This window comes from Acinetobacter sp. ANC 4805 (genome assembly GCF_022549495.1).
In the GTDB taxonomy this organism is placed as follows: Bacteria; Pseudomonadota; Gammaproteobacteria; order Pseudomonadales; family Moraxellaceae; genus Acinetobacter.
In genome coordinates, this window is the sequence record NZ_JAKZGD010000004.1 from 57,672 (window position 1) to 173,014 (window position 115,343).

91 protein-coding genes, 3 pseudogenes and 1 CRISPR repeat array (2 of these 95 cut by a window edge) are annotated in these 115,343 nt (G+C 38.4%); of the genes and pseudogenes, 56 read left to right on the plus strand and 38 right to left on the minus strand.

Annotated elements, in window-relative coordinates; genetic code table 11:
- The 9 genes from rep to MMP60_RS06685 form a co-directional block, all read left to right on the plus strand.
- On the plus strand, positions 1-9 hold the 3' end of the coding sequence (rep, locus tag MMP60_RS06645) for a DNA helicase Rep (protein ID WP_241335543.1). The gene continues 2,031 nt to the left of window position 1, outside the view; the window shows 9 of its 2,040 coding nt (coding positions 2,032-2,040); the start codon falls outside the window, past its left edge; its stop codon occupies positions 7-9.
- Positions 10-32: 23 nt separating this feature from the next.
- Positions 33-485 (plus strand): dUTP diphosphatase, encoded by a 453-nt coding sequence (gene dut, locus MMP60_RS06650; RefSeq protein ID WP_018679659.1) that lies wholly within the window; start codon positions 33-35, stop codon positions 483-485.
- 193 nt (positions 486-678) lie between these two features.
- Positions 679-2,100, plus strand: a complete 1,422-nt coding sequence (locus tag MMP60_RS06655) for a phosphomannomutase/phosphoglucomutase (protein ID WP_241335544.1) — start codon at positions 679-681, stop codon at positions 2,098-2,100.
- Positions 2,101-2,113: 13 nt separating this feature from the next.
- A complete protein-coding gene (gene argB / locus MMP60_RS06660) occupies positions 2,114-3,013 on the plus strand; it encodes an acetylglutamate kinase (protein WP_005056478.1) in 900 nt (299 codons plus the stop codon).
- Between the two features lie 118 nt (positions 3,014-3,131).
- Positions 3,132-3,908 (plus strand): GNAT family N-acetyltransferase, encoded by a 777-nt coding sequence (locus tag MMP60_RS06665; RefSeq protein ID WP_241335545.1) that lies wholly within the window; start codon positions 3,132-3,134, stop codon positions 3,906-3,908.
- 97 nt (positions 3,909-4,005) lie between these two features.
- Positions 4,006-4,854, plus strand: coding sequence for a class II glutamine amidotransferase (locus MMP60_RS06670; RefSeq protein WP_026315817.1), 849 nt, complete (start codon positions 4,006-4,008; stop codon positions 4,852-4,854).
- A 276-nt stretch (positions 4,855-5,130) separates the two neighbouring features.
- Complete coding sequence (locus MMP60_RS06675) at positions 5,131-5,586, plus strand: bacteriohemerythrin (protein WP_026315818.1); 456 nt, start codon at positions 5,131-5,133, stop codon at positions 5,584-5,586.
- Between the two features lie 245 nt (positions 5,587-5,831).
- On the plus strand, positions 5,832-6,914 hold the full coding sequence (locus tag MMP60_RS06680) for a hypothetical protein (protein ID WP_241335546.1): 1,083 nt from the start codon (positions 5,832-5,834) through the stop codon (positions 6,912-6,914).
- A complete protein-coding gene (locus tag MMP60_RS06685) occupies positions 6,914-7,237 on the plus strand; it encodes an RnfH family protein (RefSeq protein ID WP_241335547.1) in 324 nt (107 codons plus the stop codon). The genes MMP60_RS06680 and MMP60_RS06685 overlap by 1 nt, the downstream gene beginning before the upstream one ends.
- Positions 7,238-7,290: 53 nt before the next feature.
- Here MMP60_RS06685 and bamE read toward each other — a convergent pair whose 3' ends face one another.
- Positions 7,291-7,689 carry an outer membrane protein assembly factor BamE gene (bamE, locus tag MMP60_RS06690; protein ID WP_018679666.1) on the minus strand — a complete coding sequence of 133 codons (399 nt, stop codon included), beginning with the start codon at positions 7,687-7,689 and terminating at the stop codon, positions 7,291-7,293.
- Between the two features lie 111 nt (positions 7,690-7,800).
- On the opposite strand from bamE, the gene fur reads away from it, so the two are divergent.
- Complete coding sequence (gene fur, locus MMP60_RS06695; RefSeq protein WP_004663428.1) at positions 7,801-8,238, plus strand: ferric iron uptake transcriptional regulator; 438 nt, start codon at positions 7,801-7,803, stop codon at positions 8,236-8,238.
- Positions 8,239-8,460: 222 nt separating this feature from the next.
- On the opposite strand, the pseudogene MMP60_RS06700 reads toward fur, so the two are convergent.
- The 6 genes and pseudogenes from MMP60_RS06700 to MMP60_RS06720 form a co-directional block, all read right to left on the minus strand.
- A pseudogene (locus MMP60_RS06700) lies at positions 8,461-8,763 on the minus strand (transposase); the annotation flags it as partial.
- 131 nt (positions 8,764-8,894) lie between these two features.
- Positions 8,895-9,166: pseudogene (locus tag MMP60_RS06705) on the minus strand (IS630 transposase-related protein).
- A gap of 295 nt (positions 9,167-9,461) precedes the next feature.
- A complete protein-coding gene (locus MMP60_RS06710; protein WP_241335549.1) occupies positions 9,462-10,253 on the minus strand; it encodes a hypothetical protein in 792 nt (263 codons plus the stop codon).
- 183 nt (positions 10,254-10,436) lie between these two features.
- A complete protein-coding gene (locus tag MMP60_RS15915; protein WP_277603702.1) occupies positions 10,437-10,568 on the minus strand; it encodes a hypothetical protein in 132 nt (43 codons plus the stop codon).
- Between the two features lie 88 nt (positions 10,569-10,656).
- Entirely contained in the window at positions 10,657-11,034 is a 378-nt protein-coding gene (locus MMP60_RS06715; RefSeq protein WP_241335550.1) for a hypothetical protein, read from the minus strand.
- Positions 11,035-11,141: 107 nt separating this feature from the next.
- A complete protein-coding gene (locus tag MMP60_RS06720) occupies positions 11,142-12,971 on the minus strand; it encodes a phosphoenolpyruvate carboxykinase (GTP) (protein ID WP_241335551.1) in 1,830 nt (609 codons plus the stop codon).
- Positions 12,972-13,366: 395 nt separating this feature from the next.
- Between MMP60_RS06720 and MMP60_RS06725 the strand changes: the two genes are divergently transcribed.
- From MMP60_RS06725 to groL, 5 genes are all read left to right on the plus strand, one after another.
- Positions 13,367-14,305 carry a diacylglycerol kinase family protein gene (locus tag MMP60_RS06725; protein ID WP_241335552.1) on the plus strand — a complete coding sequence of 313 codons (939 nt, stop codon included), beginning with the start codon at positions 13,367-13,369 and terminating at the stop codon, positions 14,303-14,305.
- A complete protein-coding gene (locus MMP60_RS06730; RefSeq protein WP_241335553.1) occupies positions 14,286-15,044 on the plus strand; it encodes a metallophosphoesterase family protein in 759 nt (252 codons plus the stop codon). The genes MMP60_RS06725 and MMP60_RS06730 overlap by 20 nt, the downstream gene beginning before the upstream one ends.
- 288 nt (positions 15,045-15,332) lie before the next feature.
- Positions 15,333-23,690: an Ig-like domain-containing protein gene (locus MMP60_RS06735; RefSeq protein WP_241335554.1), complete on the plus strand. Its 8,358-nt coding sequence runs from the start codon at positions 15,333-15,335 to the stop codon at positions 23,688-23,690.
- 224 nt (positions 23,691-23,914) lie between these two features.
- Complete coding sequence (locus MMP60_RS06740; protein ID WP_005144860.1) at positions 23,915-24,205, plus strand: co-chaperone GroES; 291 nt, start codon at positions 23,915-23,917, stop codon at positions 24,203-24,205.
- Between the two features lie 57 nt (positions 24,206-24,262).
- The gene (groL, locus tag MMP60_RS06745; protein ID WP_241335555.1) at positions 24,263-25,897 is read left to right on the plus strand and encodes a chaperonin GroEL; all 1,635 of its coding nucleotides are present in this window, start codon (positions 24,263-24,265) and stop codon (positions 25,895-25,897) included.
- Positions 25,898-25,967: 70 nt separating this feature from the next.
- On the opposite strand, the gene MMP60_RS06750 is transcribed toward groL, so the two are convergent.
- Positions 25,968-26,342 (minus strand): diacylglycerol kinase, encoded by a 375-nt coding sequence (locus MMP60_RS06750; RefSeq protein ID WP_241335556.1) that lies wholly within the window; start codon positions 26,340-26,342, stop codon positions 25,968-25,970.
- 191 nt (positions 26,343-26,533) lie between these two features.
- Between MMP60_RS06750 and MMP60_RS06755 the strand changes: the two genes are divergently transcribed.
- Together MMP60_RS06755 and epmA are read left to right on the plus strand one after the other, a co-directional pair.
- Positions 26,534-27,604 (plus strand): 4-phosphoerythronate dehydrogenase, encoded by a 1,071-nt coding sequence (locus MMP60_RS06755; RefSeq protein WP_241335557.1) that lies wholly within the window; start codon positions 26,534-26,536, stop codon positions 27,602-27,604.
- Positions 27,601-28,584, plus strand: coding sequence for an EF-P lysine aminoacylase EpmA (gene epmA, locus MMP60_RS06760; protein WP_241335558.1), 984 nt, complete (start codon positions 27,601-27,603; stop codon positions 28,582-28,584). Before MMP60_RS06755 ends, epmA begins: the two co-directional genes overlap by 4 nt.
- A 19-nt stretch (positions 28,585-28,603) precedes the next feature.
- Here epmA and MMP60_RS06765 read toward each other — a convergent pair whose 3' ends face one another.
- From MMP60_RS06765 to MMP60_RS06785, 5 genes are all read right to left on the minus strand, one after another.
- Entirely contained in the window at positions 28,604-29,731 is a 1,128-nt protein-coding gene (locus MMP60_RS06765; RefSeq protein WP_241335559.1) for a helix-turn-helix transcriptional regulator, read from the minus strand.
- A 206-nt stretch (positions 29,732-29,937) separates the two neighbouring features.
- On the minus strand, positions 29,938-30,099 hold the full coding sequence (locus MMP60_RS06770) for a hypothetical protein (RefSeq protein ID WP_241335560.1): 162 nt from the start codon (positions 30,097-30,099) through the stop codon (positions 29,938-29,940).
- Positions 30,100-30,194: 95 nt separating this feature from the next.
- The gene (locus MMP60_RS06775; protein ID WP_241335561.1) at positions 30,195-31,193 is read right to left on the minus strand and encodes a formylglycine-generating enzyme family protein; all 999 of its coding nucleotides are present in this window, start codon (positions 31,191-31,193) and stop codon (positions 30,195-30,197) included.
- Complete coding sequence (locus tag MMP60_RS06780) at positions 31,190-32,872, minus strand: arylsulfatase (RefSeq protein ID WP_241335562.1); 1,683 nt, start codon at positions 32,870-32,872, stop codon at positions 31,190-31,192. Before MMP60_RS06780 ends, MMP60_RS06775 begins: the two co-directional genes overlap by 4 nt.
- A 248-nt stretch (positions 32,873-33,120) precedes the next feature.
- Positions 33,121-33,738, minus strand: a complete 618-nt coding sequence (locus MMP60_RS06785; protein ID WP_241335563.1) for a rhomboid family intramembrane serine protease — start codon at positions 33,736-33,738, stop codon at positions 33,121-33,123.
- A gap of 154 nt (positions 33,739-33,892) precedes the next feature.
- Here MMP60_RS06785 and nfuA point away from each other — a divergent pair, with 154 nt between their 5' ends.
- Together nfuA and MMP60_RS06795 are read left to right on the plus strand one after the other, a co-directional pair.
- Positions 33,893-34,525, plus strand: coding sequence for a Fe-S biogenesis protein NfuA (gene nfuA, locus MMP60_RS06790; RefSeq protein ID WP_241335564.1), 633 nt, complete (start codon positions 33,893-33,895; stop codon positions 34,523-34,525).
- A gap of 224 nt (positions 34,526-34,749) precedes the next feature.
- Positions 34,750-37,017, plus strand: a complete 2,268-nt coding sequence (locus MMP60_RS06795; RefSeq protein WP_241335565.1) for a TonB-dependent siderophore receptor — start codon at positions 34,750-34,752, stop codon at positions 37,015-37,017.
- A 27-nt stretch (positions 37,018-37,044) separates the two neighbouring features.
- Here the strand turns inward: MMP60_RS06795 and MMP60_RS06800 are convergent, their stop codons facing one another.
- Both MMP60_RS06800 and MMP60_RS06805 read right to left on the minus strand, forming a co-directional pair.
- Complete coding sequence (locus MMP60_RS06800) at positions 37,045-38,055, minus strand: hypothetical protein (RefSeq protein WP_241335566.1); 1,011 nt, start codon at positions 38,053-38,055, stop codon at positions 37,045-37,047.
- A 24-nt stretch (positions 38,056-38,079) separates the two neighbouring features.
- Entirely contained in the window at positions 38,080-39,093 is a 1,014-nt protein-coding gene (locus MMP60_RS06805) for an alpha/beta hydrolase (RefSeq protein WP_241335740.1), read from the minus strand.
- Positions 39,094-39,329: 236 nt separating this feature from the next.
- Here MMP60_RS06805 and MMP60_RS06810 point away from each other — a divergent pair, with 236 nt between their 5' ends.
- Positions 39,330-39,944 carry a carbonic anhydrase gene (locus tag MMP60_RS06810; protein WP_241335567.1) on the plus strand — a complete coding sequence of 205 codons (615 nt, stop codon included), beginning with the start codon at positions 39,330-39,332 and terminating at the stop codon, positions 39,942-39,944.
- Between the two features lie 33 nt (positions 39,945-39,977).
- On the opposite strand, the gene MMP60_RS06815 is transcribed toward MMP60_RS06810, so the two are convergent.
- Complete coding sequence (locus tag MMP60_RS06815) at positions 39,978-40,601, minus strand: arylesterase (protein ID WP_241335741.1); 624 nt, start codon at positions 40,599-40,601, stop codon at positions 39,978-39,980.
- Positions 40,602-40,643: 42 nt separating this feature from the next.
- On the opposite strand from MMP60_RS06815, the gene MMP60_RS06820 reads away from it, so the two are divergent.
- Complete coding sequence (locus tag MMP60_RS06820; RefSeq protein WP_241335568.1) at positions 40,644-41,348, plus strand: ABC transporter ATP-binding protein; 705 nt, start codon at positions 40,644-40,646, stop codon at positions 41,346-41,348.
- The gene (locus MMP60_RS06825; protein WP_241335569.1) at positions 41,345-43,837 is read left to right on the plus strand and encodes an FtsX-like permease family protein; all 2,493 of its coding nucleotides are present in this window, start codon (positions 41,345-41,347) and stop codon (positions 43,835-43,837) included. The genes MMP60_RS06820 and MMP60_RS06825 overlap by 4 nt, the downstream gene beginning before the upstream one ends.
- Here MMP60_RS06825 and MMP60_RS06830 read toward each other — a convergent pair.
- Positions 43,834-44,639 (minus strand): annotated as a pseudogene (locus tag MMP60_RS06830) (rhomboid family intramembrane serine protease). The gene MMP60_RS06825 and the pseudogene MMP60_RS06830 sit on opposite strands and share 4 nt — an antisense overlap.
- A gap of 72 nt (positions 44,640-44,711) precedes the next feature.
- Between MMP60_RS06830 and mtgA the strand changes: the two are divergent.
- Together mtgA and ppk1 are read left to right on the plus strand one after the other, a co-directional pair.
- Positions 44,712-45,386 (plus strand): monofunctional biosynthetic peptidoglycan transglycosylase, encoded by a 675-nt coding sequence (gene mtgA / locus MMP60_RS06835; RefSeq protein WP_241335570.1) that lies wholly within the window; start codon positions 44,712-44,714, stop codon positions 45,384-45,386.
- A gap of 113 nt (positions 45,387-45,499) precedes the next feature.
- Complete coding sequence (gene ppk1, locus MMP60_RS06840; RefSeq protein ID WP_241335571.1) at positions 45,500-47,578, plus strand: polyphosphate kinase 1; 2,079 nt, start codon at positions 45,500-45,502, stop codon at positions 47,576-47,578.
- 44 nt (positions 47,579-47,622) lie between these two features.
- On the opposite strand, the gene MMP60_RS06845 is transcribed toward ppk1, so the two are convergent.
- Positions 47,623-48,666 (minus strand): nitronate monooxygenase, encoded by a 1,044-nt coding sequence (locus MMP60_RS06845; RefSeq protein WP_241335572.1) that lies wholly within the window; start codon positions 48,664-48,666, stop codon positions 47,623-47,625.
- Between the two features lie 118 nt (positions 48,667-48,784).
- The gene (locus MMP60_RS06850; protein ID WP_241335573.1) at positions 48,785-49,486 is read right to left on the minus strand and encodes a VIT family protein; all 702 of its coding nucleotides are present in this window, start codon (positions 49,484-49,486) and stop codon (positions 48,785-48,787) included.
- 231 nt (positions 49,487-49,717) lie between these two features.
- Here MMP60_RS06850 and MMP60_RS06855 point away from each other — a divergent pair, with 231 nt between their 5' ends.
- A complete protein-coding gene (locus MMP60_RS06855) occupies positions 49,718-50,932 on the plus strand; it encodes a hypothetical protein (protein WP_241335574.1) in 1,215 nt (404 codons plus the stop codon).
- A 2-nt stretch (positions 50,933-50,934) separates the two neighbouring features.
- Positions 50,935-52,062, plus strand: a complete 1,128-nt coding sequence (wecB, locus tag MMP60_RS06860) for a UDP-N-acetylglucosamine 2-epimerase (non-hydrolyzing) (protein WP_241335575.1) — start codon at positions 50,935-50,937, stop codon at positions 52,060-52,062.
- A 41-nt stretch (positions 52,063-52,103) separates the two neighbouring features.
- Here the strand turns inward: wecB and MMP60_RS06865 are convergent, their stop codons facing one another.
- From MMP60_RS06865 to MMP60_RS06905, 9 genes are all read right to left on the minus strand, one after another.
- The gene (locus MMP60_RS06865) at positions 52,104-53,006 is read right to left on the minus strand and encodes a hypothetical protein (RefSeq protein WP_241335576.1); all 903 of its coding nucleotides are present in this window, start codon (positions 53,004-53,006) and stop codon (positions 52,104-52,106) included.
- Positions 52,984-54,831: a hypothetical protein gene (locus MMP60_RS06870; RefSeq protein WP_241335577.1), complete on the minus strand. Its 1,848-nt coding sequence runs from the start codon at positions 54,829-54,831 to the stop codon at positions 52,984-52,986. The genes MMP60_RS06865 and MMP60_RS06870 overlap by 23 nt, the downstream gene beginning before the upstream one ends.
- Positions 54,832-56,082 (minus strand): glycosyltransferase, encoded by a 1,251-nt coding sequence (locus tag MMP60_RS06875; RefSeq protein ID WP_241335578.1) that lies wholly within the window; start codon positions 56,080-56,082, stop codon positions 54,832-54,834. It lies immediately after the preceding gene.
- The gene (locus MMP60_RS06880) at positions 56,069-56,974 is read right to left on the minus strand and encodes a hypothetical protein (RefSeq protein ID WP_241335579.1); all 906 of its coding nucleotides are present in this window, start codon (positions 56,972-56,974) and stop codon (positions 56,069-56,071) included. Before MMP60_RS06880 ends, MMP60_RS06875 begins: the two co-directional genes overlap by 14 nt.
- Positions 56,975-57,724: a hypothetical protein gene (locus MMP60_RS06885; RefSeq protein WP_241335580.1), complete on the minus strand. Its 750-nt coding sequence runs from the start codon at positions 57,722-57,724 to the stop codon at positions 56,975-56,977.
- Positions 57,725-57,904: 180 nt separating this feature from the next.
- On the minus strand, positions 57,905-59,347 hold the full coding sequence (locus tag MMP60_RS06890) for a deoxyribodipyrimidine photo-lyase (RefSeq protein ID WP_241335581.1): 1,443 nt from the start codon (positions 59,345-59,347) through the stop codon (positions 57,905-57,907).
- 121 nt (positions 59,348-59,468) lie between these two features.
- Entirely contained in the window at positions 59,469-59,951 is a 483-nt protein-coding gene (locus MMP60_RS06895; RefSeq protein ID WP_241335582.1) for a peptidylprolyl isomerase, read from the minus strand.
- A gap of 122 nt (positions 59,952-60,073) precedes the next feature.
- On the minus strand, positions 60,074-61,360 hold the full coding sequence (locus MMP60_RS06900; protein ID WP_241335583.1) for an NAD(P)/FAD-dependent oxidoreductase: 1,287 nt from the start codon (positions 61,358-61,360) through the stop codon (positions 60,074-60,076).
- Positions 61,361-61,453: 93 nt separating this feature from the next.
- Positions 61,454-62,773 (minus strand): D-alanyl-D-alanine carboxypeptidase PBP6B, encoded by a 1,320-nt coding sequence (locus MMP60_RS06905; RefSeq protein ID WP_241335742.1) that lies wholly within the window; start codon positions 62,771-62,773, stop codon positions 61,454-61,456.
- 171 nt (positions 62,774-62,944) lie between these two features.
- Between MMP60_RS06905 and MMP60_RS06910 the strand changes: the two genes are divergently transcribed.
- Positions 62,945-64,648, plus strand: coding sequence for a PDZ domain-containing protein (locus MMP60_RS06910; RefSeq protein WP_241335584.1), 1,704 nt, complete (start codon positions 62,945-62,947; stop codon positions 64,646-64,648).
- Between the two features lie 227 nt (positions 64,649-64,875).
- Here MMP60_RS06910 and uraH read toward each other — a convergent pair whose 3' ends face one another.
- Together uraH and MMP60_RS06920 are read right to left on the minus strand one after the other, a co-directional pair.
- Complete coding sequence (gene uraH / locus MMP60_RS06915) at positions 64,876-65,277, minus strand: hydroxyisourate hydrolase (RefSeq protein ID WP_241335585.1); 402 nt, start codon at positions 65,275-65,277, stop codon at positions 64,876-64,878.
- 131 nt (positions 65,278-65,408) lie between these two features.
- A complete protein-coding gene (locus MMP60_RS06920; RefSeq protein WP_241335586.1) occupies positions 65,409-66,101 on the minus strand; it encodes an outer membrane beta-barrel protein in 693 nt (230 codons plus the stop codon).
- A 150-nt stretch (positions 66,102-66,251) separates the two neighbouring features.
- Here MMP60_RS06920 and MMP60_RS06925 point away from each other — a divergent pair, with 150 nt between their 5' ends.
- From MMP60_RS06925 to MMP60_RS06935, 3 genes are all read left to right on the plus strand, one after another.
- The gene (locus tag MMP60_RS06925) at positions 66,252-66,935 is read left to right on the plus strand and encodes a heavy metal response regulator transcription factor (protein ID WP_241335587.1); all 684 of its coding nucleotides are present in this window, start codon (positions 66,252-66,254) and stop codon (positions 66,933-66,935) included.
- Positions 66,919-68,295 (plus strand): heavy metal sensor histidine kinase, encoded by a 1,377-nt coding sequence (locus MMP60_RS06930; protein ID WP_241335588.1) that lies wholly within the window; start codon positions 66,919-66,921, stop codon positions 68,293-68,295. Before MMP60_RS06925 ends, MMP60_RS06930 begins: the two co-directional genes overlap by 17 nt.
- Positions 68,296-68,846: 551 nt before the next feature.
- On the plus strand, positions 68,847-71,078 hold the full coding sequence (locus MMP60_RS06935) for an NADP-dependent isocitrate dehydrogenase (RefSeq protein ID WP_241335589.1): 2,232 nt from the start codon (positions 68,847-68,849) through the stop codon (positions 71,076-71,078).
- Positions 71,079-71,453: 375 nt separating this feature from the next.
- On the opposite strand, the gene MMP60_RS06940 is transcribed toward MMP60_RS06935, so the two are convergent.
- On the minus strand, positions 71,454-72,272 hold the full coding sequence (locus MMP60_RS06940) for an rRNA large subunit pseudouridine synthase E (protein WP_241335590.1): 819 nt from the start codon (positions 72,270-72,272) through the stop codon (positions 71,454-71,456).
- A 192-nt stretch (positions 72,273-72,464) separates the two neighbouring features.
- On the opposite strand from MMP60_RS06940, the gene icd reads away from it, so the two are divergent.
- The 3 genes from icd (at position 72,465) to MMP60_RS06955 (ending at position 77,647) form a co-directional block, all read left to right on the plus strand.
- Complete coding sequence (gene icd / locus MMP60_RS06945) at positions 72,465-73,721, plus strand: NADP-dependent isocitrate dehydrogenase (RefSeq protein WP_241335591.1); 1,257 nt, start codon at positions 72,465-72,467, stop codon at positions 73,719-73,721.
- Between the two features lie 194 nt (positions 73,722-73,915).
- Complete coding sequence (locus MMP60_RS06950) at positions 73,916-74,734, plus strand: PhzF family phenazine biosynthesis protein (RefSeq protein ID WP_241335592.1); 819 nt, start codon at positions 73,916-73,918, stop codon at positions 74,732-74,734.
- A gap of 144 nt (positions 74,735-74,878) precedes the next feature.
- Positions 74,879-77,647 carry a pitrilysin family protein gene (locus MMP60_RS06955; RefSeq protein WP_241335593.1) on the plus strand — a complete coding sequence of 923 codons (2,769 nt, stop codon included), beginning with the start codon at positions 74,879-74,881 and terminating at the stop codon, positions 77,645-77,647.
- Between the two features lie 47 nt (positions 77,648-77,694).
- Here MMP60_RS06955 and MMP60_RS06960 read toward each other — a convergent pair whose 3' ends face one another.
- The gene (locus tag MMP60_RS06960) at positions 77,695-78,081 is read right to left on the minus strand and encodes a DUF3144 domain-containing protein (RefSeq protein WP_018676862.1); all 387 of its coding nucleotides are present in this window, start codon (positions 78,079-78,081) and stop codon (positions 77,695-77,697) included.
- Between the two features lie 104 nt (positions 78,082-78,185).
- On the opposite strand from MMP60_RS06960, the gene MMP60_RS06965 reads away from it, so the two are divergent.
- Positions 78,186-78,818: a hypothetical protein gene (locus tag MMP60_RS06965; protein ID WP_241335594.1), complete on the plus strand. Its 633-nt coding sequence runs from the start codon at positions 78,186-78,188 to the stop codon at positions 78,816-78,818.
- A gap of 106 nt (positions 78,819-78,924) precedes the next feature.
- Here the strand turns inward: MMP60_RS06965 and MMP60_RS06970 are convergent, their stop codons facing one another.
- A complete protein-coding gene (locus MMP60_RS06970; RefSeq protein WP_241335595.1) occupies positions 78,925-80,373 on the minus strand; it encodes a CYTH and CHAD domain-containing protein in 1,449 nt (482 codons plus the stop codon).
- A 176-nt stretch (positions 80,374-80,549) separates the two neighbouring features.
- On the opposite strand from MMP60_RS06970, the gene MMP60_RS06975 reads away from it, so the two are divergent.
- The 12 genes from MMP60_RS06975 (at position 80,550) to rapA (ending at position 98,667) form a co-directional block, all read left to right on the plus strand.
- Positions 80,550-80,921 carry a DUF962 domain-containing protein gene (locus tag MMP60_RS06975; protein WP_241335596.1) on the plus strand — a complete coding sequence of 124 codons (372 nt, stop codon included), beginning with the start codon at positions 80,550-80,552 and terminating at the stop codon, positions 80,919-80,921.
- A 114-nt stretch (positions 80,922-81,035) separates the two neighbouring features.
- A complete protein-coding gene (cas1f, locus tag MMP60_RS06980) occupies positions 81,036-82,001 on the plus strand; it encodes a type I-F CRISPR-associated endonuclease Cas1f (protein ID WP_241335597.1) in 966 nt (321 codons plus the stop codon).
- Complete coding sequence (gene cas3f, locus MMP60_RS06985) at positions 81,998-85,372, plus strand: type I-F CRISPR-associated helicase Cas3f (protein WP_241335598.1); 3,375 nt, start codon at positions 81,998-82,000, stop codon at positions 85,370-85,372. The genes cas1f and cas3f overlap by 4 nt, the downstream gene beginning before the upstream one ends.
- 14 nt (positions 85,373-85,386) lie before the next feature.
- Positions 85,387-86,637, plus strand: a complete 1,251-nt coding sequence (csy1, locus tag MMP60_RS06990; RefSeq protein WP_241335599.1) for a type I-F CRISPR-associated protein Csy1 — start codon at positions 85,387-85,389, stop codon at positions 86,635-86,637.
- Positions 86,637-87,524: a type I-F CRISPR-associated protein Csy2 gene (gene csy2 / locus MMP60_RS06995; RefSeq protein WP_241335600.1), complete on the plus strand. Its 888-nt coding sequence runs from the start codon at positions 86,637-86,639 to the stop codon at positions 87,522-87,524. The genes csy1 and csy2 overlap by 1 nt, the downstream gene beginning before the upstream one ends.
- Before the next feature lie 26 nt (positions 87,525-87,550).
- Positions 87,551-88,564: a type I-F CRISPR-associated protein Csy3 gene (gene csy3 / locus MMP60_RS07000; protein ID WP_241335601.1), complete on the plus strand. Its 1,014-nt coding sequence runs from the start codon at positions 87,551-87,553 to the stop codon at positions 88,562-88,564.
- Positions 88,565-88,567: 3 nt separating this feature from the next.
- On the plus strand, positions 88,568-89,182 hold the full coding sequence (gene cas6f / locus MMP60_RS07005; protein ID WP_241335602.1) for a type I-F CRISPR-associated endoribonuclease Cas6/Csy4: 615 nt from the start codon (positions 88,568-88,570) through the stop codon (positions 89,180-89,182).
- Between the two features lie 131 nt (positions 89,183-89,313).
- Positions 89,314-91,682: direct repeats of the CRISPR family, unit length 28 nt; unit sequence GTTCACTGCCATGTAGGCAGCTTAGAAA.
- A 121-nt stretch (positions 91,683-91,803) separates the two neighbouring features.
- A complete protein-coding gene (locus MMP60_RS07010) occupies positions 91,804-92,811 on the plus strand; it encodes a serine protease (RefSeq protein ID WP_241335603.1) in 1,008 nt (335 codons plus the stop codon).
- A gap of 46 nt (positions 92,812-92,857) precedes the next feature.
- The gene (thiE, locus tag MMP60_RS07015; protein ID WP_241335604.1) at positions 92,858-93,469 is read left to right on the plus strand and encodes a thiamine phosphate synthase; all 612 of its coding nucleotides are present in this window, start codon (positions 92,858-92,860) and stop codon (positions 93,467-93,469) included.
- 81 nt (positions 93,470-93,550) lie between these two features.
- Positions 93,551-94,858, plus strand: a complete 1,308-nt coding sequence (gene hemL, locus MMP60_RS07020) for a glutamate-1-semialdehyde 2,1-aminomutase (protein ID WP_241335605.1) — start codon at positions 93,551-93,553, stop codon at positions 94,856-94,858.
- A gap of 149 nt (positions 94,859-95,007) precedes the next feature.
- Positions 95,008-95,652, plus strand: coding sequence for an RluA family pseudouridine synthase (locus tag MMP60_RS07025; RefSeq protein WP_241335606.1), 645 nt, complete (start codon positions 95,008-95,010; stop codon positions 95,650-95,652).
- 186 nt (positions 95,653-95,838) lie between these two features.
- The gene (gene rapA, locus MMP60_RS07030; protein ID WP_241335607.1) at positions 95,839-98,667 is read left to right on the plus strand and encodes an RNA polymerase-associated protein RapA; all 2,829 of its coding nucleotides are present in this window, start codon (positions 95,839-95,841) and stop codon (positions 98,665-98,667) included.
- Between the two features lie 56 nt (positions 98,668-98,723).
- Here rapA and dps read toward each other — a convergent pair whose 3' ends face one another.
- The 3 genes from dps to fabR all read right to left on the minus strand — a co-directional run bounded on the left by dps (position 98,724) and on the right by fabR (position 101,229).
- Complete coding sequence (dps, locus tag MMP60_RS07035; protein WP_241335608.1) at positions 98,724-99,215, minus strand: DNA starvation/stationary phase protection protein Dps; 492 nt, start codon at positions 99,213-99,215, stop codon at positions 98,724-98,726.
- 213 nt (positions 99,216-99,428) lie between these two features.
- Entirely contained in the window at positions 99,429-100,445 is a 1,017-nt protein-coding gene (locus MMP60_RS07040; RefSeq protein ID WP_241335609.1) for an AI-2E family transporter, read from the minus strand.
- A gap of 85 nt (positions 100,446-100,530) precedes the next feature.
- Complete coding sequence (gene fabR / locus MMP60_RS07045; RefSeq protein WP_241335610.1) at positions 100,531-101,229, minus strand: HTH-type transcriptional repressor FabR; 699 nt, start codon at positions 101,227-101,229, stop codon at positions 100,531-100,533.
- A 138-nt stretch (positions 101,230-101,367) separates the two neighbouring features.
- On the opposite strand from fabR, the gene MMP60_RS07050 reads away from it, so the two are divergent.
- Both MMP60_RS07050 and MMP60_RS07055 read left to right on the plus strand, forming a co-directional pair.
- The gene (locus tag MMP60_RS07050; RefSeq protein WP_241335611.1) at positions 101,368-102,435 is read left to right on the plus strand and encodes a ferredoxin reductase; all 1,068 of its coding nucleotides are present in this window, start codon (positions 101,368-101,370) and stop codon (positions 102,433-102,435) included.
- 14 nt (positions 102,436-102,449) lie between these two features.
- Positions 102,450-103,544: an acyl-CoA desaturase gene (locus tag MMP60_RS07055; protein WP_241335612.1), complete on the plus strand. Its 1,095-nt coding sequence runs from the start codon at positions 102,450-102,452 to the stop codon at positions 103,542-103,544.
- Between the two features lie 52 nt (positions 103,545-103,596).
- On the opposite strand, the gene MMP60_RS07060 is transcribed toward MMP60_RS07055, so the two are convergent.
- On the minus strand, positions 103,597-104,064 hold the full coding sequence (locus MMP60_RS07060) for a hotdog fold domain-containing protein (RefSeq protein WP_241335613.1): 468 nt from the start codon (positions 104,062-104,064) through the stop codon (positions 103,597-103,599).
- Positions 104,065-104,176: 112 nt separating this feature from the next.
- On the opposite strand from MMP60_RS07060, the gene MMP60_RS07065 reads away from it, so the two are divergent.
- Positions 104,177-104,797, plus strand: a complete 621-nt coding sequence (locus MMP60_RS07065) for a TetR/AcrR family transcriptional regulator (protein WP_241335614.1) — start codon at positions 104,177-104,179, stop codon at positions 104,795-104,797.
- Between the two features lie 194 nt (positions 104,798-104,991).
- Here MMP60_RS07065 and MMP60_RS07070 read toward each other — a convergent pair whose 3' ends face one another.
- On the minus strand, positions 104,992-105,693 hold the full coding sequence (locus tag MMP60_RS07070; protein ID WP_241335615.1) for an SIMPL domain-containing protein: 702 nt from the start codon (positions 105,691-105,693) through the stop codon (positions 104,992-104,994).
- A gap of 467 nt (positions 105,694-106,160) precedes the next feature.
- On the opposite strand from MMP60_RS07070, the gene MMP60_RS07075 reads away from it, so the two are divergent.
- The 7 genes from MMP60_RS07075 to sohB form a co-directional block, all read left to right on the plus strand.
- Positions 106,161-107,531 carry a diaminobutyrate--2-oxoglutarate transaminase gene (locus tag MMP60_RS07075; RefSeq protein ID WP_241335616.1) on the plus strand — a complete coding sequence of 457 codons (1,371 nt, stop codon included), beginning with the start codon at positions 106,161-106,163 and terminating at the stop codon, positions 107,529-107,531.
- A 2-nt stretch (positions 107,532-107,533) separates the two neighbouring features.
- The gene (locus MMP60_RS07080) at positions 107,534-109,066 is read left to right on the plus strand and encodes an aspartate aminotransferase family protein (RefSeq protein WP_241335617.1); all 1,533 of its coding nucleotides are present in this window, start codon (positions 107,534-107,536) and stop codon (positions 109,064-109,066) included.
- Positions 109,067-109,590: 524 nt separating this feature from the next.
- The gene (locus MMP60_RS07085; protein ID WP_241335618.1) at positions 109,591-110,622 is read left to right on the plus strand and encodes a substrate-binding domain-containing protein; all 1,032 of its coding nucleotides are present in this window, start codon (positions 109,591-109,593) and stop codon (positions 110,620-110,622) included.
- A gap of 101 nt (positions 110,623-110,723) precedes the next feature.
- The gene (gene pstC, locus MMP60_RS07090; protein ID WP_241335619.1) at positions 110,724-112,103 is read left to right on the plus strand and encodes a phosphate ABC transporter permease subunit PstC; all 1,380 of its coding nucleotides are present in this window, start codon (positions 110,724-110,726) and stop codon (positions 112,101-112,103) included.
- Positions 112,100-113,494, plus strand: a complete 1,395-nt coding sequence (gene pstA, locus MMP60_RS07095) for a phosphate ABC transporter permease PstA (RefSeq protein ID WP_112987191.1) — start codon at positions 112,100-112,102, stop codon at positions 113,492-113,494. Before pstC ends, pstA begins: the two co-directional genes overlap by 4 nt.
- A 14-nt stretch (positions 113,495-113,508) precedes the next feature.
- Entirely contained in the window at positions 113,509-114,423 is a 915-nt protein-coding gene (gene pstB, locus MMP60_RS07100) for a phosphate ABC transporter ATP-binding protein PstB (RefSeq protein ID WP_004956284.1), read from the plus strand.
- A gap of 146 nt (positions 114,424-114,569) precedes the next feature.
- Positions 114,570-115,343, plus strand: the 5' portion of a protein-coding gene (sohB, locus tag MMP60_RS07105; RefSeq protein ID WP_241335620.1) for a protease SohB. Its footprint extends 189 nt past the window's final position; the window shows 774 of its 963 coding nt (coding positions 1-774); it begins with the start codon at positions 114,570-114,572; the stop codon falls past the right edge of the window.

Sequence of the window (115,343 nt, forward strand, 5' to 3'; positions counted from 1 at the left end):
AAACGTTAAGAAATAGTCAGTAGGAAGTTGTAATGAAAGTCCAAGTTAAAGTATTAGATGCGCGTTTAGGTCAAGAGTGGGCACTGCCTTCGTATGCGACTACAGGTTCAGCAGGTTTAGATCTACGTGCATGTCTAGATGAAGCCATTGAAATTGCAGCAGGTGAAACGGTTTTAGTGAAAACTGGCTTAGCAATTTATATCGAAGATCCAAACTTTGCTGGTTTAATTTTACCGCGTTCAGGTTTAGGTCATAAGCACGGTATCGTATTAGGAAATTTGGTGGGTTTAATTGATTCTGACTATCAAGGTGAGTTGATGATTTCGGTTTGGAATCGTGGGCAGAATACCTTCCGCTTAGAACCAGGTGAGCGTTTGGCTCAATATGTTTTAGTGCCTGTGGTACAAGCTGAGTTTGAACAAGTGAGTGAATTTGTCGCAACTGAACGTGGTGCAGGTGGTTTTGGACATACGGGTCAGCACTAAGTTTTAGTAATTATCACTTTAAATGCAATGCTTTACTGAAAAGCGTTGCATTTGTCATATTGATTGTTCCCTAAATTTGTATTAAAAAGCAGCTGACAAATTATTTTAATTTTTCTGAATAAGGGTTAATTAATTTCTTAATAGTTTCTGTTTTTTTTGAATCAGCTAATGATTATAAAAATAGGGGTTTACTGTGAATATAAAACATACATTTCCTCTGAGTGTTTTTCGCGCTTATGATATCCGTGGAAAACTGAGCAACTTAACGCCTCATGTGATTCATTCAATTGCCTATGCTCTAGCACTACAATATAAAAATGCAGGACAAGATCACGTTGTAATTGGTTATGATGCTCGTTTAACTAGCCCTGCTTATGCCCACATCATTCAAAAGATCTTTGAGCAACAAGGTTTAGTTGTGATCAATATTGGGTGTTGCTCATCCCCCATGATGTATTACATTGCTCGTGATTTTGGGGGAAATGGAATTATGGTGACTGCAAGCCATAACCCTAAATCAGATAATGGTATTAAATGGATTTTAAATGGTGAACCCCCAACGCCAGACGTGATTCAACAGGTTGGACAACTTGCACAAATTTCTTTGCCAAATGTTCAGCAAATGATTGATTCTGATCATGTGCTACATCAAATTGTGCCTTTGTATTGTTTGCAGTATCAGCAATCCTTATTAGATGATATTCAATTATCACGCCCTTTAAAAATTGTATTGGATGGTTTGCATGGATCAGCAGGTCGATGTGCAAAACTGGTTTTAGAAAAGTTAGGTTGTCAGGTCATTGCTTTACGTTGTGAAGCCAATGGGAATTTTCCTGATCATGCCCCAGATCCCTCACATGCTGAGCATTTAACAGATTTACAAGCAGCCATTATTTTAGAAAAAGCTGATCTAGGCATTGCTTTAGATGGTGATGGTGATCGGTTGGTGTTAGTCGATGAGCATGCACATATTATTAGTCCAGACCGTTTATTGTCTTTATTTGCACAAATCTGTTTACAACAGCATCCACGCAAAGAAATTGTATTTGATGTGAAATGTTCTCAAATGGTGGCTGATACCGTACAACGTTTGAATGGACAAGCTAAAATGATTCGTACAGGAAGTAGTTTCTTGCGAACGTATTTATCTCAGTCCAAAGGCAATGCGGTATTTGGTGGTGAATATGCAGGTCACTATGTCTTTAATGATGGTCGCGGTTTCGGTTATGACGATGGGCTATACGCAGCATTGCGTGTGATGGAATATTTCACGCATTCAGATACGGCAAGCTTGTCTTCATTATTGGCGATATATCCTGAGCGTTACTGTACCGAAGACACATATATCAGTACCCACGATGCTAATCCAAACCAAGTTTTAAATGATATTGAAATTCTAAGTCACCGTTTAGGCGCTCGTTTAAGTAAAATAGATGGGGTAAGGCTTGATTTTGACGATGGTTTTGGCATTATTCGAGCATCTAATACAGGTGAGTATTTCACAGTTCGTTTTGATGCAGATAATCCAAATCGATTACGTGAAATTCGCCAAGAATTTGTTTCTATGATGCAAGGTCAATATCCGCAAATTGCACAAGAACTCGCACAAGCTTAATAAGGAGAGACGCATGCCACACGAGCATATCGGCATTGATAAAGCAAAAATTTTGATTGAAGCTTTGCCGTATATTCAACGTTTTGCAGGTAAAACGTTGGTTGTAAAATATGGTGGCAATGCAATGACTGATCCAGAGCTAGAAAGCTCGTTTGCTCGCGATATCGTATTATTAAAAACAGTGGGTTTAAATCCAATCGTCGTACATGGTGGTGGCCCACAAGTTGATTCATTGCTTAAACGTTTAGGGCAAGAGTCTGATCGTATTGATGGGATGCGGGTCACCGATCAAGCCACGATGGAAGTGGTTGAAATGGTGCTCGGTGGTAGTGTTAATAAATCGATTGTCAATCTGATTAACCAACATGGCGGTCGTGCGATTGGTTTAACCGGTAAAGATGGTAATTTACTTCGCGCACGTAAATTGCTCATGGAGAAACAAGAAGCTGATGGCTCCATTTCTCAAATTGATTTGGGCATGGTCGGTGAAGTGACAGGCGTTAAAACCGATGTATTGGAAATGTTTACCCAAGGTGATTTTATTCCTGTAATTGCACCATTAGGTGTGGATGAAGAAGGTAACACTTATAATATCAATGCTGATCTTGTCGCTGGAAAAGTTGCAGAAGCATTGGGTGCTGAAAAACTGATTCTATTGACCAATATTACGGGTGTATTAGACGAAAACAAAAATTTACTGACTGGATTAAGTACCCAAGAGGTGGATCGTTTAATTGAAACGGGTGTGATCTATGGCGGTATGATTCCTAAAGTGGGGTGTGCATTAGATGCAGTCAAAGGCGGTGTGATTAGTGCGCATATTGTTGATGGTCGTGTACCACATGCAACTTTATTAGAAATCTTTACCGATCATGGCGTTGGTACATTGATTACCAATCGGGCGAAGCACTAAAGATTAAGAAAAAAGACCTCATGCAGGTCTTTTTTTTCGTCATGATCTGTTCATCTTTTATTCATTGAAGTGTCATTGAAGCGATTTAAGGTAACTCTAGACATAAGGAGCTTTCATTATGCTAGAAAAATTAAATCATTATCGCCAGACATTAACTTCACCTTTACGTCAAAAGCCGTCACAAAACCAATTCCGTTTTGGGTGGGTGGATAATCTAAAAGAACTACAAGAAGTACAACGTTTTAGAGCAAATCAATTCTCTCATCAATTTGGGATCTCTTTTGAAGATGGGTTAGATCAAGATCTCTATGATTTTGGTTGTGAACATGCGGTGTTACGTGAAAAATGGACGGGTGAAATTGTTGCCTATACACGTCTTAAATTGTTTCAAGGTCATGAAATTGGGCAAAGTTATAGTGCTAAAGAGTTTGATGTTGTTCCAAACTTTTCACATTTGCCAAGTATCTTGGAAATAGGGCGGACTTGTGTACATCCGCAATTCCGTTCTGGAAAAGCATTATCAATGCTGTGGTTGAATTTAGTGCCAAAGGTACTGTGGTCTATGCGTGCGAAGTATGTGATGGGATGTGTGAGTATTCATCTTGAAGATAACTTGGCGCGAGCTTATTACACCCATCGTCAAATTCAACAATTGGCTGATCATCAGATTATTGATATCCGTTCAAACCGTGCATTTGAACCAGAGCGTCCTGAATATAGTTTTCCGCAAGATGAACGTATGCCAAAGCTTTTCGATACCTATCTTGGCATGCAATCCAAGCTTTCAAAACAAGCATTTTATGATGAAGATTTTAAATGTTTAGACTATTTTGTGTTCTTAGAAATTAACAAGATCGCAACTTCTTTTGTGATGAATAAAATGGTGCAACGTTAGTTATATCATTGTTAATCTAATACTGAGCACATATTGAGATTTACAAGATGTCTGTACCTCATGCACAATAGGTACAGATGTTAGATAGTTAGAAGATATGTGCCAGCTATTAGGAATGAATTGCGCGACTCCGACGGATATTACCTTTTCCTTTCGTGGATTTTCCCAACGAGCAGGGGTCACGTCTGATCATTGTGATGGTTTTGGTATTGCATTTTTTGAAGACAAAGCATGTCGTTTGTTTGTTGACAATCAATCGGCAGTTGAATCTCCGATTGCTGACTTGGTGCGTAATTATCCAATCAAATCGCGTAATGTGATTGCACATATCCGAAAAGCAACTCAGGGTAAAATTACCCTAGAAAACTCACATCCTTTTTTACGTGAGTTGTGGGGCAGACATTGGATTTTTGCACATAATGGTGATTTACACGATTTCAATCCTCGTTTGAGTGGACGTTTTGAACCCGTTGGTAATACCGATAGTGAACGTGCTTTTTGCTATTTGTTAGATCAGATGGTTGAAGCATTTGGATATACAGAGCCATGTATAGAAAAAGTTTTTTCTCTTTTAGAGCGGATTTCGCCTGAAATTGCAGAGCATGGTACGTTTAATTTTTGCTTGTCTAATGGGCAAGCATTATTCAGCTATGCAACGACCAAACTACATTGGTTAGTACGAGAATATCCATTTCAACCTGCACATTTAATTGATTTAGATGTCAAAGTTGATTTTAGTGAAGTGACCACACCACAAGATCGGGTTGCAGTAATCACAACTGAACCTTTAACACATAATGAGTCATGGACTGCCTATCAAGCTGGTGAAATGATTTTATTTCAGCATGGTCAACCCATTAAGCATGCGCTCACTCGAGTTGAACGTCTCATTCGAGAAGCAGAAAATCCAAACCTAAAACGCGTGACTAGAGCGGATCAATATTAATCAGTATAATAAAAATTAATAGATGCTATATCATTTATTTATAGTATCTATTTTTAATTGTTTATATTCTAATGAAATTATAATTATTTTTCCAGAATTGGTTAAAAAATACTTGAGTGTTTTAATTGGTTAAAATATTTAATTAAATATAAAACAACGGGTTAATTTATTTTATTGAAAATATTTGAAATCTGACAAAAATGCTGTGTTTTTATTTAATTGTTTAGCCGATATTATGTCCTTATTCAATAAATCACATTGGTTTTAGGGATAGAGATAGGTATGAAATGGTCTGCCGAATATAATACAGGAATAGAAGTTATCGATGATCAACATCGACGTATTCTGGATTATATTAATGAAATCGCTGATTTAAAATATTCCCATGATCGTGTCAAAATGAAGAGTGTATTAGACAATATTATTGATTATACACAGTCGCATTTTACCTTTGAAGAAAGCTTGCAAGAAGAAGCAAATTATAAATATCGTGTGCCACATAAACGTGTGCATGATTTATTTATCAAAAAGATAGAGACTTATCGTGAACGTTTTGAATTAGGGCATGAAATTGATAAAGAATTGCATGAAGCACTTTCAAAATGGTTAATCAATCATATTCGACATGATGATGCTGATTATGTAGGTGCTGTTAGAGAAAATATGGTTGGCATTATTAAAGAAAATGAAAAGAAAAAAGGCAAGAATTGGTTTTCACGGTTCTTTGCTTGACAATAAAATAATAACAATAAGACCTCTTATGGTAGAAAAATAATAAGGTGAAGATGAGTAAAAAATAAGAGGTCAGATTTATATAATAATAACTAGGCGCGGCAAGTCATCTTTATGGTGATTTGCCTTTTTCTTTGGGCATCTTTTGTTTTGATTTTCAGACGTGACAAAGGCAAAATAGATTGAATATTTCATTGTAAGCTCCATAAAGCACAATGAGTTCAAAGCTTTTTAAGGAATGCAGTATGCAGGACACAACTCTGTCACGCTGGCTTACACCAGTGATGGCGTTTTGCTTATCTTTTGTCATGATTAGCACATTAGCACCAACTGTGGGTATCCAAATTGATCGTCAATTTGATTTTTGGCTTTTGTGGTTGGGAACCATGCTTTTATTAGCATTACCGATTGGTTATCTTGAAATTGCTTTGGCAAAACGTTCACAGACAACCGCGCTACAAGCGCTTTCTACCTTAACACGTGATGCAGATGCTTCACCAAGATGGCGCGTAGTCGGGTGGTTAGCCGTTGTTTTTGTTCCTTTCTTTGCAGGTAGTATTGTAAATACATCGGCTTATGTTGTGAGTCAGCAGCTTGGATTAAATCTTCCGACTCAAATTATTTTTGCGATTTTTGCCGTTATTGCATTGGGATTGTCTTTTATCCCTCGTCAATTTTTGATTGGTTTGACAACTGTTGGTGTTATTGCTGCTTTTATTCTTGCCAATGTAATGGGAACTCATTTAGCCGCTTGGCATTGGACGGGGATTGAGTTTAAAGAGTGGGGCAATGCCACTGTTCTTGCTCTAGTCGCAAGTGGTTTAGGGCTAGGACTCTATTGGCAGAGCAGCCTATCGACTTTAAGCAAACAACAATCAGCAACAACGTCAGCATTTCCTATTTGGATTGCACAATTGCTTGCGGTTATTGCTTTTGGTTTCTTCTCTGTTCAAGCACAACTTCCTGCTTTGGTCTGGGGCTTTGTTGCAACGATATCTGCTGCTTTGCTTATTCAATGTGCAAAAGAACAGTTAGCACAGCGTCAACTTGCAATCGTGATTCAATGGGTTATTGTTCTTGCTGCAATTGCAGTGTGGGCTGTACCACAAGTTGAGCAAATTTTTAATACACTATTGATGCTATGGGGATTGGCGATTTGTTTGATTTATGCCGTATTTGCAGGTTGGATTATGAAGATTAGCCATCTTCGTAAAGCCATGGGCTTTAGTAATGAACTATTTTATAACGTTTGGCGTATTGCGGTACGCTTAGTTTTACCGCTTTCAATCGTGATCGCAATCATGGCTGTTATTGGGCAAGTGTTGTAATGGAACATGCAAAACAAGTTTGGGTTGCTTTTACAACACCTGAACAGCAATTCTATATTGCTGTCACCTTTAGTGAAGGGATGAATGCGCAGCAAGCGATTGATGCAAGTGGTATCGCAGAACAGGTCACACTGCCAGAAGTTCTGAATCTTGGGGTGTTTGGTAGCAAAATTGAAGCGGATACTGTTTTGCAAGAGGGTGATCGGGTTGAAATCTATCGTGCTTTGACCATTAATCCAAAGGATATTCGACGTAAGCGAGCTGCACAGAATCCCGTTGGGCGTTTTATTAAAGGTAATCGTTTTAGACCATCAGGTTCATAAATAAAACCCCTCACGAATGACTCGATGAGGGGTTTCTTTTTTTTAGAAAGTAATTATAGTGGTGGCGCAGTCAAAATTGCTTCTTTTGATGCAGGTAAACCAGGTTGTGATTCAGGGATTGTATCTAGACCTTCTAAACGTTCAACGTTGCCATTTGCATCAAAATAAATTTTTAAATGTTGACCACGGGCTGCTGGTATTTTTGCTTTTTTCGCATAAGTACCAGGCGTATAGTTGTAGATATAGTCCCAGCGTAAAGGATTTAATGGGTCTGTAACAGTTGGGCTGCCCAGTAGGAAACGAACTTGCTGAAAGCTCATGCCGACTTGTACTTGAGATGCTTGGGCTTTGGTTAATGGTGTTCCTTGTGGAATATCGACTTTATAAACACCAAAGACTGAACAACCGCTAAGTACTGAAGTGACGAATAACGCCAGCATGATTTTTTGCATTTTGCTACACTATCCTGATAAATGATGATGCATTTGGTTCAAGGATAGATCATACTGCATCTAAACTCTATTGCCTATTCCAACTTAAGATTTGTTGAGAGACCTTTTTACATGCCTATTTCCAATCAAGACTTACGCAAAGCTGGACTTAAAGTCACCCTTCCTCGTATTAAGATTTTGGAATTATTAGAAAATTCAAAGCAACATCATTTAAGTGCTGAAGATATTTATAAAACTTTGCTTGAGCAAGGTGAAGATGTTGGTTTAGCAACGGTTTACCGTGTGTTAACACAATTCGAAGCTGCGGGTATTATTCAGCGTCACCATTTCGAAAATAACCATTCAGTTTTTGAAATCATGCAAGAAGATCATCATGATCATTTAGTTTGCCTAAACTGTAACAAAGTCGTTGAATTTACGAATGATATTATTGAGAAAGAGCAGCATGCTGTTGCGGATCAGCACAACTTTGCTTTAACTGGACACTCTTTGAACTTATATGGTTATTGTAGTGATTCTGAATGCCAAGATGCTTATCGCAAAAAATAAGCTCTATTCAGTTAAAAATGAGTAATTTACTAAAAAGAAACAATTAAAAAAGGAAGGTGATAAAAAACCTTCCTTTTTTAATGCTTAGATTAGTATTTGAAGTGCAACACCATGCTTTTGAAATAATATGTGAATACTAGTGCCTCCACTGACACCAATATTTTAGCATGACGTTTCTTTTAATTGCTCATAGGATGTTTTATTATTCATGGCTATATGAGGTCAGGCATAATTGTAAAATGCCTCCCATTCGGCAAGCTTGGATTTTAAATCCATATCTTTTTTTATAGGATTTAAATCAGGACTGTATGCAGGAAGCCAAAGTATCTGATGTCCTTGTTGTTCCAATAATACCTGAGTATCCGCTCTTTTATGAAATGTTGCATTATCTATAACCGCAATACTATTCTTCGGTAATTCAGGGATCAGTAGTCGCTCAACCCAAAAATGAAAAACATCAGCATTGATTTTGCAATCAAATAACCTGACTACAAACAATTTCTGTTGATGAATTGCTCCAATTGCATTGGTCTGATTTTTTAACTGTCAATTATATTGTCCCAAACAGGGTTCTCCCCTTTGAGAATAACTATTTTCTAATAACTTTATTTGTTTAATAAATCTTTCTCTAAGTTCTGAGTTAGCTTTTGGGTGACTTAGCGTCTTTTTTTAACTGTAATACCTAGGTGTTTTAAAGCATCACCAATAATGAGGTTCCATATACAAAACGTGCAGCCCGTTCATATTGATAGTCATCAGGATATTTTTCAACATCAGCACGTAAAGCATCATGATCAATTTTAGAAGGTTTACGTGGATGAATTCTTTTGATCTCTATACGTTTCTTCTATTGGACAATCGTATTTTTATCAATTTCAAATTGAGCGGAAATAGCTCGAATAGAATATCTTTCTTCAAGCTTAGCCAATACTTTCTTTCTAAAATGTTCTGAATTAAGTCATTCTATGAGTGTATGTTATTTTTAACAGATTTACTATAGTTTGGAATGTCGTGTGCTTCCGTTACGCAATAATGATGTGGCAACACTGGAAGCGTATGGCCAATTTATTTTACTCCCTGATTTCTACACATTGATGATTTAAATCTTCTATTAATTGATGCTTGATTTTAGAGTGTTTTGATGAAAACCGAACGTGAGCAATTACTCATTGTATGTAGCTCGCGTTGTTAATAGGCGCGAGGCATCCGTCTAACGTTGGAAATCAGCGGGCCGCTTTAGCGGGTCCGCTGAATTGACTTGTTATGCCTGCGGTTGGTTGAGTTTTAATATTGTCGTAGATATACGACGCGATTAAGGAGCCAGTGATGCCAAGCAGGATGGCAAATGTACTTGAAATTGTCAGAGCAACCAAAGGTTTAGCCTTTACAAAATCAAGTGCCCGATAGTAGAGATGCTTACGAATTTTTCGTATTTCACTTTGTACGGTCTTTATCGTTTGAGTCGAAACACGCTCATTCCTGAGGCGTTCCTCGCACTCAACGCAAACAACCGGTTTATTGCACGATTCGACTAGATCAGATTTGATACCATTCATGTCAAATAGGCATCCACGTGTTTCGTCGTGGGTGAAACTTGGTGCTTCTCCGAAGCTAGGGAATTTATTTCCTGATCTCCTATAACGCAGTGTATATGCGTATAGAACACGAAGGATTGCGTTTTCAAGTGGAATGTTTTCCCAAGCAAGAAACTCTTTAATTTGGTTAAACGTAAAAACAATCTGGTTATCGCCAAGCCGTCTTGAGTACCAGTTATCTTGAATTGGTACGTTGACAATTGCTATTAGAAAATCTGCGCCAGTATGTTCTGGTAGTTGGGCTTTCAGTAGCGTATCGGAGAAAACCCAGCCATCACTATCTGAGTCACAGCGTAATGCGAAGTTTTCAATATCCCCGGCCAACTTAAACACATCAGACTTCCAAGCTGAAACTCGGCTGAGGTCTAGATGTAATGGTAAATGACCGATGGTTATGACCTTTATTTTTGCTTTTCCCATGTGTTCAAAGACTCAAGTGGCATAACTATTCTTATGCGGCAGAAATAACACATAAGATTCCAAATTCTGCTGTATAAGATACCTGATTGATTGAAAATGAAACAAAAATAATTGATTTATTTGAATTTAAACTATCAATAAATAATAAAATGTCAGTTCAACAGCCCAAATTGCTTGATTTAGTTAGACAGCGTATGCGTTATAAGCATATGAGTTATAAGATTGAATAGGCGTATTATTTGAGATATTTCTAGTCGTGAAGAAACCAAAATCTTCGATTTTCTGACGTGTCACTACGTTGATGGTTTGTGGCATTATTGCTTTCTCAACTACATTACAAATGTGTTGCATTCCATTACTGAATCCGCCAAATAAAAAGGTCGCGATTGCGACCTTTTATCAATTATTTAATTTCTATTCCGCCTAATGACTGGCAACTAGGAGGGGTGGATAACCACTTAATCGCTGTGCCCGTCATTACTGGTCTAACGAGTCGCCATGGCCAAAAGCCAAATCGTTGACTTGCATTGTAATGAATGACTGCATCGGCACCGAGTTTATGTGTCTTATCTACGATTCTTGGGTAAAGGTCTGTTACGCTACCATAAGTTCCTTTCCCAATTTTTAAACGCTTAATTTCTGTAAATTGATGATTTGTTGGAGTGCCTTTAATAAGGCAAATTGGCGTTGATGGTTGGAGTGTATTGGCTGAAATGTCTTGTGCATTTGCCACATTAGAAGTCACCCATAAAATGGTCGTACAAATAATAAATTTTTTCATGATTTTCCCCTTGGTTTTACTAAAAATTATTCTTAATAAAAAGGCCGCCGAAGCGACCTTTTAAAATCTCCCTTAATTCCTCTTGATGAAAGAGGGAGGCGGGGGAATTAAGCAGATTTAACAGCTGCTAATAACTCATTTTGACGATCTTTAAGCGCTTGAGGTAAGCGATCACCAAGTTTAGTAAATAACTCAGTGTGGCTTTCAAGTTCTTTGATCCATTGATCTTTGTCTTGAGCTGTTACTGTATTGAATTGCTCTTTAGAGAAATCAATACCTGTCCAGTTCAACTGTTCATAAGTTGGAACTAAACCGATTGGTGTTTCAGTCGCTTCAGCACGACCTTCACAACGATCGATGATCCACTCAAGAACACGCATGTTTTGACCGAAACCAGGCCATACGAAGTTGCCTTCAGCATCACGACGGAACCAGTTTACGTTGAAGATTTTTGGTAATTTATTACCAGCAGCTTCAGCTTTTGCACCCACTTCTTGACCGAGTTGTAACCAGTGACCGAAATAGTCAGCCATGTTGTAACCCGCAAATGGAAGCATTGCGAATGGGTCACGACGAACGATACCTTGTTGACCAACAGCCGCAGCAGTTGTTTCAGAACCCATTGTTGCAGCTTTATAAACGCCATCAACCCAGTCAAAAGCTTCTGATACTAAAGGCACTGTATCTGCACGACGACCACCGAAGATGAATGCAGAAATTGGTACACCCGCTGGATTTTCCCAGTCAGCATCAATCGAAGGACATTGACCCGCAGAAACGGTAAAGCGAGAGTTTGGATGTGCTGCTTTTTCGCCTTCAACGTAAGGTTGACCTTTCCATGTTGTTAGGTCAGCTGGGACTTCTTTAGTTAGACCTTCCCACCATACTTCGCCGTCTTTGGTCACTGCAACGTTTGTATAAATAACGTCTTTATGCATTGTTGCAATACAGTTCGGGTTGGTTTTGGTATTTGTACCAGGTGCAACACCGAAGAAACCAGCTTCAGGGTTGATTGCATATAAGCGACCATCTTCACCTGGTTTGATCCAAGCAATATCATCACCTACAGTTTCAATTTTCCAACCTTCATAACCTGCTGGTGGAATCAACATTGCAAAGTTTGTTTTACCACATGCAGAAGGGAATGCTGCTGCGATGTAGTGTTTCTCGCCTTGTGGATTCGTCACACCTAAAATAAGCATGTGCTCAGCTAACCAACCTTGTTCACGACCCATTGCAGAAGCAATACGTAATGCTAGGCATTTCTTACCAAGTAATGCATTACCACCATAACCAGAACCGTAAGACCAGATTTCACGAGTTTCTGGGTAATGAACGATATATTTTTCGTTATTACATGGCCAAGCAACATCTTTTTGACCGTCTTTTAATGGAGCAGCAACAGTATGCACACATGGGATAAACTCACCATCTGTACCTAATACGTCATAAACTGCTTTACCCATACGTGCCATTTTTGTCATGCTGACAGCAACGTAAGGTGAATCTGTTAATTCAATACCGATATGAGCAATATGGCTGCCTAAAGGACCCATTGAGAAAGGAACAACGTACATCGTACGACCTTCCATTGAGCCATCAAATAAGCCATTTAATTTCGCACGCATTTCAGCAGGTGCAACCCAGTTGTTTGTTGCGCCAGCATCTTCTTGGTTTTCCGAGCAAATATAAGTGCGGTCTTCAACACGAGCAACATCAGAAGGATCAGAATTTGCAAGATAAGAACCAGGATGTTTTTCTTGGTTAAGTTTTTGCATAGTGCCGTTAGCAATCATCAAGTCGATCAGACGTTGATATTCTTCTGCGCTTCCGTCACACCATTCAATTTTTGCTGGTTTAGTTAATTTTGCAATTTCTTCCACCCATGCAATAAGCTTAGGGTGACGAACGAATTCTGGTGCGTTCACTTGGGTCATGGTGATGCCTTTTTAAAGTGTGTACGACGTACAGTTCTATTCATTGGATGACAATGAAAATAGATGAAGTAAAAAAAGTGGCTGTATTAAAGCATAAAATCGTAAAAAAAATAAGATGCTGCAAAGTTAAAACTCGTTAATATAAGAATGTATATTTTTACTTAAAACATTGTTTTTGTTTGTTTTGATTGTTTTTTGCTATTCTATATGATTTTTTTATGTGTGTTATTTTTATTAAAAATTATAATTAAAAACAATGATTTAAATTTGTTTATTTTTTTGAGAATTATTATTGATAAATTGAATAATGCTCATCCAAAATTTACATAAACAAGCTTTTATTTGTTGATTTTGTAAACAAAAATACAGGTAAATTATTTTAAAGGCTGATGTGAGTGAAGCAAGATTTGCAGCCCTTATCGATTATCTATAATCAGAAATCAGGATTCCATGCGACACAACAAGAGGATGTTTATGAAAGTTTGATGACATTGTGGACACAATATCATTTTGAAATTCAGGTTTTTAAATTAAATCAACACATTGATTTTGATGAAATGATGATAAATGTTTTAGCTCGTCATCAACATGCACATTTGCGTGGTGTTGTGGTGGCTGCGGGTGGTGATGGAACCTTAAATGCCGTTGCAAAAAAGTTGCTACATACTGATATTCCGATGGGAATCATCCCTTTAGGAACTTTTAATTATGTTGCACGTGCGTTAGATATTCCGATTGATGTGGTTCAAGCAGCAGAGCTGATTGCTATAGGTCAACCACGCGATGTTCATGTGGCAATGATCAATGATCAAATTTATTTGAATAATGCCAGTCTAGGTTTATATCCTTTATTCATCAAGAAACGTGAATTATATAATCACTATTTAGGGCGTTTTCCATTACATGCTTATACGTCAGCTTTGGATGTATTGCTTCGTGAACATAAATCATTAAAGCTTGCGGTTACTGTCGACGGTCAAAAGTATCCTGTTGCGACGCCTTTAATTTTTTTTGGAAATAATCAACTGCAATTGAGTGATATGAAATTAAGAATTGCAGAATGTGCGGCAAAAGGAAAGTTGGCAGGCGTAGTGGTTGCTAAAAGTGATCGACTCAGTTTATTAAAAATGTTGTGGCGGTTAATTCAAGGGAAAATTGACCAGACGAGAGATGTTTATTCTTTCTGTGCTGAGGAAATACGAGTTGATTGTAAAAAGTCAAAACTCACTGTTGCAGTAGATGGTGAGTTGGTGCAGATGCAGCCGCCATTAAAATTTTCAGTTAAAAAATCAGCGTTAAAAGTGATGGTTCCAAATGTTGTTACACCTGTCTGATCTACATTTTGGTACTGAGCGTGTGGGATGTATTCAAGCCATACAGCAATTTTGTCAGCAATATCGTCCAGAAGCGATTGTTGTGAGTGGTGATCTTACACAGCGCGCTCGTTTTAAGCAGTTTTATCATTGTCGTCAGTTTTTAGATTCTCTGCATATCCCATATCTTGTGGTGCCAGGCAATCATGATATTCCGCTTTATCATGTCTGGAATCGTTTTTTCTCCCCATTTGTTCGTTATCAAGCTTTCTTTGGCGGTTTAGAACCGACTTTGGAAACGGAGCATTTTTATATTGTCGGGATGAATAGTATTCGTCGTAGATACCATACACGAGGACATATTTCTCTTGAACAAATTCATGAGACGAGCAGAAAGCTAAAGAATGCACCAGCCAATAAAATAAAATTAGTCGTTTTCCATCAACCTTTTTATACCTTTCCCAATGAGCATGGCGATAGGGATTGTCCTGTACTGGCTAAAATTGCATTAGAAGCTTGGGGTGAAGAGGGATTGTTTGGTTTATTACACGGGCATTTGCATAAAGTGGCTGTACATGATTTAAATCAAATTTTTCAGTTGGGATTTGATCATCCAATTTTAGATATTCATGCTGGAACGGCAACTTCAAATCGATTGCGTTTTGGATTGTCAAATAGTTTTAATGTGATTTTGGAAGATGGAACAATTGAGCATTATTGGTTTGATGAATCCTCTATAAAATTTAAAAGAAATTTTTGAATTTTTATATATGTTTTAAATCTAAGTAGTAGATTAGTTGGTTGTTATCTAATAATATTGCACTTGTTTTGTTTTTCTATATTAAGAATGAAGGGATGTTATTGTTTTAAGTTCATTTTTAATTGAAATGGTATTAATGAATCTAATTTTAATTTGGTCTTATGTAAAGTTGGTTTTTCTAATTTTTACTTAATTAAAAGTGGATTTTTATATTATTTTGATTTAACTAAATCTTAATATTTAAGAATAAATTTAAATAAATAATTATTTTAAATGTATGGTGGGGAAATGACAAAGGTATCATTGATAACTAAGAATTCTGCTGGAAAATTTGTAGAAGATAGTGTTGTTCAGATCGGGACAGCCGCAACAAAAACAATAACATTAAAACCAAATACGATTCTTAAGTTGGAAATAAAACCAGAAGACATTTCATCTGTTGCCAAAGAAGGGAATAATGCCGTCATCTACTTAAAAGATGGAACAAAAGTTGTTTTAGAGAATTTCTATATCGTCGATAATCCACAAATTCTTTTACAGAATGGTCAGCAATTTTGGACTGCAAAATTAACTCAAGATGCAACTAGTCAAGCTGTAATTGACTATGTAGAGCTTAGTAATGTACCTGCATTGATAACAGCAAGTGATACTATTCCAATGTGGAATTGGCTTGTTGGTGGCTTAGCTGGTGCAACAGCAGTTGCTGTATTTTCTGAAAAAGATTCTAAAGATACAACTCCTCCAATATCAGGAAGCCTAAGTTTTTCTCATTTTGTTGATACGGGACACTTACCTACTGATTATTTATCACAAGATAAAAGTTTTACTTTGGTTTTAACTGGGCAAGAAGCGAATACCAGTATTACCTATTTGATGTCAAAAGATAATGGACAAACTTGGACAGAAACAACGGTTAATCAAACTGATTTAGCAGATGGTAGCTATCAGTTTAAAGCGATTGTAAAAGATGCAGCAGGAAATAGTTCCGAGACCGCTGTTCAAAAAGTTGTGATTGATACCACAGCACCCAATGCAGGTGTTTTGCAGCTCAGTGATTTTACAGATACAGGTATGTCTGAGACTGATCAAATCAGCCAAGATAAGAGTTTTACATTAGCTTTAACGGGGCAAGAGATTGGTGCGAATGTCACTTATTTAATGTCAAAAGACAATGGGCAAACTTGGACAGAAACAACGGTTAATCAAACTGATTTAGCAGATGGTAGTTATCAGTTTAAAATTGTTGTTGCAGATGTGGCTGGGAATCGTTCAGAAACAGCGATTCAAAAAGTTGTGATTGATACTACAGCACCAAATGCAGGTGTTTTGCAGCTCAGTGATTTTACAGATATAGGTATGTCTGAGACTGATCAAATCAGCCAAGATAAAAGCTTTACATTAGTTTTAACTGGGCAAGAAGCGAATACCAGCATTACCTATTTAATGTCAAAAGACAATGAACAAACTTGGACAGAAACAACGGTTAATCAAACCGATTTAGCAGATGGTAGTTATCAGTTTAAAGCGATTGTAAAAGATGCAGCAGGAAATAGTTCCGAGACTGCTGTTCAAAAAGTTGTGATTGATACCACAGCACCAAACGCAGGTGTTTTGCAGCTCAGTGATTTTACAGATACAGGTGTGTCTGAGACTGATCAAATCAGCCAAGACAAGAGTTTTACTTTACAACTTACACAACCAATCATCGTTGGTGAGCAAATTGCATTCTTAGATCATTTTGAAGTATCTACAGATGGTGGTCAAACTTGGAATATTACAGATGCAGCTCAGACTGATTTAGCAGATGGTAGCTATCAGTTTAAAGCAGTTGTAACAGATATAGCAGGGAATTATTCTGAAACAGCAATCCAACAAGTGACTGTTGATCGTAAATTAGAATTATTAAATAATATTGTTAAAATTAAATCTGTTACAGATGATAATGCGATAAGCCTATCTGAAAAAGATCAGACCATTCCAATCCGAATTCAGATAGATCATTTACCTAATGATGTAAATCAGACACTAACAAATGTGAGTACCTTGATTGGTGAAACAATCATTAATTTTACATTTGATCCGACTTATCAAGATTGGGTAGCTGAGATTCCAGCAACCAGTTTATGGTCAGAAGGACAACAGAATAGTTTAACAATAGATGTACGTTTTGTTGACATCGCAGGCAATACCACAACGCTTCAACAAAGCCATGATTTTCAATTAAATCATATACCGACTGCCCCTCAGCTATTAGTGGCAAAATCAAATAACTTAGATGGTTCAATTATTTCGGGTACTGCTTATAAGGGAAGTATCGTTGATTTTTATACCGTAAGCGGTGAATGGATCGCGAGTACAGTTGCAAATGAGCAAGGTGAATTCACACTCAAAACATCGCTAATTAATGCCGATCAGGAAATTTATGTCACTGCAAAAGTTGATGAATACACCAGTGAGGTATCATTACCAATTACAGTTGTTGAGGTTCCATTTCTTAATATTATAAAAATTAGCCCAGAAGGTATCATTACAGGTTATGCAACTGAGGGTAGCCATTTTTCCGTAAGAGATGCTGAAGGTAATCTTATTCAAGTCTTTTCATCTGTGAAGTTTGATGACTCAATTACAACACCACTTAACCTTATGAATTTAGGAGGTGTTCAGCCGTTTACACTTACATTAGACAAACCTTTGGCGGAAGGTTCAGAAATCATTATTACAGCTGAAAAAGATGGATTTATTGGCTATCCACAGTTAATTGTTACCGATTACACACCAGCAGAATTTTTAGAAAAACCCGTGTTTAACGAAGAGGGTAATAATTTATTAGTGCATACCAATGAGCCAAATACTTTAATTTTGGTATTTGCTGATTCATCTGAAAATATGATTGGTTTTGGGTATTCTGATGAAAATGGTATAGCTCATGTAGAAATTTTGCAGACTCTTAATGAGGGTGAGCAGGTTAGAGTTCAGTTGGTTGATAAAAATCAAAATATGAGTGAAGTCATTATTGGTGCTCCAAACTTTGCTTATGCTCCAAATATTTATCATATTTCTCAAGATGGCCTAATTTCTGGTTGGGTTGAAACAAATAGTACCATTATTGTAAAAGATGCAAATGGCGTTGTATTAGGGGAGGAATTATCAGGTGGAGGGCTTATTTGGAATCATGATTTTACCGAATTTAACTTATCGGTTAATCGCCCGTTGACTGATGGTGAGCAATTATTTATCCATATTATTGATGTTAAAGGTCTAGTTAGTCCTGAGACGGTAATTAATGTTGATTTCACACCACCGCCAGCTCCTACTCATCTATATTTTAATGAAGAGGGTGATTGGATTTATGGAACAGCAGAAGCGTTCACTGAAATCACCATTACCGATAAAAATGGAACAGTTTTAAATCATTGGGGATGGGATCGTTGGACAGATCAAGATGGTAATTTTGCCATAGAGTTAAATCATTACCTAACCAATGCAGATATTGTGTATGTAACTGCTAAAGATAGTAATGGGAATATAAGTTTAGTCACAGAGGTGACAGCGCCGAATTATGCTTTTGCTCCAATCATTGAAAATCTGACTAATCAGGGGCTTTTTACTGGTTATGCAGAAAGTAACAGCACGCTTATTATTAAAGATGCTCATAATGTAACTATCGCTGAAATTGTGATTAGCAATAACAATAGTGGAAATGATTTAAGCTATTTTAGCTTCAATCTGAATAAATCACTCATAAACGGTGAAACATTTTCTCTGTCAATTATTGACCATAATGGATTGATTAGTGCTGAAACGATCGTTATTGCCGATGTAGTCGCACCAGAGCCAGCACAAAATGTGATGTTCACAGAAGATGGATATTATCTCAATGGTATGGCTGAGTTAGGCTCAACTATTCAAATATTTGACCGAAATGGCACTCAAGTGAATTGGTATGCAAATGTTCAATTGGATGGTTCATTTCATATTGGTTTAGGAAATCATTATTTACATGGTGAAGCATTTACTGTCACTGTGACGGATCGAGCTGGTAATATCAGTCAAGCCATCTCAATAAATGCCCCTATTGATGATATTGCGCCAAATCCAATTGAAAATATTGTCTTAAATGAAAATGGCTCTAGCTTCATAGCAAATGCAGAAGCGAATAGTCGAATCGAGGTGCTAGACCAATCAGGACGTAGTGTTGGTTGGGGAAGCACGGATAGTCAGGGCAATGTATCAGGTTATTTTAATCAGATTTACTTACATGGCGAGCAACTTACTTTTGTTGTAGTTGATCGTGCAGGGAATCGTAGTACTGAAGTTAAACAAATAGCGTTAAATGATGATGTTGCTCCAAATGTGATTGCAAACATAATTTTCAATGAAAATGGTCAGAGTTTTACAGGATTAGCTGAAGCAGAAAGTCGAATCGAAGTATTTGATGCAATTGGTGCTCAAGTCGGTTGGGGAAATACCGATAGCTCAGGAAGTGTAAGTGGTTATCTGAATCAAACATATCTTAAAGGGCAAGAACTTAGCTTTGTAGTGATAGATCGAGCAGGGAATCGTAGTGTTGAAGTTAAACAAATAGCGTTAAATGATGATGTTGCTCCAAATGCGATTACAAACATAATTTTCAATGAAAATGGTCAAAACTTTACTGCAGTTGCTGAAGCACAAGGTCAAGTTGAAGTTTTAAATGCTGCTGGTTATCAAGTGGGTTGGGGGTATGTTGATAATTCAGGTAATGTATCCGGAACTTTCTATCAAACATATTTCAAGGGGCAAGAACTTACATTCGTTGTGATAGACCGTGCAGGGAATCGTAGTGTTGAAGTTAAACAAACAGCGTTAAATGATGATGTTGCTCCCAATGCAATTACAAACATAATTTTAAATGAAAATGGTCAAAACTTTACTGCAGTTGCTGAGGCACAAAGTCAAGTTGAAGTTTTCGATGCAACTGGCACTAAAGTTGGTTGGGGAAATACCGATAGCTCAGGAAATGTAAGTGGTTATTTGAATCAAACATATCTCAAGGGACAAGAACTTACATTCGTTGTAATAGACCGTGCAGGGAATCGTAGTGTTGATGTTAAACAAACAGCGTTAAGCGATGATATTGCACCAAGTCCAATTAAACAGATAGTGTTGAATGAGGATGGTCAGCGTTTCACAGCTCAAGCAGAAGCCGATAGCCAAATTGAGGTTCTTGATCAGTTAGGTGGTCGGGTGGGTTGGGGCTATGTTGATGGTGTAGGTAATGTTTCAGGTTATTTTAATCAGATTTACTTACATGGTGAACAGCTTTCATTTGTTGTTGTGGATCGAGCAGGGAATCGTAGTACAGAAGTTAAGCAAATAGCCCTCATTGATAATATTGCACCGAATGCAATTCAGAATATTGTCTTAAATGAAAATGGTTCGAACTTTACAGCACAAACCGAAGTTGGAAGCTCTATTGAAGTATTAGATCAATCAGGTAATAGAGTTGGTTGGGGTTTTGTGGATAGTTTGGGTAATGTCTCAGGCTCTTTCAATCAAGTTTACTTACATGGTGAGGAACTTCGTTTTATTGCAATAGATCGTGCAGGGAATCGTAGTTCTGAAGTTAAACAAACAGCGTTAAATGATGACGTTGCACCGAATGTGATTGCAAACATAATTTTTAATGAGAATGGTCAGAATTTTATTGGATTAGCTGAAGCAGAAAGTCGAATCGAAGTATTTGATGCAACTGGTGCTCAAGTCGGTTGGGGAAATACCGATAGCTCAGGAAGTGTAAGTGGTTATCTGAATCAAATATATCTTAAAGGGCAAGAACTTACCTTTGTAGTGATAGACCGAGCAGGTAATCGAAGTGTTGAAGTTAAAGAAAATGCTTTAATTGATGATATTGCACCATCAACTGTTAAAAGTATGAGATTGACCTCAGATGGATGGCTTTTGGGTGAGGCAGAGCCTAATTCAACTATTGAGATTATTGATCAATATGGTGCAGTTATTACAACAACCAATGTTGGGTATGATGGAACTTTTAGTCAATTAATCAATTTGAGCCATTACCAAACACAAAATTTGAGTTTAATTGTCAAAGATATTGCTGGTAACCGCAGTGAGGTTGTTCATAAGTTAGTACCTCTTTCTATTCATTCACCAGATGCTGCAATAGAGCTAAAACTCGATGTGAATGGTCATATTTTGACTGGTAAGGCAACAGCGGGAATGATGATCGCTGTTACATCAACCAATGGCGAGATCGTTAATTGGTTGTGGAACAGTATAGCGAATGAGGATGGTAGTTTTAATATTCAGTTAAATAACTATTATCTACAAGGACAGATATTACAAGTTAGAGTTTTTGACCAGAATACGAATCAATATAGTCTAATCACCGAAATTATTGCACCCGTAGACAATCTAGTTCCAGTGATTGATGAGGTGGTGATTATTAATGATGGTTATGTCATTACTGGGAAAAGTGATTCAAAAGCTATCATTAGGATAATGGATGCGGATGGTGACTTTAGAGGAGAATATCAAGCGGACGAAACAGGGTATTTTTCTTCCAATATTTATCCACCAATATTACGTGGTGAGCAGTTATTTATCACTGCAACAGATTTAGCCAAAAATGTAAGTAGTCCATTTGGTATTATTTTTAATGCAGATAGTAATGCACCGAAATCTGCGGAAAATGTTGTTATCTCTGAAAATGGTTTTATTATTAAGGGAGATGCGATACCAAATGGTTATGTGCGTATTGTTGATGCGAAAAGTAATTATATTGCCAATGGCAAGGTAGATGAATCGGGACACTTTAATATCCAGTTAAACTCACCTCAGACAGGTGGACAAACTTTACGCATAGTTGTAGAGCAAAATGGCTACCAAAGTACTTATGCAGAAATTACAGCACCATTGGATCTTGTTGCACCAAATGCAGCAACGCAGCTTATATTGGAAAATGGAAATAGCCTTTCAGGGCTGGCTGAAGCTTATTCAACAGTTAATATTTTTGATACGAATAATAATCTAGTTGGTCAGACCACAGTTGGTAGTGATGGAATCTTCTCGACATGGTTATGGTCACAATATTGGCATGGTGAAACACTGATCGTAAAAGTTGTTGATGCCAATCAAAATGTAAGTCCAATTACAACAGTTGTTGCTATCAATGATGTGATAGCACCAAATGCAGCGACACAGCTTGCCATACATGAAGGAGGTTATTTGCTCGTTGGACAAGCAGAAAGTAATACTACTGTTGAACTCATTTATCATTTTGCTGACCAAAACTCATCTTTAACGAGCACTACAGCGTGGGCAGATGGAACTTTCTCTATTTATATATATGAAAATGCAACGTCTTTTGAACTTACTGTGGTTGATCGTGCTGGAAATCGTAGTGAAAAAATCACTCAATTAATTAATGACTTACCTAGAATAGCTGTTGATCAATTTAAAGGTGATGCTACAGATAATACTTATAGTGTTGATCATAAGAATGATTTTGTTCAGGAATATACGGTTATTACTCATGATGTATTTCAGGATGTTTGGATTGATACCAGTCATTATGAAGAACAATGGGTGGTGTCAGGTTATAGTACTTATTTATGGGTAGAGTCTAGTTACTATCAAGATGTATGGATTGATACTAGTTATTATGAAGATGTTTGGGTTGATACAAGTTTTTACCAAGATGTATGGATTGTCGATGGTACGCGTGATGTCTACACCGATTTGAATGGATTAAATTATTACTCAAATGATGGTTCGTATTATATCTACCTAAGTAGTTATTACGACTATAACTTAAATCAATGGCAGTTAGGTCGTGAGCTTTTTGGTCCAGATGTTGAAGAAATAGGTCATTATGAGCAACAACCCGTGCGAGATGGTTATTATGAGTCTAAATGGGTGGAGCAAGGTTATTATGAGACGCAATTTGTTAATGATGGTTATTTTGAAGAAGTTTGGGTAGACACGAGTGATTACGAAAGTGTATTGGTTGAAAGTGGCTATTGGGAAACGCGACAAGTTGATGTCGATTATGAGGATATTGATCTAGGTGGGTATGATAAAATCATCAGTTCTGTGAGTTATAGCTTAGTTGATCAATATCAATTGGTTACAGATGTGTCATCACAAGAATTAGTATTAGAAAGTGGTCGTTATGTTGAAGATATTGAATTGGTTGGTTCTGCAAATCTAAATGCAACTGGAAATGCTTTAAATAATATTTTAACAGGTAACTCTGCTAATAATATTTTGAATGGGCGTGAAGGTAATGATACCTATATAACTAATCAAGGCTCAGATATCATTCTGTTCCAATTACTGAACGTTCAAGATGTTACTGGCGGGAATGGGCAAGATACAGTCTTAGACTTCTATTTGGGTGACGCTAAAACGAATGCTCAAGCTGATCAAATTGATCTTAGCGATTTGTTGGTTGGATATTCAGAAAACACCAGTTCAGTATCAGAATTTATCAATGTTAAACAAGAAAATGGAAATACGATTATTAGTATTGATCGGGATGGTACAGAGACAACTTTTGAGAGTGCGCAGTTGATTGCATTAAATCAAACCAGTACAACTTTAGATGAATTGCTCAATAATCAGCAGATAGTCTTGTTCCATTAAAAATGAGAGAGCTGTCGATGACAGCTCTTTTTTATTCTGTGGAGACAATTTGTTCAATCAAAATCAGTTTTAAGAAAAAACACTAAAAAAGTATAGTTTTTTTTCATTTTCCCCTTGAAGCCTTTTTTTTTAACCCCACAAAAGTGGCATACCAAAAATTTGTGTATTGCTTCAAACCGAGCAATACAAATTAATCAAAAAGACTAAGTCTGATGGAGTTAACTATGAGCAACATTCGTCCATTACATGATCGTGTTGTGATTCGTCGCGTAGAAGAAGAAACTAAAACTGCTGGTGGTATTTTACTTCCAGGTTCTGCCGCTGAAAAACCATCTCAAGGTGAAATCATTGCAGTAGGTAATGGTCAAATTACTGACAATGGCGTTCGTGCTTTAGACGTTAAAGTTGGTGATAAAGTATTGTTCGGTACTTATGCGGGTACAACAGTAAAAGTAAGTGGTGAAGAACTCTTGATCATGAAAGAGTCAGACATCTTAGCTGTACTCGAAGGCTAATCGATACATAACTCACAAATTATCAGATTCAGTATTTAAAAAGATTCGGAGTTTAACATGTCAGCTAAAGACGTAAAATTTGGTGATTCAGCTCGCTCAAAAATGATCGCAGGCGTAAACGTACTTGCAGATGCAGTAAAAGTAACTTTAGGTCCTAAAGGTCGTAATGTTGTTATTGACCGTTCTTTCGGTGCGCCACACATCACTAAAGATGGCGTAACTGTTGCGAAAGAAATTTCTTTAAAAGACAAGTTTGAAAACATGGGTGCTCAACTTGTACGTGAAGTTTCTTCTAAGACCAATGACATCGCGGGTGACGGTACAACAACTGCAACTGTACTTGCTCAAGCAATCTTAAATGAAGGGATCAAATCTGTAACCGCAGGTATGAACCCAATGGATTTAAAACGTGGTATCGACATCGCAGTAAAAACGGTTGTTGAAAATATTCGTACCAATGCAAAACCTGCTGATGACTTCAAAGCGATTGAACAAGTAGGTTCGATTTCTGCGAACTCTGATACCACAGTTGGTAAGTTGATTGCACAAGCAATGGAACGCGTTGGTAAAGAAGGCGTTATTACTGTAGAAGAAGGTTCTGGTTTCGAAGATGCTTTAGACGTTGTCGAAGGTATGCAATTTGATCGTGGTTATATCTCTCCATATTTCGCGAACAAACCAGAGACTTTAACGGCTGAACTTGAAAATCCATTTATTCTGCTTGTTGACAAAAAAATCAGCAATATCCGTGAATTGATTGCAGTATTAGAAGCAGTTGCTAAAACGGGTAAACCACTTTTGATCATCGCTGAAGATGTTGAAGGCGAAGCGCTTGCAACACTTGTTGTGAACAACATGCGCGGTATTATCAAAGTATGTGCGGTTAAAGCACCTGGTTTTGGTGACCGTCGTAAAGCAATGCTTCAAGACATCGCGATCTTGACTGGCGCGACTGTGATTTCTGAAGAAGTGGGTATGTCTTTAGAGCAAGCTTCTCTTCAAGACTTAGGTACTGCACACAAAATCACTGTATCTAAAGAAAACACAGTGATTGTTGATGGTGCGGGTAATGCTGCGCAAATCGCTGAACGCGTTCAACAGATTCGTGCGCAAATCGAAGAATCTACTTCTGAATATGACAAAGAAAAACTTCAAGAGCGTGTTGCTAAATTAGCAGGCGGTGTTGCAGTCATCAAAATTGGTGCGGCAACAGAAGTTGAAATGAAAGAGAAGAAAGACCGTGTAGATGATGCGCTTCATGCAACTCGTGCAGCTGTTGAAGAAGGTGTTGTTGCTGGTGGTGGTGTTGCTCTAGTACGTGCTGTAAACGTATTGGATGGCTTAAAAGGCGCGAATGAAGATCAAACTGCAGGTATCAATATTTTACGTCGTGCAATCGAAGCGCCACTTCGTCAAATCGTTTCAAATGCAGGTGATGAGCCTTCAGTTGTTATCAATGCAGTAAAAGCGGGTGAAGGTAACTTCGGTTATAATGCTGCAACTGGCGAATATGGCGATATGTTAGAAATGGGTATCCTTGACCCTGCTAAAGTAACGCGTTCTGCACTTGAACACGCAGCTTCAGTTGCTGGTTTAATGTTGACAACTGAATGCATGATTACTGATATTCCAGAAGACAAGCCAGCTGGTCCAGATATGGGTGGCATGGGTGGTATGGGCGGAATGATGTAATACATCTTCTTCCTAGATCAAAAAATCCCTGCATTAGCAGGGATTTTTTTTATTTAGAATTTATAATCACTTATCGAAATAAAATAATCATCCATGTAAAAAATATAATAGCGAGAGAAACAAATTGCGCAGCACTGCCCATGTCTTTTGCATTTTTAGAAAGTTGGTGTTTTTCTAAAGAAATACGATCGACGACGGCTTCAATTGCTGAATTAAATAATTCAACAATGATTGCAAGCAAACAAACAGCCACCATGAGTGCTTGTTCTAGGGCTGAGACATCAACAAAAAAACTGATGGGGATTAAAACCAAATTAAGTAAAATAACTTGTCTAAAAGCGGCTTCGTGGCTAAAAGCGGCTTTAAAGCCTGCGAGTGAATAACCTGTGGCATTAAAAATACGCTTGATACCAGTTTTGCCTTTATAGGGAGAATAAGGCGTCATGATAGAACTGCTTATGAAGAAAACATAACTATTATAAAATTAAAAGTAGGCTTGAGGATTGGCAATAAGTCGCATGATTGCATCAAAATTATAGTGTTTCTCGCCATTTTCACTGGAACATTGAGATTTGATTTGTCAATTTCCCTTGTGCTAAGGATAATAAGCACAGACAAGTTGATGGAAGGCACTGCATGAAAATTATCGCAGATGAAAATTTGGCATTTACCGATTATTTCTTTGCGGAATTTGCAGAAATACAGCATAAAGCAGGGCGTACACTCACGCATGTAGATGTACAGGATGCAGATGCTCTTTTGGTTCGGTCTGTGACCAAAGTCAATCATGCATTAATTGATCAGACAAAAATTCAATTTGTGGGTAGTGCTACGATTGGCACAGACCATCTCGATATCTCAGCTTTAGAACAACAAAACATTGCATGGAGCAATGCTGCGGGTTGTAATGCGCAAGCCGTTGCTGAATATGTGATTACTGCTTTATTGCATCTGAATATAGACCTATTAGAACAAGAGAAAGCGTTTACTCTGGCGATTGTTGGTCTTGGGAATGTGGGTAAACGATTGGCAATCATGGCACAACTTCTCGGTTGGAATGTGATTGGCTATGATCCTTATGTGCAACTGGCAGGCATTGAAAATCTATCTTTTGATGAGTTGTTAAAACATGCCGATGCAATTTCGATTCATGTGCCTTTAACGTTGTCGGGCGAATACCCAACACAGCATTTGTTTAATGAAGCTGCATTTGCTGCAATGAAGCCATCCGCTATTCTCATCAACAGTGCGCGTGGGCCTGTGATTCAGCAATCTGCATTGATGGCTGATATTGAGAAAACCAAACGCCAAGTCGTACTCGATGTATTTGAGTTTGAACCAGAAATTCCTGAAATTTTATTAAATATGTTGGCTTTAGCGACACCGCATATTGCAGGTTATAGCCTTGAAGGTAAGGCAAGAGGAACGCAGATGATCTATGAAGCCTTTTGTCGTAAATTCGCTTATCCAGCAGCATCCAAACAGTTTGAAAGCCAATTACCAAGTGTTGCACCGTATTTTGAGCAACAAGCTTTAAACGCTGCTCTCAGACAGCATCTCACACAAATTTATGATATTGCAGCAGATGATCAACAACTTCGTGACTGCGTTCAAAACGGTAAGGTCGAGCAAACAGCATTTGATTTACTCCGTAAAAATTATCCTTTACGCCGTGAATGGGCAGCACACGGTGGACCAAAAGCATGAGCCAAGATATGAAAACTTATCAACCGACTTGTTCTATTGATGCATTAAAAGCACGTGCAGAAATGTACCATAAGATTCGTCAGTTTTTTGCTGAGCGAAATGTATTGGAGGTTGAAACGCCAGTTTTATCTCAGGCAGGTGTGACGGATGTGCATTTGGCATCGGTACAAGTACAGCGTCATATTTATGGAAAATTGAATACTCAATATTTACAGACTTCACCTGAATTTCCAATGAAACGCTTATTAGCCAGTGGCAGTGGGGCGATTTATCAAATCTGTAAAGTCTTCCGTGATGATGAGCATGGTCGCAAGCACAATAGTGAATTTACCATGCTGGAATGGTATCGACCCAACTTAGATTTAAAAGCATTAATGCATGAAACAGCCGATTTATTAGAAACCTGTTTAGCACATCGCTTTGGTGAAGTTCGTCCCTATATTTTAAGCTATAAACATGCTTTTCAAGATCGCTTGGATATTAACCCATTACAAGCAACGTTAAAGCAACTCAAAGAGACAGCGAATCGAGTGGGTCTAAATCTTGATTTAGGTGATGATCGTTTGGGTTATATGGATTTATTATTTTCACATTTTGTTGAACCGAGTTTAGGTTTTGATGCACCCGTATTTTTAACTGATTTCCCACCTGAAATGGCGTCATTAGCCAAAGTGAAAACGGATGAAGATGGTGAATTGGTTGCAGCACGTTTTGAGGTGTATATCGAAGGTTTAGAATTGGCAAATGCCTATGATGAACTTCTAGATGCGGATGTATTAGCAGGTCGTTTTGATGCAGATAATGCGGAACGTGCCCAACAAGGTTTGCCCGTCATTCCAACAGATCAATATCTTCTAGCGGCTTTGCCGCATATGCCAGAATGCTCGGGTATTGCGCTAGGGATTGATCGCTTACTTATGGTCGCGATGAATAAGATGAAAATTGATCAAGTGATCGCATTTCCAGCAGAGATTGCCTAAAACTTAGGTTTTCAGAAGCCTATAAAAATTGCATCAATAATTGAATTAATTCACTTTGCCGATGTGTTTTGGTTTTTTTGAAGATCGCCTGTAAATGTTTTTTGACCGTATCTGCTTGAATCTCATGCGCAAGGGCAATTTCTTTGGTGGTTTTCCCTTCAAGTAATTGCTCACATATTCTATGTTCAACAGGTGTAAACATAAAAAGCTGAGTACAAATTTGTTTTTGATATTTGGGTTTATGCCTTAGCCCAGAAAATGTTGCGAGTAGAACAGGGCGTAAACCAAAGATTTTATTGGTTTTTTCTGGGCTTAGTAAATCTAGCGTTAAGAAGAGATGGTGATCAATCATCATCGTCTTACTACGCTCGTTATAAGCTAAATCATGATTATTTTGATAGTTACGTTCTAGCTCGATCAGGTTGAGTTCAAATTGTTGTTGTCTACTTTTATTGAATGCAAAGCGGCGTTGTTTGATTTGGATCGATTCATTATTTTTCAAGAGCTGTTTTGCTTCTGTATTTAGTTCTAAAACATCACCATTCAAGTTAATAATCGCAATCGGTTGATTCATTTTTTGAATCAATTGTGACCCTAGTAAAGTCATAAGCGAGTATTCAAAATGATGGCGATATTGCTGAACTTTTTGTTGTAATCTCGGTAAGATTTCATAAATCGGTTGCAATTCAGAGCAACTCAAAGCACCGCGATCTGGACTAGTTAGAAAAGAAAGAATAACGCAGACTTTGTGATCATAAATAATTTGAATCGCTGAACAGAAACGTAAATCCAGTGGTTGTAATACCTGTTGATAGACTTGGGTTTGAATAATTTCATCTTCTGCAAAATGTTGAAAACAATGCATCCAACCGTCTATAGGTGCCAATAGCATTTTATGTAGACGTGGGTCATCATCAATGTCTAAACGAATTTGTTTTAGGGCAGCTTGTTCAAGTTGATGTGCATCAAAATCTATCCCATGATGGACACTAAATGAAAGTGCTTGTACTTCAAGGTCGACAGCGAGTAGTTGGGATGCTTGAAGATTAAAATGATAATTGAGTTGCTCTAAAAAAATAATCCAATCATCAGCACACTGAACCTTATTTAAGATGTTTATGATGGTGCTGTGTTGGCTTAGATCCATGCAATAATCTCATTAAAATAAATAGAATAAATTCCATACATATTATATGGGTTTTAATCAAATGAAATCAGTAGCTGAAAACATATTTTAATTTTTATTGTCATCATCTGATGGAATGAAGGGGGTGAACCGAATCTGCTCGATCAATAAAGGGGATAGGTAAATCCAAAATACCTAAGTCTAGGTAGACTTAGGCTGGATTGAGTTTAACAACGTCCTTTTTTGGCTTGTCCAGGTGGGCAAAAATCACCATGACCCTCATGATGATGGTCAGGATTAACAATTACGCTACCATGAGGCGTATGTACTGCACAGGCTGATAAGCTTAATGTAAATAAAGTACAAAAATAGAGCAGGGTTCTTTTCATTTTTTCTCCTATTTTGGCGGTTTCATTCACTTTAAATAGATTTGTACTTTTCTACTAGCATCAGCATGAGTGATTTTTAATGAATATTTGTATCATCATTGGGTTCGTAATACGGTTCTAAATCCGACATGGGTTGCAGCCAAATCAAATTCCTGTGGATAGCGGCTGCTATTACGATAACGCGCACAAAAGTTGGAGGCACATAAAAAAGAGCCACCTTTTAATACATATTGTGTGATATGAGCATCTTGCTGGCGTAGTTCAGTGTAATTCCCCATATGTTGATCATGCGCACCATGATAAACCGAAGATGTCCACTCCCAGACATTGCCGATCATATCGTATAACTTGAATGCATTTGCAGGATAGCATCCTACGGGTGCAACACTTGCAAAATGGTCTTCAGCGGTATTTTTTTGTGGAAATTCACCTTGCCAATAATTAGCCTGAGGATGTTGATGTACATCCTGTGGGGCTTGACCTAAAGGGGTATCCGTTTTTGAACCTGCTTTGGCTGCATATTCCCATTCTTGTTCTGTGGGTAAATCTCGCCCTAACCAAACTGCATAATGCTCTGCATCATTTTTAGTGACATAGCGGACGGGTTCAGAAGGGAGAGGTGCTTGTCCCTTAGCACCGTCAGGTGTTTTCCATGTGTAATCTGCTTTGAGTTGCCACCATTGATTCGGTGTGTTCACATTCGGTGAAAATACCGCAGCCTGTTTTTGTTTTTCTGCATCAGTAATGTAGTTTGTGGCTTTCACAAAACTAGAAAATTGGGCAACGGTCACTTCAGTTTGGTCGATCCAAAAACCCTCTACTTGACGTTGTTTTTCTCCAAAATTTAACTCATCGGGATAGGCTTGGTTGGAGCCAAGTTGAAAAGAACCTTTGGCAATCCAAACCATGCCCGCCGTTTGATTTTTTTGCCATGCCTTGGGTAAGCCTGAATATTGTTGGCATTGTTGCAAGGTGCCAAGTTGTGTCTGTGTCGTGGTTTGGGTATGTCTATGACTGCTATCAGGCGTAGCTTTACTACAGCCTGTCACAAGGGACAGGCTACAGATTGAGGCGAATAAGGAAATAAACTTCATTTAATGTTGTATTCCTTAACGCCATTTTGCTGGGTGTATTGGTTATATACCGCGACAAGTTCTTGTAATTTGGTTGGATTATCTTGGGCAAGGTTTTGGGTTTCTCCACGATCATTTTTGAGGTTATAGAGTTCCCATGTCCCCGTTCCGAGCTCTGATTTGCCTTGTAATGCAATTTTCCAGTCGCCTTGACGAGCATATTTACTACCATGTAGTTCATCTGCGAAATTAAAGTTCACTGGACGAACTGCTTGAGCTTTATTTTCGAGCACTGATTTCCAAGAATAACCACTTGGCGTATTGATCTGACGCCCTTTATATTGACCTTGTGGGACTGCAATGTTGGCATAATCGAGCACAGTCGGGAACACATCGAGTACAGAAGCAAAACCATGATGGGTTGCTTGAGCTTTAGTTTGATGTGGAAGTTTTACAATTGCAGGCGCTGTGGTTGCACCTTCACCTGCGGTGTCTTTCCATAAATGAAAAGGTGCTGCGCTGACTTCTGCCCAACGTGGTCCAACATAATGATAAGAGCCTGATGTACCTACATTATTTACACTATTGTCAAAACCTGATTCTGCTCCATAATTGCCACGAATAAAGCCTTCTGCACCATTATCCGAAACGAAGAAGATTAAGGTATTGTCATATAGATTATTACGTTTCAGATATTGAATTACACGGCCAATATTGGTATCCAAATTTTCGACCATGCCTGCATAGATTTCCATTCTGCGCGCTTCTAAAGCTTTTTGTTCGCTCGAAAGTTCATTCCATTTACCATATTTTTGTGGTGCATTTGGAGAAGCAATCGGTTCAGCCGCAGTAAAATTAGCTGGAATTAATCCAAGTTGCTTTTGGCGTGCAATCCGTGCGTCACGAATCACATCATAACCTGCATCGTAAACACCACGATAACGGTCACGATATTCGGTTGGTGCTTGTAAAGGCCAATGTGGCGCAGTGTAAGCCGCATAGGCAAAGAATGGTTTGCCTGAATTTTTTCCTGATTCTAAGTAGCTAATCAATTTATCGGTAAAATAATTGGTTGAGAAGAAATCATCAGGTAAGGATGAGATCGGCACTGGTTTGCCATCTTCAGTATAAGTCGCATTACGTTTATAAGCAGACGGAGCTTGTTTAAAATGTAGGTCTAAACCTTGTAGTAGGGTAAAGGAATGATCAAAGCCTTTGGCATGTGCATTGGTCGCATCAGTCAGACCTAAATGCCATTTACCACTGATATACGTTCGATAGCCATTATCTTTGAGGACTTCTGCAATCGAGAGTGAACGTTCATTTAAATAGCCTTCATAGCCAGGTTGACCCTTTAAGTGAGTAGGTGTGAGTTCTGCCATCGCACCAATACCAGCTAAATGATGGTCTGTGCCTGAAATCAACTGAGACCGGGTTGGTGAACAGGTTGGAGCAGTATGGTAATCCGTTAAGATTCGACCTTCTTGGGTCAGTGCATCAATATTAGGGGTATGAATTTCACCACCAAATGCGCCTAAATCGGAATAGCCTAAGTCATCTGCCATGATGAACAAAATATTGGGTTGTTTTTTGGTCTCAACAGCAGTTTTGGGATTGTCCGAATCCTCGCTATTACATGCTGAAATAGAAAGGCTGAGTATAGTAATTGAAAGTGTTGTAAGTAGGCTTTGATGAGACATTGGAATCGACTTAATTTTCTAAAAGAGTTAAGCAGAGTTTAGAACTTTGATTTTTATAGTAAAAATAATTAAATTTTAATTGTTAATCTGAAAAAAAGAAAAGCCTCGATAGCGGTAATGCCAGTCAGTTAAGCACTTGTTCCCCCTCTTTTTTTAAGAGGGGTTAGGGGGAGATTGTTAAATCAGTCATCACCAAACTATGATGAACTACTTAACATGAGCAATATCAAAGCTAATCTTTGTATCAATTAGAACGGTATTTGGGTGAGTTGGTTTAGAAAATGGGGCAGTACTTTTGGTTCTAATAAGATTGTAATGATGACACCATAGGCAGCTCCCCATAGGTGAGCACTATGGTTGATATTGGTATTCCCTTGTTTACCTGACCAGATGCTATAGGCAACATATAAAATGGCAAAAATAATAGCGGGTACAGGGATAAAGAAAACAAATATCAGCTTCCAAGGTTGAAATAGAATATAAGCAAACAATACTGCTGATACAGCACCAGATGCACCTGAACTTGCCCAGTGAATATCATGTCGATGTTTTAAATAACTCGGTAAAATTGCTGCAATTAACCCACCTAGGTAAAAGAGAACAAAGCCCATGTCATAAAAAAACTGGCGGTAAAAACTTTCAATAATATTGCCAAAGAAAAACAGCGTGATCATGTTAAAGAGCAAATGTGTAGCATCTGCATGAACAAAACCGTGTGTGATAAAACGGTCATATTGCCCACGTTGCATTGCAGGTGGCCAAAAAATTAAACGATTCATCACCGTTTGATTTGAGAGTGCTAACAAGGAAATTGCAACGGTAATAATGATGAGCGTCACAGTATGACTAAAGGGTAGATGTAACATAAATGTTTTAAAATTGATCAGTGTCTAGGCAATAATGCCATTAAAAAGTTAATAAACAATGATCTTGCATAGAATTCCTACAAAAATGGTTGATTTTTTTTTATTACACTCCATCTTCGGTTAAGATAACGACATCAGCTTGAGGATTATTGTTATGTCGACTGAGAACACTGCCATTGCAGAAGAAATTCCAAACCTTTTGATTACTCCCTCTGCGCAAGAGTATTTAAGCGATTTATTGTCAAAACAAAATACTCCAGGAATTGGCGTTCGTGTTTTTGTAGAGCACCCAGGTACACCACGTGCAGAGTGTTGCATGGCATACAGCGCACCTGATGAAGTGGTACCAACAGACTACAAACAGGAATATCCTGATTTTCCTGCTTATGTTGATGCACCATCAATTCCATATCTCTTAGATGCTGTCATTGATTACAACAAAGACCGTTTTGGTGGTCAATTGACTTTCCGTGCGCCAAACTCAAAAGTGCCACGTGTCGGGCCAGATGCATCAATCGAAGAACGAATTACCTATATTTTACAATCTGAAATCAACCCAGGTTTAGAAGGGCATGGCGGTAATTGTAGTTTAGTCGAAGTGAAAGATGATCCAGAGCATGGACTTACTGCTGTATTGAAATTTGGTGGTGGTTGCCAAGGCTGTTCAGCAATTGATATGACCTTAAAACAGGGTGTGGAAACAACCTTACAACAACATGTTCCTGAACTAAAGCGTGTGGTTGATCAAACAGATCACTCTCAGGCTGATGGTGCATACTTTAAGTAATAAAACTTGAAATTTACTGTATTTTTAAAAGCCCTTTCGAGGGCTTTTTTTATTTTTTTATAAAATATACAAATTTTTATTTAGTTTAAAATCGGGCAAATAATTATTAAAGTGAATATATAAATAATAATTATTATCATTTATATTGAGTTTTATTGTTTTTTTGTTAGAATTTTCATCGATTTTTAAATGAATCTTAAGATTTATCTGAGTTAGGTGGGAATATGTCCAAGAAAATAGCGTATCAATCATTACTTGCAATTTCTATTTTGAACAGCATGATGGCACTCGCATATGCAGCAGAGACTGGGGTTGATCAAAATAAATCAGTTGAAAAATCAGATGAATCTGGGGTTGTAAAATTAGAAACAATTGTTTTGACAGCAGAAGAACAAGTGAAGCAATCTCTTGGTGCATCGAAAATAACTGCAGAAGATTTGGAAAAAATTCCCGTACGTAATGATATTTCTGAATATGTTCGTCGTATGCCAGGCGTCAACTTAACTGGAAATAGTGCAACAGGGCAGCGTGGTAATAATCGTCAAATTGATATTCGCGGTATGGGACCTGAGAACACACTGATTTTAATCGATGGAAAGCCTGTTTCATCACGTAATTCTGTACGGTATGGTTGGAGAGGCGAACGTGATACTCGTGGTGATTCAAATTGGGTTCCAGCAGAAGCGATTGAATCGATTGAGGTGTTACGTGGTCCAGCCGCTGCACGTTATGGCTCTGGCGCTGCCGGTGGTGTAGTCAATATTATTACCAAGAAAGTGACCAATGAGGCACATGGTTCGGTGGAGCTATATACCAATCAGCCTGAGGATTCAAAAGAAGGTGACTCTAATCGAGTGAGTTTCAATCTAAGTGGTCCAATTATTAAAGATGTTTTATCGTATCGTTTGTATGGTAATTATAATAAAACAGATGCGGATGCAGTTGATATCAATAAATCAATTGGTAGTAATGCAGCAGGTCGAGAAGGAGTTGAAAATAAAGATATTGCTGGGCGTTTAGCTTGGCAAGCAAATGATGAGCAGACGGTATTACTTGATATTTCTTCTGGTCGCCAAGGCAATATTTACTCTGGTGATTCTCAATTAAATTCAAATGCTGAAACAGATCCTATTCTTTCTCAACTCATTGGGAAAGAAACCAATACCATGTATCGAGATAGTCTAGCGCTAACACATGAAGGGGACTGGGGCTGGGGGAAAAGCAAATTCGTTGCACAATACGATAAAACACGGAATAAGAGACTTCCAGAGGGTTTAGCAGGAAGTGTTGAAGGGAAAATTAATAATTTAAATGATCGTGTCACATCTAAATTAGACACTTTAAGATTGAATGGTGAGTTAAATATTCCACTCGAATATTATCTGCCTCAGGCATTAACCTTAGGTGTGGAATGGGTGGAAGATAAGTTCACCGATCAGACATCTACAACTCAAGGTAAGGATCAGAGCGGTGCGGGTTATGGTGATCAACTTGCAAAAGGTGATCGTAGTAAAATGGAATCACGTATTGCATCAGCATATATCGAAGACAACTTAAAAGTCACGGATATGACAGATGTTGTGGTGGGCTTGCGTTTTGATGATCATAGTAAGTCAGGTTCAAACTGGAGTCCAAGTTTGAATATTAACCAAAAATTAAATGATCATTTTACCTTGAAGGGGGGTATTGCGAAGGCTTATAAAGCACCGAATATGTACCAAAATGCTGAAGGTTATTTATTAAGTACCAATGGTAATGGTTGCCCTGCCAATATTGCTTCACGTTGTTTATTACAAGGGAATGGTGATCTTAAGCCAGAGACTTCAATCAATAAAGAAATCGGAATTCAATTCCAAAAAGATATCGTGAATGCAAGCCTTACATGGTTCCGTAATGATTATAAAAATAAAATTGTTGCAGGAACGGATATTGTTGGGACGGTAAAGGGTTCAAGTACCAATGCTAGTGGGGCAGTCACTCAAACCACTTGGAATATTCTGCGTTGGGATAATACACCAGAGGCATTGATCCAAGGTTTTGAAGGAAGTCTAGGATTGGATTATGGCAATATTCGCTGGACTAATAATTTCACGTATATGATGGACTCTAAAGATAAGAAAACAGGTAATCCATTATCACTTGTTCCAAACTATACGATTAACTCGATTTTTGATTATGACATCACAGATCAACTGGATATGAACTTTGTTTATACCCAATATGGTCGTCAAAAATCACGTCAATTTGCAGAAAATAGGATTGAAGCAGGTGTGGGCTCAGGTGGTGCGAGTAGTGCGATTCAGCCAAGTGATGTTAAAAGCTATAGTTTGGTGGGTTTGAACATGGGCTATAAATTTACTGATCAATTCAGTACTCGTATTGGTATAAGCAATTTGTTTGATAAGCAAATTCTAAGAGATAGTAACTCGATTAGCCAAACATACAATGAACCAGGTCGTGCTTATTATGCGACGTTGAAATATTCTTTCTAATCAGCGAGTCTAAAAACACAAGGCGCATTAAGCGTCTTGTGTTTTTAGAATGTTATTAACCTGTTCTGAATAATAAAATTTTTCTAAGTGCGCTCGTGCACGTTGTCTCAAATAGCCTGTTTGAATCACTTGCTGTAGCACAGGAGTTAGTAGATGACTCAATTCATTTTGGATCAAATCTTCATCAATATTGAGATCACGAAGTAATAGGTCAAACGTTCTCTCTTGGTTTCGTGCATACCACGCGTATACGCCATCATGGATTTGTTGTTTTAAGTAAGGGGTTTGGCGAATATGATCCCAAATTTCATGCCCCATCCCAACCGTTGTCGGTAGGTCTTGGGCTTCGAAATAATGGCGCAATACTGAGATCGGCATGAGTTTAATTTTATGCCAAATATTCGCTTGGAAATGATAGAGCTTGTCATCATTAAAATGTTGATTTAAAACTCTTTCACTCATTTGGCTGATCTTTAAAATATTCTTTTGTAAATAATGTCCAATGGTTTCATTGAGATTTGAATCTGTGACTGACTCTAAAACGGATTTGCCCATTTTCATAAAATGTCCCACACCAGGAACACGTTTAGACATGACTGAATTATCTAGATAATCTTGAATTGAATGCTGGATAAGCTGAGTAATCAGAGCTGAAAAAGCAGGGTTGTTGACGATGGTCTTAATTAAATCTTGGCGATGTCTCGTTTTGCTCGCAACATATTGTGCAATTGAATCTATGGTGAGTACAGGAATAACTTCTTCAATCGTGGTGGTATCATTAAGTGGATGAATGAGAGCGAAACGAATATGTTCAGCAATTTGCTCAATTAAAAATGAACTGGCTGGCGTAGCGAGAATTTGTTTCTCAATGAGTTTAAATATTTGTTCAAATGACCAAATATGTTGTAGTTGTTGTAAACGTAACCAATGATAGAACTGTTTAAATTCATATTGAATCGTTTCGGCTTGTGCAAATTCTTGATCTAGAAAATCAAGTTGCGCATCTATTAATTGTTCTATCATTGGATGTTTAGACATAAAATCTCAAATTCTTAATTAAGTTTATGGTGAAAGGGCAGTTGCAGGCTTTTGTGTTTGGATCTTGCTCAAGAACGGTAAATATTGTTGAACGACCAATTGATCTGCTTCCAAGATGGGCATATGCCCCACATTATCTAAAATCACAGGCGCTTGTGCATTTTTCAAAAGTGATTTTAACTCAGGTGCAACTTCAACATTAATAATTTTATCTTGCTTACCCCATAAAATTAAGGTTGGTGCATCAATTGATTTTGCCAGTAATGCAAAAGAATCAGGGGTAAATAATTTATTTAGCGCAATCACTTGATCCACCATTTTTTGCGTTTGCTCAACTTGACCAATCATCATTTTTTCTTGGGCTTGGGCAATTTCTTTTGGAATAAATGGCGGTGCGTACATGGCTTGTTGCATGAGGAAGTTGAAGTCACCTTTCTTACTGACGATCATGTTTTTCACATGATTTGGATCTTTGAGATAAGGTGTTGTTGCCGACTTATATACACCTGCCGCATCAACCAAAAATAGGCTCTTGGTCTCAAATGGATATTGACCTGCGTACAGCATTGCAATTGAGCCGCCAAGTGAGTGACCTGCGATATGTGCTTGACCTGTCAGATTTGCAGCTTCGATAAAACGGCGTAATTTTTCAGTGACATTTGGAACTGAATAATCAAAGTCTTTAGGAACTTGAGTTTCACCACTCGCTGGTAAATCAGGAATAATCACATGGTAGTTTGCAGTGAGTGCATGGGCAACACGATTCCAGTTATCTCGACTACCAGCTAAACCGTGAATTAAAATGACGATCGGTTTTCCTGCTTGACCACCTTCACTATATGACCACGTAATATCGCCCACTTTTAATGTCTTGGTTTGTAAGCCAGCCCAAGTACGTTCTTGTTGTAATAAGTTTTGAAAACTCATTTCTATTTCGGCTGCTTGGGCAGTATTCACAGCAATTGCTATTAGGCTACATGATAGTAAAGTGGCAGTTATTGCTTTGCGCAAAGGGCTTGGAAATCGGGTGCTCGTCATCATTGTTCTATCCTTGATTTATTTTTAAACCAATTGATTATTGTAGAAGTTTGTATTGGAGTCATTTGCATAATCTACAGATGTATGGAAATTCTTGCCAATGAAATCAGAGATTTTCTACTATTCATATAAGTAAAAAATAGATTAGCGTGGTGAGAGTTTCTATTTTTGTCAGTGACTTTCCACCATGTGCACATTAAACTGCTTACTTATGTCAATCATAAATGGATGCACGCATGCTCACCGCGCAACAAGCTTTAGAACGTTTAAAAGTTGGTAATGCTCGTTTTGTGAAAGGGGAAGCCACCCAACAAAATCAACTTACTCACCAAGAGCGCGCTTCATTGGCAGGAGAACAAAATCCTTTTGCAATTGTTTTAGGATGTTCAGATTCACGTGTACCTGCGGAAATGGTATTTGATCAAGGTTTAGGTGATTTATTTGTTATCCGTGTTGCAGGAAATGTCGTTGCACCTTCGCAAGTTGGAAGTGTTGAATTTGCAGCAGAACGTTATGATTGTGCAGTAGTCGTGGTATTAGGGCATAGTCATTGTGGTGCGATTCAAGCAACCATTGATACTCTAATGAATCCTGATCAACCGCCATCATCAAATTTGATGTCGATTGTGAACCGAGTGCGTCCTTCAGTAGAAATTTTGATGCAAACTGACTTAAAAGATGATTTGAAAAAATTATCTGCACATGCAGTTCGCTCAAATGTATTTGCTTCAGTTAATCAATTACGTCATGGATCAACCGTGTTAGAAAACTTAATTGAAAAAGGTAAAATGATCGTGGTTGGGGCAGAATATTCGCTTGAAACAGGTGAAGTGACGTTCTTTGATTTTTAATTAAAATCGAAGACTCTAAAAAATAAGAGGTGCCTAAAGGGCACCTTTTATATAGGGATAAGCCAAATTTAACAGGATAGGTTGGGCTTTGGCATTTGGGTGAATTTGATCGTTTTGGATTAAGTGTTTATGTCCTGCGACACCTTCAAGGAAGAAGGGAAGTAATTTGATTTTAAACTGCTGACTTACAACTTTATAATTATTTTCAAAAGCGGTGCTATAGGCTGTCCCATAATTTGGTGGTATTTTCATACCGAACAGTAAAACATTGGCTTTCTGTTTTTGGCTGAGTTGTACCAATTGAGCTAAATTTTTTTGAATCATTTGGGGCGGTTGACCACGTAAGCCGTCATTGCCACCTAACTCAATCACAACAATTTCAGGCTGATAAGTTTGCAATAATTTAGGCAATCTTGCTAGCGCACCACTTGTGGTTTCACCACTGACACTTGCATTGACCACTTTATGTTGTTTCGGATACTGTTGGTCTAAGCGTTGTTGTAACAAGTGAACCCAACCTTGCTTTGTATCTATACCATAACCGGCACTGAGGCTATCGCCCAAAATTAAAATAGTCTTTGCTGAAACGAGTGTTGGTAATACACCAATTGTAAGGATTCCAATGGTTTTAGATAGCAACAAGATCATTTTAGATATTTGCATCGCACTTCAAATTTGTCCTAAAGGATACGTGACATCATGCCACAACCGATTATTTCTGCCCAAAAAGTTACACAAAATATCCAAATTAATCAGCAAAGTTTAACCATTTTGAAAAATATTGATTTAGATATTTATCAGGGAGAACAGATTGCGATTACGGGGCGTTCAGGTTCTGGCAAATCAACATTATTAGGCATTTTAGCGACGCTTGATCGACCGAGTATGGGTGAGTTATGGGTCTGTGGACAAGCGGTACATACCTTAACAGAAGAACAGCGTGCCCAAGTTCGCTTAGAAAACATTGGTTTCGTGTTTCAATCTTTTCAGCTTTTACCGCAGCTCAGCGCACTCGAAAATGTGATGTTACCCTTACGTTTGCAACCTGATTTCAATTTTAAACAAGCTGAAAAAAAGGCATTACAATGGTTGGAACGTGTTGGATTAGTTCGTCAGGCACAACAAACACCTAAAGTTTTATCGGGTGGTGAGCAACAACGTGTTGCAATTGCGCGAGCATTAATTGCTGAGCCTAAAATTATTTTTGCAGATGAACCGACAGGTAATCTGGATGGACAAACCGCAGCAGAAATTGAGCAACTGTTATTTGATTTAAACAAAGAGTTAGGAACAACTTTAATCCTTGTAACGCATGATCAAAGTTTGGCAGCCTTGTGTCAACGACATGTCAAATTGCTTGATGGTCAAATCCAAGAAATTGTAAAAGTGCAGGAGGGCGTATGAGTTCAGTCCTGAAACCACTGCTTTTGCAAAGCTTCCGTACAGGAGGATTGTATTTACTGATCATTGCTCTGTCTTTGGCAATCAGTGCCACCACGGCATTAAAATTTAGTAATACTCAAGTCCAAAATGCAGTTTCATTGCAAGCTGCTGAAATGCTAGGTGCAGATTTAGTCTTGTCTGATAATGACCCTATTCAATCAAACTGGGTGCAAAAAGCCCAACAACTCCATTTAAAGCAAACACCTGTCACCTTGTTTGGATCAATGGCACATACGCAAGATCAATTTGTGGTGGTCAATGTTAAAGCTGTCGATGAACATTTTCCGCTGCGTGGTAAATTAGAGATTCAACCGAGAGCGAAATCGATTCAACAAGGTGAAGTTTGGTTAAGTCCAAGAGCAATTGATCTATTAAAAGTAAAAGTGGGGGATCAGGTTGCAATTGCTGATGGCAAGTTTAAGGTAACAGGTATTATTGAGCATGATTCTAATCAGGAATTGGGCTTTTCAGGTTTTTCACCGACCGTTATTATTCATCAAGCAGATATTGCGAAAACGAATGCCATTCAGGTTGGGAGTCGTATTGATTATCGTCTGTTGATGGCGGGTGAGCCAAAACAAGTCGAAACATTTAAGACCCTATTTAAACAAGAAACCAAGCATGAATCTGATCCCAAAGTTGATCAAAATCGTGGTCAGCAAGCAGACAATAGTGAACAAAGTTCATTGAAATTACGGGATGCAAGCCAATCCAATACCCGTTTGATGAAACCCATTGAAAATCTGGATACCTTTCTACAGCTTGCCAACCTTTTAACGATTCTGTTGTGTGGGATTGCGATTGCTTTAACCAGCCAACGTTATGTGCAACAAAATCAGGATCATATTGCCTTGATGCGTTGTCTTGGTGCGAGTAAACAACAGATATTAGTGGCATATATGATATTGCTTGCGATTGTCAGTACCTTATCAATTGTGATTGGAAGCTTAATTGGAATCGCGTTGGGGTATGGTTTGTTGCAATTAATGTTGCAACTGATTCCACAATTGCAACTCAGCTTTGCCATTGCTGATTTGCTTATGGCATTACCCATTGCCATTTTTACCAGTGTCATGGTGTTGATTGGTTTCATTTTGCCAAGCATTTGGGAATTATTGAATACACCACCGATTCGTGTCATTCGTCAGCAAGAGCGTTCACGTAAGTCCTACATTATGATGTTTAGTGTCGGTATTGTGAGTTTGGTCATCTTTAGTTTGGTGCTGAGTGATAATTTAAAATTAAGTTTATCAGTCTTATCTGCCATCTTAGTGCTTTGTTTGGCTCTGTTTATGGTGATTTGGTTTGTATTGAAAGCGATTAAACAGCTCAAACATCCCTTATCTGCTTATGTTCGAATTCCGCATCAGACGGCTTTGCAAATTACCGCGCTTGCATTAGGTCTTAGTTTAATTACGGTATTGAGTGTTTTAAGAACTGATTTATTAGAGCGTTGGCAGCAGCAATTACCTGAAGGTACACCGAATCAGTTTGTCTATGGTCTGCCACCATTTGATATGCCACAGTTTAAACAGCAGCTTGAACAAAATAATTGGCAATCAACACCTCTATATCCCAATATTCGGGGGCGTTTAATTGCTAAAAATGGTCAGGCTTTCAGTACTGAACTGATTCAACAAAATAATTCCTTACGCCGTGAACTGAATCTGACTCAAGCGGAGCTTTATCCAAAAGATAATCTTATTACTCAAGGGAATCCAAAGTTCACCCAAGTTGGGCAAGTGTCGGTAGAAGAAAAATTGGCTACTGAATTAGGGATCAAAGTGGGGGATCAACTGAGCTTTAGCTTGCCCGAAGGGTCGCTGGATGCCAAAGTGATTAACCTACGTTCAGTCGAGTGGGAAAGCTTTAGTCCTAACTTCTTCTTTATCTTTTCCCCACAAAGCATGGATGAAAATGCAGGAAGCTATTTAGGCAGTTTTTATGTGCCTGCTACAGATCAGCCAAAAATGGTGCAATTGATTCAGCAATTCTCCAATACTGTATTTATTGATGTTGGACGTGTTTTAGATGAAGTGAAACGTTTGATGAATATATTGGTTCAGGTTGTGACAGTACTGGCAATATTGGTTGGTTTGTCAGGTATCTTGGTTTTAATTGCATGTTTGAATGTTTTAATGGATGAGCGCCGAAAAGAAGTGGCGTTATTACGTTCGTTTGGTATTGCAAAGAATAAATTAAAACAAATGCTCAGTTTAGAAATCGGTTTTATTGGATTGGTAGCAGGAATTGTGGCATGCCTTTTTGCTGAAGTAATTAGTGCGATTGCTAGTTATAAGATGCAAATGACAATCCAATTCCATCCTGAAATTTGGTTAATTTTACCCATGAGCATGATGTTGGTTTGTATGCTGATTGGTCGTTATCGACTCAGTTATTTATGTGATATTCCACCGTTACAGAGTTTGAGAGAGATGAACCAATCTTAAAAACTTAACTGGTTTTGACGCAGGATTTCACTCCATAAGGGATGAAGTCCTGTGCTTAACTCATTACAGTAACTATAAAATGCAGCAAGCATAAGCGTTCCTACGATCAAAGCAACGATTTGGACTCTGCTTTTCTTATGAGCTTTTTGGCTAAAATACCATGCGATTGCAAGTAATACACCCATGATCATACCGCCGATATGGGCTGCATTGTTGATGCCTGAAACCGTAAGACCGAAGATAAGGTTAATCCCCATTATCATTAATAGTGATTTTTTATCTAACAGAAACGTTGCTGGGGTAACGGTGGAAATAAAGAAGCTGCCGTGAGTGCAGCACCTAAACCCATCACTGCACCTGAAGCACCTGCACTGATATGTGGAAGTAGCTTCGGATCAAAATGTTGTAATAATTCATAGCCATCACGAATGCTGAGATAACTTGAAAGTACGTTGCCCATTAAACCTGCTAGAAAATACAGACCAATATAATAACCACGACCAAACAGTGGTTCTGCAATACTTCCAAAGATATACAGTGCCCACATATTCAGCATTAAATGAATTAGGCCAAAATGGAAAAACATACTGCTAAACAAACGTTCAGGTTGCCCTGAAAAGGTCAATGGTGGAAAATCTGCACCCCAAGCAATTGCATCCACAGGGGAAGGATCGGTAATATTCACACCTGAAAGTATTTGCCAACCAAATAATCCAACATTGATTGCAATTAACAAGGCTGTAAACCACCATGTTTGTAGTTGCAATTTTTGAGTGATTTGTGGTGGAGTGGTTTCAGTCATATGTTTGTGCGAGTTATTACGATATAAAAATAGCTTAGCATGAATTTGTTGCCCAAGGAGCGATGCGCTTTAATGAAAGCCTTTTTAGCACGTGCAGTGATGTTGATTATCGGTATCATTCTACTGATTCAGCTTTGGATTTTTGGTAGTTTGGTTTGGTGGAGAACGCAGCCTGTTGAAACAACCATGTTTATGCGTTGGGACTACCTTACTGACTTTAAGCCAATTCAACAAGACTGGCGTGATTATGATGATATTAGTGACAACTTTAAGCATGCTATTTTGGCTGCTGAAGATGCTAAATTTATTCATCATCATGGCTTTGATTGGGCTGGTATTCAGTTTGCTTTGGAACGTAATAATGAAAAGGGTGAGGTGGTTGCAGGTGGTTCAACAATTTCACAACAGTTAGCAAAAAACCTATTTCTTTATAATAAGCGTTCATTCATTCGTAAGGGGCAGGAAGCTGTTGCAACATGGATGATGGAGCGGATGTGGTCAAAACGCCGAATTTTAGAGGTATATATGAATTCGGTCGAGTTTGGTCAAAACATTTATGGTGTCGAAGCTGCTGCACAATTTTATTATGGTAAAAGCTCAAAAAGTTTGACACGAGAGCAGGCGGCTTTCTTAGCGGCTTTACTGCCGAATCCTAAGTATTATCAAGATCACCGCAATGATCATAAGTTACAGTTTCGTAAGCGTGTGATTTTAAGATATATGAATGGTACACAAATTCCACAATAATTTAGTTAAATTAAAAAAAGCTCAAAATTTTTGGGCTTTTTTACCAAATTGACATAATTTTGCAGCATACTTAAAACAGTAACTTGATGAATGATAAAGCGACAAGGTTCAGTATGAATACTGCAGTGACGACAACAACGCCAATAGAATATACTTATAATGATCGATATATAAATCGCGAGCTTTCGATTCTCGATTTTCATTTACGCGTACTTGAGCAAGCCGTCGATCCACTTCACCCATTACTAGAACGAATGAATTTCCTGCTGATTTTTTCAAGAAATTTAGATGAATTTTTTGAAATTCGTGTCGCAGGAATGATGGAACAACTGACTTTAGGCAATGAAAGTCGTACGCCAGATGGTTTAACGCCGAAACAGGTACTCGATCAAATTTCTAAGACAGCACATGCTGCGATCGAACGTCAATATCGTATTTTAAATGAACAGATTTTACCTAAACTTCGTGAAGAAGATATTTGCTTCTTACGTCGCGGTGAATTGACCCCAGCACAATCAGCATGGATCAAAAAATATTTCCAAGAACAAGTCGCACCTGTTTTAACACCAATTAGTCTTGACCCAGCACATCCATTTCCACGGTTAGTCAATAAAAGCTTAAATTTTATCGTAACACTCGAAGGAAAAGATGCCTTTGGTCGTCAAATTGATCTTGCTGTTGTGCCTGCACCACGTTCTTTACCGCGTGTGGTACGTTTGCCTGATGAACTCACGGATGGCAAAGAGCATCATGTGATGTTATCTGCCATTATTCATGAACATGTTTCAGACCTATTCCCTGGCATGACAGCAACAGGTTGTTATCAATTCCGTGTGACCCGTAATGCCGATTTGGCCTTGAATGAAGATGTAGAAGATTTAGCAAAAGCATTAAAAGGTGAGTTAAGTTCTCGTCGTTTTGGACGTGCCGTGCGTTTAGAAGTGACGCATAATTGTCCAAAGCATATTTATGAATATTTATTGGATGAGTTCGATCTCAACGAAGAGCAACTTTATCGTGTAGATGGTCCTGTAAATTTAGCACGTTTATTGTCTAATTTTAAACGCCCACATTTGCGTTATGATTCGCATACACCTGTGATTCCAAAAGCATTTAAAAAGTCAGAAAGTGTTTTTGCTGCAATGCAAAAACAGGATATTTTATTACATCATCCATTTGAGTCGTTTGCACCTGTGATTCAACTGTTGCGTGAAGCGGCACGTGATCCACAAGTGTTGGCAATTAAACAAACACTTTATCGGAGTGGTGCAGACTCAGAGATTGTGCAAGTTCTTGCTGAAGCTGCACGTAACGGTAAAGAAGTCACTGCTGTGATTGAGTTGCGCGCTCGTTTTGATGAAGAGTCAAATATCGAAGTTGCCAATGTGCTGCAAGAAGCGGGTGCTGTCGTTGTATATGGTATTGTCGGCTATAAAACCCATGCCAAAATGATTTTAGTCGTGCGCCGTGAGAATAATAAATTGGTGCGTTATGTGCATTTGGGTACAGGTAACTACCATGCGACCAATGCACGTATTTATACCGATTATGGTTTAATGACGACAGATAAAGATCTGTGTGAAGATGTACATCGTATTTTCCAAGAGCTGACAGGCATGGGAAAAATGGCGAAGCTGAAAAAGCTGCTGCATGCGCCATTCACATTACATGCACAATTGATCAACTATATTGATGAAGAAATTGCCAATGCAAAAGAAGGCAAAGCTGCACAGATTATTGTGAAAGTGAATGCTTTAACGGAAGTGCAACTCATCAATAAATTGTATGAAGCTTCACAAGCAGGCGTACAAATTGATCTAATTATCCGCTCAATATGCTGTCTACGTCCAGGTTTACCGAATCTTTCAGAAAATATTCGTGTTCGTTCGATTGTCGGGCGTTTTTTGGAACATACTCGCGTTTATTATTTTAGTAATAATGGCAACCCACGTATTTATTGTTCGAGTGCGGACTGGATGGATCGTAATCTATTTAATCGTGTTGAGGCATGTTTCCCGATTGAAGATCCTGCACTGAAAAAGCGTATTTATCAACTTGGTTTAATGAATTACCTTAAGGATAATCAGCAAGCGTGGTTATTGCAGGGAGATGGCAAATGGGATCGTGCCCAGTTAGCCGAGGGTGAAGTTCCCCATAATGCACAACATACCTTGCTTGAAGCGATTAAATAAGCCTAAAAAACCGACTTTAATGTCGGTTTTTTCTTGTGCTATCATCACTTGGTTTTGATTTCTAAGACCAACTGATTGACTAAATCAGCAGCTTCTAATTCTCTAATTTGTGACACATTACTACCTGCCCAAAATGCACCGTAGCTAAAATCATTCTGCATATTTGCGATGCTCATAAGCTGTTTAGCTAGGTCATACGTATAAGGATATGCGGGTGTTTTAGGTCGGTTTGGCAAATCAATTTGGGTATGCCAAGTTCCAACTAGACCACGAGCAGGACGACCCGATAAACTGGCACTGATCTGGGTGATCGTTTGACTAAATAAAGCTTTTCGATAGGCTGCGTGAGCACTCGAACTTTTGCATTGTACAAATGCTGTACCTAATTGCACGGCAGCAGCACCTTGCTTCAACATAGATTTGGCTTGATCACCATTCATAATACCGCCTGCTGCCACGACAGGTAATTTGCAATGTGTTGAGATCAGTTGTACAAGATCACTGGTTTTAATGGCCGCATCAAAAGTTTGATTGAAAATACCTCGGTGTCCTCCAGCCTCAATGCCTTGAGCAATAATAATATCAATGCCAGCAGCTTCGATTGCCTGAGCCTCAATGAGATTGGTTGCAGAAACCATCGTGATAATTCCAGCTTGTTTTAATGCTTGAATTTGATGTGGATGAGGAATTCCAAAATGGAAACTCACGGCTTTTGGACGTGTTTCAAGTACGACATTGAGGAAATCATCATTATCTAAAAAGCTTGGATAAATACAATTCAATTGAGTTGGAGGTTCTGTCCCAAATTTTTCAAACTGTGGACGAATATAGTCAATCCATTGTTGGGTGATTTCAGGATCAAGTTGTTCTGATTGATGGCAGAAAAAGTTTACTTGAAATGGGTGATCAGTCAGTTCTTGGGTTTTTAAAATCTGAACTTTTGCCGTTTTTGCTGAATTCGCACCTAACCCTAAAGCGCCGAAAGCACCTTGATTTGAAACTTCGGCAGCCAGTTCTGGTGTTGAAACCCCAGCCATTGGAGCAAGGAAAATAGGATGTTTTATTTCTAATAATTCTAAAATTGACATGCTTATATGCTCTTTAAATTTTTAATCACCTTAACGTAAAAACAAAAAGTCTTGCAAACAATAACCACTATTTAATTATTGAATACAGATGTGATTTTTAAAGTGAAAATGAGTGATCTTAAATGGCTGCCACGTGGAAGAGCGAGCCGACCCAACTTGAAAATGCCATTGCAAGAATACCCCATAAAGTAATCCGTAAACTGCCTTTGAGCATCGAGGTTCGAGCAAAATAACTGGATAATGCACCCAATAATGCCAATGACACGATACCTGTAATTAAAACTGAACGTGCCACCCAAGTGCTTGGGCTGAGTAAGATGGCAAGCATTGGAAGTACAGCACCACAGGAAAAGGACGCTGCGGAAGAGAGTGCGGCTTGAATAGGATTTGCCGCAGTATTTTCATGGATACCAATTTCATCTCGTGCATGTGCTCCGAGTGCATCATGTTCAGTTAGTTGAGTGGCAACTTCATGTGCCAATTCAGGGTTTAAACCTCTCGCAATATAAATTTCTGTCAGCTCTTTAAGTTCCGCATGTGGGTTTTTTTCAAGTTCTCTTGCTTCAAATTTTAAGTCTGATTTTTCAATATCTTCTTGAGATTTAACCGAAATATATTCTCCTGCTGCCATCGAGGTTGCACCAGAAATAAGCCCTGCAATACAGGTGACTAACAATGTTTGTGAACTCGCACCACTTGCTGCCATCCCCATAATTAAACTTGTGACAGAAATGATGCCATCATTTGCGCCAAGCACTGCTGCACGAAGCCATCCTGAGCGTTGAATGACATGGAGTTCTGGGTGATGTGACAAAGACATAATTGATCTCTTCTTATGAAAATAAAAGCAATCATCGGGATAAATGGAAGAATCATTCTTGTCAGAATTTTATGACGATTCATCAACTTAACTTACTTATAAAGTAACTTATTTTAACGATAGCACCATAGTGATTTAGTTATTATATGTGAATAGTTGAATACTTTTAATTTGAATGAAATGGGTTTTTTATACGCCAATCTTATTGGTATTTTTGAGCTGAGATCTGCGATGAATAATTCGAAAAATAAGCTGTTGATCCATACACTCTTTATTCTTGGTGTTATGTTTCCTCTACAGCATGCGGTCAGTGCGGAACTCGATTTTGTAAAAGAAGGTGATGCGGCATATAAGCCTGGTCACCCAATTTATGATCGTTGGGATAAATTTTATAAAATTGAGCAAGATCAGCCTGAAGATGCTGAAAAGATTCTGGTGGAGCTTGGGCAACTTACACCACAAGATATTAAGGTTTGGAAGAGTTTGACTTATCTGCAAATTCGTTTGAATAAGCCAAATGAGGCGATCAAAAATGTTCGTAAAGCTGAGCTACTTGCACCCCAAGATCAACAGTTAAAATTACAAGAAGCTTATCTGCTTAATCAACAAAATAGAAATACTGAAGCATTGGTGATTTTTAAAAATTTAAGCACTTCATCTGATGCTGAAATTGCCACTAAGGCACAACAAGCTGTGCGAAATTTAAGTGGTTCAACTGTTAAATCAACCTTTAAAGATATTTATTTTGCGCCATCTTATGAGTCTCGTTATGACGATTTCATTTTTCCGCTAAAAATGCGTTATGGTAAAAATTTAGAGGGTGGACGAGCGCAAGTTTATGGTTTCTTAAATTTGAATCGTGACACAAAGTCAAAAGGTGGCGTGCGCCCAGAAATTATTGATGAGAATGTGGTTACAGTCGGTGTCGGGGCAAATTATCAGCCGTGGCAATCTCTACCGATTCGCGCATACTTAGAAGTTGGTGGTAGTTATGATTTGATTGATCGTAATCGTGATAAATTCCGTGAGAGTGTTGTTGGTGGTGTGACAGGCTATCAAGAATGGTATGCCAACCCAAGCATCGAACAGCGTACAGTGTGGAATGATTATTTTACTGATCTATATGGCAATGTTGCGAGCTACTCACGTGAAGACTATAACGTGATTGCCGATCTCAGATTACGTTCTGGTTTAAATGTCTATCGTGGCGAAGCAGGTACAGTCCAAGCATATGGCAAACTACATACTTTAGCCGATTCCAAAGGTGAAAATTACAATAACTTATTTGAATATGGTGTTGGTGTGGCTTGGCAACCATTCAATTATGTCCCCGTAAAATTAAGGGTCGAACGTTTGTATGGTGATTATTTTAAAAATGCTTTGTCTGATGGCACTGAGAATTATAACAACACGCGCACAGAACTGGTGTTTTATAAGGATTTCTAAGAATGAAAAAATTAATATCGATTGTGTTTGGAACTCGACCTGAGTTGATTAAATTAGCCCCTGTTATTTTATTGGCTCAACAAGATACACGTTTTCAAGTTGAAGTTATTTTCACGGGGCAGCATGATGAACTTGTTCGAGATGCTATTGAGTTCTTTCAAATAAAAATAGATCATCGTTTAAAAATGATGAATGCAGGGCAAAGCCTAAATCAATTATTAATACAGGGCTTAAGCCAATTAGAAAATATTTTTAATGACGGAAAACAGCGTGATGCAGTGATCATTCAAGGTGATACAACTACAGTTCTTGCTGCTGGTTTAGTTGCATTTTCAATGAAAATCCCTGTTGCTCATGTGGAAGCTGGTTTGCGTTCCTATGATTTAGATCACCCATTTCCTGAAGAAGGAAATCGACAGTTAGTGTCCAGAATCAGTACATGGCATTTTGCACCTACTGAGCAATCGAAACAAAACTTACTTCTTGAAAATATTCCATCTGATGCGATAACGGTGACAGGTAATACTGTTGTGGATGCAGTTTATCTAGGTCGAGATTTAATCCATCAACAACGTACACAACCCAATCAATGGCAACAACAGGGTTTAAATTTTCCAAAAGATGCCCGTGTGATACTCATTACAGCACATCGTCGTGAGAACTTCGGCGAAGGTATTCAAAATATTTGTAATGCTGTTGAATATTTAGCTCATCAACATGCAAATGTGCATTTTGTTTGGCCTGTTCATTTAAATCCTGCGGTACATGATGTGGTTTATGCTCAGTTCGCAGCGCATGCGCAAATACATTTGGTGCAACCTTTAGATTATCCAAGTTTATTGGCGGTGATTGATCGTGCTGAGTTTATTTTGACGGATTCAGGTGGTATCCAAGAGGAAAGTCCATCATTCCACAAACCTGTTTTAATCTTACGTGAAACGACTGAGCGCCCTGAAGTTGTCACGGTTGGTGCTGGAATTTTAGTGGGAACAGATCAAGAAAAAATTGTGAGGGAAGCCGAAAGATTGCTGATGGATCAAGTGCATTATACGGCTATGGCGCATGCACCAAATCCGTTTGGGGATGGTAAAGCATCACAACGGATTTTAGATCAGATTGCTCAAGCCTAGTTTGATGGTTTTAACCATGATTCAAGTCGAATCATTTTCATTTATGTCGTGGTTTTCAAAGGTGAGCCATATTTGAGTTGATACCATAAAGCGACGGCATAAACAGTGACACGGTTCATATAATGTGGGCCGTCAAATATGTAAACTTTTTGCCCTTCGTATGCTTTGAGTTGTTCAATCACTTCCCAAGGGTAGGCAGAACGAAATTTGCCTTCTTTAACAGGTCTAAAAGCTTCTAAAACAATAATCACATTTTCTTTGCCAAATTCTTTTTGTAGCTCATCTAATGTTGCTCTTGCCTCTTGAGGTGATCGAGTGCCAACACCGACACCATCTTGAAAAAATACGCCAGTTTGAGGTGGTAACCAACTTTTTAACCATGCATCTAAGTGTTTTGGCGTTTGTTCCGCACTGTAAATACTGACCCAGATTGGTTTTGGTAGCGTTCGAATGGCTTTGGCGAGATCGTCTACACATAACCATGTTGGGTCAGCTTCGATTGGTAAGTAATAGCCTTTTAAGGGAATGGATTTTGTCTTTTCAATAATTTGTTTGGAGTCATCGGCAAGGGTTAATACATTAGACCGAGCAATTTTTTCATTATATTCACCTGCTAAACCTAGAATAATATTTTTTGCCCACGGTTCTTGATTAAGTTGTTGAAGATTTATATTTTTTTCCCATTTTGGAAAGTTTATATCATGATCAAACCAAGATTTAGATTCAACGACTGACCATTGAGGAACGAAAGTCGTTACCCCTAACAAGTCCCAGTTTCCTTTAGGGACAGTCGTTGCTAAATCTGGCTGCCAAAACATTCCTTCAATTTGAGGGGCATGTAAATCTGTTTCAATATGGTGTACGCAACCACCGACTAACAATAAAGTCGCTATAGTTAAACTGATTAGAATTGATGTTAATTTATTCAGCCTTTTTTTGATCATTCAGTCGTTTTCGCCAATACCAAAGCAAGATTGCTAAGATCATGATAGCAGAGATCGTCATGATCAGGATAAAGAAAGAGGATTGCTGCACCAATGGCGCTTTTTGATTGCCGACAATAATTTTCTGCAAGGTAAAAATTTGTCCATTTTCTGCGATCAAAATTTTACTTGCATTATTTGGAATCTTAGTTTGAATTTTTTCCCAAAGTTTGGTGAAATTTTGTGCGCCTTCTACAGAGTCAGTCACGATATCAAAGCGTTGATCATGAAAACTGACCAAAAAACCACGTGCTGTTGCAGGTGCATACAGAATGTCAGGATGCATCAGGACTTGCTGACGATAGATATTCGGATTGACTTGTATATTCAGTACTTCTGGTTTGGCTGTATCCACTTTAACAAGTTCAAGCGGAATTGGGCTGTTGGTCATTAGCATTCTTTTTGCAGTTTGGCTAATTGCGATAGCCATTTCTAAACTGCCTGAATTGTTATCAATTGCAATGGTTGGATGAGTTGCAAAGTTCATAGACAATGTTGCAATGCCATTTTTGAGTTTATGTGGGAGTTTAACGGTAGATTTTTTAGTATCAATCCATATTGAGCCTTTGGCATTCGGCAAACACTGAGCATTTACAATCACCGAGTTTTCTAGCTTCATGTCAAATGTTGTACTATTCGAAATAGTTTTCGCAAAGTAATTAAATTGTCTATTGACTGGATCAGAATCTAAATTTGCTGTTTTAAGACTACCTGCAAGCCCACCATCAATCCAAGTCGTAATATTTGAGCCTTCTAATAAGCCACTTTGTACGCGAAGTGCAATTTGACCTTGTAAAATATCAGTCGGTTGCCAAACTGCAGGGAAAGCTAAAAATAAGTTTTTCTCGGCTTGATTGAGTCGGAAATCATTAATGCCTAGATCAGCAAGTGTTTTAATCTCTTTGAGTTGTGCCCAAGTCGGTGCAGCCAGTTTATTGGGCAGAAAGGTTGCTGATGTATCAAGTTGCTGTAAATAATCCGTATTTAATAAACCATTGATTGCTGATACGAGTTTTTCAGGTTGATCATACTGAATGCGTAGTGTTGGGATTTCATTTTGAGCGCTAATTTGTACTAAAGTACCATTCGGTAATGCTGTTGCAGATTTACTAATCTCGATAAAAAAGTTTGCTGCTTGGTCTACAGGGGCATTTTGTTCATACCACTGAATTGGTGTTGCTGAGTTCCAAGCACTAATTAAGCGTCCTAACATGGATGCTTCATTCATATTAGTTTGATTGAACTTGATTACACCAATAAAGGGTGTGGGTCGAACAATCTGTGGGTTGAAAAGTGCATCAGGTAAATCTTTTAATTTATAGACAGGTCGATGTCTTAAATAATCGATTTGAGAATGATTGAGATAAGTCACTTGATCGACATCTTCACTACAGAAAGTAGTTCGGTCTGCTGCTGGAGAGGTTGGTGGAGAATACTGTTGTATAATAAAGTCAAGTCGATGAAAACCACTTTGACTCGCAGGAATGTTGAAATCTAGTTCCCCAGAGCCATTCAATGTGGTGTTATAAATAAGTTTATCATCGTATTTAACCAATAGAGTTGTAAAGTGCTCGGTGGAGTATTCACTGGTAAAACGGATGTTTTTCCATTCAGAGCCTTTACCCACATAAAAGAAATGAGGTTCTATCGTATATTTATTTGAGGTATTGATATTATTAAAAGTCCACGTATTCCATGTGTCAGCTAGGGTAAATACAGGCAAAGAGAGGGCGGCACTTGTGAGAAGAAGCTTTAAACTAGAGTGAGTGAATCGTTTAATTTTCATTTATTTTCTCTCTTTGCGACGTTCAGTTTTGTACCACTGTAATGAATTTCCTTGTATTTTATTTTTCAGCATGTCAAAAGCAGCTTTGAAAACAATGAATAAAAATATTTGGGAATAGGTTACATAGGATAGAACTGAGAAGAAATATAGTTGAGGTTTAGCCCTTTCCAGAGACAAGGTAAACCACATTTGTGCAACATATAAACAAAATGATAAGCCCCAAAGCAAGGTAAATGGTCCTGGAAGGCTAATGCCTGCGATACCCAAAACACCTAGAGTGAGGGTGATATGACTCCAAATCAGTGCAGGTACAAACAACACATAACACATAATGTTATTAAAAATTTCAACACCAATTGGAAAGGGTTTTCTTAAGGCAACTGGTAAATATTTACTGGTGACATAAAAGTTTCCTTGTGTCCAACGAGAGCGCTGTTTGATAAAGATACTGAGAGATGGAGGATCTTGTTGCCAACCAACGGCATAGGGAACCCACTTGATGCGCTTTTGCCCAAGAAAAATTCTAAAGCTCATTTCAGTGTCATCTACTAAGGATTTTTCATCGAAGCCGCCAAGTGTTTCAAGAGCATCTCGCCAAATCACATAGTTGGTACCCATGAGTGTTGATAGCTCAAAGCGTTGCCAACGACCACCTTGGAAAATCCACTGGAAAAAAATAAATTCAATGGCAATAAAACGGGTCAGCATACTGTCGCGCCAGTTACGGGTGCGAACTTTACCGTTGACCGCAACGAGTTTTTTGTCTGCCAATAAGGTTTGAGCAAGCAGCCTCACACAGTCTGGTTCAGGGGTACTATCTGCATCATAAACAACGATCAGTTCACCTTGTGCATGGGGTAAGCCATTATTTAAGGTTCGAGATTTACCTTTTCCCCCCATACCTTTAGGGACATTGACAATTTTAATGCATGGATAAATTGCCGCCATCCGCTCTGCAATTTCTAAGGTATTGTCTTTAGAGCCGTCATTAATCAGTAAAACTTCATAGGCGTGTGCAGGGTAATCCTGTTGTGCAATCGCATGTAAGGTCTCTTCGATCACAACACCTTCGTTATAGGCTGGAATTAAAACACTGAGAATAGGCCAGCGTTCAGGTATGGGGAGGTTTTCTAATTCTATTGCTGCATTTTTGGAATACTTCCATGCTTGGAAACTTAACCATGCCCAAAATGCCTGAGGAATCCAGATACCTAAAAAACCAAATAAGAAAAGAATATCAATTGCGGGCATTTATTCTTCTCCTACGGAAAATAGAAATAATCAGAATCAGTAATAATGTGCATCCAAGTAAGAGTGAAATCCATGAGATTGAGCTACCGAAAGTACTCAATAAACTTGGGTAACGTGTTGAAAGGATATAATCTAAAGGAATAATCACAGTACTCATGGCGATCATCGCGTAGCCAAAAATATTGGTTTCTACTTGATCAGGTGTACTTCTATAGTCGATATTATTGAGTGTCCACGAAATTCCAAAATGAGGATAACGGATATGATCTAGTGGTAGATCAATTGGAGGATTCACAATAATCTGATATCCAGCATTTTGTGATATATCGGTAGTTGCTTGATAAAAGTAATGTTGGTGATGTTGAATGACACGAGCAGGGATATTTAACTCATTTGGGTTTTTAGGCTGAATGATGTAATTTCCTGCAGGTTGGGCAATAATATTTTCATCCCAGCCTGTTTGAATAATGGCTGCCAAAGGTCTTAGACCAATTGCTGTTGAAAAGGTCGCTTTTGCCGCGAAATATTTGGAATGCTTCATTTGGTAAATAGCAATCGGAATCGCTCCCTCATTGACTGCTTTTTTAATTTTATAATAATTCAGGACACTAAAATATTCATTAGGCAGAATGACGCCTGGTTTAACACCATGCTCAATTAGGTTTCTAAAACTTTCTGATTGTAATTGGTCTACCGTGAAAATGGGCCACCAAGTTGACGTCTGTGGAAATAATTGGGGGACTGCCGATGCAGATTGAACTTGTGTCGATGCATCTGCGCTACTACGCTCAATTTGGCAATGGTAATACTGTTGGTAAAATTCCTGTAGCGTTGCGTCAGGAAAATGAGGTGTTGCAATCAGCATCCCACAAATATTCAAAATAACAGACATTTAAAAGACCTCCATTGTGATTGGAGATAGAGATTCAATATGCTGTTCAACCTTGAGTTTTAATACGCCAAGCTCTTGTAGCTGTTGAATACACAAAGGGTAAGCTTGATCTTCATCCTTTTCTGGTTCATGAATGACAATACTTTTGATTTCACTAAGTTCTTCGTCAATAAAATGGTAAATCACACTGTCACGTTCAGTAGATAAAATCTCCATGATTTTGTTCTGTGTTTCTTTCCAAACATCTTCACCTAGCATTTCTCGGATCAGAACCGTATTGGTGATTTGTGTTGTAATGACTTTATAGTGATCTTTGTGTGTCAGTTGTAAGAGTTTTCTGAGTTCAGCTTGAAAGTGTGCTAATGCGGTGAGAGGTAAAATATCATGTTGATAATTACGATCATAACTTTGAATCGCACGAAAACTTTTCAAAGCATTTTGAATATTATGGCGTATTGCACTTAAAAATATCGGAGCCATAGGAATAACAAATAATAGTAATAATTGTCTTTCGATATAAGTCTGATTGGCTAAATCAAGTGAGAAATAAACGGCCATGCTGATAAATGCAATCAGACCAACCTGTAATGCTGAACCAATATTTAGAAATGCACCTGAGATCAGTAACATGAGCAAAAAAATCCAGCTTCCTCGATAACTGGCAGGCAGCCACTCATAAGCAACAATACCCATAAAGACTTGAGCTGCGATAATCCATAAGACGAGGGCTGGTGCTGGATTTTTTTGCATAGCAATTTTATTTTAATAAAAGTGTTTTCTGATTAACTTAGCACCATATTACTGCGCGTTTGATTGTTTTATTGTTATTGATTTGGTGAAATGATTTTATAAACAGTAACATACAGTATGAATTGTTTATTTTTACGCTTAAAAAATGATAACTCAGCAAATCAACTGGGTGACATGATGTTAGAGATATGATTGAAAAGCTTCTATAGCACGTACTCTACTCATTTTTAGATCAACAATTGGTTTGGGATAATTTAAATTTCGAGTTAAATCTTTTAGATAAGGTTCATGAATTGTTTTAGCATCTAAATGAGCAAGTTCTGGCACCCATCGACGAATATAATCACCGTTTGGATCAAATTTTTGTGATTGGCTGACAGGGTTAAACACGCGAAAGTAGGGAACAGCATCCGTACCAGTAGAAGCACACCATTGCCAGCCTCCATTATTGGCAGCTAAGTCACCATCAATCAAATGCTGCATAAACCATTGTTCGCCTTTACGCCAATCAATCAATAGATTTTTCGTTAGAAACATGGCACAGATCATACGAACTCGATTATGCATCCAGCCTGTTGCAAGGAGTTGACGCATACCTGCATCGACAATAGGAATCCCTGTCTGACCTTGTTGCCATTTTTCCAAACCAACTCGGTCATCACGCCAATCAATCCGTTGGGTTGCAGCCTTGAACGGTAAATGTTTAGAAACTTGAGGAAAATCAAATAAAATATGTTGGTAGAATTCACGCCATAGAAGTTCATCGAGCCAAGTTTGTTGACCTTCAGATTGAATAATAAAGTCACCATGCTGTTGTCGAAACAAGGCTTGAATACATTGGCGAATTGAGAGTATGCCAATATTTAAATATGCAGAAAGTTGGCTAGTACCTGATATCGAAGGAATATCCCGAGATACTTTATAGTCGTTTAGACGCTCATTGACGAAGTGATCTAATAAATGAAGCGCATGTAGTTCACCAATTTTCCAAACGGACATCTTTGTTTGCTTGGTTTTTTCAGCATATTTGAGTTGGAGTTGATGCAGATTTGTCTGTGTTAAAGATGATAAATCTAATTCAATCGGCTGTTGAATTTCAGGAATTGGATAACATTGAGGCAAGCCATGCTGTAAGCGTTGGTAGCAGGTTTTTTTAAATGCACCAAAAACTTGGTAGGGTAAGTTTGATTGATTGCGTATCGAGGCAATTGGGAACAATGTCCGATCATGAAAAAGCACAAGTTCTTTTTGATGATGATTTAGCTGTTTTTGTACATCAGCATCACGTTTAAGTTCATGAACACCAACTTCAATATTGGCATAAATATGTTGGAAATTGATGAGTTGGATTAAATCTAAAAAGAATTTGGCAATATCTTTCCATAATGGAATGGTCTGAACGATTAATGGGATATTCAGTGTATCCAGTTGTTGTTTTAATTCTTGTAGTTGGCGGAGATAAAATTCGATTTTAATCGGAGCATCATCATGTTGTTGCCATTGCTCAGGCGATAATACAACGATTGCAATACATGAACCTGCCTGAGTCGCTTGCCATAATGCTACATGATCATGGATTCTTAAATCTTGGCGAAACCAAATCAGTTGATAAACGTTAGACATAAGATAAGAACCACTCAATTGATTAGCACGAAGCGAAGTAATTTTCTTATTTTACTGATGTCCATGTGAAGAAAAAGCAAAGCCGAGGCTTTGCTTTTTCTTATCTAATTCAAAAAATGAATTAGTGGTGGTGACCACCTGCACCGTGAACGTGACCATGATCTAATTCTTCTTGAGAAGCATCACGGATTTCAACGATTTCAACTTCAAATGTTAAATCTTGACCAGCAAGTGGGAAGTTTGCATCAACAACAATGTTGTCGCCTTCAACTGCTTTAACGGTTACGATTTGTACGCCATCATCAGTTTGAGCTTGGAATTGCATACCAGGTTGGATGTTATCTACACCTTGGAACATTTGAGCTGGAACTTCTTGTACGAGGTCTGGGTTGTATTCGCCATAACCTTCAGCAGCTGGAACATTTACTGTGAATTTTTCGCCAACAGTTTTGCCAGTAAGCGCATTTTCTAAACCAGGAATGATGTTGCCCGCACCGTGCAAATATGCAAGTGGTTCACCTTGAGATTGATCAAGTGTTTCACCCTCAGCGTTTGTTAAAGTGTAGTGGAATGAAACCACGTGGTTAAGTGCAATAGCAGTCATTTTGTTTGATCCATTCAATCAATTTAGGTGTATATCATAAAGTGAAAAATAGGTTTTGTTGACTATTTTCCACTTTTTGAAACTATTTCGTTATAGATAGGAACGAAATTGAAAATTTCAACTCAATAAAGTTTAATTTTTGGGCGGACGCGACGTGTGAGGAAATCTTTCATGGTGAGCATTCCTGCTTGGGTATAACCATGAATATTGGCTTGATGTAGTCGATACAAAGAAACATACATGGTTTTGGCAATAAACCCTTGCACACTCACATCACCCAGTAATTCTCCAACGGCTTGATTACGGCTTAAAGAAACCAAAGAACCTTTGTCACTGAAACTAAACATAGGTTGTTGAGCGCTTGATAAACGTGCGGCCATGGCATCGACTAAGAAGGTTGCTTGCTGACTGGCAACTTGGGCACGTGGACCGAGTGGTGGCTGACGTGCATCGAGTTGACAGTTTGCGCAGTCACCAAAGGCAAACACATTTGGATCAGAGTAAGTTTGTAGTGTGGCGTAGACCATCAAACGATTAATCTTGTCGCGTTTAAAATCTGTGAATGATTCGAGTACTTTAGGTGCTTTGACGCCTGCTGCCCATACGGTAATGTCCGAATGCAAGACATGACCATTGCTAAAATAGACATTTGATTCATCGACTTTTTGCACTTTATGTTGCGTCAGAATGTCGATGCCCATTTTTTGTAATTGTTTCGTACTATGTGCAGCCGTTTTTTCATTGAGTGCAGGCAAGATACGATCTGAGGCTTCGATCAAGGTAATCTTAACTTGCTTCGGATTAATTTTCTTTAACCCATAGCGATAAAAGTTCTTCGTGGTTTCAATCAGTTCAGCCGCTAATTCAACACCTGTCGCACCTGCACCAACAATACCAATATTTAAGGCACGCTCAGTTGCTTGGTTCTGCGCTTCAATATAGAGGTGGAACAAATCTTGTTGAAAGATATCGGCTTGTTTGCGGCTATCTAAGAAATGGCAATGTTCACGTACACCCTCAGTACCGAAGTCATTCGATACAGAACCGACAGCGAGGATGAGTGTGTCATAACTTAAATTTTGTATAACAGGGATATGTTCTTTAGAGAGTTGAGGAGGGGAAATGGTAATTTGCTTTTGGTTTTTATCTACCTCGATTAAAGTTCCGAGAATGAACTCAAAATCGTGTTTCTCTGCGTGAGCAAAATAGTTGGTTTGTTCTTCGTGAGGATTGAGAGAGCCGGCGGCAATTTCGTGAAGCAGTGGTTTCCATATATGTGTGAGGTTTTGGTCAACGAGCGTAATTTTGGCTTTATTTTTCCTGCCAAAACGTTCGCCGAGTTGTGTCGCAAGCTCTAAACCACCTGCGCCACCGCCCACAATCACGATATGATGTAAGGTTTTGCTCATGATTAACCTAATTATTTTTGTGAAAGGATGGTTGGATTATGCCATCCTTTTTTCTAGATTGTATGGTTAATCTTGATAAAAACAGTTGGTCTTTTACCCTTGATTTAATGGGTAAAGCTTAGCGGCTTTTACATCATTGGTTGAAAGAAATGAAAATAGACCAGTCAACCAAATCATAATTTTTTGAAAGATATTGGCTTCTTCAATTTGCACATTATTTTCAATCTGTAAGCTACGGATGAGTTGGTTATTTTGATAAACCGTCACGGTTGCCAAGCTCATGACTTGGGTTAATGGTGCTGTTAAATGTTGCTCATTGAGTTTGATGTTGACGTGTGTATTGGTCGTTTGAATGGGTTCAACTGTTTTAACTTGTTGATTTGTATCAATCAAATGAATGCGCTGTGTGAGTAAATCAAAACTATTTAAATCAATTGGTGTCGCTTGATCGTATAGAGATGTTGTCACGATTGTGGGTTGTTGTGTTTCAACTTTAAATATTTTCAAGGTTGATTTAATGACTGGAAGCTCAGCAATCAGCCTTTGTTTCGGGATGACTTCTTCATCACGGGTATAGGTATAGGCTAAATTCATTAATTTATGGGCGACTTCGGCACGCTTGACTGCGCTAGGTGTACCAAGTACCACAACAATTAGACGACGTTTATCGACATGTGGATTTTGTGTCGGACGTTCTGCTGTTAATGCTAAGTTATAACCTGCTGCCTTGGTATAACCTGTTTTTAAACCATCTGCTGTTGGATCCATTTTCAATGCAAGGTTGGTTGCACGATGGAAGCGTTGGTTATAACTAAAGCTTGGCATTTTTGAATAATGTAAATATTCAGGCGTTTGTTTCACAATCGCTTTTGCTAACAGACTAATATCAGCCGCCGTGGAATAATGGTCTGCCATGGTAATGCCAGCAGGATTACTAAAATGGGTATCTTTCATCCCTAAAGCTTGCGCTTCTTTGTTCATACGCGCCACGAATTGTGGAACGCTACCCGAAATTTTTTCAGCAAGCGTAACCGCCGCATCATTGGCAGACATCACAATTAAGCCAGCCAAAAGCTGATCAACCGAAATTTGTTCACCAGCCTTTAAATACATCTGTGATTCATCCCACATCACTGTACTGACGACAGGTGTTGCAGTGAGTACTTCTTCTTTACGTAATTTACCTGCTTCAATTTCTTTTAAAGCAATATAAGCCACCATCATCTTGGTTAATGAGGCGGGCGCACGTTGAGCATGACTATTATGCTCAGCAATAATTTGCCCAGATTGAGCATCTACAATCGACCAAGCTTGTGCTTCAACTGTTTCAGGGGCGATATTGAGTAAATTGGCATGTGTAAGGTTAGCACATAACAGACTAAACAATGTAAAGAGAGAGAGGAAAAATTTCACGAGAACACCTTGTGCAGCCGATCCAATGGCACGAAAAGCGAAAAAAAGCATGCTATGACTTTTTTGTTGCAGAATCCAGCAACTTTTGCCAACAATTAAGACATCTGCGCATGACTTTGTAAAAAAATGCTAAGCTGTGTGAAACCGTTCCTATTTTTATGATCTAAAACTATGTTGCACTATCAAATTGAGTTTGACGATTATCGCCAACATCTTATTCATGTCACGCTTCGTTTTCTTGCCAATCCAAACCAAGAGCTTTGGTTACCAACATGGATTCCTGGCAGTTATTTGATTCGAGAGTTTTCAAAACATATTGAATCGGTAAAAGCATCAGATGAAGCAGGGCGGTTGCTCAGCATTAAAAAAACAGAAAAAAATCGCTGGCGCTTATTCAATAATGACCATGAACTGATTACAGTTGAATATGATGTCTATGCTTATGATTTGTCAGTACGTGGTGCGTATGTCGATCAAACTCGTTTATATGTCAATCCTGCTTGTGTTTGCTTAGGTTTACAAGATCAAGAACACGCGCCGTGTGAAGTTGAATTATTTTTACCTGCTGAGTTAAAGCATTTCCAAATTGCGACGGGTTTAAGCTCAAAAAGTTTAGTCAAAGGACGTTTTACTCTAAAAGCTGAGAACTACGATCAATTGATTGATAGTCCATTTGAATTGGCAGAGCAAAGCCGTTTCAGCTTTGAAGCGAATGGTATTCCACATGAATTTGTCATCTCAGGTAAACACACAACGAATCTGACGCGTTTACAAGCTGATATGGCAAAGATTTGTCAGACTGAAATTGACATGTTCGGTTCTGCACCATTCCAAAACTATACCTTTATGACGATGGCAACGGGCAATAGTTATGGTGGTCTAGAGCATTGTAATAGTACCAGTTTGATTACACCACGTGATGATTTACCGAAAGCAGATGAAGCAGAAGAACCTTCTAAAGATTATCAACGTTTCTTAGGTCTTTGTAGTCATGAATATTTTCATTCATGGTTAGTGAAGTTTATTCGTCCTGAAAACTTCGTCAATTATGACTTAAACAAAGAAAGTTATACCTCTTTGCTTTGGATTTTTGAAGGTTTCACCTCTTATTATGATGACTTGATTTTATTGCGTAGTGGCGTGATTTCTCAGAAATCATATCTAGAGCTACTCAAAGCGCAAATTGATCGTTATTTGCAAAACCCAGGGCGTTGTATTCAGTCCGTTTCAGAATCGAGTTTTGATGCATGGATTAAATTCTATCGTCAGGATGAAAACTCGAATAATGCAGGCACAAGTTACTATAATAAAGGCAGTTTAGTCGCACTTTGCTTAGATTTGGGTTTACGCTTACGTGGTTCGAACTTAGATGCCTTAATGCGTTGTTTATACGAAAATACTCAAAAGGGAATTCAAGTCAATGAACGTACTATTTTCGATTTATGTAACCAATTGACGGGTGATAATTGGCTAGAGCAAATTAATCATTTGATCAATACCACCGATGAATTGCCTTTAGATCAATTATTCCCAGAATTTGGTTTGAGCTATACGCTTAAAAATGATAAAGCTTTGCCGTTTGGGTTAAAAGTAACGGATAAAACCGAAGGTGTTGTCTTACAACATGTTCGTCGTGATAGTGCTGCTGCACAGGCTGGTTTATCCGCAAATGATGTGATTATTGCAATTGATGGCGTAAAAGCATCGGAGAAACTTTTAGCGAAGTATGCGAAACAACAAGGTTCATTTACGGTTTATGCATTCCGCCGTGATGAGTTTTTGCAATTTGAATTGCAAGCAGGTGAAAACGCATTAACGACAGTTGAGTTAAAAGTTGAAGATCAGCATAAAGTTGACCGTTGGCTGAGTTGCTAAGTGGTTAGAAAAGAGGCTCGGAATGAGTAATGCTGATCAGTTAAGCTACTGATTAATAAATCTCCCCTAACCCCTCTTTGAAAAAGAGGGGAACAGCATTGAATTCAACACTGTATTGAATTCCGAAAAACTCCCTCCTTTGAAAAAGGTGAGAAGCATCGCTCCGCAAGGGGAGGATTGAAAATACTTAACTGATTAGCATTAGCTCAGAATGAGCGTCTTTTTTGTCAATTGCCTCGGTAGGTGGAATAACCATACGGGCTGAGCAGTAAAGGAATATGGTAATGAGGAACAGTTCCATCGACTTCAAAAATGACAGGAACTTCTGGGAAAAATGAACTTTGTTGGTTCTGTTGAAACCATTCGCCTGTTTTAAAGGTCACTTTATAAATCCCAGTAACTAATTTTTGTTGAGTTGGGGAGAGCGCAGTAATTCGTCCGTTATGATCTGTTTTAGCTTGATTGATTTCTACCCATTTATCTTTTTGTTGCACGGCTAAAGTCACACTCACATTAGCAGCAGGCAGACCATTCTCCAAGTTAAGTACATGAACACTGAGCGGATTCGCATTGGCTGCAAAAACTGCACTTGAATAAAATAGTGTGGCTGCGGTTAGAAACTTATACATGTACCAACTCCAAATGAGCGTTTAGATAAACGGTAGAAGGCACGTTGTGATCAGATACTGAAATACATCTGTAAAGATTCACCTGCCGAGTATTAAAAAGGCACTGTCGATCAGTGCCTTGCTTATGCTTGTTAGAATGAATATCTCGCACCTAAATAAAACTCGCTTGAATATAGATGTGCTTTCATCTGTTCATCTTGTAGACCACGAGCATTGGCAAAGTTATTTAAACCACTCTCAGCCTTGCCCAAATCGACATAGCGATAACCTAAATCAAGATTTAAGTTTGGAATGGCTTTGTAGCTTGCACCTGCACCTACGCTATACACTAGCTGAGTATCGGTATTGGCAAGATATTGACGAGATATGTTGCCTTGCCAACCTGAAGATTCGATATGAGCAACACCTAAGCCAAGATTGCCATATATCGCCACATTGTTTAAAACTTCAAAATCACGGTAAGCATTTAGCATCAAACGCTGAGTATCTACTTTGTGATGATTAAAACTGGTCGGAAAGTTGCTTGAACCGCTGGTAAATTCCGCATCATTTTTGAAGGTGTATTCACCTTCCGTGCGCCAGCCATTACCAAAGTCATAACCAAAACCAAGTGATGCATTGGTTAAGTTTTTCTTTTCATCGCCTGCAACAAATTGACCAATACCCGGACGTAAACTAGTTTCCATATTGTCCGCTTTGAGTTTAGCTGCAGCAACTTTTGCCGAGACATAATACCCCGCATGATTCGTTTCCTGAGCATAGCTTACGGATACAGTTGCCAGTAAAAAAGATGAAAATGCGAAGCGAGTAAATACTTTGTCCATATTCAATTTTCCCAAATCAGTAGAGGAATACTTGGTGATAAAAATCTTAATTTCCTCAATACATGGTAGGAAGAAATGAATCTTGGCATGATGACAATTAGATTACCGATTTGTAATTTTTCAGGTGACTAAACAGGGTTAAAATGTGCTATGCATATTTTAATTATTGAAGATGAATCCAAAATTGCGCAGTTTTTAGCGAAGGGATTACAAGAATCTGGATATACCTGTGCCATTGCAAAAGATGGCATAGATGGATTATCACGTTTGCAAGCCGAAGCATTTGATTTGCTGATTTTAGATGTCATGTTACCGAAATTGGATGGTTGGCATGTTTTGCAGACGTTACGAACCTTTTCAAAAATGCCTGTGTTAATGCTCACGGCAAAAGACCATGTACTCGATCGAGTCAGGGGTTTGGAGTTGGGGGCTGATGATTACCTCATTAAACCCTTTTCTTATGTCGAGTTATTGGCACGAATCAAGAGCTTATTGCGCCGTGTGCCAAATGTTGAAAAAGAAATTTATCAGATTGCGAATTTGAGTTTGAACCGACTCAGTCGAGAAGTCTATCGTGCAGACAGTAAAATTGATTTAACGGCTAAAGAATTTGTGTTACTGCAATTATTAATTCAGCATCGGGGTGAAGTGCTGACACGGACACAAATTGCCTCAATGGTGTGGAATATTAACTTTGAGACGGATACCAATGTGGTAGATGTCGCTATACGCCGATTAAGAGCCAAGATTGATGATCATTTTGCTCCCAAGCTGATTTATACCGTTAGAGGTATGGGCTATAAGGTCGATTTACACAATGAAAATCATGAATAGACTATCCTTAGCTTCACGTTTAAGTATTGCTTTTAGTCTGATTTCTTGTGTTGTTTTTATCAGTATTGGCGGTTTGTCTTATCAAAGCTTTCGTGAAATGGTTTATACCCAACAGGACAAAGCATTAACTGCTCGTATCAAGCGGATGGAGGTCTTTTTGACCGATGCTCATACCATTCATATATTAGGAAAATATCCAAAACTTTATGAAAATATGGTGGGGCATGAAGACAGTATTTTTATTGTCAAAGAATCAAACAAAGACTTGATTCGGATTAATCCTTTAAATATTAAAATTCCTAGGTTGAATTATTCTCCGCAAATTCAATACCACAATAATACAACGCATCATCCAACAACACGTTTTGCTTTCAAATCGATTCAGTTTGGCAATCAAGATTATCAATTGATTGCAGGGCAGCAGTGGTATGGAGCGAATCAGATACTCAGTCAATATTTTTGGAAAGTCGCATTTTATAGTGGCTTAGGTATCGTGTTATCCAGTTTGTTAGGTTTTATGGTGGGGCATTATTTGTTCCGTTCCATGCGTGTTTTGATCGCAGAGACCAGTAAAATCAATGTACAAAAATTAAATCATCGCATTGAGGTAGAGTCCACCAATGTTGAGGTGCAACAACTCAGCCATGCAATGAATCAAATGCTCGATAAAATTCAGGACGATTATCAAAAACTAGCGCAGTTTTCAGAAGACATTGCACATGAGTTGAGAACTCCACTCAATAACCTGATGGGGCAAACACAGATTATGTTATCCCATGCTCGCACAACAGATGAATTAGAGAATCTATTGTATTCGCATTTAGAAGAGTATGAACGTCTGACTAAACTGATTGAAAGTATGCTTTTTATTGCACGTTCAGAACATCGTGAATATGGATTAGACAAAAAATCTGTGAATCTAAAACAACTCATTAAAAATATTACGGATTATTTTGATTGTCTAATTGATGAAAGGGAGATGTCATTAGTGATCCATGTCATGGATGATTTTAATATCGTTGCAAATGAAATATGGATACAGCGAGCAATTGCAAATTTAATGAGTAATGCTGTTTTACATGGAAAAGAAGGAGGCGAGATTACATTGGAGGTAAAACAGAATGATGCTGATTGTGTGATCAAAATTGTTACACATAACGTATTTATTGATGAAAAACATCTATCACATTTATTTGACCGCTTTTATCAAGTCGATGAAAGTCGGCACAAAAGGACTCAAACAGGTGGCTTGGGTCTGGCGATTGTAAAATCAATTATGCAATTGCATGGTGGTTCAGTCGAAGTTGAAAATCAAACAGAAGGTGTGGCATTTAAACTGATTCTACCTAGGGTCTGTTGAGATTTTAGCGATGCCTAGTGCCCTCTAAAAATATTCTCTATCTCAATGAGAATGAGCGTTATCACTCGTAAGGTGAAATACCAATAAGCTTCATACACCGATTCTCATAGCTGACCTTATTTTTGTTATGAAACGACGAACAATTTATTCTCGGGCTCATCTGATAAAAAGCGCAATTCTGACTAAATTTTTGATATCGGTAACAGCATGCTTATTGAGCAGATGAAATTACACAAAGCAATATTTCACCCTGATAAACAATACATATTTTTGGTATTTCTTAACGAAATGTCGTTATACAGTATATTACGTTGACGAGAGCAGCATGAATACTGATAATCTCAAGTTTTAATTGAGCAAACTGGTTCGCAGGGGCGAATACTTGAACTTGCCCCTACTATTTCGTAGCGAAATGTCGTTATCACTGGATATTGCGTTGACTGAGATGCGATCAGGACTGATACTCTCACGCTAATTTAAGCAAACTGGTTTGCAGGGGGCGAAGCCTTTTTTAGCCCCTAGAAACTTAATCTAACACAAGGGGCAATATAATGGCTGGTGGAAAGTCAACAATCATTTACACACTGACTGACGAGGCACCGCTTTTAGCGACCTACTCACTGCTGCCGATCATTGAGACCTTTACTAAGCCTGCTGGCATTGAGATTGTGAAAAGTGACATCTCAGTGGCTGTACGCGTGCTCGCTGAATTCACGGAATATCTAAGTGATGAGCAGAAAGTGACGAACAACCTTGCGGAGCTAGGTCGTCTCACACAAGATCCAGATACCAATATTATCAAACTTCCAAATATTAGTGCTTCAGTTGCTCAGTTAATGTCATGCATTAAAGAGCTTCAAGCGAAGGGCTATGCAATCCCTGATTATCCAGAAAACCCAACAACTGAAGAAGAAACAGCGATCAAAACTCGCTATGGCAAGTGTTTGGGTTCAGCTGTAAATCCTGTATTACGTGAAGGTAACTCTGATCGCCGCGCTCCTGCCGCAGTTAAGAACTACGCTAGAAAGCATCCACATTCAATGAGTGAGTGGAAGCAGTGGTCGCAAACTCACGTTTCGCATATGGAAGAAGGTGACTTCTATCATGGCGAAAAGTCGATGACACTTGATCGCGCACGTAATGTAAAAATGGAGTTGATTACTAAAAACGGTAACAGCATCATTCTTAAGCAAAAAGTTGCGTTGCAAGATGCTGAAATCATTGATTCAATGTTTATGAGTAAACAAGCACTTTGCGAGTTTTATGAAAAGCAGCTTGAAGATTGTCGTGAAGCAGGCATTTTGTTCTCATTGCATGTAAAAGCAACGATGATGAAAGTTTCACATCCAATCGTTTTTGGTCACTGTGTCAAGATTTACTATAAAGAAGCATTTGAAAAACACGGTAAGTTATTTGATGAGTTAGGTATTAACGTCAATAACGGTATGGCAGGTCTCTACGAGAAAATAGAAACTCTTCCGACCTCGTTACGTGAAGAAATCATTGAAGACTTACATGCGTGTCAGGAACATCGTCCTGCACTTGCAATGGTAGATTCAGCTAAAGGTATCACTAACTTCCATTCACCTAATGACGTGATCGTTGATGCATCTATGCCTGCAATGATTCGTGGTGGCGGTAAAATGTGGGGTGCAGATGGTAAGCAGTATGACTGTAAAGCTGTAATGCCTGAATCAACATTCGCACGTATCTATCAGGAAATGATCAATTTCTGTAAGTGGAATGGTAATTTCGATCCGAAAACGATGGGTACAGTACCCAATGTCGGTTTGATGGCGCAAAAAGCTGAAGAATACGGTTCGCATGACAAGACTTTTGAGATCCCAGAAGCAGGTATTGCCAACATCACTGATCTAGAGACTGGTGAAGTGTTGATGTCTCAAAACGTTGAAGAGGGCGATATTTGGCGTATGTGTCAGGTGAAAGATGCTCCGATTCGTGATTGGGTAAAACTTACTGTTGCTCGTGCGCGTAATTCAGGTATGCCTGCAATCTTCTGGCTTGATTCTTATCGTCCACATGAAAATGAATTGATCAAGAAAGTACAAAAATACTTAAAAGATCATGATACTTCAGGTCTTGATATTCAAATCATGTCTCAAGTCCGTGCGATGCGTTATACACTTGAACGTGTAGCACGTGGTTTAGATACGATTTCTGTAACTGGTAACATTTTACGTGACTATCTCACTGACTTGTTCCCGATTATGGAATTGGGTACTTCTGCGAAAATGCTATCAATCGTTCCGTTAATGGCGGGTGGTGGTATGTATGAGACTGGTGCAGGCGGTTCAGCACCTAAGCATGTTCAACAATTGGTTGAAGAAAACCACTTGCGTTGGGACTCGCTTGGTGAATTCCTTGCACTTGCCGTTTCTTTAGAAGACATGGGAATTAAAGAAGACAATGCTCGTGCGAAGTTGTTGGCGAAGACGCTTGATCAAGCAACGGGTATATTACTCGATAATGACAAGTCTCCATCACGTCGTACAGGCGAGCTTGACAACCGTGGTAGCCATTTCTATCTAGCACTGTATTGGGCTAAAGCACTTGCTGCGCAAGATGAAGATGCTGAGTTGAAAGCGAAGTTTGCACCACTGGCTAAAGAATTGGCTGAAAACGAGCAAAAGATTGCTGCTGAGCTTGCAGAAGTGCAAGGTAAAGCAGTTGATATTGGTGGTTACTACGCCGTTGATGCAGATAAAGTAAATGCAGTCATGCGTCCAAGTACGACATTCAATACAATTCTTGCTGCTGTTTAAAATAAATTATTGCTCATTCTTGAGTTGGTAATATAGAAAAGTCGGTGCTTAGGCATCGACTTTTTTGTTTTCTTTTGAACTAACGACATTCTTAAAAAAGTGACAGTAGGATATCAAGATTAAAGTTAACTAGAACTGAGGTCTAAAGACACATCTTATTGTTGTAATCAACGTTACCTTAGAAAATTTGGATGATGTATTTAATCTATCTAAAGAGGAAAGAAGTGTTGAAAGGTTTATTAATATCAAAAGCATTTTCATTAGAAGAATATACTAGATAAATTATCTATTTTTTAGCTGATTAAAATACAGTCACAAGAGCAAAAATTGATGAAAAAAGCCCACTTACGTGAGCTTTGATTATATTACTAAATCTTAACGACCATTTCGGTTACGGCCGCGAGGTGCTTTGGTATTTGGACGAGTCGTACCATTGGTTTTACGACGTGGCTTATCCACATCATCTGTTTGCCAGATACGAGTCGTACCACCGCCTGCTTTTTTCTTCCCTTTAAAAGGTGCTTCGCCTTTTTCCTCACGTGCTTTATCTTTTGCACGAGAGAAATGAGGTTTTTTGGATGGCTTTTTCGCAAAAGAACGTCCTTCATATGGCTTGTCTGCAGGAACATCTTTAAAGTCAGGATAAAGCAATGGTTCGATTTCGATTTGTTCACCAGGTTTTAAACCAAGTTTAACGACATCAATCGAACCAATTTGAGTACGAATCAAACGTAAAGTCGGAAAACCAACAGCAGCAGTCATACGGCGGACTTGGCGGTTACGTCCTTCACAGATTTGTAGTTCGATCCAAGTGGTTGGAATACTGGCACGATAACGTACAGGTGGATTACGTTCCCATAACCACTCTGGCTGATCTACTTTACGTGCTTTGGCAGGTAAAGTCATACCATCTGCAAGTTCCACACCTTTTTGCAGCTGTTCAATGGCTTCTTCAGTAACATCACCATCGACTTGTGCAAGATAGGTCTTGTATTTCTTGTTGTCTGGATGGGTAATATACTGATTTAGCCCCCCATGATCGGTAAGAAACATGAGACCTTCAGAATCTAGATCTAAACGACCTGCAATACGAAGTTCAGGGTCTTTAATAAAGTGTGAAACAGTTAAATGTGCTTCATCCTCACGGAACTGTGACAAAACGTCAAAAGGTTTATTAAATACAACTATTTTCATATGAGTATACTGCTTTGGCTATGGGCGGCATCATAACAATAAAGGCTTTTATTTAATCGGAAAATGTTGTTATTTCCCGTATAAATCTCAAAAAAACCTATTTTGAACTAAACTGTTTCATGCAATAAAAACGAAAGTATGCCATAGAAGGCATAGTGATAATCGCTAAATACATGAGGGAGAACCTGCAAAATGGGTTATCAGAAGATCGTGGTTCCTGCAGATGGTGACAAAATCACAGTAAATGCAGACCTGTCACTGAATGTTCCAAATCATCCAATCATCCCTTTTATTGAAGGTGATGGTATTGGTGTGGATATTACACCAGCTATGAAAGCAGTAGTAGATGCTGCGGTATTAAAAGCTTACGGTGGCAAACGTTCAATTGAATGGATGGAAGTCTATTGTGGTGAAAAAGCAGACAAAATTTATGGCAGTTATATGCCAGAAGAAACTTTTGACGCTCTACGTGAGTTTATTGTTTCCATTAAAGGGCCTTTAACCACACCTGTTGGTGGTGGTATTCGTTCTTTGAACGTTGCATTACGCCAAGAACTTGATTTATATGTCTGTGTGCGTCCAGTACGTTGGTTTAAAGGAGTTCCTTCACCTGTTCGACACCCTGAATCAACTGACATGGTGATCTTCCGTGAAAACTCAGAAGATATTTATGCAGGGATTGAGTGGAAAGCAGATTCGGAAGAAGCCAAAAAAGTCATTAAATTTCTAAAAGAAGAAATGGGCGTGACCAAGATTCGTTTTTCTGAAGGATGTGGTATTGGGATTAAGCCTGTATCAAAAGAAGGTACACAGCGTCTAGTGCGCAAAGCCATTCAGTTTGCGATTGATAATGATAAACCTTCTGTGACCTTGGTTCACAAAGGTAATATTATGAAATATACCGAAGGTGCGTTCAAAGAGTGGGGCTATGAACTTGCGATTGAGCGTTTCGGTGGCGAGTTGCTAGATGGTGGACCGTGGGTAAAAATCAAAAACCCGAAAAATGGGAAAGACATCATCATTAAAGATGTAATTGCCGATGCGTTCTTGCAACAAATTCTAATGCGTCCTGTCGATTATTCAGTTATTGCAACATTGAACTTAAATGGTGATTATATTTCTGATGCACTTGCTGCTGAAGTCGGTGGAATCGGTATTGCACCAGGTGCCAATATTGGTGGTGCAATTGCGGTCTATGAAGCGACTCATGGAACTGCACCAAAATATGCAGGGCAAGATAAAGTCAATCCTGGCTCGATTATCCTGTCTGCCGAGATGATGTTGCGTGATATGGAGTGGACAGAAGCTGCTGATCTCATTATCAAAGGTATTTCTGGTGCTATCGAAGCGAAAACGGTCACTTATGATTTTGAGCGTTTAATGACGAATGCAACCTTGTTACGTTGTTCCGAATTTGGTCAAGCTATTATTCATCATATGGAAGACTAAACGAAAGCGAGCTAAAGAGAAGGGTGTTTAAGTAACGCCCTTTTTGTTCTTTGAATATGATGGACTGAATGTTGGTTTAGCATGATTCTTTGCTCTCATAAACATGCACTGTATCGTTAATTTAGAAAAATCTGTATCTACCATTGATAGACCAAAAGTTCAAAATGGCTGAAAAATATTTAGAGTCTCATGTCATGAAGATGTATCAAGTTGATGCTTTTACCCAAGAACTATTTAAAGGTAATCCTGCGGCAGTCATTGTGTTAGAGCAATGGTTAGATGAAAACTTAATGCAAAATATCGCATTAGAAAATAACCTTTCCGAGACAGCTTTTGTTAAGACTATAGATGATGGAAATTATGAGATTCGTTGGTTTTCACCAACAGATGAAGTTGCATTTTGTGGGCATGCCACACTAGCGAGTGCTTTCGTTTTATTTAAAGATTTTACGATGGCAAAAACCATTCAATTCCATGTGCGCGATTTGGGAATTTTTGTGGTTAGCCAAGCGGCAGATGGCAAGATTAAAATGAATTTTCCTATTCGAAAGGCTGAGCTTGTGTCTGAATATCCTCAAGAACTGCGGGATGGTTTAACCAAGCCATTTAAAGCAGTTTATTTGAATGCGCAGGCTTATATTGTTGAATATGAAACCATAGATGATGTCTTAAATGAACAACCTAATTTTGAAAAATTAAAACAATTAGGGAAACGACGTACTGCGATTACAGCTTCTCAACCTGATGTTGCTATTACAGCGAGAGGAGAAGGTCAGTTTGATTGCGTATCTCGTTATTTTGCCCCTGCAATTGGGATTAATGAAGACCCTGTCACAGGTTCGATTCATACTGCAATTGCACCTTTATGGGCTGAAAAACTTGATCAAACCCAACTTGTTGCTTATCAGGCATCTGCGAGAGGTGGGATTTTAGACTGTGTGATTGAGTCTGAACAACGCATTGAAATCTCAGGTTATGCAAAACTATATATGCAAGCTGAACTTGAAATTTAAATTGTAACTAAACCGCTATAAAAACATAGAAAAAAGCTGTTTAAATACACAGCTTTTTTCAAAACATAACTATTAAAAATTTAAACCATTATCTAGTATAGCTTGTTGTTTTTATTTAAATCACCAAAAAAACTTGGATAATCTATGTTAATGCGGTTTAAGCAGCTTACGCTCTCACTTTGTTTGATTGGGTTGAGTGCAACGTCTTGGTCTCAGACAGTACTCGTAAAAAGTGAAAAAAATATTGAAGAATACAAATTAGATAATGGTTTCAGAGTTATCCTTGCGCCAAACGATAAAGAAAACAAAGTTTATGTCAATACGGTGTACTTAACAGGCTCACTGAATGATCCTAAAGGGAAAGGTGGTCTTGCTCATTTACTCGAACATTTGGCTTTTAAAGGCACACAAAATGTCAAAGGTGAGGAATTTCAGCGTCGCTTGGATCAATTCACGTTAATGACCAATGCCAGTACCGATTATTATTCAACCAAATACTTAAATATTGTTCGTCCTGAAAAAAATGCACTGAATGAAATTTTATACCTCGAATCTGAGCGTATGGATAAATTGGTGTTACAAGAAAAATTTGTCCCTTCTGAAATTGAAATTGTAAAACGTGAACGTGAAATTCGTATGGATCAACCGTTTGCAGTATTGATGGACCAGATGTGGAAAGCTGCCTATGGCAATCAATATTTAGGTCGACTGCCGATTGGGGATTTACCAGAATTAAAATCCATCCAGATGAATGAGTTGAATCAGTTTTATAGAACATGGTATGCACCCAATAACGCTGTGATGGTGATTTCGGGTAAATTTGATAAAGCAGAAGTACTGAATAAAATTGATCAATATTTTAGTCCGATTCCTGCACGTACTGTGCCTGCACCCGTTCAAGTTCCAGTCTTAGATTCAAGTAAGATTGAGCAGCGTAAATTCACGGTGCAAAAGGGCAGCGACCTCGCTAAATTCCACATTTATATGAATGGAAAAAATACGCAACTACAACCAGCATTAGCACTTGCGCCAGCACTGTATACCATGCAGCCTAGTGGTACGCTGTATAAGAGCATGGTGGAAACAGGGGTGAGTACGGCTGTGCAATCGACAACATGGTTAGACCAAGATTTTAATTTGGTCTTTATGGGTGCGGTGTATGCGCCGAATCATGATGCGAAGAAAGTCGATGATGCCTTGGTTGAAGGCGTCGAGAATAGCCAAGCATTTACGGATGCAGAACTACAACGTATCAAAACCATTACTCAAAATACTGCTGATACGATTGCAAATGATGCTGTTGCTTTGGGTTCTCGCCTTAGTGATTATGCAGTGTCTTCACACGGACAATGGGATCAGTACTTCAAAGATTTACAAGCTATTCAAGATTTAAAATTGAATGATGCAAATCAAACATTGAAACAATTTTTAGTGTCATCTCATCGTATTTCGGGAGATATTCAGCCTACGCCTGAAGATCAAAAGAAAGCGATGACACTCAAGGCACAAGATAAACCTAAAACCTTAGACCAAAGTGCCGAAAAGCCTGAACCCTTAAAAGATGTTGCGATTTATCAACAAGAAGTCACTCAGTTTGTTGCACAGTCTGCGCAGCAGTTACAGAAACATGAGCAAAAAATACAACGTGGTGAGTTAAAGAATGGTATTCGCTATGCTTTATTTCCAACCACAACACGTGATGATAAAACCTATGCCACCATTAGCCTAGATTTTGGTACTGAGAAATCACTGTTTGGCAAAGGGGTGACCTTAGATTTAAGCAGTTATTTGATGCTGCGTGGTTCTGAAAAACATACATTGCAAGAAATTACAGATAAAGCGATTGCAGCAAGTGGTGGAGCATCTATCACTTCAAATGGTAATGGTTTGACGATTGGGATTCAGGCAAAAAAAGACAAATTTGAAGATTTCTTAAACTTTATTATTGATGTCATGAAGCAGCCTAAATTTGCACAATCAGAATTTGATTTAGCGAAAAATCAAAGCTTATCTGCATTAGATCGACCGTATACTGAACCTGCGATTGTTGCCTCAATGACCTTGGCTCGATTACTTGAAACCTATCAACCAGGTGATTTGCGTTATCACTTTGAACCAGAGTTTGCCAAGAAGCAGTTAAATGAAGCGACGCAAGCACAGGTTAAGCAATTCTATGATCAATTCTTTGTCACTAATCATGCGCAAATCGCACTGACAGGTGATTTCGATCCTAAAAAAATGCAAAACACACTACAGAAAGCATTTGGACAGTGGAAAACCAAACAGCCGTACCAAAAAATTACTTCTCCTTATGTTGCTTTCAAAGCTGAAAAAGTCCATGCACTATCTGAGCAACGTGAGTTTGGTAGTTATCAAAGTATCCTGACGATTCCTGTAGGTGCTTACCATCAGGATGCTCCTGCACTCATTATCCTTAGCCATATTATGGGTAACTCGCAGTTGTCTTCTCGTTTGGCGCAGGAATTACGTGAGAAAAATGCACTTGTTTATGGATTTGGAAGCAATCTTGATCTAGATTCCGATACCAATAGTGGATCAATTAGTATTACTGCGAATTATACAGCTGGTCGTTCTGATCAAGTTTCTCAATCTGTTCATAAAGTATTAACTGATTTGCTAAGCAAAGGCGTGACTGAACAAGAGGTTGAAGCAGCCAAAGCCGATATTATGAAGAAGCGCGTGACTTCATTAGAAGATGAACGAAATATTCATAAAATGCTTACAGGACAGTTAGAGCGTAATAAAACCTTGATGGATCGTGCTGAGCGAGATCAAGCGCTTGCAAAACTGACCAAGGCAGATGTAGATGCTGTGATTAAGAAATATATCAAGCTAGATCAGTTTGTTGAAGTGATGGCTGACCAATATGGTAAAGTCCAAGATTTAAAATAAACAGAAAAAGAAAGCCACTCTTAGGTGGCTTTCTTTTTGAACTTAGATCATTCGTGATCGTGTTTGTGCGTATGAAAATCTTCATTTTTACGGAAACGTAGATAATTTTCAAACTGCTCGCAATATTCGTCAAAATTATCTTCTAACATCATTTGGAATTGTTGCAGCAGATAAGACATGACTTGCTCTTTGGCATCACGCATTTCATTGCCATCTTTAAAGTTATTGGCTGCGACCCACGTATTAAAGCGAGCTGTGCCAAATAACATCGCAGCACTCACTTGCGCACGTAAATCTTCTGGCTTCGGTTGTTGCCCTTTTTGTGGGCGGCAAAACTCATTGGCTTGTTTAATAAATTCATCCGCACGCTCAAAAAATACTGCATTTAAAGCTTCTTCTTCTGTCACATCAGTGGCATTAATTTTTTGAGACATGATTTTTCCCAACAACAAATAAGACACAATATTATAGACAAAGCCTTGTCGAAACTAAACCTTTGGCTTAATCTAAAATAGCCTAAGTAATTAGAATAATCACTATGCAAGATGCGATTGCAATTCAAAGTCTTAAAACTGATATTGCCTTACTACGCCAACATATTCATCCACCCCAATATTTAGAGCATGTCGAAGGTTTGCCGATTTATTATGGTTTAAAGGATGAGGTCGATGAATACTACCGACAATGGCAACCTTTGATTGAAAGGGCACAGCAACTCTGTCAGCCTTTTATGGAGGATGGCGTGGTGGATGCCATTCATTTACCGAGCCATTTAAATCTGCCACTGTTTTTCTTTCATGTCGATCGTATTCGAATTAATAAAACACGGGCTAAAGAATCTAAAACTTTTCGTGGTGTAGCTGCTTTGCTCGAAAAATGTGGGCAATTTGAGACCGATCAGATTTTTGCAATGCAGGAATGGTTAGGCAGTGATGATACTGCCGCGTTGGTGGCACATCGTGAGTTTATTGATTTACGGACTTATGTATTTCAACATGGGCAAACTGAGTATACACGCACCCGTTTTTATATGAATGGTATGATTTTAAGTGTTGAGCCACATTTTAAATTGGTGGATGCACGGGATAAGCCACGTAAGCAGCGTAATGATAGTTATAGTGATCCGATTGCTGATAATGGGACATGGAAGATTTTTGGTAAATATCGGTAAGATTTGATAATTTCTTGTGAAGTGTAGCTTTTCATTCCCCTCTTTTTTTCAAAGAGGGGTTAGAGGAGATTTATACTAATCAGTATTTGGGTTTGAGTAGAGATTGCTATTTCCAGAAAATATCTTTAGGCGATAAATGCTGTAATTTTTTATTAGCTTTCTTTGCGACATGAGGTTGTTGTGCTTTTACCCAACCGAGTGCAAATAAAAATCGTGGTTGTTCTGCTGCCTGTTGTTCAAAGACCTGCTCCGCCACAAAGAGATCATTATAAAAACCTAAATATTCCTGAATTGGCTCAAGTTTATTTAGAAATTGCTGAACCTCTTTTTCAGGATAAAGCCCTGAAATAAAGTCGATGCAATAACGTAATTGCTTGATACGCTTACGAGTACGATGCTGTTCTTCAATTGCAAGCGTAGAAAACTGAGCCGTATCTTCTAAAATTTTATGAAAAAGCTTGCTCAAACTTTTAGCCACTTGCTTTGATAATTTGGTCTTAGACTCATGATCACTATAGCTAAAACTGAATAACGATAAGAATAGCTGTGTTGTTTTAGCCGCACTGAAAAGCTTAGCGATATTGGAATCTATTTCAGCACTAAGAGGAAATTCAAAATCACAGCTTTGTTTGATCAGTGGAATCACGGAATCCTGAATCGCATCATGATCACGTGATTGTCCCAAAGCCCTAAAAAGTTCTGCCAATTCATTTTCCCAAGTTGGATCAATCTGTGTTGACCAATTTGAAAAATGTTTTAAAGCAGAGCGTAAGCGGCGCAAACCGACACGCGCTTGATGAATATGATCGGCTTCAGCGACACCATCTGCAATCGCGGCAGTATTCGGCAAAATATGGTTTAAGGTATTTTCGACGATCAATTTAACTGCTTGTTCGGCGCTAATGTCGGATTCTAAGTTTAGCGTTTTGGCTTTGGTCGCAGGAGAAACGCGTTTGCCAACCGCCAGTAAATTACCACGTTCTGCTTTGCTACGCACATCAAGCCATAATTGATATTTATCTACCCATGTCTTGGCAAAATTAATTAAGTCTTGTGCTGCACCTTGTTTGAGTTCAAATTCGACTTCACAGATTTTGGCTTGATCGGTTGGAGTACGAATTTCACCATCATCTAAACAAACTTCAATCTGTGAACCTTCAAACTCAAACACATGGAAACTTCGTTGTACATTGGTTTGAAACTGTAATTCTAGCTCAGCAGGCGTATCACCTAAAATTTCATGTAGCACCGTTTGAACGGTTCGGTTGTGTTGATAAAGTGATAGATCGAGTTCTGGTTCTTGTTCACATTTACCCAGATAAATATCTTCTTCAATGCGTTGTAGATGGTTTTTACTGGCAGCTTTAAAGGTTTGTACCCAGTGTTCACCTTCTTGGCGTAAACGGATAGCGACATAATTTTTGGCAAGTAAGCGGTCAGCGGTATCATAATATTTGGCTTGGAGCTGAATTTTTTGCGCTTTTTGCTTATTCAGTGTTTGTAAAACCGTTTTTTTCTTAGATTCAGGAAGTTGAAATTTAAGCTCTATTTCCATGATGTTATGACTCCTGAGCGCAAAGAATGATAAATATAAAATGAGTATAACGGGTTGATCTCAAGAATGATTGTAAAGTTGTTTTAAGTCTGGATACGATGACACCTAATGACTTTATTTTGTGCAAAAAATGAATTAACGTGTGAACAATCTTGCACGATTAGGATGATCAAGAAATGAATGCACCAGCAAATATAACCAAGCCAGTGGAATTTTCATTACCGATTAAAAATTATAATGAATTCTATTATTTCTACCTGACAGAGCATCGTAGTATCACGAGCCGTCGATTGCATGTCGCAGGCAGTTCAATTGGCTTATATTTCTTTAGTAAAGCAATTCGTCAGCGTAAAGCAAAATACTTCGCTTATGGTTTAGTCTCAGGCTATGCCTGCGCTTGGGTTGGGCATTTCTTCTTTGAACACAATAAACCTGCTAGCTTTAAACAGCCATTTTATAGCTTTATTTCAGACTGGCGGATGTTGTCAGACGTTGCGCGTGGGCGATTAAGTTTGGTTGATCGTCAACTGGATAAAATTGATTCTTAAAAAATATTTTTCTTTAATACGATAAACGACATTTACTGTCGCAAAGCTGCTTCGGCAGCTTTTTTATTACCAATTGTTCAAGTAAGATAAGAAAAAATAAGAGAAATCATAACAATGGAACAACTTAATCCTTCCGATTTAAAAGCAATTTTACATTCTAAGCGTGCCAACCTTTATTACCTTGAACATGCTCGTGTCATGCAAAAAGATGGTCGAGTTTTATATCTCACAGAAGCCAAAAATGAAAACCAATATTGGAATATTCCAATCGCTAACACCACTGTCATTTTATTGGGTACAGGCACATCGATTACCCAAGCGGCAATGCGGATGCTCGCCAGTGCAGGGGTGTTGGTCGGTTTTACAGGTGGCGGCGGAACGCCTTTATTTATGGGGAGTGAAATTGAATGGATGATGCCACAAAGTGAATATCGCCCTACGGAATATATGCAGGGGTGGATGAGCTTTTGGTTTGATGAGGCGAAACGTTTAGAGGTCGCAAAACAATTTCAGTTCGCGCGTATCGAATTTATCCGTAAAGTTTGGGCTAAAGATCGGGATTTACAAGCGGAGGGATTTTATCTGGATGACCAAGATATCACCCAAGCGTTAACAGGATTTGAAAAGAAAATTCCGCATCAAAGCAAAGTTGGTGATTTGTTGCTTGCTGAAGCACAAATGACCAAGCAACTTTATAAGATTGCGGCAACACGTTGCAAACTTAGTTTTGAACGCAATCCTGAACAAGGGGATTTAGCCAATGATTTTTTGAATCATGGTAATTATCTCGCATACGGTTTAAGTGCTACGACCCTTTGGGTGTTAGGCATTTCTCATTCATTTGCAGTGATGCACGGTAAAACTCGGCGTGGTGCTTTGGTGTTTGATGTAGCGGATTTAATTAAAGATGCTGTGGTTTTGCCTTGGGCATTTATTTGTGCCAAAGAGGGTATGAGTGAGCAAGAGTTCCGTCAACAGCTATTGCAAAAGTTTACTGAATATCGCTGTTTGGATTGGATGTTTGATCAGGTAAAAGTACAAGCTTGCAGAAACTTTGATGCAGGGGATCGTACGATATGATCGTCACCTTTATCTCTCAATGTGAAAAGAAAGCAATTCCTCGAACTCGCCGTGTACTCGATGCTTTTGCGGATCGAATTGGTGACAATACATGGCAAACAGTCATTACCGAAGATGGTTTGATTGCTGTTAAAAAATTGTTGAGAAAGACTGTCACCAAAAGTACGGCAGTCAGTTGCCACTGGATACGTGGTCGTCGTAGAAGTGAGTTGCTGTGGATTGTTGGAAATAGGAATAAGTTTAATTCGCAGGGGATTGTGCCTGTGAATACGACGAAGAAAAAATTAGATCAAAATAAATGGGAAAATGACTGGCATTATTTACCTCTTATTAAAGCGTTGGTTGCCGTGTCCGCATTACTTCACGATTGGGGCAAAGCAACGGTTTTATTTCAGCAGAAACTCCTCAGTAAAAATAACCAATACAAAGGCGATCCTTTACGGCATGAATGGATTTCTTGTCTTTTGCTCAATGCATTGGTTCAATCATCGGGCGATATTGAAACTGATGAAGCATGGCTCAATTTATTTATCAGTCAAAGCTGGAATGAAGAATTACTCAAACAAACGATTGTGAAAAATTCAGATCAATCAAAAGTTTTAGATCAACTTCCACCTTTAGCGCAATTAGTCGCATGGTTGATCGTGTCACACCATCGTTTACCCAATTTAAAAAGTGAAGAAGAATATAAGAAATATGGCAGTGAAGATGTTTCATATATAAATAATTTATTTGAATTGATCAAAGCAGATTGGGGTTACCAAAATAAATTTGAGGAAAAAGAATACCAACAACGCCTTAAATTGTGTTTTGAGTTTAAACAAGGTTTGTTGACTCAGTCATCTGAATGGAACAAACAAATTAAAAAATGGTCAACACGTTTATTACAGGAGTCTCAAGTATCACAACAGATATTTGCGGATGGTAGTTGGCGAGTGATTTTACATCATGCCAGATTGTGTCTTATGTTAGGTGATCACTATTATTCATCTTGTGAGGCGGATAAAACGTGGAAAACAAATTTATCACTCGTTGCAAATACTGACCCTCTAACAAAACAAGCGAAGCAGTATTTAGATGAGCATTTGGTACGTGTCAGTGAAAATGCCATGCGTGTCGCACAGTCTTTGAGCCGTTTAGCGGATGACATGGAATCAGCATATGATATTCAAAAATTAAAAAAGAAAAGTCCCCAAGGTTTTGAATGGCAAGATCAGGCTGTCAAAGGAATACAGCAATTTATTCAAAAAAATGAAATTGCTAGGAAACAAGGTTGGTTTATTGTCAATATGGCGAGTACGGGTAAGGGTAAAACCATTGCCAACGCAAAAATTATGCAAGCTTTATCAAAGGATGGAGGATCATTACGTTATATCTTAGCTTTAGGACTAAGAACATTAACCTTACAAACAGGAGATTCATATCGGCATGATATAGGATTAGGTAATCATGAGCTGGCTGTTTTAATAGGTTCAAAAGCTGTTCAAGAACTGCACCATAAAAATACAAAAAATGATCAAAAAGATGAAATCAATATTGAAGAAATAGGTTCTGAGTCGTTAGAAGAACTATTAGAAAATGAACTCGATTATGATGCTATGCCGCAAGCGGATTTTATGAATGCCTTGTTTCCAAAGCATCAAGAACAACGAAATAAAGCTTTTTTGTATAAACCTGTTTTGACTTGCACCATTGATCATATGATAGCGGCCACTGAAACCAAGCGTGGTGGTAAATATATTTTACCGAGCTTGAGACTTTCTTCATCTGATTTGGTCATTGATGAAGTTGATGATTTTAATGGTCAGGACTTAATTGCAATTGCTAGACTCATTCATTTAGCGGGAATGTTAGGGCGTAAAGTGATGATTTCATCGGCAACGATTCCGCCTGCATTAGCTGAAGGTTTTTTTAATGCCTATCAGCAAGGTTGGTTGCTTTACTGTGCTTTTAAGAAGGTTAAGAATACAGATACTGTTGCGATGTGGATCGATGAGTTTAAAACTAAAATTCAAACCATTGATTCAAGTCAACCAATACAAGCGATCCAGCATTATAAACATTCACATCATTCATTTATTGAACTTCGAGCAGATGCGTTAAATAAGCAAATCGTCAAACATAAAGCATATATTGTAGATTGTGCTGATCTTGTCGCAGAAAAAGAGGTTCATCGTTTAGATCAAAGTTTGCAGTCCCAATATTTTGAACGGATTAAACAGAATGTTGAACAGTTGCATTTAGATCATCACACTATAGATATTCAAACTGGTAAAAAAGTTTCATTCGGAGTAGTACGGGTAGCGAATATTCCACCATGTGTAGCACTCACGCAGTATTTATTGAACGCTGAGTGGTCTAAAAGCATAACACCACGTGTCATGGCATATCATAGTCGTCAAGTTCTCTTACTACGTAGTGAACAAGAGAGACATTTAGATCAAATTCTAAAGCGTAAAGAAAAACGAGAAGAGCAGCCTGCCGCATTTTCAAATGAAGTCATTCGCCAGCATTTAGATTCAACTGATGATGAACATGTTATTTTTATTTTGGTTGCTACACCTGTAGAGGAAGTTGGTCGAGATCATGATTTTGATTGGGCCATTGTAGAACCATCTTCTTATCGTTCTATCATTCAATTAGCAGGGCGAGTGTTACGTCATCGAAGATTAGAACATGATATTCAAAAACCGAATATTGCTTTGCTGCAATATAATTTAAGAGGGCTTCGCAAAGCTAAGGTTGCGTTTGAGAAACCAGGTTTTGAAGTTAATAATGATAAATTCAAATTACAGACGAAAAATCTAACTGAGCTTCTCGAAATTACAGCATCTGATTTTAATATTAATGCGATTCCACGAATTAAGGCAAATCAGCCTTTACAAGCGGTAAAAAAATTAGCTGATCTTGAGCATGCTGTGATGGGAGATGCTCTAACATCATACAATAAAGTTGGAGCAAAACCACTCAATGCTTGGTTAACCCAAAAATGGTTTTTAACAGCTTTACCTCAACGATTTACACCTTTTAGACAGAGTTCTCCGAATATTCAGCTTTTTGCTGTATTAAAAAATCAAAAACTTGAGTTTTCTATAAAAGATGATTTTGGGAAATATATTAATCGTAACGGTTTTTATAATATTCATCACATTCAATTAAATGAGTTGGATAATAAAAGATTATGGTTAAATCGAAATTATTACGACATTTTATGTCGTTTAGCTCTTGATAATTCAGGTGAAAATGAGGATATTGAGGAAAAGATAGAATCATTATCAAAACGGTATGGGGAAATTATGTTACCGGAATATGATGAGAATAAAAATCTTATCTATTCAGAACAATTTGGACTTGTAGTGTTAGATAAATAATAAATGGGGGAAATATGGCAGAAAGTATCTATGCTTTTTTGAACGAGCGAAAAGAACTTTGGTTAAAAGATCGGATAAAAAAGGCAGAAAATGAAAATGTAATGGCTGAATTACAACAACAAGCAAATGATAAATTTAGTTTAAATGAGTGGTTACCTGACGCAGCAAAGCGGGTTACACAGCTTTCTATGGTTAGCCACCCGAGTAAGTTTAGTCATCCAAGTGCAAAAACTTCAAGTGTAATTGCCAAAGTGGAACAATCTAATGACGGCTATTTACGAAGTGGGAATGTGGATTATTCATTAGATGTATTTGGCAATGCTGCTGCAATGGATGTATTTAAGTTTTTATCCTTACCATTAAACGAAAAGTTAACGGTATTGGATGGTTTTGAACAGCAAGATCAAGAGTTGAAAACTCTAATTACTCATGCTGAATTAAACTTTGATACTTTAAGTACAGAGTTTATAAAAATAAAAGTAACAGATCATTCTGTTAAAACAGATCATTTGGTGAAACAAGTTTATTTTCCTATTCGTGAAGCTCAATATCATTTACTTTCTATTTTAACGCCATCGGGATTAATCACTCGACTAAAACAATCCATTGATGCGATACGTTTTTCTGAAGATACTAAACAAGCTAAAGATACGCGTAAGAAAAATGAGCATCATGAAATAGGCTATCCTGATATTTTTGATTTGACTGTTACTGGATATGGTGGAACTCAACCACAAAATGTCAGTGTTTTAAATAGTCAAAATGCAGGGCGGGCTTATTTATTATCGAGTTGCCCACCTGTATTAGAAAAAAGAGCAATTCGGCTGCCTAAAACAGATTTTTTTCTTCAATGTTTATATAGAAAAAACTATCAAGACAGTTTTATTCAATTGCATAAATTTATGCAGCTTGATTTAAATAATATTGATATTCGAAATGCGATCCGAAATATCATTCAGTTTGTGATAGATCAAATATTGTTACAGGCATTAAGAACTAGAGAATATGCAACCGATGGTTGGTCAAATCAAGATTATTACGCAAATTTACCTAAAGTACAGCGTATTTGGTTAGATAAAATTCATCAAAAAGAAAGAGAAGCAGATAATGACTGGTGTGAGGAGTTAAGTAAAGAAATTGCTCGTTGGATATTACGGAGTTATGAAAAAATCATTAGCGATGCTTATACATTAGGAACAGGTGAGTTGCTTGATGTTAAACAACGTGTAGAAAAATCATTACAACAAGCAAAGGGATTTTTTTAATGCGCCATTTTTTATTGATTCCTCATTTAAAACTTCAAAATGCCAATGCAATGAGTAGTCCATATACGATTGGATTTCCTGCAATGACTGCGTGGCTCGGTGCAGTTCATGCTTTGCAACGAAAATTACAAACTAAAACGTGTGATGTGGCTTTAACTAAAGTGGCAATTAGCTGCCATGAATTTAATTTGCAAACCTATAAAGGGCAGGGGGATTTTGTTCATTCCATTATAGGTACTGCAAATCCCTTAGATAAAGATGGTAGTCGTCCTGCTTTTATTGAAGAGGCACGTTGTCATTTAGAAGTTTCACTTTTAATTGAAGTTGAAAATCTAAACATAAAAAAGAGAGAGCAACTTTTAGAACTTATTCCTGATCTCGTGTGCAGTATGAAATTTGCAAGTGGAGATGTTTTAGCAGTGAAAGATTATCAGATCATAGATTTTGATGATGAAGACGAAAATCAAGATAAAGAGTTAAGACCCATCTTAAATAAATTAATGCTTGGGCACGTAATCATTGAGCGCCGTGATCTTGTTATAGAAAGCATGAATCAGGGTAAAGATGCGCTAGATGCGGTTTTAGATTATTTGAAGGTCACCCATAATTCTACCATAGATGAAAATGACAAAGTGACATGGGCATCAAAGCGTAAAGCTCAAGGTTGGCTTGTGCCTATTGCTGTTGGTTTTCAGGGAATTTCCGAACTTGGACAAGCAAGAAATCAACGTGATGCCAATACCCCGCATAGATTTGCTGAAAGCGTTTTAACGTTAGGTGAATTTGTGATGCCGTATCGTATAGAGCATATTGATCAATTGCTATGGAAGTATCATGTTGATTTACAAAATAATTTATACCTTTGTCAAAACCAAACAACAACTTAATTTTATATTGAAAAAAGGAAAAACTCATGGCTAAAAATGAAAAAGCAATTGCAAGTGTACTGGCATTTGAAAAGAAACTTGTTCCATCTGATGGTTATTTTTACGGAACAACTTGGATTAATCGTAATGAACAAACAGCATTAAAGCTGATTGAAAAATCTGTACGAGGAACGATTTCAAACCGTTTAAAACCTGCCGTTGCAGGTGACCCAATAAAACTGAATGCCGAGGTTGAAAAAGCCAATTTACAAACTGTAGATGCATGTGCTTTGGGAGAAAATCAGGACACCTTAAAAGTTTCATTTACGTTGAAAGTACTTGGTGGCGTTGAAAACCCATCTGCTTGTAATAACGAAATATTTTTAAATTCTTATCAAGCTGTAGCAAAAAACTACATCGAACAATATGGTTTTACTGAGCTTGCTAAACGCTACGCGCTCAATATCGCCAATGCTCGGTTTTTATGGCGTAATCGTGTTGGAGCTGAAAAAGTAGAAGTTGTTGTTACGATTAATGATCAAGCAGCAATCACTTTTAATGCTTTGGAATATCCATTGCATGACTTTGATCAGATTGATGAGAAAGTACAAAATTTAGCAAACCAAATTGCACATGCTTTAAAAGGTGAAACAGCTTATTTATTAATTAAAGTTGAAGCTTATGCTTTAGTTGGTAAAGCGCAAGAAGTCTATCCAAGTGAAGAATTGGTACTGGATAAAGGAAAAGGCAATAAGAGCAAAATTCTTTATCAAGTGAATGATGTTGCTGCAATGCATTCTCAAAAAATCGGTAATGCACTGCGTACGATTGATACTTGGTATCCTGAATTTGATGATAAAAAAACAGCAATTGCGATAGAACCATATGGTGCGGTTACAAATCTTGGAAAAGCGTATAGAACACCTAAAGATAAAGTTGATTTTTTTAACTTATTTGATAAGTACGCTTTAGGTGAGTCATTGGCTAATACTGAACAAGAACACTATGTAATGGCAGTTTTAGTTCGTGGTGGAGTATTTGGTCAAAGTGGAAAGGAGTAATCAATGGATTATTACCAAGAAATTACTTTGATTGATCAAGCTGAGATTTCACCTTATTTCCTTTGGTCAAAAATCTATATGCAGTTACATTTTGCTTTAGTGGAAATGAAAGATCAGTACAATCAAGTGCCAATAGGAATTTCTTTTCCTGATTATGTGTATGAAATGCAGGAAAATAAAAGATCTAAAGTTGGTTTAGGTGGGAAACTACGTATTTTTGCTATATCTGAAATAGATTTACAAAAACTAGATATCCGAAAATGGCTAGATCGTTTATTAGATTACACACATATCACGAGTGTACGTCCTGTCCCTGAAAATAGAATTACAGGCTATGCCATTTATAGGCGTAAACAGGTGAAAACTAATCCACAGCGTTTGGCTCGTCACCGTGTGAAGCGTGGTGATATTGGTTTTGATGAAGCATTGGCTCGTTATAGTAATGTTGTAACAACAACAGATTTACCTTATATCCAATTGCAAAGTTTAAGTACTTCTGATGAACAAGATAAGAGACTGTTTAAGTTGTTCATTGAAAAGAAATCTGCTGAAAAATCTGAAACTCAGGTTTTTAGTACTTATGGTTTAAGTTCACAGAGTTCTGTACCCGAATTTTAACCCAATATTTTTATACTCTTTAACAGCTTAATAAAATCAATAAGTTATAAACGTGGGTTAAAACTTGGGTCTTTTACTAGATTTAAAGTTTAACTCACTGTTATAGCTTTATTTTTTGTGTTAATTTTACTGTTCACTGCCATGTAGGCAGCTTAGAAACAACATCGCTAATGCAATCATCCATCCGTATGGTTCACTGCCATGTAGGCAGCTTAGAAAAATGTCTCAGAAAAAACATTAAGATTTTCGACGTTCACTGCCATGTAGGCAGCTTAGAAATTTCGTTGTGCAGCTACCTAAATGCTTTAATTGTTCACTGCCATGTAGGCAGCTTAGAAAAATTCAACGGACTGTCAATTATGATCGTGATCGTTCACTGCCATGTAGGCAGCTTAGAAAAATGACAATATCGTCGAATTGGTCATTTAGAGGTTCACTGCCATGTAGGCAGCTTAGAAAAGCCAATGAATTTCTAAATGTAATTTCATCTTGTTCACTGCCATGTAGGCAGCTTAGAAAATTCATATTCAACTTTCAAAATGATGAAAAATGTTCACTGCCATGTAGGCAGCTTAGAAAAGAGTTTAATAATCAACTTGAAGAATTTATTAGTTCACTGCCATGTAGGCAGCTTAGAAAAGTGTAATCTTGTAAAAACTCGTAGACTACGCGTTCACTGCCATGTAGGCAGCTTAGAAAGCTCAAGATATTAATGGAAAAATCTGGAATGTGTTCACTGCCATGTAGGCAGCTTAGAAATCATGGAAAAACTTAAAAGCCATTTCAGTAAAGTTCACTGCCATGTAGGCAGCTTAGAAAAAAGATTGATTGCCCAAGTACTAATTGTGGTGCGTTCACTGCCATGTAGGCAGCTTAGAAAAACTGAAGCATTTCACTGGGAACGCTTCCCAAGTTCACTGCCATGTAGGCAGCTTAGAAAGTATTCGATCAAATAATTGCTATGGCGTTTGGGTTCACTGCCATGTAGGCAGCTTAGAAAAGCAGCTGGAGGCGCAGATAAAGCGATAATGGGTTCACTGCCATGTAGGCAGCTTAGAAAATTACAAATCTCAATCGGATCTGCTGCAAAAAGTTCACTGCCATGTAGGCAGCTTAGAAATTCAAGTTTCGTTTTAGGTGCAAGTTCAAATTGTTCACTGCCATGTAGGCAGCTTAGAAATAGACGTATACGTTTTCGCAATATGAACGGTCGTTCACTGCCATGTAGGCAGCTTAGAAAGTTTGAAACTTGTTCCATAACCACGTCAGCAAGTTCACTGCCATGTAGGCAGCTTAGAAATAAATGATTAATTTCAGGATTACAACCACCACGTTCACTGCCATGTAGGCAGCTTAGAAATTTACGAGCTAACGAACAACCAGTACCATTAAGTTCACTGCCATGTAGGCAGCTTAGAAATGCCATGCGAATCAGCCAGCTTTATATTTGCTGTTCACTGCCATGTAGGCAGCTTAGAAAGAAGTCCACAGCAAAGGATGGTGTGATCGCAGGTTCACTGCCATGTAGGCAGCTTAGAAAAACAAGCACAACGGGTACTGTTACATATCCATGTTCACTGCCATGTAGGCAGCTTAGAAAGTTAGGCGCTCAGCTAGAATTGTTAAACCCAAGTTCACTGCCATGTAGGCAGCTTAGAAACATGTCAGAACAAGTCTACAACATTATTATGCGTTCACTGCCATGTAGGCAGCTTAGAAAACCGAAGTGGGCTAGTAATTTAAACAATAATTGTTCACTGCCATGTAGGCAGCTTAGAAAAGTTAAATATAACTTAACTCCAATGACTGGAAGTTCACTGCCATGTAGGCAGCTTAGAAAGAAAAAGATGAAGTCGAGCAGATGCTTGTTGAGTTCACTGCCATGTAGGCAGCTTAGAAAGATTGACGGTATTAAAAAGGTGCATGTTCAGAGTTCACTGCCATGTAGGCAGCTTAGAAAAAAATAGAAGACACCTTCCAAGAACACATTTGGTTCACTGCCATGTAGGCAGCTTAGAAAATAGTAAACTCCATATAACCCACCCAGTGTGGGTTCACTGCCATGTAGGCAGCTTAGAAATGAGGCAATTCCAATTGCGAATTTGGCAGTGCGTTCACTGCCATGTAGGCAGCTTAGAAATGCATTAATCGGTGCTGCTGTTGTCGCAATGTGTTCACTGCCATGTAGGCAGCTTAGAAAATCTCGCCTGCGTACCAGCGACCATTGCGTGAGTTCACTGCCATGTAGGCAGCTTAGAAAGTCGGGCAATATCTATGAGCGTTACGCAATAAGTTCACTGCCATGTAGGCAGCTTAGAAAAACAATACGTGTCAATTTGATTTGCAAATCACGTTCACTGCCATGTAGGCAGCTTAGAAAAAATGCAGTTGTCACGCTTGCATGGTTGCGATGTTCCCAGCCATGTAGGCAGCTTAGAAATCCAAACTAATAAGCTCATTAAAATCAGTTTCGTTCACTGCCATGTAGGCAGCTTAGAACGTTTAAATTAAATGGATTTTTATTTCCTAGTTATATTTTATTAGTTAAAATGAAAAAATAAAAAGAGTTTATGCTTTATTATTTAATGCGTAATTCAATATTATTTTTTGGACTTATATTTGTGAAAAAATATCCTATTATTCTAAGTATTCTGTTATTTAGTTTTATACAAAGCGTATGGGCGAATATGAGTCCGCAAGCTCGAATTATCAATGGTAATACGACTACAGAAGCACAAATTCCTTGGCAAGTTGCACTCATAACTAGTCCCTTAGACCCTTATCAATCCTACATTTGCTCAGGAAGCTTAGTTGCAGATCGTTGGGTGGTGACAGCAGCACATTGTATTGAACCACTCGAAAAACAAAACAGTGATTATTATATTTTGATTGGTGCAAAAAATTTACAAAGTATTCAATTAGGACAAATTATTAAAGTTAAAAAGGGGCATATACATGAGAAATATAATAATCGTATTTATGATAACGATCTTGCACTATTAGAATTGGAAAGTGCTGTCGATTTTATAAAATGTGGTAAAAATTGCCAAACAATCGATATTATTAATCCAACTTTAGAAAAACAAAATGCATTGATTGCGAGTATGACGCAAATTGCAGGGTGGGGAGTATTAGAGGATTGTGACAATAGTCAATCTCTAGTTTGTCAGCAGTACGCAGGGCAAATGATGAGAAATCCTGCGCTGTATCCAACGACTTTAAGATATACCACCGTAAAATTAGCCAATTGTCTATCTTCATCATCATTATATAGCGCGCAACAAATTACTCAGAATATGCTTTGTGCAGAATCACCGATGCAAGACAGTCTTACAGATGCTTGTTATGGTGATAGCGGTGCAGGTTTAACGATTAATAATTTAGAAAAACCATATTTGCTAGGTGTTGCGAGTTGGGGAATTGGTTGTGCCAAGGTTGGGTATCCTGGGGTTTATACTCGAGTTGCGAACTATTCAGATTGGTTAAATGCTTATCTGCATCCAAGTACCGTTCCCGAACAAAAAAATAGCCAAACAAGCCAATCGGGTGGTGGAAGTGTCAGTGTGTTCATGATTTTATTCTTAGTAATGTTGGCGATTGTACGTTGGCGCTTTATTAAAAGTGCTTAATATTTTTTGCTTTATACTGAATACCTGAAATTGATGAGTTTTAACTATGCGTGGTCTTTATCTTATTACCAATGATGATCCTCTCCAATTATTATTAGAAAAATTAGAGGTCGCTTTGGCGACAGGGCATATTGCGATTTTACAGTATCGTCGTAAGAAAGTCGCAAAAGCTGATCAGCCTGATGAAGTTGAACAAATCCAAGCCCTCTGTGAAACATACCAAGTTCCATTTGTGATTAATGATGATTTGGAATTGGCTAAGCAATTTGGTTTAGGTGTACATCTTGGACAGTCTGATGGTGAAATTACGGATGCCGCTGCACGCTTATCACAAGGTGTCATTATTGGTCGTACCTGTCTTAATTCATTAGAATTGGCTGAGAAAGCAATTGCTGAAGGTGCAACCTATGTGGCCTTTGGTGCAGTTTATGCAACTTCAACCAAACCTGAAGCGGGGAATGTTGGGATTGAAGTGATTCAACAGGCAAAGCAAAAATTTGATGTACCCATTTGTGCAATCGGTGGTCTGACAGTCGAAAATTCTCAGCTTGTGATCGATGCTGGGGCGAGCCTTTGTGCGGTCATTAGTGATATATTAGGACGATCAACAGCCGAAATTCCTGCTCGTGTAGCTGCATGGGCACAGTTATTTGCATAATTTTTTATTCGCCTTGTGGAACTGCAAAGGTTCTTCTGAACTTTAGTTGTTCCTCATCTTCGATTCTAGGTTGAACATTTTATGAGTCTATCTCCAAAGCAAGAACAGTTATTTAAACAAGCAAATAAACATATTCCAGGTGGTGTCAATTCGCCTGTACGTGCATTTAATAGTGTTGGTGGTACGCCAGTCTTTATTGAAAAGGCAAAAGGCGCATATTTATGGGATGTCGATGGCAAACGTTATGTGGACTACGTGGGCTCATGGGGACCGATGATTCTAGGTCACGCACATCCTGATATTATTCAGGCAGTACAAACTGCGGCGGAAGATGGTTTAAGTTTTGGTGCGCCAACCGTACATGAAACCACTTTAGCGGATACGATTTGTGAGATCATGCCTTCAATTGAAATGGTGCGTATGACCAGTTCAGGTACAGAAGCGACGATGACGGCGATTCGTTTGGCGCGTGGTTATACAGGGCGTGACAAGATTGTAAAATTTGAAGGTTGTTATCACGGTCATTCAGATTCGTTATTGGTGAAAGCAGGTTCAGGTCTACTCACATTAGGTGAAGGTGAACCAACTTCAAAAGGCGTACCTGCTGATTTTGCAAAGCATACTTTAACGCTGCCATATAACAATATTGAAGCTCTAAAAGAATGTTTTAGCAAGTTTGGGCATGAGATTGCAGGTGTGATTATCGAGCCAGTTGCAGGCAACATGAACTTGGTTACGCCAATTAATGGTTTCTTGCAAGCGATTCGTGATGTATGTGATGAGTACAAATCAGTATTTATTATTGATGAAGTGATGACAGGTTTCCGTGTTGCTTTAGGTGGTGCACAATCGGCTTATAATGTTAAACCTGATTTAACCACTTTGGGTAAAATTATTGGTGCGGGTTTGCCAGTTGGTGCTTTCGGTGGTAAACGTGAAATTATGCAATGCATCGCGCCTTTAGGCGGTGTATACCAAGCAGGTACATTGTCAGGGAACCCATTGGCAATGCGTGCGGGAATCGCAATGTTCAAACATCTGCGTGAACCAGAGTTTTATGACAAGCTTGCGGCACAGTTAGCGAAATTGCTTGCAGGATTACAAGCTGCTGCAGATGAAGCAGGTATTCCATTTAAAACGCAACAAGTCGGTGGAATGTTTGGTTTGTATTTCACAGATCAAGATGACATCACTAGTTTTGATTCGATGTTAGCGTGTGATGTTGATGCATTTAAGAAATTTTTCCATGGCATGTTAGCGCGTGGAGTATATCTTGCACCATCTGCATTTGAAGCTGGCTTTATTTCGTCTATGCATTCAGATCAAGATATTGCAGAGACCATTCAGGCAGCAAAAGAAACGTTTGCAGAGATGAAAGCATCTGTTTAAATTAAAATGATGAAAACACCACAGTAACTACGGTGGTGTTTTTCTCAGTGAGAATAAAAAGTAGAATTAAATTGATTTTTTGATTGTATTTCTAAGCTAAGCTTTTTATGATTGCCCGCTTGTTTTCATCCAGTCGTTGGAAGGCTACCTTGAATGATTTTCTAAGTGAACATTTGATTCATCGTGATGAAGATTTTATGGTGATCCATAAACCTGCTGGGCTTCTGACAGTGCCGGGGAAAACACCTGATTTACAAGATTGTTTAATCAATCGTTTATTACAACGAGAATCTAAGACTTTACTGATTCATCGTTTAGATCGTGACACTTCAGGTATCTTGGTGTTCGGTTTATCCAAATTTGGACAGAGCAATATTTCACGTCAATTTCAAGATCGTCAAACCTCAAAAATTTATCAAGCTTTGGTTGCTGGACATTTAGAAGGTCAAGGCACCGTTGATATTCCTGTGATCTATGATCCAAGCCGCCCGCCATTACATATCGTTGATGCAACACATCACAAGCCTGCATTGACAGAATGGCAAGCAATTGAACATTTCGAAATTCAAGGGCAAGCGGTAACTCGAGTTAAATTGATTCCGATTACAGGGCGTTCACATCAGCTTCGTGTACATATGCAATATTTAGGTCATCCGATTTTGGGTGATACTTTATATGCCACACTAGAACAACAGCAGCTTTATGTGCGTTTGTGTTTACATGCAACGCAATTAAGCTTTGCCCATCCTAAAAGAGGCACTCAACTCAGTTTTGACTGCCCAGTGCCGTTTTAATCGTATTTTTTTGATCAAACTAGATGTAAAGCGCGCTATTTCAGTCAGCTTTATGTCAAAATATTGAGGTTATTAGGTGATTCATTTTCACCATAATACCAAATTTAAAACTACATAAAGTAGCTTAAACTTTCGTCAGTTAAAGGCATACAATATGTGGGCTAACATGAAAAAAGGTGGAATAAATTGCAGCCGTTTGCTATTGGTCAACGTTGGTTATCGGATACAGAAACTGAACTCGGTCTAGGTGTTCTTATTGATGTAGATGAACGTTCTATCAGTATTTTATTCCCGAAAAGTGATGAAACGCGTGTTTATGCACGTAACAACGCGCCTTTGTCTCGTATCATCTTTAATGTAAAAGATGAAGTGCAAGATCAAGAGGGGATCAAATGGATTGTTGAGTCCATTGAAGATCGTCATGGTGTTTTACGTTACGATGTTGTTCGTGATTTAGAAAATGGTGAACAAGAACGTAAGTCGCTAAATGAAACCCGTATCGGTGCGCAAATCCAATTATCAAAACCTTTGGAACGTCTGTTAGCCAGCCAAATCGATTATAAAGAGTGGTATGACCTGCGTATTGAAGCGATGTTATTGCAAGCGCAAATGCATACCAGTCCTTTACGCGGTTTTCTTGGTGCGCGTGTGGGTTTGATTCCGCATCAACTTTATATCGCACATGAAGTGGGTAAACGTTTTGCGCCACGCGTCTTGTTAGCCGATGAAGTCGGTCTTGGTAAAACCATCGAAGCAGGTTTGATCATCCATCAGCAACTGAAAACAGGGCGTTCAGAGCGTATCCTGATTTTAGTGCCCGATTCACTGCAATATCAGTGGATGATTGAAATGCGTCGCCGTTTCAATTTGCAATTTTCTCTATTCGATTTAACCCGTACTGCTTCGATCAAAGAACATGATCCTGATCTCAACCCATTCCTTACTGAGCAATGTATTATTGCCAGTGTCGATTTGATGGTTGACCATGATGATTTGCGTGAGCAAGCCGTCGAAGCAGGTTTTGATTTACTCGTAGTCGATGAAGCACATCATTTGATGTGGAGTGAAGAAGAAGGCGGCAATGATCGTTATGATCTTGTCGAAGAGTTGGCTGAACAAACCGCAGGTGTGTTACTTCTCACTGCAACGCCTGAACAATTAGGTGTTGAGAGTCATTTTGCCCGTTTACGATTACTCGATCCTCAACGTTTCAGTAGCTTGGATCGTTTCCTTGATGAAGAAGAAAAATATCAACACACAGCAAAAGTTGCAGAAGTGTTGATGTCAGATGAAGCATTGACGGAAGAACATCTTGCTGCATTAGATGGTTTATTGGGTCATCGTATTGATGATCAGCCTGAACAGCGTATGCGTGCGATTCATGAATTATTAGATCGTCATGGTACAGGTCGTATTCTATTCCGTAACACGCGTGAAGCAATACAAGGCTTCCCAGGTCGTGATTGCCAGCCAGCACCTTTGCCAGCACCAGAAGATTGGTCATTCGATGGCAAAATGCGTGAGCAAATGTGGCCAGAAGAAGGTCAACTTGATGGTGCATGGATGGAAAATGATCCGCGTGTGCCATGGTTAATGGAAGTGCTACGCAAAGATTTAAAACACAAAAAAGTGTTATTGATCGCACGTAGTGGGCCAGTGGTAGAGGCATTAGAAAATGTATTGCGTTTACACGCAGGCATTCGCACTGCCATGTTCCATGAAGGTATGAGCTTATTAGAGCGTGACCAAGCTGCGGCATACTTTGCAGAAGACAGTTATGGTGCTCAAATCCTCCTCTGTTCTGAGATTGGTTCGGAAGGACGTAACTTCCAGTTTGCCAGCGATCTCATCCTATTTGATTTGCCTGCAAACCCAGATGTACTTGAACAACGTATTGGTCGTTTGGATCGTATTGGTCAAGAAAATCGTATTCAAATTCATGTGCCTTATTTAATTGGTACAGCACAAGAACGTATGTTCCGTTGGTACAACGAAGCATTGAATATTTTCAGCAATATTTCTCCAACAGCACAAACGCTGCAAGAAAACTTTATTGTTGAGCTCAAAGATTGTTTATTGGCAGATCAAGGTCAGACTTTTGAAGATTTACTTGAAGAAGTGAATGTACAACGTCAGGCATTGGAAGCTGAGTTGCAAGCAGGTCGAGACCGTTTGCTTGAATATAACTCTTGCCGTCCAATTGTGGCACAAGGCATTGTGCAAGCACTTGAGGATTATGATGACAACACGACTTTACCGATGTTTGTGAAGCGTTTCATGTCATCAACCAATATTGATTTTGATGAGCAAAGCAATGGTACAGTGATCATCAAGCCAACTGATCAAATGCAAGTTCAAGGGATTACCTTAGATGAAGAAGGGATGACAGCAACCTTCTATCGTGATCAGGCTCAGATCCGTGAAGATGCACAATATTTGACTTTGGAACACCCATTTATTGAAAGTGTGATGGAAATGATCCGTACACAATCATTTGGTAGTACCAATGTAGCATTACTTAAATCGAATGCTTTGAAACAAGGTTCAGTTTTATTGGAAGTTTGGTTTAAGGTCGATGTCGTTGCACCGAAGGCATTGAATTTACCATCTAGCTTACCGAAACAATTAATTCGTGTCTTATTGAGTGAAACAGGTCAGGATTTATCTGCCAAGATCGATCCAAGTATTTTACGTCCGTACTTACACCACTTAGATGGTAATAGTTGTCGTCAAGTTGTGAAAGCACGCCGTGATGTGATTGAAACACGTTATGCACAAGCTTTAGATATTGCCAAAACATCTTTGCCAGAGTTGATGCAACAAGCAAAAGAACATTATGGCAGTAAATGGCAATATGAAATTGACCGTTTAGCGTATCTCAAGCAATTTAACCCAAGTATTCGTCAAGATGAAATTGAGCGTTTACAGAAGTTCCAGAAAGAGGGTCTAGGCTTATTAGATGGTCTTTCTGTGACACCAGAAGCGATTCAAGTCTTGGTTGTGGTTAAGCCTTAATATTGACGTAGTAATAAAAGAGGACAATTAAAGTCCTCTTTTTTATGCCGATTGATTTAGTGATCAATATTGGCTTCTAAGAACCATAAATATTGATCTAAGTCCTCTAATGCGGCATGGATAATATCTTCAGAAATTGGATCTTTAATTTGCTCGATTGTGTCTCGAAGATGATTTGCAACGACACCATAACGATCAGCCAACTCTTTTAAGTGATCTTGCACAGCATGGATTGCAACAGGATAAGGCTTAAGATGTGATGTCTCTGCAACGGTTTGGGTAGTTCCCAGTGCTGTGCCACCAATTTGTACCGCACGTTCTGCAACATTATCTAAATGGGTAATAATTGAGGTGCGGAATGTATCTAACATTTCATGCACTGCAATAAAGTTGCTCCCACGCATGTTCCAATGTGCTTGTTTGGTCAGTAAAGAAAGATCAATAAGATTAGCAAGTATTTGATTTAATATTTTAACGGTGGCTTCTTTGATGGCATCATCTAAATTATTACGTGTATATACTTTCAAAGCCGCTGCTGAAGAATTCATAGTTACCTCATTCAATTATAATGTGATGAAACATCGTGAATAAAATGATTCATTTAGTCTTTAGCATATGCTTTGAGTGGGCATGTGAATGTTTTAATTCGCAAGGATTTTGTAATTTTGCTTATCATTATTTTTCTTTTGATCACATAGGTGTTTATAAGTATAAATAATGCATGAATTTGTTAACTTTAAGTTGAGCTGATTAAACACCAATCAGATCAGCCCTGCATCTTTACATTCCAATTTGATATAAGCGTAAAAAATAGGCGCAACAATTAAGCCACTTAACCCAAAGATAGCTTCAAAAATCAACATTGCAAGCAGGACTTCCCAAGCATTGGCATTAATTTTTGTACCAATGATTTTGGCATTTACGAAATATTCAAGTTTATGAATAATCACTAAATAAGCTAAAGCGATGGCTGCTACCGAGAGAGAAATGGTTAAACCAGACATGATAATTAACGTATTCGAAATCAGGTTGCCTATAATAGGCAGTAAACCAAAGATGAAAGTGAGAATTGTGAGTGTTTTAGCGAATGGTAAGTGGATATTAAATAAAGGAAGTACAATAAAAACAAAGATCATAAATAATACTGTATTGATCAAAGAGATTTTCACTTGAGCAAATACAACATTTTTAAATGAAACCGAAAGCTTCTGAATACGATGTAAAATTGCAGCTTTAAAGACAGGTTGAGGGGCATGTTGTTTGAAGTTTTGAATTGAAACCAAAATCCCAACAATCAAACCAATCAGCATAGTTGCAAGATTATGTAGAATATCTGTACCAGTATTTTTTACAATTGAAATGTTATCTTTAATAAACGAAAGAATCTGATTTTTGATGTCAGCAACGCTATGCGGGAGATAACCTGGAACATATTGACTCATTTCAGCTTGAAATTTAATTAGAGTTTGGTCGATTTTAAAGTTAAAAGAGTTAAGACCTGTTCCTTTTAAATCATAGATGACAAAACTGATCAGACTAGTAATGAAAAAACCAATCAATACTGTAGTTGCAATGCCTAAGATAATGCTAATAACGATACGGGCACGTTGACCATCGATGTGTTTTTCAACAATTGAACTTAAACTATTAATAATTTCGAAGATGAGAAAACCTGCGAAAAAACTAGGCAAGAGATGCAAAGGAATGACCATCACTAAAAACAAAAACATCAGTAAAAAACTGGCGATGATGCTTTGACGGTCATTGAGAAGAGTCATGATCTGTATGCCTAAACTTGTTTGTAGTTATGATAAATGAAAAAGATAAAGTATTAATTGCTCTAGTTTATGCTGATGAAATTGCTTAATCAATTTCCATTTTATCGAAATGGCGAGCACCCTCTAAAATCATACGAATCATCACCATGGTTTGCTCTGCAACTCCAGTGCGTTGCTCCGAGGGTAAATCAATTACTTTTGCACCCATATTGAAAACCAATTGAGTAATTGCTTTTGCTGCAATATCGGCATGACTGATTTTACGATCATTCATTTGTTCCAAGCGAATTAAATCCTCTTGAAGTTCTTGTTGAAAGAAATTCAGCTGACGATCTACAGCCGATTTATAGGAGGTAGAACCTGTATAACCTTCACGAAGTAATAAGCTGAGATAACCTTCATCCGCATCTAATTGTTGAATGAAAACTTCAACCGAACTGCGGATAATGCTTTGCTGCATAGAGGCTTGTAAACGCGCTTCACGAATAATCTTACGCAATACCAAACCTGCACGGTCAATTAAGGCGATTGCAAGTTCATCTATATCTTTGAAATGGCGATAAAAACTATTTGGTGCAATACCTGCTTCACGCGCCACTTCACGTAAGCTTAAAGAGGCAATACTTTTTTGAGGACCGATTAAATTTAAGGTCGCTTGGAAGAGTTCTTCTCTTGTAATGGTTGCTTTTCTACCAACCGAGCGTACAGGAGATTTCATGGCGATGACATCTTGTTCATTTATTGTGTCATGACCGAGCGGTAAAAAAGAAGAAGACTGAACCATTATTTTCAAAATATAAGTAAGCTACTCAGGATTATAGCGATTGTCTGAGTACTTGGGAAATGTAAATTCTTATACGAATATATATACAAATATATATACATATGTATAATAATTAAAAAATGATCAGAGTTCCCGCTCATGCAAGCAGTCGAAAAGAGAATTTCTCTATTCAATTCAATAGCCCAAAGCGTAATCACGAACCATGATGCCAATTTTTGGCTACAAAAAATTAATCCACTTTGGTCGGTTAACCAATCACTTGCCAAAGTCGTAAAAAAACAAACGGTGGCTAAAGATACGGTTAGCCTTATTTTGCAATGCAATCGTCATGTACAGCGCGGTGCAGCAGGACAACATCATCCTGTCACTGTTGAAATAGCAGGACGTCATTACGAACGTACTTATAGCTTGATGCAATTAGACGCAGATCATCTTTGTTTAACCGTCAAAAAAGTTGATCAAGGTTTGGTAAGTTCATGGTTGGTTGAGCAATCTAGAGTTGGGGATATTGTCTATTTAGGGCAACCTTATGGCGATATGCAGCAGCATATTCAAACCTCCAACCTGTTATTACTTGCAGCAGGTAGTGGCATTACGCCAATGTTGAGCTTGATCGAAAGTCTGAGTCAAACCAAACAGTTTTCAACGACATCTGTTCAGTTGATGTATTGGGTGAAAACTCAGGCCGATGCAGCCTATGCTGAATATTTAAAAGAAACGGCAGAGGACTTTCCTCATTTCAGTTATCAAATTTTTTATACCCAAGAACAAGATCAACGCTTAAACCAAAGCCATGTCGATCAAATTTCAGCTTTAAACGCAACCACTGTATATGCTTGTGGACCATCAGGTTTTGCTGCGACCGCAGAAACATTATTTTCTGATGCTGCTTTGCTTCGAACAGAAGCTTTTAGTCTAAGCCAGTTTGATGCGGATGCTTTGGAAACTAGTTTTATAAATGTGAGATTGACTCAATCCAATAAAACAGTCGTGATTCCTAAAGGTCAATCGATTCTAGCAAGTTTGGAACATCAAGGTATTAAGCCGAATCATGGTTGTCGTATGGGTATTTGTAATAAATGTGCTTGTACCAAAGCCCAAGGCTCAACTCAAAATTTATTGAATGGTTCAGCGAATCATGAACCTGCTCAGTTGCTAAAAATTTGCGTAAATTCCGCTCAATCTGATCTTGTGATTGATCTATAAGTGAGAAATTGATTATGAATATGCCTGTTAAAATTGAATATTTTAAGAATCCTAAAAACAGTGAATTGACTGCTGCTGAGTTAGATGCATTTGCTCGAGAACTCGATCAAATCAAACAAGAAGTTTTGGATGATTTAGGGGAGAAAGATGCGAAGTACATTCGTCGCGTTTATGCTTCAGTTCGTTATAGCAGTATGCTTGGACGTGCCTGCTTATTTTTAGGTTGGTTTCCGCCTGCATGGTTATTAGGTACAGGTTTACTTGGTTTTTCCAAAATCATGGAAAATATGGAACTGGGTCATAATGTGATGCATGGACAATATGACTGGATGAATGATCCAAAATTTAATGGTCAGACTTATGAGTGGGATACCGTTGGAACCTCAGATAACTGGCGCCAAACTCATAATTACAAGCATCATACCTACACCAATATTAAAGGGATGGATGATGATATTGGCTACGGTTTGCTACGATTATTTCCTGAACAACGTTGGAAGTCTGGTTTCTTATTTCAGCCTGTTTACAGTATTCCATTTTGTTTATTGTTTCAATGGGGCGTGGCGATTCAAAATCTCGAAATAGGGAAATTGATTTATAAACGTAAATCAATTGCGCAATTCAAACGTGAATGGCAGCCTGCACAGAAAAAAATTGCTAAGCAGCTATTCAAAGATTATGTATTTTTTCCATTAATTGCAGGGCCAGCAGCGATTCCTGTGTTTACTGGAAACCTAGTTGCCAATGGCATTCGCAATATTTGGACATTTAGTATTATTTTTTGTGGGCACTTTACTAAAGATGCAGAAGTATTCCCAAAAACGGTCTTGCAGAATGAAAGTCGTGGACACTGGTATATGCGCCAAATTCGCGGTTCATCTAATTTAACAGGCTCAGAAGCATTTCATATTTTGACAGGGCATTTGAGCCATCAAATTGAGCATCATTTATTCCCAGATATTCCTGCACGTCGCTATCGTCAAGTTGCACCTAAAGTAGAAGCTGTGTGTGAAAAATATGGTTTAAATTACAATAATGCCAGTTTTGTAAAACAATTTGGTGAAGTCGTGGGGCGTATTTTTAAATATGCGCTTCCTTTTAAAAAGTAAAAACGAACTCAACTAGAAAAGCCCCGAATACGATGTTCAGGGCTTTTTGCTTTTATTTTTTCTTTTTTGAAACCCACATGGTAATGGTGGCGTGGAAGACTTTATCGTTGTGCTGATCGAGTACATCGACATTCACTAGATATTCTCCAGCTTTATCCCAATCATAGTGATCCTCTACAGGTGTTGCGATCGCGATGAGATCTGTATTTGCTTTCTTTAAATATTCGACAGTCATACCCTTTGGAATCCAGCGATGTGTGGCTGGAACAGTCACTTCAGTCATTGTGCCACCTGCAAGTTCTGCCATATTACACATCGCAATCGCATGAACTGTACCAATGTGATTCAGTACTGAGCGTTTTTTCTTAATGGATATTTTACAAGAGTTTGGTTTTAACTCCTCAAATAAGGGCGAAATGCTACTGAAATAAGGGGCTTTTAAACACAACATCCGTGTGAATGTCCATTTTCCAGCAGGTAGAGCCGAAGCTTTGTTCCATAATTCCAAAGTTGAAGGCATTTAGAGTTTCCTATTAAACAGAATAAAATTCTTTAATGGAATATAATTCTGTTTACAAGTTATGGTCAAGTCATTCACAATAGTTCCGATGATTGGTAAATTTAAATAACTTATGCAAACGGCTCAGCAATTATTAGAACGCTTATACCCACAACGTAGATCATTGTTAAAAAGACAAATCTTATTGGATGCCTTGTCGTGTTTTCTTGAATATGGTTTAGATGCAACCAGTATTGAAATGATCCGAGACAAATCTGAAAGTAGTGTCGGGGCAATTTATCACCATTTTAAAAATAAGGAGGGGATCATTGCTGCACTGGTTTTTGCTGCTTTGGATGATCAAGCCTTGTTGAGAGATCAATACCTCGACAATACGCAATCTTTAAAAGAGGTACTGAATGCTTTGATTTATAGCTATGTTGATTGGGTTGCTGATCAACCACATTTTGCAAAATTTTTAATGCTTGCTCATTTTAATGTGATGCAAAGTGAGTATCGACCATTGTTAAATGAAAAAAATAAACTGAGAAATCAAAAAATCGTGAGCTATATGTCGATATATAGCGATGCTAAGTTATTGAAATCAGTACCACCTGAATTGATGATTTCATTGGTGATTGGTGCAACTGAAAGTTATTGTCGAGCATGGTTATCTGAGAAAGTACTTACCAATCCAAATGTTTATCGGGAAAGCTTGGCTCAGGCTGCTTGGGATTCATTGCAGAATTTATAGCATGACACTATTATTTTGAACTGCACAAATTGAAAGAGTGAGACTCAAAATTTTCTCTTAGATTTTGCTTAAATAAAATTAGAATTGCTTATATTCGGTGTGTTCATATTATTCAAACAGCACCTTCGCGAGTGAGTAAAAAGCAATTAAATTCTTGATTGGGCGTATGTGATACGCCCTATGTGAATATTTAATTATTTAAATTGGATTGATCCGTTGGCACTTACAGTAATTTTGGATTCACCAGCTGCCATGTCTTGTGCAGGCGCTGCTTCCGCCATTGAAAATTTTGCCATAGCGCCACGCATCATCGGTTGTGGAAAATAATTACTGGTATTTAAGTTCAAGCTAACGAGATTGTATTGCGCTTTATCCCATGCACGTGTAATTGCTAATGCGCGTTGACGAAAGTTATTAGATGCTTCAATCATCAGCTCATTTTCAACTTTTTTACGTTGCTCATCTGATACGGTGAAGCTAATAGATTGAGTTTGGAAGCTTTGTTGCAACTCACTAATCAGCTGACTTGCTGCTTTAAAGTCTTTACTTTCAATTTGGATTTCTGCACGAGCACGCCATTCTTTCAATTTATTATTATCATTGTCATAAATAGGATAGGTACTTTGTGTGCCTGTTTCGACTTTCACTTGTGCGTATTTACGAGAAATTGCCTGAGCCTGATTCATCAATTGATTGATCTGGTTAGAAAGCTCAGCAGGTTGCTTATTACTTCTTTCAATGTAGAGTACAGCGCGCATTTCATCATTGGCAACTTGGCGTGCAGCATCCGCTTGAATGTTGACAATATTGTAGTTCAAGTTCTCAGTTTCATGAGCAAAAAGGCTTGGACTTAGTGTCGCCCCAATCATCATCGCGGTAAGTGCTAAAGTACGCATAAAAACTTCCTTAAAATTTGGTATTAGAGATTTATTTTTTACAAGTCTGATATTAAAAACAACTGATGAGGAACTTCTGCATATTTTGTGGTGTCTTTGTAATATATTAGCAGTGTTTTGCAACGGAAAATAAAATAAAAAATATTAAAAATTAAACAATTAGATTTATAGATTTGAACGTTCATCTAAAAAAAATAGTGCTGTTAAAAAAAGCTTACTTTCTTTCGCTTGTCACATAGTATGATGATAATTCATCATACTTATTGGAATGAAGCATTTTTTCAATAAGATTAGATGAATGTCAGGCATAAAAAGAGTTTATTTTATTTCAAAATTAGGTATCATCTCGCTCCTAGTTGAAAGATATAAAAATTTGTGTCTGCACTAGATTCTAAAAAGCACCGAGTCAAACGACCGCAAGTCACCAGACTTATTTCTTTTACCCATATCAGAGATGGTAATTCGATATGAGCGTTACTTCCGTAAATCCTGCCGCTAATGCAACCAACGAATATTATTTGACTCGCCAAAGTCAGATGGAATCAAATGTTCGTAGTTACCCACGTAAACTACCGTTGGCAATAGCAAAAGCACAAGGCTGCTGGGTTACTGATGTTGAAGGTACAGAGTACCTTGATTGTTTAGCTGGGGCAGGAACATTGGCTTTAGGTCATAATCATCCTGCGGTGATTCAAAGTATTCAAGACACATTGGCAAGTGGTTTGCCATTGCATACTTTAGACTTAACAACTCCTTTAAAAGATGCGTTTACTGAAGCGCTTTTGGCTTATTTGCCAGGCGGTCAAGAAGAATATTGCCTACAGTTCTGTGGTCCATCTGGTGCAGATGGTACAGAAGCAGCAATTAAATTAGCGAAAACTTATACGGGTCGTAGCACAGTGATTAGTTTCTCTGGCGGCTACCATGGGATGACGCACGGCGCGCTTGCAATGACAGGTAACCTGTCAGCGAAGAATGCGGTGAATGGCTTAATGCCAGGCGTTCAATTTATGCCATACCCGCATGAATATCGTTGCCCACTTGGTTTAGGTGGGGAAGCAGGTGTTGATGCTTTAACATACTTCTTTGAAAACTTTATTGAAGATGTGGAAAGTGGTGTAACTAAACCAGCAGCCGTGATCCTTGAAGCGATCCAAGGCGAAGGTGGTGTGGTTACTGCGCCTGTGAAATGGTTACAAAAAATCCGTGAAGTGACTGAAAAGCACAACATCGTTTTAATCTTGGACGAAGTTCAAGCTGGTTTTGCACGTTCAGGTAAAATGTTTGCCTTTGAACATGCGGGCATCGAGCCTGATGTTGTAGTGATGTCTAAAGCGGTAGGTGGTAGTTTGCCACTTGCAGTATTAGGTATTAAACGTAAGTTTGATGCTTGGCAGCCTGCGGGTCACACGGGTACTTTCCGTGGTAACCAACTTGCGATGGGTACAGGTTTGGCATCACTTCAAGTGATCAAAGAACAAAACCTTGCTCAAAATGCGCAAGAGCGTGGTGATTTCTTACAAGCAGAGTTCAAGAAACTTGCTCAAGAATTCCCATGTATTGGTAACGTACGTGGTCGTGGTTTGATGATCGGTGTTGAGATCGTTGACGAGCGTAAACCTGCGGATCACATGGGTTCATTACCTGCTGATGCGCAATTGGCTGCTGCAATCCAAACGGCTTGTTTCAACAATAAATTATTGCTTGAAAAAGGCGGTCGTAACGGTACTGTAATTCGTTTACTTTGCCCATTGATTATTACTCAAGAAGAATGCGTAGAAGCAGTTGCTCGTTTCAAGAAAGCGGTTGCTGAAGCATTAAAAGCAGTACGAGGATAATCATGGTTGATTTTGCAGAACATCGTAAAGCGTTACTCTGCAATGATGCTCAATCCATTGCTGACTATCAGTCAGCAATGGGTGAAGCGGTAAATGCCGTTTCAGCATGGTTGCAAAATGATAAAATGTACACAGGTGGAAGCATTAAAGATTTGCGTGCAGCAATCTCTTTTAATCCATCAAAACAAGGTTTAGGTGTACAGCAGTCATTACAACGTATGATTGAGCTTTTCCTCAACAAGAGCTTAAAAGTACATCATCCACATTCACTTGCACACTTACACTGCCCAACCATGGTGATGAGCCAGATTGCGGAAGTGTTGATCAATGCAACCAACCAATCGATGGACTCATGGGATCAAAGCCCAGCGGGTTCTTTGATGGAAGTTCAATTGGTTGATTGGCTTCGTCAAAAAGTGGGTTATGGCACTGGTCAAGCAGGTGTGTTCACTTCTGGTGGTACACAGTCAAACTTGATGGGTGTATTGCTGGCGCGTGATTGGTGTGTCGCGAAAAACTGGAAAGATGAAAACGGCAAACCGTGGTCTGTTCAGCGTGATGGTATCCCAGTAGAGGCAATGAAAAACGTCAAAGTCATCTGTTCTGAAAATGCACATTTCTCTGTGCAAAAGAACATGGCGATGATGGGTATGGGCTTCCAGTCAGTTGTGACTGTTCCTGTGAATGAAAATGCACAGATGGATGTTGATGCGCTAGAAAAAACCATGGCACATCTTCAAGCTGAAGGCAAAATCGTTGCGTGTGTTGTTGCAACAGCAGGTACGACAGATGCAGGAGCAATTGATCCACTCAAGAAAATCCGTGAGATTACCACGAAGTATGGTTCATGGATGCATATTGATGCAGCTTGGGGTGGTGCGCTGATTCTTTCAAATGATCATCGTGCAATGCTCGATGGAATTGAATTATCAGACTCAATCACGCTTGATTTCCATAAACATTATTTCCAAAGCATTAGTTGTGGCGCTTTCTTGTTGAAAGACGAAGCAAACTATCGCTTTATGCATTACGAAGCAGAATATCTAAACTCTGCTTATGATGAAGAACACGGTGTGCCTAACCTCGTGTCTAAATCATTGCAAACGACTCGTCGTTTTGATGCATTGAAATTGTGGATGACGGTTGAAGCATTAGGTGAAGAGCTTTATGGTTCAATGATCGACCATGGTGTGAAATTAACACGTGAAGTTGCAGACTATATCAAAGCAACTGCAGGTCTAGAATTGTTGGTTGAACCACAATTTGCTTCTGTTCTGTTCCGTGTTGTTCCAGAAGGTTATCCAACTGAGTTTATCGATAGTTTGAACCAAAACGTTGCAGATGAATTATTTGCACGTGGTGAGGCGAATATTGGTGTGACTAAAGTTGGTCAGGTTCAATCATTGAAAATGACAACTTTAAGTCCAGTTGCAACACTTGAAAACGTTCAAAATCTTCTTGCGCTTGTGCTTGCAGAAGCTGATCGTATTAAAGATGCAATCGTTGCTGGTACTTATGTTCCTGCGATTGACTAATCGATTTGCTTTCTAAGAGAAAGGCACATTCATGTGCCTTTTTTATTTTTTAGTCTGTGAGATTGAGCTTAGAAAGATTTAGTTCATATGAATATACCTTTAATTTAATCTCAAGTAATTTTCGGAATAGCTTTAGATAGACGTGTAAATGGCTATTGGAAACCTGATTTTTATTTCATTTAGAACCAAGTCGACGGATTAAAACTAATATTACATAGACATTTGTCATATAGTTTTCATTACTAAGGCCGTCAAATTTGTATTTCTAGTTTGATTTCTTATATGTCGTGTTTTAAGTAAAAAATTATAAATTACAATCATTAAGATAATTTTCTTTTGCTATTTTTATCAAAAAATTCTTTTCTTTATGACTGAAAATTTTCAAATAAAAAATGATCATCATAAAAGCGTCATAAAGTTGTCACTTAATTGTCATATTATCTCCTCAAAATGCAGTTAACCAAAGTACAACACTTGAAGTTAAAAGAGTTGTAAATCAAATTGTATAAATGAGAGAAGACAGAATGCGCTTAAATCCACGTTATATCGCACTTGCATTAGCTGTATCTGGGGCAACTGTAGCAGGAACTGCTAACGCAGCTCGTGATACGATTCAAATTGCTGGTTCATCAACTGTATTACCTTATGCAAGTATTGTTGCAGAAGAATTTGGTAATACTTTCCCACAATTCAAAGCACCAGTTGTTGGTTCAGGCGGTTCTTCAGGTGGTTTGAAACAATTCTGCCAAGGTGTTGGCGACAACACAATTGATATCGCGAACTCTTCACGTGCTATCAAAGATACTGAAATCGCTGCATGTAAAAAAGCTGGTGTAAACCAAATCCAAGAAATCAAAATTGGTTATGACGGTATCGTATTTGCATCAAATGTAAAAAAAGCTGCTTATAAATTAAAACCTTATCACGTATTCACAGCATTATCTGCTCAATTACCTTCAAATGGTAAATTAGTTCCAAACCCATATACAACTTGGAACCAAATTGATAAATCTTTACCAAATGAGCCGATTACTTTAGTTATTCCTGCATCTAACCACGGTACTCGTGAAGTATTCCAAGAGAAAATGGTTGAAGCAGGTTGTGAAGCTTATGATTACTTCAAAAACTTAGATAAAGAAGCTCAGAAAAAAGCGTGCTCTACATTCCGTAAAGATGGTCGCGTAATCGAAATCGCTGGTGACTATACAGAAACTCTTGCTCGCTTAAAGACTTCACCAAGCGCTGTAGGTGTATTTGGTCTTGGCTTCTATGACTTGAACCGTGACAAGTTACGTGTTGCAACTGTAAACAACGTTGTTCCTTCTGAGAAGACAATTTTAAGTGGTCAGTACCCAGTTTCTCGCCCATTGTTCTTCTATGTGAAAGGCGAACACTTGAAGTCAATCAAAGGTTTATCACAATACGTAGAATACTTCTTAAACAAGAAAGTATCTGGTAAAGGCTCTAAGTTAGAAAAAGCTGGTTTGATCGCTTTGAGTGACAAAGAACGTGCAAAAATCCTTGCTGATTTTAAAGCTGGTAAAACAGTTAAATAAGTTTACTTAATAACGGAGGCTGGTGAGACTTAGGTTCATCGGCCTTTTTGTCTAGCTAAGTTTTTTCAAATAATGAAAGTTGAGAAAACAGTGGAGATTACATGAATCTGCTACTTATCGGTGTGTTATTAGCCCTTGTGGCAATCGCATATCAAATCGGGCTGAGCAAAAGCCGTAACCTAGCAGGTAAGGGGAATAACTCAGTAGCACTACATTCTCGTCCTGTGTATTACGGGGCTTTGGTTGCCTTGTGGTGTGGTATTCCTGCTTTTTTAATTTTGATAATTTGGAACTTGGTTGAGCCGAGTGTTTTACAACATATTATTTTTAATAATATCCCAGCATCCGTCAGTGCAACTTTAGATGCAGCAGGGCGTGATGTATTAATTGATCGTGTTCAAGCGATTGCTTCAGGTTTTGGTGTCACGGATCAAGCTGCGGCTTATGAAGTTGCTGCTGCACAACAATTAGCAAAATTTCAAACGATAGGGACTTTTGCTAAGTTAGCAGTAGTTATCAGTGTTGCGTTAGCTGGTTTAGTTTGGGCAAAGCGTAAAGTTAGTGAGCAATATCGTGCACGAAATCAGGTTGAAAAAACAATTAACGTTGCCTTGATTCTATGTTCTGGTGTTGCGATTTTAACAACTATTGGTATCGTTCTTTCGATGCTGACAGAAGCATTACATTTCTTTAAATTTGTCAGTCCTACTGATTTCTTCTTCGGTACAGAATGGAACCCAGGTTTCAGCACAACAGGAAATGCTGAAGGCAGTTATGGAATTTTGCCATTACTTTGGGGGACATTAATGGTCAGTGGTATCGCATTACTTGTTGCGGTTCCGATTGGCTTAATGATTGCAATTTACTTGGCAGAATATGCATCTCCAAAGCTACGTGCTTGGGCAAAACCAATTATTGAAGTATTAGCAGGTATTCCTACTATTGTTTACGGTGTATTTGCACTTATGGTCATCGGACCATTCTTCAAAATGGTAGGTGAAAGTGTTGGTATTAATATCAATGCGACAAGTGCTTTGACTGCTGGCTTTGTTATGGGAATTATGATTATCCCATTCGTATCATCATTATCAGATGACATCATTACTCAAGTTCCACGTTCACTCCGTGATGGTTCTTTAGGTTTGGGTGCTACAAAATCTGAAACGATTAGACAAGTTGTTTTACCTGCTGCACTTCCTGGTATTACAGGCGCATTTTTACTTGCTGTTTCTCGTGCTGTTGGTGAGACCATGATTGTGGTACTCGCAGCAGGGAATAGCCCATTACTACATGCAAACCCATTAGAAGCTGTTTCAACAGTGACGGTAACGATTGTAAAACAGTTAACTGGCGATACAGATTTCGCAAGTCCACAAGCATTGGTTGCATTTGCCCTAGGTTTAACGTTGTTTGTGATTACTTTGGGTCTAAACATTATTGCACTGTATATCGTGCGCAAATATCGTGAGCAATACGAATGAGTTCATCAAAGACATCTCCTTTGGATCCAAATGCGTTTGATCCTCAAGTGGCTGCTGAACAACGTGAACAGCGCAAAAAAGTTATCCAAAGCTCGTTGGCAAAACGTCATCGCAAAGAAAAAATGTTCCGTCTGGGTGGTTTCTCTGCAGTCGTGATTGGTTTGGCATTTGTGGCTTTACTATTCGGAAGTATTTTAGCGAGAGGCTTGCCAGCTTTCTGGCAGAGTAGCATGACAGTTCCTGTTTATTTTGATCCTACGATCATTAATGCAGGACCGAAACCAAAACCAACTGCGGGTGAGTCGCCAGCTCATTTTGAAGAGCGCTTTGTTGCTTGGCAAACTGAAATGGGTATGGTGGATTGGGATGCATTGATCGTAAATGGTATTGTTGCTAAAGACCCAGCACTTGAGTCGCAACGTGATTATTTGACTGGTATGTATACTAGCTCTGAAGCATACCGTTTACGTGATATGGTTCTTGCAAACCCAGCATTAATTGGCACTAAGCAAGAACTTAAATTCTTGGCAGATGCCAATGTCGATGTATGGTTATCTGGAAATATTGATCGTTCATTGCCTGATGATCAGCAACAACTTGATCCAGAAGTACGTCAACTCGCTGATCAGTTAGAAGCAAAAGGGATCATTGAAAGTACGTTTAATACCAACTTATTTGTTAGCCCTGACTCTCGTAGTTCTCCTGCAATCAGTGGTTTGGCTGGTGCATTCATGGGTTCATTGTTCATGATGCTCATCGTGATCGTGATCTCTATTCCAATTGGGGTTGCAAGTGCCATTTACTTGGAAGAATTTGCGCCGAAAAATATGATGACAGACATCATCGAAGTAAATATTAATAACTTGGCTGCTGTTCCTTCGATTGTGTTTGGTTTGTTAGGTGCTGCTATCTTTATCGGATGGATGCAACTGCCACTTTCAGCTCCGTTAGTGGGTGGTTTGGTTTTAAGTCTAATGACATTACCAACTGTAATCATTACCACACGTGCATCATTGAAGGCAGTACCACCATCTATCCGTCAAGCTGCATTAGGTTTAGGCGCATCAAAAGTACAAACAGTCTTCCATCATGTATTACCACTCGCGCTTCCTGGCATTATGACGGGTTCGATTATTGGTGTAGCACATGCATTAGGTGAAACAGCTCCATTACTTTTAATTGGTATGAGTGCTTTCGTAGCGAGTGTTCCGACAACGCCTCTTGATCAAGCAACAGCATTGCCTGTACAAGTATATTTGTGGCAAGGTAATGAACTACGTAACTTCTTTGAAGGACGTACAGCAGCAGCGATTATTGTGCTTCTAGCATTGATGATTGGTTTAAACAGCCTTGCTATTTGGCTACGTAAGAAATTTGAAGTGCGTTGGTAATTGAGGAGAGTACAATGAATACGATTGAAATTATGAACGCATTAGAAAAGGATAAGTCAGTGAATCCACAGCAAACAGAATCGAATTCATCTGAAGCACAAGTTCAGCAATCTAATACTGCTTTTGTTTCTCAGTTTGAAACGGCTTCATCAAACAAAAAGCCTAAAACCAATGAAGTAAAAATCACGACCAAAGATGTTCATGTTTACTATGGTGAAACTGAAGCGATTAAAGGTATTGATCTTGATATCTATCAAAATGAAGTGATTGCTTTTATTGGTCCATCAGGGTGTGGTAAATCGACTTTCTTGCGTACTTTGAATCGCATGAATGATACGATTGATACTTGTCGCGTAACAGGTAAAGTTACTCTAGATAATCAAGATATTTATGATCCAAATCTTGATGTGGTTCTACTACGTGCGCAAGTTGGTATGGTATTCCAAAAACCGAATCCATTTCCTAAATCAATTTTCGATAACGTAGCTTATGGTCCTAAGCTACATGGCTTAGCTCGTGATAAATACGATTTGGAAGAAATCGTTGAAAACAGTTTACGTAAAGCTGGTCTGTGGGAAGAAGTGAAAGATCGTTTGAGTCAGCCAGGAACAGGTTTGTCAGGTGGTCAGCAACAACGTTTATGTATTGCACGTACAATCGCAGTAAGCCCTGAAGTGATCTTAATGGATGAGCCGTGTTCAGCACTTGATCCAATTGCAACTGCGAAGATTGAAGAATTAATTTCTGAACTTTCTGAGCAATATACGATTGCCATTGTAACGCACTCAATGCAACAAGCAGCTCGTGTATCTGATCGTACTGCTTACTTCCATTTAGGTGATTTGATCGAAGTCAATTCAACTGAAAAAGTCTTTACTCAGCCTGATCATCAATTGACTGAAGCTTATATTACGGGTCGTTTTGGTTGATTCTTGCTGAATAAATTAAAGAGCCTTCGGGCTCTTTTTTTATGAGGTAGATGAAAATGAATCTATTTTGCAAAATCACTATTGAATTTTTATTCAACAGGCCACATCTTAGTCGAATAAAGCCGAACTTATAGAGCACTTACTTTATGTTATTCCATTTACCTAAATTTCCTGCTGAAATTCGTATTAGTCATTTAAATGCGCGTGTGAATGAACAAAGAAAAAGAATTGCACAAACAACAGCATCTCGTTTGGAATTACTACAACTCGTTCAACAACTTGCTAAAGAAGCAAAGATTCGAAAAAAGAATGATCAAAAAATTTATGTGCTTGACTTTAAAGGTGATGTGCAAGCATCTGCGGTAGATACTATTCGTGAAGAAATTACTTTAATTTTAGCAACTGCAAAAGCAGGACATGACCGTGTCGTTGTACGTTTAGAAAGCCCTGGTGGTATGGTTCATGGTTATGGTCTAGCTGCTGCTCAATTGGTTCGTTTACGTGATGCCGGTTTTAATGTCACGATTTGTGTGGATAAAGTCGCTGCAAGTGGCGGTTATATGATGGCATGTATTGCCAATGAAATTATTTCTGCTCCTTTTGCGGTTGTAGGTTCGATAGGAGTGGTTGCTCAAGTTCCAAACTTCAATCGTTTATTGAAGCAACATAATGTTGATTTCGAGCTGTATACTGCGGGCGAATACAAACGTACTGTGACGATGTTTGGTGAGAATACGCCAGAAGGTAAAGCGAAATTTGAAGAAGAGTTACAACAAACCCATTCTTTATTTAAGCACTTTGTTGAGAAGTATCGTCCACAATTAGATGTTGCTAAGGTTGCAACAGGTGAGCACTGGTACGGTGAAGATGCACGTGAATTAAATCTGGTTGATAAATTGCAAACCTCTGATGAATATTTG

Coding starts and splice junctions, on each gene's coding strand:
- uraH (WP_241335585.1), bottom strand. CDS start 65,277: ATGTATAAGTTTCTAACCGCAGCCACACTATTTTATTCAAGTGCAGTT.
- cas3f (WP_241335598.1), top strand. CDS start 81,998: ATGATCGTCACCTTTATCTCTCAATGTGAAAAGAAAGCAATTCCTCGA.
- MMP60_RS07085 (WP_241335618.1), top strand. CDS start 109,591: ATGCGCTTAAATCCACGTTATATCGCACTTGCATTAGCTGTATCTGGG.
- cas1f (WP_241335597.1), top strand. CDS start 81,036: ATGGAACAACTTAATCCTTCCGATTTAAAAGCAATTTTACATTCTAAG.
- ppk1 (WP_241335571.1), top strand. CDS start 45,500: ATGAATACTGCAGTGACGACAACAACGCCAATAGAATATACTTATAAT.
- MMP60_RS06925 (WP_241335587.1), top strand. CDS start 66,252: ATGCATATTTTAATTATTGAAGATGAATCCAAAATTGCGCAGTTTTTA.
- MMP60_RS06930 (WP_241335588.1), top strand. CDS start 66,919: ATGAAAATCATGAATAGACTATCCTTAGCTTCACGTTTAAGTATTGCT.
- MMP60_RS06730 (WP_241335553.1), top strand. CDS start 14,286: ATGTTGTTACACCTGTCTGATCTACATTTTGGTACTGAGCGTGTGGGA.
- MMP60_RS06810 (WP_241335567.1), top strand. CDS start 39,330: ATGCTCACCGCGCAACAAGCTTTAGAACGTTTAAAAGTTGGTAATGCT.
- MMP60_RS06770 (WP_241335560.1), bottom strand. CDS start 30,099: ATGAAAAGAACCCTGCTCTATTTTTGTACTTTATTTACATTAAGCTTA.
- groL (WP_241335555.1), top strand. CDS start 24,263: ATGTCAGCTAAAGACGTAAAATTTGGTGATTCAGCTCGCTCAAAAATG.
- MMP60_RS07075 (WP_241335616.1), top strand. CDS start 106,161: ATGAGCGTTACTTCCGTAAATCCTGCCGCTAATGCAACCAACGAATAT.
- MMP60_RS06710 (WP_241335549.1), bottom strand. CDS start 10,253: ATGGGAAAAGCAAAAATAAAGGTCATAACCATCGGTCATTTACCATTA.
- dps (WP_241335608.1), bottom strand. CDS start 99,215: ATGAATTCTTCAGCAGCGGCTTTGAAAGTATATACACGTAATAATTTA.
- MMP60_RS06865 (WP_241335576.1), bottom strand. CDS start 53,006: ATGATCAAAAAAAGGCTGAATAAATTAACATCAATTCTAATCAGTTTA.
- MMP60_RS06785 (WP_241335563.1), bottom strand. CDS start 33,738: ATGTTACATCTACCCTTTAGTCATACTGTGACGCTCATCATTATTACC.
- MMP60_RS06870 (WP_241335577.1), bottom strand. CDS start 54,831: ATGAAAATTAAACGATTCACTCACTCTAGTTTAAAGCTTCTTCTCACA.
- pstC (WP_241335619.1), top strand. CDS start 110,724: ATGAATCTGCTACTTATCGGTGTGTTATTAGCCCTTGTGGCAATCGCA.
- MMP60_RS06775 (WP_241335561.1), bottom strand. CDS start 31,193: ATGAAGTTTATTTCCTTATTCGCCTCAATCTGTAGCCTGTCCCTTGTG.
- MMP60_RS06875 (WP_241335578.1), bottom strand. CDS start 56,082: ATGCCCGCAATTGATATTCTTTTCTTATTTGGTTTTTTAGGTATCTGG.
- MMP60_RS06950 (WP_241335592.1), top strand. CDS start 73,916: ATGAAGATGTATCAAGTTGATGCTTTTACCCAAGAACTATTTAAAGGT.
- pstB (WP_004956284.1), top strand. CDS start 113,509: ATGAATACGATTGAAATTATGAACGCATTAGAAAAGGATAAGTCAGTG.
- dut (WP_018679659.1), top strand. CDS start 33: ATGAAAGTCCAAGTTAAAGTATTAGATGCGCGTTTAGGTCAAGAGTGG.
- MMP60_RS06735 (WP_241335554.1), top strand. CDS start 15,333: ATGACAAAGGTATCATTGATAACTAAGAATTCTGCTGGAAAATTTGTA.
- MMP60_RS06820 (WP_241335568.1), top strand. CDS start 40,644: ATGCCACAACCGATTATTTCTGCCCAAAAAGTTACACAAAATATCCAA.
- MMP60_RS06885 (WP_241335580.1), bottom strand. CDS start 57,724: ATGCAAAAAAATCCAGCACCAGCCCTCGTCTTATGGATTATCGCAGCT.
- MMP60_RS06970 (WP_241335595.1), bottom strand. CDS start 80,373: ATGGAAATAGAGCTTAAATTTCAACTTCCTGAATCTAAGAAAAAAACG.
- MMP60_RS06940 (WP_241335590.1), bottom strand. CDS start 72,272: ATGAAAATAGTTGTATTTAATAAACCTTTTGACGTTTTGTCACAGTTC.
- fabR (WP_241335610.1), bottom strand. CDS start 101,229: ATGGTTCAGTCTTCTTCTTTTTTACCGCTCGGTCATGACACAATAAAT.
- MMP60_RS06805 (WP_241335740.1), bottom strand. CDS start 39,093: ATGACGAGCACCCGATTTCCAAGCCCTTTGCGCAAAGCAATAACTGCC.
- MMP60_RS06890 (WP_241335581.1), bottom strand. CDS start 59,347: ATGTCTAACGTTTATCAACTGATTTGGTTTCGCCAAGATTTAAGAATC.
- MMP60_RS06895 (WP_241335582.1), bottom strand. CDS start 59,951: ATGACTGCTATTGCACTTAACCACGTGGTTTCATTCCACTACACTTTA.
- nfuA (WP_241335564.1), top strand. CDS start 33,893: ATGTCGACTGAGAACACTGCCATTGCAGAAGAAATTCCAAACCTTTTG.
- MMP60_RS06740 (WP_005144860.1), top strand. CDS start 23,915: ATGAGCAACATTCGTCCATTACATGATCGTGTTGTGATTCGTCGCGTA.
- MMP60_RS06780 (WP_241335562.1), bottom strand. CDS start 32,872: ATGTCTCATCAAAGCCTACTTACAACACTTTCAATTACTATACTCAGC.
- MMP60_RS06800 (WP_241335566.1), bottom strand. CDS start 38,055: ATGTCTAAACATCCAATGATAGAACAATTAATAGATGCGCAACTTGAT.
- icd (WP_241335591.1), top strand. CDS start 72,465: ATGGGTTATCAGAAGATCGTGGTTCCTGCAGATGGTGACAAAATCACA.
- MMP60_RS06845 (WP_241335572.1), bottom strand. CDS start 48,666: ATGTCAATTTTAGAATTATTAGAAATAAAACATCCTATTTTCCTTGCT.
- MMP60_RS06795 (WP_241335565.1), top strand. CDS start 34,750: ATGTCCAAGAAAATAGCGTATCAATCATTACTTGCAATTTCTATTTTG.
- MMP60_RS07070 (WP_241335615.1), bottom strand. CDS start 105,693: ATGCGTACTTTAGCACTTACCGCGATGATGATTGGGGCGACACTAAGT.
- MMP60_RS07055 (WP_241335612.1), top strand. CDS start 102,450: ATGAATATGCCTGTTAAAATTGAATATTTTAAGAATCCTAAAAACAGT.
- MMP60_RS06935 (WP_241335589.1), top strand. CDS start 68,847: ATGGCTGGTGGAAAGTCAACAATCATTTACACACTGACTGACGAGGCA.
- MMP60_RS06765 (WP_241335559.1), bottom strand. CDS start 29,731: ATGGATCTAAGCCAACACAGCACCATCATAAACATCTTAAATAAGGTT.
- MMP60_RS07060 (WP_241335613.1), bottom strand. CDS start 104,064: ATGCCTTCAACTTTGGAATTATGGAACAAAGCTTCGGCTCTACCTGCT.
- MMP60_RS06920 (WP_241335586.1), bottom strand. CDS start 66,101: ATGGACAAAGTATTTACTCGCTTCGCATTTTCATCTTTTTTACTGGCA.
- bamE (WP_018679666.1), bottom strand. CDS start 7,689: ATGCAAAAAATCATGCTGGCGTTATTCGTCACTTCAGTACTTAGCGGT.
- MMP60_RS07080 (WP_241335617.1), top strand. CDS start 107,534: ATGGTTGATTTTGCAGAACATCGTAAAGCGTTACTCTGCAATGATGCT.
- pstA (WP_112987191.1), top strand. CDS start 112,100: ATGAGTTCATCAAAGACATCTCCTTTGGATCCAAATGCGTTTGATCCT.
- MMP60_RS07040 (WP_241335609.1), bottom strand. CDS start 100,445: ATGACTCTTCTCAATGACCGTCAAAGCATCATCGCCAGTTTTTTACTG.
- hemL (WP_241335605.1), top strand. CDS start 93,551: ATGAGTCTATCTCCAAAGCAAGAACAGTTATTTAAACAAGCAAATAAA.
- thiE (WP_241335604.1), top strand. CDS start 92,858: ATGCGTGGTCTTTATCTTATTACCAATGATGATCCTCTCCAATTATTA.
- fur (WP_004663428.1), top strand. CDS start 7,801: ATGCCTATTTCCAATCAAGACTTACGCAAAGCTGGACTTAAAGTCACC.
- mtgA (WP_241335570.1), top strand. CDS start 44,712: ATGAAAGCCTTTTTAGCACGTGCAGTGATGTTGATTATCGGTATCATT.
- MMP60_RS06715 (WP_241335550.1), bottom strand. CDS start 11,034: ATGAAAAAATTTATTATTTGTACGACCATTTTATGGGTGACTTCTAAT.
- MMP60_RS06755 (WP_241335557.1), top strand. CDS start 26,534: ATGAAAATTATCGCAGATGAAAATTTGGCATTTACCGATTATTTCTTT.
- argB (WP_005056478.1), top strand. CDS start 2,114: ATGCCACACGAGCATATCGGCATTGATAAAGCAAAAATTTTGATTGAA.
- MMP60_RS15915 (WP_277603702.1), bottom strand. CDS start 10,568: ATGCCACAAACCATCAACGTAGTGACACGTCAGAAAATCGAAGATTTT.
- MMP60_RS06910 (WP_241335584.1), top strand. CDS start 62,945: ATGTTGCACTATCAAATTGAGTTTGACGATTATCGCCAACATCTTATT.
- MMP60_RS06720 (WP_241335551.1), bottom strand. CDS start 12,971: ATGACCCAAGTGAACGCACCAGAATTCGTTCGTCACCCTAAGCTTATT.
- MMP60_RS06680 (WP_241335546.1), top strand. CDS start 5,832: ATGCAGGACACAACTCTGTCACGCTGGCTTACACCAGTGATGGCGTTT.
- epmA (WP_241335558.1), top strand. CDS start 27,601: ATGAGCCAAGATATGAAAACTTATCAACCGACTTGTTCTATTGATGCA.
- MMP60_RS06880 (WP_241335579.1), bottom strand. CDS start 56,974: ATGTCTGTTATTTTGAATATTTGTGGGATGCTGATTGCAACACCTCAT.
- MMP60_RS06665 (WP_241335545.1), top strand. CDS start 3,132: ATGCTAGAAAAATTAAATCATTATCGCCAGACATTAACTTCACCTTTA.
- MMP60_RS06960 (WP_018676862.1), bottom strand. CDS start 78,081: ATGTCTCAAAAAATTAATGCCACTGATGTGACAGAAGAAGAAGCTTTA.
- MMP60_RS06975 (WP_241335596.1), top strand. CDS start 80,550: ATGAATGCACCAGCAAATATAACCAAGCCAGTGGAATTTTCATTACCG.
- wecB (WP_241335575.1), top strand. CDS start 50,935: ATGAAAAAATTAATATCGATTGTGTTTGGAACTCGACCTGAGTTGATT.
- MMP60_RS06670 (WP_026315817.1), top strand. CDS start 4,006: ATGTGCCAGCTATTAGGAATGAATTGCGCGACTCCGACGGATATTACC.
- MMP60_RS06825 (WP_241335569.1), top strand. CDS start 41,345: ATGAGTTCAGTCCTGAAACCACTGCTTTTGCAAAGCTTCCGTACAGGA.
- MMP60_RS06750 (WP_241335556.1), bottom strand. CDS start 26,342: ATGACGCCTTATTCTCCCTATAAAGGCAAAACTGGTATCAAGCGTATT.
- csy1 (WP_241335599.1), top strand. CDS start 85,387: ATGGCAGAAAGTATCTATGCTTTTTTGAACGAGCGAAAAGAACTTTGG.
- MMP60_RS06965 (WP_241335594.1), top strand. CDS start 78,186: ATGCAAGATGCGATTGCAATTCAAAGTCTTAAAACTGATATTGCCTTA.
- cas6f (WP_241335602.1), top strand. CDS start 88,568: ATGGATTATTACCAAGAAATTACTTTGATTGATCAAGCTGAGATTTCA.
- MMP60_RS06850 (WP_241335573.1), bottom strand. CDS start 49,486: ATGTCTTTGTCACATCACCCAGAACTCCATGTCATTCAACGCTCAGGA.
- MMP60_RS06855 (WP_241335574.1), top strand. CDS start 49,718: ATGAATAATTCGAAAAATAAGCTGTTGATCCATACACTCTTTATTCTT.
- MMP60_RS07050 (WP_241335611.1), top strand. CDS start 101,368: ATGCAAGCAGTCGAAAAGAGAATTTCTCTATTCAATTCAATAGCCCAA.
- MMP60_RS06900 (WP_241335583.1), bottom strand. CDS start 61,360: ATGAGCAAAACCTTACATCATATCGTGATTGTGGGCGGTGGCGCAGGT.
- csy3 (WP_241335601.1), top strand. CDS start 87,551: ATGGCTAAAAATGAAAAAGCAATTGCAAGTGTACTGGCATTTGAAAAG.
- MMP60_RS06685 (WP_241335547.1), top strand. CDS start 6,914: ATGGAACATGCAAAACAAGTTTGGGTTGCTTTTACAACACCTGAACAG.
- csy2 (WP_241335600.1), top strand. CDS start 86,637: ATGCGCCATTTTTTATTGATTCCTCATTTAAAACTTCAAAATGCCAAT.
- MMP60_RS07065 (WP_241335614.1), top strand. CDS start 104,177: ATGCAAACGGCTCAGCAATTATTAGAACGCTTATACCCACAACGTAGA.
- MMP60_RS06955 (WP_241335593.1), top strand. CDS start 74,879: ATGTTAATGCGGTTTAAGCAGCTTACGCTCTCACTTTGTTTGATTGGG.